Source organism: Nocardia salmonicida (assembly GCF_036142455.1).
Classification (GTDB): Bacteria; Actinomycetota; Actinomycetes; order Mycobacteriales; family Mycobacteriaceae; genus Nocardia; species Nocardia salmonicida.
Window position 1 is genome coordinate 4,652,096 of the sequence record NZ_CP108014.1, and the last position, 112,651, is coordinate 4,764,746.

Here is a 112,651-nt window from a genome sequence, read left to right on the forward strand (position 1 = left end):
GGGTGATTGCAGTCGCGCCGCCGCCGCGCGCATCGCCGTGCCGAGGCGCGCGATGTCCAGTGGCCCACGTAGATCCAGATACAGGGCGATGGTGGCGGGCACGTCGGGTGCCAGCTGATGAGCTACCCACCAGCGTAATTGCCCGGCCGACAAGGGAATCGGCGCAGCCTCGGCCGTCACCACGGCAGCTACCGCGCCGATACCACCCTCACCTTGCCGCACCGGGCCTCCCGGGATTCGGAGCAACCGTTGACTGGTTCTCCGGCAAACCTACGGCATCTACCCCGCGTAGGGCACGGTTACGCGCGCGGCCGCGTCGGCGGTGACCACCTCGGCGAGCACCTCGTCCAGTGTCGACGCGGCGCAATCGAAGGTGGTCCGCATCGCCGAATCGTCGACGACGAACTCACGATGGGACATGTGTTTCGTCTCGAACAGTTCGGCCCAGAACGGGCCCTGCTGGGCGAGTTCGGTGATCTCCGCGTCGGTGAGCACCGCCAGTTCCGGTGTCGCGGCGCCTGCCAGCGCGGCGAGCCTGGTCGCGGCCGCACGCACGGTCGTGGTGATCACCGGGGCGTGCCAGGCCCTCCCCCACGACCGGTCGTCGCGCGCGAGGGTGACCAGTGCGGCCGCGGCGTCGCCGATCGCGGTGAACGAGTGCGCGAGGTCGAGTTCCTGCGGCACCCGGGCCGGGGTGTTCGCCAGCACCGCGGACTGAACGAGCAGGGAGAAGACCGAGACAGCACCCGCGCCGAGGAATTGACCCGCGCGCAGTTCGGTGACACGCAACCGGCCTGCCTCGTGCGCGGCGAGGGCATCGGTCCACATCCTGGCTCTCACCGCGCCTTTGCTCCCCGTCGCGGCGAGCGGGGTGTGTTCGCTGACGACGCCGTCGACCGGGCCGTAGCCGTACAGATTTCCCAGCATGACCAGGTCGGCCCCGACGCTCTCCGTCGCCGACAGGATCGAACCGAACAGGGGCGGAACCGTTTCCGGCCAGGTGTGATACGCGGGCATCGCCAGATTGAAGACGGCGTCCGCACCGGTCGCGACCTCGGTCAGTGCGGTGGTGTCGAGTGCGTCGAGTGCGATCGGTTCCACGCCCGGATGGTCGGGGCCCAGCCCGCTCCGGCTCACCATCCGCACGCGATCTCCGGCCTCGGCGAGCAACAACGCGGTGGCGGTCGCGGTACCACCTCGGCCGACAACTACCTGAGTTGGCATATGAATTCCCTTTCACGACAACAGCTTTCGGTGGAGCTGCGAGGTTCTGCCCGCACCTTCAACGATGCCGTTGCCGCGAGGACTAGACTAGTGGCCGGAATGCCAGCTATCCCAAGGATCAGGCCATGAAGACGATTGCCGTGGTTGCCGTGCCGCCGGTGAAGTCCTTCGATCTGTCGATGCCGCAAACCCTGATGGGCTCGGTCATGATCGACAGCGAACCCGGCTATCGGGTGGTGGTCTGCACGGCCGAGCCGGGGGTGCTGCCGTCGACTCCCGGCGGATTCGACGTCGTGATCCGGCACGGGCTCGATGTTCTCGACTACGCCGACGCGGTGATCGTGCCGAGTACGGGCAGCCGCACCGACGCGGATCCGGTGACCCTGCGGGCGCTGCGCGCGGCCGTCGACCGCGGCATCCTGGTCACCTCGATCTGCAGCGGCGCGTTCGTACTCGCCCAGGCCGGTCTCCTCGACGGCCGCACCGCGACCACGCACTGGGGCCTGGCCGACGAACTGGCCCGCGACCATCCCCTCGTCCGGGTGCGCTCCGACGCACTGTTCATCGAAGACGGGCCGGTGACCACCGCGGCAGGCGCGGCGGCCGGAATCGACCTGTGCCTGCATCTGATTCGAGCCGACTACGGCGCCACCGTCGCCAATGCCGCCGCACGAGCGGCGGTGGTCACTCCCGTGCGGGCCGGCGGCCAAGCCCAGTTCGTCGACACCCCACTCCCCGCCGACGACGATCTCTCGCTCTCCGCCACCCGGGCCTGGGCGCTGGAGCGCCTCGACACTCCCCTGTCGCTGCGCGAACTGGCCGAGCACGCGCGAACCAGCGTGCGCACCCTCACCCGCCGATTCCACGAGGAAACCGGCCAGAGCCCACAGAAATGGCTACTGAGTCAGCGCATCCACCGAGCCCGGGAACTGCTGGAATCGACCTCGTTGCCGATCGAGCGGGTCGCACGGCACAGCGGGATCGGGTCGGCGGAGTCGTTGCGCCAGCACATGGTTCGCCTGCTCGGCGTTCCCCCGAGTGTCTACCGGGCGAACTTCACCTACGGCGCGACGGGCGGATAGCCAGGGTAGGGCTGGTAGCCCGGTGGAGTCCGAGGCGCGAAGTAGGGACCGGACATGCCGTTCCACAACAGGATCACCGCGGCCAGCCCGACAGCCAGCGTGACGGTGCTGAACACCAGCGCGAGACCGGCCGTCGAGGTGACCATCACCATCACCGTGCCGACGACATAGAACAGCGCGTTGAGCCCGAAGAACACCGTGCCCGTGATCCGTCCCCAGTTCTTGCCCGCCCGGCAGACGAAGGCCATCCACACCCACAACCCCGCCGTGATCAGTGAACTCGCGATGCTCCCCCCGATGGTCGCGTACACGAGTAGATCGAGGTCGTCTCCCCGCAGCACGCCACCTGACGCGTCGAGCGCATTGCTGCGCGCCTCGTCGAGCATGGTGAGCGAGTAGGCCATGGCGAGCAGCGTGACCACCGCCCCGGCCAGCATCACGTAGAACGCGATCTGCACACTCTGCGGCACCACCCGCGGCGCGGCGTCCACCGGCGGATAGGGGCCTGCCGGCACGGGATACGGAGCGCTCGGCCCATAGGGCTGAGGCGTCGGCGCGTAGGGTGGCGGCGATCCCAGCGCACCCGGCACCGGTCCATACGGCGGCTGCGGTATGGCCTGGCTCGGCGCCTGCGGATAGGCCGCGGGAACCACCGGGTTCACGGGGCCGCGCGCTGCCGACTCGTCCGGATACGCCGTCAGCCCGTCATCCTGCGACGGATAACCCTGACCTGCGGACGAATCTGACATCGAGCTGTGCCCCCTTGTTGTGAAGTCGGGGCCAACTCTAGTCGCCGCCGCCGACACCGGCTGACTGCGCGCGATCGGCGTCAGCGAACGCCGACCAGCTCCCGAGCCGCGCTCCGATACCGATCGACGATCAATCGAACAACCCCGGGATGCACACCGATCGGATCGGCCACACCATCGGCGCCCGCATCGTGCAACCGCTGGTGAAAGAGGCCGTGCGCCAACAGATAGGACGCGATGAACACCCGCTCGGCACCCGACTCACGAAGCGAGGCAACAACTTCGGGCACCCGAGGTGTCCCGGTCGCCACGTAGGCGATCTTCACCGGCGCATCCAGCTGCTCGGCCAGCATCCCCGCGGCACGCCGAACATCCTGTCGCGCACGCGAATCCGAAGAACCGGCAGCCGCGAAAACGACCGCGTCGCCCGGCTTCCACCCGGCAGCACGCAAGCGCACCGCCATGATCCGCGTCAATGCCGGATCCGGTCCCATCGCCGCCGTCACGGCGACCGCGCTATGCCCACTCTCCGCAACCTCACGCGGAACGTCCTGATACACGTGATACCCCGAGGCGAGAAACGCCGGAACCACCACAGCGGGCCCGTCGAGATCGCGCAGAACCTCCGAGGGCGAGGGCCCGAGCACGTCGACGAAAGCGGTCCGCAGCGAGGCATTCGGCGCCGAGGACACCGCGACGCCGAGCTCGGCGGCCACCGCCTCGGCGAGCGCGGCGATCATTTCCACCCCGCGCGCACTGCGAGTTCCGTGCGCGACCAACACCAGTGCCGGATCACCCGGCAGCCCGGCGCTCACCACACCCCGATCGCTTGGGCGGGCCGGGGCGAGCGAGCGGGCGTTCCGATCCCCGCGGCGTGCGGTGTCTGGACAGCCGCTCGCGCGGGAGGAGGAGTATCGGAGCAGTCGGCCGCGTCCAACGCCAGCCGGTACCCACGCTTCACCACAGTCTGAATCGCTTTGGGGGTCCCCAGACCGGCCCGCAGTCGCGCGATCGCCGTCTCCACCGCATGGGTGTCGTCGCCACCGCCCGGCAGCGCGGCCAGCAGGTCTTCGCGCGAGACGACCCGACCCGGCTGACGAGCCAGCGACCGCATCAACGCCATCGGGGCGGGCGCCAGCTGACGCACCTCACCGTCGACGACGACGCATCCACCACGCACGCTGATCAGATGACCGGCCGCGTAGATCCGGCTGGCGCGGCGCGGAAGTTCTTCTGCCACATGGCGAGCCAGCGCACCCAACCGGGCCCGGCCCGGCATCGTGGTCGGCACGCCGAGCTCTTCGAGCGGAGCCGCGGTGATCGGTCCGACACAGGCAGCGAGCACCCGGCCACGGAACGCGTGCAGCACCGACTCCAAGAGCCCGGTTTCCTTGGCGCGCATCAACATCGACGCCACGGCGGGCGCGCTGGTGAAGGTGACGCAGTCCAGGCTGCCGGAGACGATCGCATCGATCATCGTGTCCATCGGCCCACGATCGGCAGGCGGTTCCCACCGGTACACCGGCACCGGGACCACGTCGGCACCCGCGCAGCGCAGCACCTCACAGAAGTCGGGAACCGGCTCCCATTCGGTGGTCGCGCCGTGCAGCTGCACCGCGATGCGGACGCCTTCGACGCCCTCGGCGAGCAGATGATCGAGGACCTCGGCCGAGGACTCCGAGGCGGGTGACCATTCCTCGCGCAGCTCGGCCGCGCGGATCGCGCCCTTGGCCTTGGGGCCGCGGGCCAGCATCCGGGTCGAGGCGAGGGTGTCGCGCAGGACCTCGGCCAGACCCCAGCCCTCGGCCGCTTCCATCCAGCCGCGGAAACCGATGCCGGTGGTGGCGACGGTGATCTGCGGCGGATCGGTGATCAGCAGTTCGGTGACGCGTTCGAGCTCGGTGTCATCGGCCAGCGGGATGATGCGAATAGCAGGTGCTGACGTGACGGTCGCGCCCTTGCGGGTGAGCAGGGTGCTGAATTCCTCGGCGCGGCGAGCCGCGGTGACGCCGATGGTGAAGCCGGCAAGGCACGGGCCAGTGTCGGTGGGAGAGGTCATGGGGTCGGCACCGGCTCGTTCGAGACCGCGACGACGCCGCCGTCGAGTTGGACCGCGTACACCGGCAGGGACTGGGACTCGTCGTCGAGACAACGGCCGTCGATCAACGAGAAAGCCTGCTTGAGCAGCGGCGACGCGACGACGGGAACGCCGCCGCGATCACCGATGATGCCGCGCGACATCACCGCGGCCCGGCCGAACGGGTCGATATTGCCGACGGCGGCGAGCGTGCCGTCGGTGAGTAGGAACAGTGCCGCCTGACGGCCGCCCTTCAGCAGGACAGCAACGCCGCGCCCCGGAATCAGGAAATCGAGCCTGCACGCCTGGGTCCAGGTCGCGGTCTCAGTGGTGATGGTGGGTGTGTCGATAACGGTCATCGGTTCCTCCTCCGAACGCCTTACCTATTGGTACAGGCGCCCTGTTTCCGCAGCGTTAAGTACTTATTTCCCGGCCGGTGCTGTGTCCGAAGCAACACCGACGGGCATGCCGGGAAGACCGAGGAGCACTGGTACCTTGCGTTCGCCGCTGTCGTCGAACGAGATCGTCGGGTCGGCTTCGTCAGGGGCATTGACGAAGGAGACGAAGCGCGAGAGCTTGTTCTCGTCCTCGAGCACGGCGGCCCACTCGTCCTTGTAGCCCTCGACGTGCTTGGCCATGGCGGCCTCGAGGTCGGCGGCGATGCCGAGGCTGTCGTCACAGACGACGGCCTTGAGGTAGTCGAAGCCACCCTCGAGGGCCTCCTGCCACGGCGCGGTGCGCTGCAGACGGTCGGCGGTGCGGATGTAGAACATCAGGTAGCGGTCGATGTAGCTGATCAGGGTCTCGTCGTCGAGGTCACCGGCCAGCAGCACCGCGTGCTTGGGGGTCAGGCCGCCGTTGCCGCCGACGTAGAGGTTCCAGCCGTGCTCGGTGGCGATCACGCCGACGTCTTTGCCGCGGGCCTCGGCGCACTCGCGCGCGCAACCCGAGACGGCCAGCTTGATCTTGTGCGGCGAACGAAGGCCGCGGTAGCGCTTCTCCAGCAACACGGCCATGCCGACCGAGTCCTGCTGGCCGTAGCGGCACCAGGTGGAACCGACGCAGCTCTTCACGGTGCGCAGCGACTTGCCGTAGGCGTGGCCGGACTCCATGCCGACGTCGACCAGGCGCTTCCAGATCAGCGGCAGCTGCTCCACGCGGGCGCCGAACAGGTCGATGCGCTGACCACCGGTGACCTTGACGTAGAGGCCGAACTCCTTGGCTACCTCGCCGATCACGATCAGCTGGTCGGCGGTGACCTCGCCACCGGGCATCCGGGGGACGACCGAGTAGGTGCCGTTCTTCTGCAGGTTGGCCAGGAAATGGTCGTTGGTGTCCTGCAGCGCGGCCTGCTCGCCCTCGAGGATGTGCTCGCTCGAGGTCGACGCCAGGATCGAGGCGACGGTCGGCTTGCAGATATCGCAGCCCGAGCCCTTGCCGTGCTTGGCGATCAGTTCGGAGAAGGTGCGGATGCCGGTGACGGCGACCACGTCGTAGAGCTCGGCACGCGACTGGGTGAAGTGCTCGCACAGCGACTTCGACAGCGCAACGCCGGACTGCTCGAGCAGCTTCTTGATCATCGGCACACAGCCACCGCAGGAGGTACCCGCGTTGGTGCAGCTCTTGACGGCCGGGATATCGCAGGCGCCCTCGGCGATCGCGCCGCAGATGGCGCCCTTGCTGACGTTGTTGCAGGAGCAGATCTGGGCGTCGTCGGGCAGCGCGTCGGCACCGAGTTCGGCGCCTGCCGGGGAGATCAGCGCGGCGGCGTCGGCGGGCAGCGGGCGCCCGACCAGCGGGCGAAGGGCCGCGTACTGGCTGGCGTCGCCGACCAGGATGCCGCCGAGCAGGGTCTGCGCGTCGTCGGAGACGACCAGCTTGGCGTAGGTGCCCTTGGCCGCGTCGTGCAGCACGACCTCGAGGGCGCCTTCGGTGGTGCCGTGCGCGTCACCGAAGGAGGCCACGTCGACGCCCATCAGCTTCAGCTTGGTGGACATATCGGCACCGGGGAACTCGCCCGCGCCGCCGAGCAGGCGGTCGGCGACGATCTCGGCGGTGGTGTAACCGGGGGCGACCAGGCCGTAGCAGACGCCCTCGATCGCGGCGCATTCACCGATCGCGTAGACGCTCGGGTCGGAGGTCTGCAGGGTGAGGTCGGTGAGGATGCCGCCGCGGGCGCCGGTCTCGAGGCCCGAGGCCTTGGCCAGCGCGTCCTGCGGGCGCACACCGGCGGAGAACACCACCAGCGACGCCCTGATCTCGGCGTCGTCGGACAGGTGCACCGTGACTCCGCGGCCTGCTGCGGCGCCCTCCGCTGTGTCCGTTTCGAGCGAGACGATCTTGGCGGTGCCGACCCCGGTGTGCACATTGAGGCCGATATCGGTGACGAGCTTCTCCAGGATCGCGCCACCACCGGCGTCGACCTGGGCGGGCATCAGGCGACCGTTGTACTCGATGACGTGCGGGGTCATCCCGAGCAGGCGCAGCGCGTTGGCCGCTTCCAGTCCGAGCAGACCGCCGCCGACGACGACACCGTGCGCGCCGGGACCGGCCGCTTCGGCGGCGGCGCGGATGCCGTCGAGGTCGTCGATGGTGCGGTAGACGAAGCACTCGGGCAGGTCGTGGCCGGGGACCGGCGGCACGAACGGGTAGGAGCCGGTCGCCATGACCAGCGCGTCGTAGGCGATGACGTCGCCGCTGGTGCTGGTGACGGTCTTGGCGTCGAGGTCGATGGACTCGCCCCGCTGGCCGAGTCGCAGGTCGACCAGTTCGTCGCCGTCGTACATGTTGCCGGGCAGCGCCAGGTCATCGGCGTTCCAGTTGCCGACGTAGTAGGACAGGCCGACGCGGTCGTACGCGGGCAGCTTCTCCTCCGACAGGATGATGACCTGCCACTGGCCTGCCTCGTCGCGCGAGCGAAGGGCTTCGACGAAACGGTGCCCGACCATGCCGTGGCCGACCACGACCGCTGTTTTGCGAGTGCTGTTCATGAGAGTGACCTCCTTGGTAGTGGTCGGTTGTCAGCGAGCCGACGAATTGGCCGACGAAGCGTTGGTTTCGGCCTCGAGGACCAGGGACTCGGCCTCGACCACGACAGCGGCGTCGGAGGAAAGGCGCGGACGGCGCAGGAACACCGTCCAGGTAACGGCGGCGCAGACCACGTAGAAGGCCAGGAAGACCCAGAACGCGGTGGTGGCCGAGGCGGTGCTGGAGTACGAGCTGCGCAGCACCATGTTGATGCCGACCCCGCCGAGGGCGCCGATCGCGCCGACGAAGCCGATCAGGGCGCCGGAGGTGTTCTGCGACCAGGCCGCCTGCTCGACCCGCGAGACCGGCAGGCTCTTGGACTTGGCCTCGAACACCGACGGGATGATCTTGGTGACGGCGCCGTTGCCGAAACCGGACAGGACGAACAGGGCGATGAAGCCCGCGACCAGCATGGTCATGGTGGCGCCGGTGGCGATGCCCTTGTTGCCGTCGGCCATCGTCGAGGCGGTGACCACGAGCAGCGCGGCGAGCATCATGGCGCCGAAGGTGGCGATGGTGACCTTGCTGCCACCGATCCGGTCGGCCATCTTGCCGCCGTAGGGGCGGGCCAGCGAACCGAGCAGCGGGCCGATGAAGGCGATCGAGGCGGCGTGGATGGCGGCCTGGGCGGCGGTGTCGCCCCCGGCCTTGAAGCTGATCTGCAGGATCTGGGCGAAGGCGAAGCTGTAGCCGATGAACGAGCCGAAGGTGCCGATGTAGAGGAAGGCGATCGCCCAGGACTGCGGCACCCGCAGGGCCTTGACCATGTAGGACAGGTCGGCCTGCTGGTTGGTCAGGTTGTCCATGTAGAAGGCGGCCCCGACGGCGGTGATACCGACCAGGACCAGGTAGACCGCGCAGATCACCGAGGCGTAGTCGCCACCGAGGGTGACCAGCACCAGCAGGCCGAGCAGCTGGATCACCGGGACGCCGATGTTGCCGCCGCCGGCGTTCATGCCGAGGGCCCAGCCCTTGAGGCGCTGTGGGTAGAAGGCGTTGATGTTGGTCATCGACGACGCGAAGTTGCCGCCACCGAAGCCGGCGAACGCGGCCACGACCAGGAACGTGGTGTAGGACGTGCCGGGCTGGTTGACGAAGTACAGCGTCAGCAGCAGCGGGATCAGCAGCAGGAACGCGGAGAAGATCGTCCAGTTGCGGCCGCCGAAGCGGGCGGTGGCGACGGTGTAGGGAATGCGAAGGAACGCGCCGACCAGCGTGGGCATGGCGACGAGGAAGAACTTGCCCGCCGCGTCGATGCCGTACTTGTCGGTGGGCATGAACAGCACCATCACCGACCAGATCGACCACACCGAGAATCCGATGTGCTCGGCGATCACAGACCAGATCAGGTTGCGCTTGGCTACGTCCTTGCCGCCGGCCTCCCAGGCCGCGACATCTTCGGCATCCCAGTGCGCGATGTCGTGGTTCCGCTTCAGCGTGCTCAAGATTGGGCCTCCCAAAAGTGCGATGGCCCAACGGTAGGAAATGGGTATTGCCGAAATGCTGCGGGAAATGTCGCGCGAATCAACGGTTTCTCACCTTCACCCGGTCAGGAAGGTGAGATCAGCCCTTTTGTTTCGGGCATGTGTCGCAACGATTTCCGCAGGTAAGGAAGCGGCAAGAAATCAGCGGAAACGCTGGTGAGGGTGTGAGCTACGCCTCGTCACTGCGATTTTAGGCCAGAGTCACGCGGACCGCACTTCGACAGGCGACCAACTGTGAGAAGTTCGTTTATCAGTCGGCAATTACCAAGAATCTTCGAGCATGCGCGGTTTGCAGGCTTGCCACGCACCCGCGAGGAGCACGCCGAGCGCGACGAACAGCATGGCGAACGGGACGAGCCACCCACCGGTCCACGTGTGCAGCATGCCGAACAGCAGCGGGCCGAGGCAGGCGACCGCGTAACCGACGCCCTGGGTGAAGCCCGACAGCGCCGCGGAGCCCTGGGGCGTGCGGGTGCGCAGGTTGATCAGGGTGAGGGCCATCGGGAAAGTGGACGGGCCGAGACCCAGCAGCACCACCCACAGCAGAGTGGCGTGCATCGGCGCTACCAGCAGGCCGACGAAAGCGGTCGCGAACAGCACCATGCAGCCGACGACGACGGGGAACGGATTGCGCATCCGCGAGACCACGGTCGGCGCGCCCAGTGCCGGGATCAGCCCCATCAGCGCGAACAGCCCGACCATGCTGCCGCCGAAGCCGGCGCTCGCGCCCGCGTCGGACAGGATCTTGGGCAGCCAGGCGAACATCGCGTAGGTGGTCAGCGAGGTCATGCCGAACATGCCCGCCATCCCCCATGCCACCGGCGAACGCCAGACTTTGCCGGTCTCGGGCGCTTCGGCAGGCAGCCCGGTGGTGTCGACCGTGTCGCGACCACGCCGGTCACGCAGCACCACGAACCACGGAATCGCGGCCGCGAAACCGACCAGCGCCCACACGCCCATCGAGATCCGCCAGCCGTGCGCCTCGGCCACCGGCACCGCGATGAACGCCGGGATGACAGTACTGAGCTGCACCATCACGATGTAGAGCGAGCTGATCACCGCAAGGTGATCGCCGAAATACCGCTTCACCAGCGGCGGAATCACCACATTGCCGATGCCCATGCCGAGCAGCGCCACCCCGGAGAACGCCAGCAACGCGCCCGTCCCGGTGGCGAACACCCGCACCAGCGACCCCGCGCCGGCCAGCAGCATCGCCACGAACACCGTCCGTTCGAGCCCGCACCGGCGCACGAACAGCGGCGCGACGAGCCCGGCGAGACCGAACATGGCGGTCGGCAACATGCCGAACACCCCGACGATCCCCGTCCCGTACCCGACCTCGGCGCCGATCTTCTCCGCCAGCGGACTGAACGCGGTGACAGCGGCGCGCAAAGTCAGCGCCGACATGACGATGGCCGCCAGCACGAGCAGCCGACCTTCGATCAGCGACCGCCTGGTGATCTCGGGAGACGGGTCGACGCGACCACGCCGGTCGTCCACAAGGGTCGACTCGGCGCCAGAAGCCGGCTGGAAATCGCGGAGTGGCGGCACCCGGAAATCATAGGATGACCCGATGACTACTGCCAAGCGACTGTGAGCGATCTCCCGAACGCGAGGTCGCACCAGTACCCTTGCTGACGTGCAACCCGTCCGGCGTACCAGCCTCATCGCCCAGGTCACCGAACAGCTTCGGGCCGAGATCCGTTCCGGCCGTTGGCCGGTAGGTCAACGGATCCCCACCGAACCCGAACTCACCGAGCTCACCGGGACCGGCCGCAATACCGTCCGCGAGGCCGTCCAGGCGCTCGTGCACGCGGGCATGCTCGAACGCCGCCAGGGCTCTGGCACCTATGTGATCGCCACCTCCGAGGTCGGCGGCACCCTGGGCAAGTACTTCGCCGACGCGCACGAACGCGACATCCTCGAACTGCGCCAAGCCCTCGACACCACCGCGGCGGGCCTGGCCGCGCGCCGCCGCGACGATGCCGATATCGCCACCCTCCAGCGCTTGCTCGCCGAACGCAGCAACCGGAGTTGGGCCGAAGCCGACCCGGTGGCCATCGCCGCCGACGTCGAATTGCACCGCGCGATCGTCGTCGCCAGCCACAACGCGGTATACCTGGAGTTCTACGATTCGCTGCTGCCGATCATCGAGCAGGTGATCCACGCGCGGACCGCGAAATCCGACGACGCGTACGACACCGAACACGCCGAGCTCGTGCAGGCCGTCATCGACGGTGACGCCGAGCGAGCCGTGCAGGCCGCCAACTGCTTCCTCGGCTCGCTCATCGCCGAATACCCGGATCGCTGAGCTGGCAATAGGTTCGGTTCCTAATTCCAGGTAACCAGACTGTCACCAGCGGCGAATTCGCGCGGTGAGCCGTAGTTGCCGGGAACGTCACCTGAGGCCATTGTCACGCAACAACCGGCTCCTACCTTTATCTCGACACCGCACACGCGCTCGATCGAGAGGAAGCCGATGACCGCAATCGCCGCCACCGGCCAGGCGACGGAATCCCCGTCGTTCGAACACCAGAAGAAGGGCCGCTGGATTTCCCACTGGGACCCCGACAACGCGAGGTTCTGGGAATCCGGCGGCGCGAAGACCGCCAAGAAGAATCTGTACTTCTCCGTATTCGCCGAGAATCTCGGCTTCAGCATGTGGGTCATCTGGGGCTCCATCGTCACCGCGATGGGCCCGGCCGGCTTCAGCTTCCTCGAGGGCCTCGGCAAGGGCAACGCGGTCGCCGTGAGCAACGCGCTGCTGCTCACCTCGATCCCGACCCTGGTCGGCGCGGCCCTGCGAGTTCCGTACACCTTCGCGGTACCGCGGTTCGGTGGGCGCGCGTTCACCGCCTTCAGCGCCGCGATGCTGTTCCTGCCCGCGCTCGGCATCATCTACTTCGTCAACCAGCCGAGCACACCCATGTGGGTGTTCCTGGTGCTGGCCGCCCTCGCCGGTGTCGGTGGCGGCAACTTCTCCTCGTCGATGTCGAACATCTCGTTCTTCTTCCCCGAGGGCAAGAAGGGCGCCGCGCTCGGCCTCAACGCCGCAGGCGGCAACCTCGGTGTCGCGCAGACCCAGCTGATCGTGCCGCTGCTGATCACCTTCGGTACCCACATCATGGCCAAGGACGCGGCCGGCTACCGCTTCGGTATCACCCTCGCCGTGCTCTTCTGGCTGCCGTTCATCGCGGTAGCGACCATCGGCGCGCTGTACTTCATGGACTCGCTGTCCGAGGCCAGGTCCGACGGCAAGTCCTACAAGCTCGCGCTGACCAACCGGCACACCTGGATCATGTCGTTCCTCTACATCGGCACGTTCGGCTCGTTCATCGGCTTCTCGTTCGCCTTCCCGACGCTGATCAAGGCCACCTTCCCCGACCTCGCCAAGATCGGCTGGATCACCACCCTGGGCAACCTGGCCTTCCTCGGCGCCCTGGTCGGTTCCTTCAGCCGCCCGTTCGGTGGATGGGTCTCCGACAAGATCGGCGGCGGCGCCAAGATCACCGTGTTCGTCTTCGGTGGTATGTCGATCGCGGTGGCAGGCATCGTGGCCGCTGTCGAGCTGAAGAGCTTCCCGCTCTACCTGACCGCCTTCCTCGTGCTGTTCGTCCTGGCCGGTATCGGTAACGGCTCCACCTACCGGATGATCCCGTCGATCTTCAACGCCACCGCCAAGAAGTACGCCTCCGAGCACGGCATGGACCTGACCGAGGCGACCACCTCCGCCAAGCGTCAAGCCGGTGCCGCGATCGGTGTCATCGGCGCGGTCGGCGCCGCGGGTGGCTTCGTCGTCCAGCAGGCCCTCCGTCTGTCCAACGTCCACCTGAAGACCATGGCCCCCGCCTTCTGGGCCTACGCCGCCGTCTTCCTCGTCATGGCCGCCGTCACCTGGTGGTTCTACCTGCGCACCTCCTTCGCCACCGACAAGGTTCCCTCCCTGGCCTACGCCAGCGTCTGACCCGTCCACTCCATCCCGGAAGCCGCGTTCGGTCCCTCCCGAACGCGGCTTTCGGCTGTGTGGCCGACGAGCCGACAGCGTCGACAGATTTCCAGCTATCGTGTGGCGAACCCGGAACGGAGGCCCGAATGGGAACACACGCACAAGCCGAATCTGTGTCCTCGGCAGAGGTTTTCGATCCAGGCGATCGGTGGGTACCGGTGGATCGCCGCTGGTGGGGCATGGATCGGCGCACCCTGCTGCCCGCGCTGGTAGTGCTCGCACTGGCCTTCCTGCAAGGCGTCGTGCTGCCGCGGATCGATGACGCAATTCCGGTCGCGGACGTCACCACCGCTGGTGACGTGATCGCCCTGAAGGGAGGCTTCACCTTCACGGCGGACGGTGGCTGGTCGCTGGTGGAGGGCGAGCTCGTCGGCGATGAACCGACCGGGCGCGGGTACCCCGACGCGGCCGTACTGACCCGCGGCGGCACCCAATTCACCGTACGGACCGGCACATTCGCCGGTGACTCGGCGGCTCTGCTGGATCAGATCGAACAGACCCAACGGCAATTGGGAAGCGCACTCACCGCGACCGGGGACCCGGTGGCGGTGACCACCCTCAGCGGCGAGTCCGGAGTCATGACCAGATACGCGGCGCCGCAGATGGACGGCGTGCTGGCCGCGTTCGTCATCGACGGGACCGGTGTCGAGATCATCGCGCTCGGCCCGGAGCAAGCCGGTCAGGACATCCTCACCGACGTCGGCGCGATGATCGCCACCCTCACCCACACCGGAAAGGAGTCGTCATGACCACGTCCACCTCCGAGCTCGCCGACGCCAGGTTCCTGGCCATCGAGGATTCCGGCTGGGGCCGCTCGTTCACCTTCTACCAGCCGCGCAACCTCGCGTTCTGGGTCTATCTGGTTCTTGTCGGGTCCGGTGCGCTGCTGTTCGCCGCCATGATCGGACGCACCTACGGCGCCTACAGTCGGGCGATCCTGGTCAGCGCGGTGGTCTTCGGGATCTACGGTGCGATCTTCTGGTGGTTCGCCCAGCATTTCGACCGCTATGCCCGTCAGCCGGTGAAACTGCTCGTGGTCGCGTTCGCCTGGGGCGGTTTCGCCGCGACCTGGGCCATGGCGTCCTACGCCAACACCGCCCTGATCAGCATCTACGGCAAGCTTTTCGGCTACGCCTGGGCACAGGACTGGGGTCCGGCGCTGGCCGCGCCGTTCACCGAGGAGACCGCCAAGGGTTTCGGGCTGCTGCTGCTGATCGCGTTGGCACCGCGGCTGGTGCGCACCGCTTTCGACGGATTCGTCCTCGGCGCGTTCCTCGGCCTCGGATTCGAGATCCTCGAAGACATCTCCTACGGCCTGAATTCCGGGGCGTCCCAGTTCGGCGCCAATCAGGTCGATGCCTCGCTCGGGACAGTGGTCATGCGAGTGGTGACCGGCGCCACCGGCCACATGGTCTACACGGCGGTCTTCTGCGCGGGGTTGGTGTATCTGCTGGGCAGGCCCGCCGAGCCGCGCCGCGTCGGGCGCGGATTGCTCCTGATGGCGACGGCGATGCTGCTGCACGGAATATGGGACGGTCAGGGCAACTTCAACAACGGCAGCAATATCGCCGCGCTCGGCCTCATCGCACTTCTCATGGTGGTCGTGCTGGTCGTCGCGGTGCTGGTGTTCCGGCTCACCGTCGCGCGGGAGCGCGAATTCCTGGCCGCGATCCTCGCGCCGGAGGTGGCAGCCGACACGGTGACCGTGGCCGAATGCGCCGCCGCCTGCGGAAATGCCAAGCAGCGGCGGGCATTCCGGCGCACCGGCGGGGATCGTAAAACGCGGACCCGTCACGGATTCGTGCTGGACGCGGTCTCGGATCTGGCCGATGCCCTGGCCACCGATCACGGCGCGCAGACACCACGGGTGAACTTCGCGCGCTCGGAGGTTGCCCGGCTACGAGACGGACGCCCACCGGCCCCGGAGTAAACCCGACAACGCGGTAGCCGACCACCGGAAGCCACACTCGGAAATTCCTCCCCGGGTGTGGCTTTCGACTGTGAGCCAACGGCTTTCATCAATGTTTGTAGCCCGGTTACCGACCCTGCCTTTACTCTGGAAAGCGAACCTTGCGGCTGCGCAACGGAGGTGGGGCGGTAGTTGGACATCTCGAGCGGGTTGACCGATCCAGTGTTCCGGTCGGCCGTCGTCGAGGACCTCCCCGCGATCGCGGAGCTCGAATCCAGCGAGTTCATGCAGCTGGCCTACCCGTATTTCGCGCTGCGCCAATTGTTCGACGTGCACGGATCACATTGGGTGGTCGCTGAAATCGCCGACTCGATCTGCGGCTATGCCATGGTCGCCGTCGCGCCGGAAGGCACCGCGTGGCTCGTCGGATTGGCTGTCGCTCCGCTACACCAGGGCCGAGGTCTGGGCAGATCTCTGTTGGAGCGCGCGATCGACCGTTGTCGCGCCGACGGCATCGGCGCGGTCTTCATCACCGTTCGCCCGTCGAATGTGCCCGCGGCGAACCTGTACAAGGAATCCGGCTTCACGTGGGCCGGATACGAGGACCAGTACTTCGGGGCAGGTGAACCCCGCGAGCTGCTGGTGCGCTGGATCGAGCCTGTCGAGAGCCGTTGGCCGCCCCTGGACCGCACGGATCCACGATGGCGCAAAGGCGGTCACGCGCCACCGGGCAGATGACGGCCGCGACCGATTCGGGGGGACCCATGGAACACACCGAACAGAGAAATCTCAGCGACTTCGTCGCGGCGAAGACGGATTTGATCCAACGTCACGCGGATGCCTTCGCGGCGGAGATCGGCGACTTCCGGCGCGGCGACGGCGCGGCCGACGAATACGTTCTGCTCGACGACTTCAACCATCGAGTCGAGCGGGTTCTGCTGAGCTACACCCCGCCGACGACCCGCCGATCAGGCGACAGCCTGGTGTTCGCGCATCTGTACCGCGACGCGGACCCCGTCCGGCTCCGAACGGCCGGCGACGACCTGGTGTTGATCACCGCGCTCAGCGCGCTGCTCGCGGCGGAAGTGGAAATGCGTGGACCGCTGCGACTGAGCCGCACCCAGGACAGACTGTTGGCCGAGGTCTACGAAGATCTCGGCGAACACCTGCGCCACGCTCGGCTGCCCGCGCACGCCGCCCTGGCCTACCGCCAGGGCATCCGGCTGTACACGGTGACAGAGGACACTCGCGGTCAGGATCGCTGCGGCCTGAACCAGGCACGCGCGAGGACCGTCGCCAACCGCACCCGGCTTGGCCGCTTCCTCGGCCGGAGCTCGGATCTGCTGTGTGGCTACGGGTACCGGCCGTTCCGGCTGCTGGCATGGATCGCTGGTCAGATCGCGCTGTTCACCCTCGCCGTGGCCCTGACCTCGACGACCAGTGTCGGCCGCTCCGTGTACCTCGGATTCGTCAGCTTCCTCAACCCACTGGGTTACCAGGATGTCGAGTACGCCGGGACGACCGCACGGGTGCTTCTCATCGTCGAGTCCTACGCCGGGATCGTCTCGATCTCGGTGTTCTTCGCGTTGCTGGTTCGCCAACTGTTCCGCTTGTGATCACCACACCGTGGTGGAGCGGTTCAGCGCGGCCAATGTGGCGACGGCGAGCCTGTCGCGCAACTGCCCCACCCGCGCGTTCCACTGCCGACTGAATCCGGGGTCGGCCTCGAGCACATCCCAGAGTCCGCGTACCACCGGCGGGGTCGTCGCCCCCGGCATCCACAGGTAGACCAGGTGCTCGAGCAGCGGGCTGATCACCTTCTCCACCGGGGTCCGCGACAGTTCCGACATCTCGGCTTCGTCGATCACCTCGGTGAGCACCGTCAGCAGCCAGTCATGCAGCGCGATGTCATCGCACAGTGCCTGTACCGCGGTCAACTGCGCGATGTCGCCGACGACGAATTCGGCGGTGCGCAGTTCGTCGGGGTACATCGTCAACGTCATCGCGGCCTCGGCGCCATCGACGACGCGCGCGGCCCACCGCAGCTGTGTCGTCGGAGTGTGCAGTGGCGGGCGCTGATCGAGCATCGGATTGCGTCGAACACGAACAGCCAACCGGGCCGCGACGGCACCGGGGTCGAAGGTGTCGGTGGCGCCCTCGCGCACCGCGAGGAAACCCGAGGCGAGATCGGCGCCGAGGTTCGCCTGCGCGCGCGTGAGCACTTCGACGACGCCGGGCCGGTGCAGATAGTGCACCCACTTCTGTCGCCGATCCGACTGCGCGGGCACCACCGCGCTGCGTGCCGAACTCTGCATGATCCGGCCACCGACCACCGCGGCTCGGGCCGCGACAGTGCCGACGGCCCTGACACGACGCTGATCGGGAGTGGCGAGCCTGCAGTCGATGCCTTCGAGCACGACCGGCGATTGTGCCCACGTGACCGGCCGTTCCCTCGACGGCACCGGATGGCCGTGCACGAGTGCCATGAGTTCGGCCGCGGAATCGCGCGACAACGCGGCTGCCGCGGGGAGCAAGCCGGTGCGGACTTCGCCGAGCACCGCCGATACCGGGGGGCGCAGATCCATCGTTGCAGCGTACGCCCTCACCGCGGTTCAGTCGGCGCCGAGAAAGATGTGCGAGAGCCGATCGCTGAGATGCTCGGTAGCGACGATCCGATTCTCTTGCGCGCGTTGGGCATACACCTCGTTGACCCCTGCGTCGATGTCGAGGTGATCCATGATCTGCTGCACCGAATGTTCGATCCCCAGATAGCGTTTCGGCAGGATCGAGACCGAGCGGAACGCCGCGAACGGCGCCGCGTCGTGCAACTGCATGATCGAGGGCAACACGCCCCAGCTTTCCGCCCACTCCTGAGTGGCCCAGTCGCGACAGTCGACGGGCTCGGCGACGCGCCTGCCTTCGGCACGAACCATGCCGAGCCGCAACAACTGCCAGACGGTAGCGAGAAACGGGCACGACCAGTACGGGTCCTCGCGCTCGCGATCACGACGCCACATCTCGACATCGAGGTAGATCGAATGATTGCGCCTGCTCAGTTCCAGCGGCGGCTCGTAGTCGCGCAGGTCCATGGCATCGCGGCGTTGGTCGTCGCTGGATGGTCGTCCGTTGCTCAACCACCCGAGTTCGGTGGTCGGTGGCCTGCGACCGGAATAGCCTTCCAGCGGCTCGGCGACCACCATGTCGGCGACGATCTGGGCGAGTTTGGTCGGTGCTCCGCTGCTGTCCTTCTTCGGCACCACGGCGCAACCGGCCTCCCGGCCGAGATAGTCGACGCGGATCCCCGATTCTGCCGCTGATCGCAGGAATCCGGGCAGGATCGCCCGCGGATCGGTGGTACCGCGGAAATAGTCGTCGATGAGGAAACACGTGCTCACCCTGACCCGGGAACGACCACCGGCTCGCTCGGCGAACTCGTCGCGCGCCATCTCTGTGAATGCGCGCACCAACGGCGCGACCCGCTCGAATTGGGCGCGCACCGCGTCTGGTCGATTGGCGAGTTCGTCCATCGAGAAATGGCCGACCTCGAGGGATACGTGCGACATGGCAACGGATTCCACACGAGTCGCCGCAGTCGCTTCCTGGAACAATGAGTCCACGAAACAGGGAGCCTAACGAGTTTTTCGTCGCGGTCCACACCGACCCTCAGATCGGTACCCAGGTGTCCTCGGCGATCAGCTTCCTGGCGAGGTCTTCGAACGCGTCGACGGTTTCTCGATTGGCGATACCCGCGGCGACATCGGCGTCGAGGATGATCTGTTCACGCCACTGCAGCACGGGCTCCACCGGGGTGCGCCCGAGCAGGGATCCGGCGCCGAGACGATATTCGGCGGCCAGCGACCGCAGCGCGGCATCCTGACGCAGCAACCACGCGGCCTGTGGACCGCTCACGATCTCGGGCTGTTCTCCTGGGCGCGGCACCGCGGTGCGCACGAAGCGGATACGCCGCCGCAACTCTCGCTCGCTGTACAGCGGCTGACGGCCGATTTCGGCGGTGCCGGTCTGGATCAGGCCCTTCGGGCCGTTGACCAAGCCGTGGGCCGCCATGATGTGCTGGCGGGTCCAACGGTGGAACAGCAACCAGTAGACCTCTTTGTCGGGCATGTTCTTCGGCGCCGTGGCCTCCAGCGCGATCTGCATCGCCACCGACCGGCCCGCACTGAGGTCGACGATGACCACCTTGAACGACGCGTCGAGCTCGAGCAGGAGATCGATGCAGCGCCGCACCACCTGCGGGTCCTCCGCCGCCATCGCCTCACCACCGCCCTCGTCGCCGGGCAGCAGGAACAGCTTGCCGCCGCGGGAACGCCTGCTGCGCAAGGCTTCGCGATCGGTTGCCGCTCGCACGTCGAGCCGCTGCGGATCGGTGATCTCGCCGCGCAGATACGAGTGCAATCCGTGGCCCGGCTCTGCGCCCTTGTCGACTTTGCTGATCTCGAACAGCGCACCCGCCGTCGGCGAGCCGAAGTCGAAGTCCACGTAGGCGGTGCTGGTTCCACGCAGCCCGAGTCGATAGGCGAGGTTGCAGCTGGTGACCGACCTCCCGGTCCCGCCCTTGTCGGAGGTGGCGAACACGATCATCGGATCAGGTGCTCCTCATCGCATTGGAACGCGCGTAGGCAAGGTCGTCGAGTTCCTTCAGCGCCGTCGAGGCCAACGTGAAGGACGTGGCGGGCTGGGTGTTGATCAGTGCGCGCGCCCGCCCGAGTTTGCGTTCGATCTCGTCGAGTGACACCCGGTTGGCCGAGGTGTCGAAGATGCTCACCTCGAGCATCGCCTGGTTGAGCAGATGTTCTGCCTCGTTCAGGATTTCGACGGCACGGCTGACCATCGCCGTCGAACGCAGTGGTGTCTCCCGGTATGTTCGGTCGGCGGCGACCAGGCACTCGACCATCCGCTCGGTCAGGTACCAGGAGGGATGCTGCTGATGTTTCCCGCCGAAGACACCGGCCGGATCGTCCCACAGCCCGGTCGCCATGCCGTCGGCGATCACGCGGCGGTCCAGATGGTCCATCACGTTCTTGGCCAGTTCCATCAGCTGATCGCGGGCGCCGATATTGCTCGACAACTGCGCCGCCTGTAGTGCCCGCTTCAGCAGCACGGTCGCGAAATCGGACACGATCCAGGTCAGCTGGGGACCGCCGCCGTCGACCTTCTCCGTGCCCGCCAGCACCATTCGCACGCCAGGGTCGTGCAGGGCGACCGCCGAGTCGGCCTTGGTCGGTCGCCGGGTGATGCGGCCGCGTCGGGACAGTTCGTCGAAGATCGCGACCGCGCGGGTGAGATCGTCATCGGAGGCGGTGCGGGCGATCAGTTCCTGGATCAGTACCGCCGACACGATCAAACTGAAGTAGTCGGACTCCTCGCCGTCGGAGGTGCGCCACGGAATGTCCTCCAGCGGCCACCGCCCTGCGCCGAACCGGGCGACGGTCGACCAGTACCGCTGCGTCAGATCCCAGCGCACACGCAGCGCGTCGGCCAGTCGCTGCTGTTCCTTGTTGAGCAGGTCGAGCTCTCTGGTCCGTTGCGAGAGAATATCGTTGATGCCGTCGAGAGCGACGACGGTGAAGTACAGATAGGGCCGTGGATCGGCGATACCGACAGTCTGCGCGACCTCCCGATCGTCGAACTCGACCGGATCCGCCTCCTGCACAACCCCCCAACTCCAGCCACATTCGAACAGCTGATCGTCTTCTTCGAAGTCGGTGTGCGGTGTCCGGCCCAGCTTCACATCGGTGCGCAGGCGGGCCCGCACGCGATCCAGATTGTCGCGGACCGCCTCGACCACCGAATTCTCCGGGGCGCCGGACTGATTGAGCATCGCGAGCATCGCCTTGCCCGACGGCGAGCGAACCGACACTGTATTGACGACGAAACTGCGGATCAATCCGGTCATCGCGATCGTGAGCCGATCGCTCATCGCGGCTCTGAGATCGGCGATCCGGATTCTGATGTCCTCGCGGTTCTCCGCGTTCGCCCACCGATCGAAGACGCGAGCGAACCCGAGACCGGCCAGGCACAGCGTCACCGACATCGAATAGCTGTCGACCACTTCGATCGCGAGTTGTTCCCGAGTGGGTTCCTGGCCCGCGTTCGCGCGCAGATAACTGCCCGCGTCGAAGCGCGGCGTCCCGTCGGCACCGGTATTGCGCCGCAGGTATTGCTCCATCAGTCCGATCATGGCGATACCGATTCTGGTCGGCCCACCGAACGCGCTGAGGGCGACCTGAACGTCGTCGGCCATCAGTTCCGGCCTATCCAGCGAGAAACTCTCGATTTCCGTCGCCGGATACAACAGGCACAGCAGCTGTTCGGAATCGCTGATCGAATTGGCGCCGAGGACGCCGTCCCAATGCCACTTCTCGTCCCGGTAGCAGGCCGAGAGCATGGCGCTCCAAATGTCCAGAATCTGTTGTCTGGGCTGGATTCTCACCCGTAGCAATCCTCACCGCTCGTGACGGGCCGCAGTGGGTCCCCCGGGTCCAGGGCAGGACACATGGCGGCGATGCTCGATGAAGATAGCATGGGCAGCCATAGGAAACGTTGAGTCTCAACGGATTTGAGATCACATCCGACCCATCGGTCACGATGCGCGCAATTCGCCCTTACAGCGCCAAACGGACCATGTCCGCGGTGCGAGCCAAGCCGGGGAAGGCTTCGGGGGTGGAGCGGGGGTGCAGGGCGTGGACGGCGAGGCGGAACATCAAGGCGCGTAACAGCATCTGGGGCCATTCGGGCAGGGTGGCCCAGCGGTCGAGCAGGCCGTCGTCGCCACCGCCCCAGGCAAGTGCGTCGACGACAACGACCCCGGCGGCCCAGGTGGCGGGGCGCCAGTAGGGGGTGATGTCGGTGAGTCCGGGGGTGTGGGCGCCGGTGAACAGGACGGTGCCGAAGAGGTCGCCGTGGACGAGTTGGTCAGGGCTGCGCACGGGTTTGCGCAGCGTGGAGAGTTGGCCGATCAGTTCCAGGGAGCGCTGGCCGTCGGGGGTGGCGGCGATGGGGACACCGCCCGCGCGCAGGGTGCGCAGCGGGATCGATTCCCAGGCGGCGCGGTCGGCGGCGACGAACACGTCCACGTCGACCCAGGGCGCGACGGGGGGCTGGACCAGGAAGCGGGGGCGTTCCAGTTCCGCCGTCGCCTTGTGCAGGCGCAGCGAGACGGAGACGACCTCGTCGTGGCGGGGCTCGGGGGCGCCGTCGACGAAGGTGTCGGCGCGCCAACCGGAGACAACATAGCGACCGTCGGTGGCGCGGACGGGGCGGGCGACGCGCAGTCCGTCGACCGCGAGGTGTTCGCGTACTTTCGCCGACCACGCGGCCCGCGCGTGATCGGCGACGGGGCTGAGTACCACGTCACCCATGCGCCAGCCACCGTCCCAGTCCCCTAAGGAAACCGGCGTCACTTCGCGAAGCCCGAATGTGGCTCGCACATGCTCGGGAGGTTCGACTGAGGTCACGGGCCGTACCGTAACCCCGCAATCACCGGAGGCGTCCCAAGGCACGCTGTGATAGCCCACTTTGCGACCTCACCGCAATATACGAGGAGGTCGCAAACCGGCAGCTATCGGGTCAGTAGACCGGAAGCGACGGATCGACCTGCTTGGCCCAGGCCACCACGCCGCCCTGCAGATGTGTCGCGTCGGCGAAACCGGCGCGCTTCAACGCGGCCAGCGCCTCCGCGGAACGGATGCCGGTCTTGCAATGCAGCACGATCGGCTTGTTCTGCGGCAGTTCCGACAGCGCCTCGCCGGACAGGATGCGGTCCTTGGGGATCAGGGTCGCGCCCGCGATGTGGACGATGTCCCACTCCACCGGCTCGCGCACGTCGATCAGCTCGATCTTGTCGGCGTCGAGGAGGTCCTTGAGCTCGGCGGCGGTGATGGTCGACCCGGCTGCGGCTGCGGTGCCTTCCTCCGACACCACACCGCAGAACGCGTCGTAGTCGATCAGTTCGGTGATCGGCTCACGTTGCGGATCGCGGCGCAGCTTGATGGTGCGGTAGTTCATATCCAGTGCGTCGTAGACCATCAGGCGGCCGAGCAGCGTCTCGCCGATGCCGGTGATCAGCTTGATCGCCTCGGTCACCATCACCGATCCGATCGACGCGCACAGCACGCCGAGCACGCCGCCCTCGGCGCAGGAGGGGACCATTCCCGGCGGCGGAGCCTCCGGGTACAGGTCGCGGTAGTTGATGCCGCGACCGTCCGGGGCGTCTTCCCAGAACACCGAGACCTGGCCCTCGAAGCGGTAGATCGAGCCCCACACGTAGGGCTTGCCCGCGAGGACGGCGGCGTCGTTGACGAGGTAGCGGGTGGCGAAGTTGTCGGTGCCGTCGACGATCAGGTCGTACTCGGCGAACAGCTCGACCGCGTTCTCCGGTTCCAGACGGATCTTGTGCAGCCGCACGTCGATCCCGGAGTTGATCTCCAGGATGGAATCGCGGGCGCTGTCGGCCTTGGGACGGCCGATATCGGATTCGCCGTGGATGATCTGGCGCTGCAGGTTGGAGGCGTCGACCTCGTCGAACTCGACGATGCCGAGCGTGCCGACACCGGCGGCGGCCAGATAGAGCAGGGCGGGCGAGCCGAGGCCGCCCGCGCCGATCACGAGGACCTTGGCGTTCTTCAATCGCTTCTGACCGTCGACACCGAGATCGGGGATGATCAGGTGCCTGCTGTAGCGAGCGATTTCGTCCTTGGTCAGTTCCGCGGCCGGCTCGACGAGCGGCGGCAACGTCCCATTGAGAGACACGTGAGAACTCCTGTATCTGTGGCGTCGGCGCGACCGCTTACCGGTGGTCGCTCTGCTGACTACAACCAAACCTGCCGCGCTGTTCTTCCCCGTTCATGTTCCCGCATGGGCGAGGCGACTATCCGCGCGGGTACGGCCAGGGGTTGAAGCGGCAGGTCTTGCCGTCGGCGGGGACCACGCCGTGGGGGTCGAGCAGTGCGATGTCGTTGTTTCTGGTGCCGAAGGTCTGCTGCATCATGATCGGGGCGAGGCCGCCGTCGGTCTCGCACGGCTGATGGCCGTGGTAGCCGATGGCGTGGCCGACCTCGTGGTTGATCTGGTACTGGCGGTAGGAGCCGATGTCGCCGTCGAAGGCCAGCGCGCCGCGCACCCAGCGGACCTCGGAGAGCACGACGCGGTCGAGGTCGGCGTTGTAGCACGACGAGTCGATCGGGATCTCGAATCCGCAAGCGGCACGGGTGCTCTCGCGAGAGGTGAGCGAGAGGCGGAAGTCGGCCGGGCCCGCGTCGATGCGCTGGAAGCCGAACTTGGGGTCGTTGGTCCAACTCTTCGGGTTGGCCAGGGTGGTCTCCACCATCTTGGCCACGGCGCCGTCGCCACCGAACGGTGAGGTGTCGATGCCGTCCTCGACTTCGACGGTGTAGCGGAACACGCGCTCGGTGCCCGCGCCGACCTGAGCGCTGGTGCCCGGCACGATGTGCCAGGTACCTGCCGCGCGTTCGACGTATTCGCCGCCCTCCGGCAGCGCGCCGAGGGGCAGATCGGCGGGGAACTTGCCGTCGCCGGGAGGCGCGCCGATGATGCCGGACTGCGCCACCTTGGGACTGAGCGCGCCGAAGCCGGGATCGCTGGGCAGCGGCATCGGTCCGGTGCGCACCGCGTCGACGACGACGAGCACGGTGATGGCGAGCAGCACCGGCAACGCGTAGGCCCGCCAGCCGTACGCGGAGACGAATCGGCCGAGGGCGCTCTGCTTCTTCGCATCACGCTGTGGGCTGCGGGCGCGGCCGTTGTCGTTGTCGGTGGGATCCCAGCGGGCACGTAGGGGCTGGCGGGATCGGTCGGCGGGCTGATAGAGCCCGAGCGGGTCATAGACCTGCAGTTCCCGCCCCTCCGGCGCCGACGTGACAGCACCGGACTCGGAGGGGTGCGTGGAGCGAGCGATATCGCGCCCGCCGTCGGCATGGTCATCCGTCCGGTCGGTCACCCCATCAGATTCTCACAGTAGGCAAATCCGCCGTGCGGGCGGCCGGAAGAGATCGCCCGGTTACGGCCCGGCGAACTCCGCGGACTGGTACTACATTTCCAGGGCGAGACGCAGGGTGAACACCGTGCGAGTATCGTCTTTGGGATACCCGGACCGCACACCTCCGGCCGGGGGAATCGACTATCTATAGAGAGCCGAGATGACTGACCTCGTGGACCGCATGCCCTCGCGCCGATCGGTGCCGGAGACGGTCCCGGCCAAGCGCGGTACCCGCCTGCCTCGTGACGAGCGCCGCCAGCAGTTGCTGCTCGCCGCCAGCGAGGTCTTCGTCCAGCGCGGCTATCACGCGGCGGGCATGGACGAGATCTCCCAGGTGGCCGGGGTCAGCAAGCCGGTGCTGTACCAGCACTTCGCCAGCAAGCTCGAGCTGTACCTGGCGGTGCTGCAGAACTACGTCGACATCCTGGTGTCGAGCGTGCGCCAGGCGCTGCGCTCCACCACCGACAATAAGCAGCGTGTGCGGGCCGCGGTCGCCGCGTACTTCGATTTCGTCGACAACGAGATGCAGGGCTTCCGCCTGGTCTTCGAATCCGACCTCACCAGCGAACCGCAGGTGCAGCGCCGGGTCGAGCAGGCCACCGAGGCATGTGTCGACGCGGTCTTCGATCTGGTGGCCCACGATTCGGGTCTCGATCCCTACCGCGCCCGCATCCTGGCCGTCGGTCTCGTCGGTGCGAGCCAGTTCTCGGCGCGCTACTGGCTCGAAGCCGATCGCCCGGTCCCCAAGGACGAAGCGGTCGACACCACGGTCTCGCTGGCGTGGGGCGGCCTCAAGCACGTGCCGCTGACCGCCGCTCAGCGTGCGTATTCGCAGGACCTCTGACCTACGAGAAATGCCCCGTCATCTCGAAGATGACGGGGCATTGTCGTGTTCGCGGCTCAGACGGTGGCGAATCCCACGCGACCGGTGGCCGGGGAACCGATTTCCACGTAGGCGACCTTCGTGGCCTGGATCAGGAACTTGCGGCCCTTCTCGTCGGTGAGCGACACGACGCCGGCGGAGCCGCTCAGCGCATCGGACACCAGCGCCTCGATCTCTTCAGGGCTCTGTGCACTGTTGATGACGAGCTCTCGCGGGCTATCCGAAATACCGATCTTGACCTCCACGGCCAACCTCCGAACGTAAGAGTCCTGTGTTGTCAGGTCCCAGGCTAGTGCAGCCCGAACACCACCGCTCCCACACCTGGTGCGCTGTCAGCGAACGAGGTCAGGCCGGCTCGATCAGCTGGATCTCCAATTCGATCTTCACGGTGTCCGAGAGCATGCCCGGCAGGGCGACGCCGACGCCGAAATCGGTGCGCTTGATGGCACCGGTGGCGGAGAAACCGGCGTGACGGGTGCCGTCGGGAAAGTCGGCGATGCCGCCCCATTCGACGTCGAGGGTCAGCGGCTGGGTGATCGCGCCGAGGGTGGCCTCGCCGGTGACGGTGAAGGTCTCGGCGACCCGAACCGGCTGGGTGGAACGGAAACTGAGGGTCGGGCGGTTGGCGACGTCGAGGAAGTCGGCCTGGCGGATATGGGCGTCGCGGTCGGCGTTGCTGGTGTCGAAGGAATCGAGTTCGATGGTGGCGCCGAGGGCGGCCGCGCCCGTTTCGTCGACGACGAACTCGGTCAGGAAGCGGGTGAAGCCGCCGCGCACCTTGGCGATTCCGAGGTGGCGAATGGTGAACGCGACCGAGGAATGGGCGGCATCGAGGGCCCAGGATCCGGTCTTCAACTGCTGGGTCTGTGTCGAGGAAGTCATGTCTCCACCCTGACCGGACTGCGGTCCGCTAACCAGACCGCAGTTATCCTGGTCCTGGCAGGGCGTGGCTGAAAACCCCATGACCGGGCACCATCGAGACATGGTAGGCGCAGATATGGCAGATCATCCGGGCGCTCGTTCGGCATTCGCGGAACTTCTCGTCGCCCGTCGGGCCGAGCTGAATCCGGCCGACGTCGGCCTGCCCGGTGGCGGCAGGCGGCGCACCCCTGGACTTCGTCGGGAAGAGGTCGCGGTGTTGGCCGGCGTCAGCGCCGATTATCTGGCCCGGCTCGAACAGGGCCGCGACACCAACCCCTCGATGGCAGTGGTCGACGCACTCGCCACCGCCCTGCGGTTCAACGACACCGAGCGGGGCCATTTCGCCTGGTTGGCCCTGACCACCAGCAGCGACGCCCGTTGCCCGAGTACCGCTTTCGATCCCGCCCTCGATCAGGTGTCCCCCGCACTTCGCGGCGTGCTCGACTCGCTCGACCCCACCCCGGCGTTCGCGCTCGGCACCCGTGCCACCGTGCTCGCCTGGAACAACGCGTGGTCGGAACTGGCCGCCCCGCTCGGCCTGCTCGACAATCCCGACTTGGTCAACCTGGCCCTGTGGACCTTCCGCCATCCGCTCGCCCGCGCCACGGTCACCGACTGGGCCCAGTTCGCCGACCAACTCGCCGACCAGCTCGCCAGAACACGGCTGCGTCGCCCCGATGACGAACGCGTCGCCGAACTCATCGCCGACCTGTGCACGGAACCCGAGTTCGCCCGCCGCTGGCAACCCCACCGCCTCGCGGAGGACCAACCCACCCTCCTCGGCTTCGAACACCCCACGCGAGGCACCGTCACCTACACGGTGCAGACGCTGGCCGCCGACAACGATCAACAGGTCGTGATCTGGCTACCGCGCGAAACCGCTTCCCGCACACCGGAATTGCGCCTGGTGCAGCACCGCGCGATCGGTGGATGACGACTGATCGCCCCGCGACCCAGAACTACAGACCCAGTTCCGCCATGCGGGCCGCGTGCCGTTCCTGCATTCGGTCGAACAGGGTCGCGATGCCGTTGAGGTCGCCGGTGGCGGCGAGGACCAGTTCGGCCAGTTCGTCGCGCTGGGCCATCACGAACTGTGCCTGCGTGATGGCCTCGCCGAGCAGCCTGCGCCCCCACAGCGTGAGGCGGTCGCGCTCGGAGCGGCTGGCCGCTACCGCGCCGCGGACCTCGTCGACCACGAACTGCGAGTGCCCGGTCTCGGCGAGTACGTCGCGCACCACATCGGAGACCTCGGTGGGCAGCGCGCCCGCGATCTCGGTGTAGAAGTCGGCGGCCAGGCCGTCGGCGACGTAGAACTTCACCATCGATTCGAGCCAGGTCGACGGGTCGGTGGAGGCGTGATAAGAGTCCAGCGCCCCCTGGTACTGCGCCATCGCGGCCTCGGCGTCGGCACCGCGATCAGTGAGTGCGGCTTCCAGAGTCTCGAAGTGCGCGAGTTCGGCGGCCGCCATCTTGGCGACACCGATCCGGCCCCGTAGCGACGGCGCCTGCTTCGCCTCCTCGGCAAGCCGATAGAACGCGGACAGTTCGCCGTAGGCGAGGACCGCGAACAGCTCCGTCACCCCCGCGTGGTCCGCGGCGAGCGGCTCGGTCGAGAAGAATTCCGGCGCGGCAGAGGTCTGGGCTCCCATGACCGTCAACAATAGTCCCGATCGATGGTCAGTCGCGTTCGGCCAGGAATTTGTCGAGGTGGGCCCAGGTGGTTTCGCGGGCCTCTGGTCCGGTGAGAATGCCGAGGTGGCTGCCCGGTACGACCTCGTAGGTGACCGATGACGAGCCCGACAGCGTGCGCAAACCGGCCTCGACAGCGGCCTTGGGCGTGATCACGTCGGACTCGCCGCCGATCAGTAGCACGGGCACGCGCACATCGGCGAGTTCGATGGTCCGGTCGGCCAGTTCGAGCCTGCCGTTGCCGATGTCGTTGGCCAGCATCATCCGACCCCACAGCTGGTTGTAGAAACGGCCGGGGTAGCCGGGCATGGCGGCCTGGAAACGGTCGATCGATTCCATTTTGGCCAGGGTCGCGGCATCGGTGATATTCCTGGCGATGAACCGCGGGCGCGCCAGTTCACGGTCGTACGCGGCGAGGCGGTAGGCGAGCTTGGTGAGCGGCGCCGGAATGCCGCCCGCGGCCCGGACGAGCGCGGTGGCGCCCCAGCCGCCGGTGAGGTTCGCCACGGCGCGCAACTGCGGAATGCCGAGCATCTTGTCGTAGTCGAGCGGCGGGCCGACGCCGGTGACCGAGCGGATCGGCAGCTCCGGGTTCGCGGCGGCGGTGAGCAGCGAGAACATGCCGCCGACGGACCAGCCGATGAGATCGACCGGCGCACCGCCGCGATCGGCGCTCACGCGCAGGATCGCCTCGGGCAGGATGTCGGTGACCCAGTCCTCGAAGCCCATCCGACGATCGGCGAAGGAGATCTCGCCGTAGTCGACCAGGTAGGGCGCGCGGCCGGTCTCCACCAGATACCGCGCCAGGCTCTGATCACGACGCAGGTCGAAGCAGGTGGCGGGCGCGGCCAGCGGCGGCACCAGCAACACCGCGGAATCGCTTGCCGCAGACTGGAATTCGGTATCGTAGCGACGCAGCAGGCGGTGCGGCTCGTCCCACAGCACGGTCGAAGGCGCCGGGTCGACGGGCTCGATACCCGCGCCGAAGCTCAGGGCCCACGCGTGGCGCGCGGCGGTGGTGACGGTGTCGGTGATACTCACGACTAGAAATGTCTCACAGGTGGTACCACCGGTACCAGTGAGCTCGATTACACCTGCGGACACGCGCGAAATCCGGCGCTCATGAATTGCGCTGCGACACACCACCCGCGCTGAGGAAGTCCAGTGGCGAGCCTGTATTCGCGCGGCATTCAACCACGTCGAAATTCGGATTGCGCAGATTATCACGCTACAATCTCCGTGGACAACGCTAATTTCGGCGCCCGGACATAGTCCGCGGCCTGGCACTCCACCGGCGCACAGCGCGGGCGGACAGCGGCGATGTCCACAGACAGCAATGTCGAGAAAATGTGCGCGCAACGAATCCGCATCACCGCAGCGCCGCGCCGATGACACCGTCTCGACGGCCACGCATAATGCCTGGTCGGCGATGGTTATCCGGCGCCGGCCCGGTGAGTATCACAGGCGGGTAAGTGGTCGTCGCGGGCCGACCGGCCCGCCCCACCTCGTGCGTGCGAGATGCAATGACGAGGAAGGCACGAACACTGAGCAAGATCACTGTCGAACAGGAACCCGGTTTGGCCGACACACTCCTGACGGCCGAGCTGGACAACACTCACATCCCGCCGAGTTTCGCCGAATTGGGCGTGCGCGAAGAAATCGTGCGCGCACTCGGTGAGATCGGGATCGAGCGCACCTTCGCGATTCAGGAACTGACCCTGCCGCTGGCTCTGGCCGGCGATGACCTCATCGGCCAGGCCCGTACCGGCATGGGCAAGACCTTCGGTTTCGGTGTGCCGCTGCTGCACCGCATCGCCACCGCCGACACCGGCACCACCCCGCTCGACGGCACCCCGCGCGCGCTGGTGATCGTGCCGACGCGCGAGCTGTGCATCCAGGTCACCAAGGACCTGGAGAACGCGAGCAAGTACCTCACCAACCACCAGGGTTCGCTGAAGGTCGCCGCCATCTACGGTGGGCGCCCCTACGACACCCAGATCGCCGCACTGCGCGACGGCGTCGACGTGGTCGTCGGCACCCCGGGTCGTCTGCTGGATCTGGCGAACCAGAACCACCTGATCCTCGGCAAGATCGGCGTACTCGTTCTCGACGAGGCCGACGAGATGCTCGACCTCGGCTTCCTGCCCGATATCGAGCGCATCCTGTCGATGGTGCCCGACAAGCGGCAGACGATGCTGTTCTCGGCCACCATGCCGGGCCCGATCATCACCCTGGCCCGCACCTTCCTGACCAAGCCGACGCACATCCGCGCCGAGCTGGCCAACGATTCGGCGGTGCACGACCGCACCGCGCAGTTCGTCTACCGGGCCCACGCGATGGACAAGGCCGAACTGGTCGCGCGCGTGCTGCAGGCGGAATCCCGCGGCGCGACGATGATCTTCACCCGCACCAAGCGCACCGCGCAGAAGGTGGCCGACGATCTCGCCGAGCGCGGCTTCAATGTCGGCGCCGTGCACGGTGACCTCGGTCAGATCGCCCGCGAGAAGGCGCTGACCAAGTTCCGCAAGGGCACCATCGACGTGCTCGTCGCCACCGATGTCGCCGCGCGCGGTATCGACATCGACGACGTCACCCACGTCATCAACTACCAGTGCCCCGAGGACGAGAAGACCTACGTGCACCGGATCGGCCGCACCGGCCGCGCCGGCCGCACCGGTGTCGCGATCACCCTCATCGACTGGGACGAGCTGCACCGCTGGGAGTCGATCAACAAGGCACTCGGCCTGAACATGGCCGATCCGGCCGAGACCTACTCCCGTTCGCCGCACCTCTACAGCGATCTCGGCATCCCCGAGGGCATCACCGGTGTGATCCGCAAACCCGCGGCCCCCACCCGTGACGACGACGCCGTGGTCGAGGAGCGCACCGAGCGCCCCAAGTCCTCGCGCAGCCGTCGCCGCACCCGCGGCGGCACCCCCATCGTCGAGGGCAGCGAATCGGGCACGACCACCGAGTCGAGCACCGATTCCGCGGACGACACCACCGAAGGCGACAAGCCCGCCCGACGCAGGCGCCGCCGCCGCAAGCCCGCCGAAGCAGGCGAAGCGGAAACCCCCGAGTCGAGCACCAGCGAAGCCACCGACGCACCCGAATCGGCTCCGGCCGAGGGCGACGACGCAGCCAAGCCCGCCCGACGCAGGCGCCGCCGCAAGCCCGCGGAAGCCACCGCGTCCGACGCAGCGGAAACCGTAGACGCCTGAGCGCCAGCTGGGGAGACAGGCAAAGCCCCTCCCCAGCTGCTCCGCCATGACCGCACTCCCAGCTACCACCCGCGACCCCTAGGGAGCGGCGGCCACGAAGTGGCCGGTCCGCGGCCGGGTCGCCGGTTAGACGTCGTTGCGTACGCGACGAAGGAGCAAGCAACGGCGTCTAACCGGCGGCCCTCAGGGCCGCGGACACGAGTGCGCCAGCACTCCAATCAACACTGCTAGTGTCGCTGGCGTGCTCGCACCCGAACGGCGGACGCGCGCCGACATCTTTGTAGCAATCGCGATCGCCGTCACTCTCGTAGTGGCGGCGTTCGTCGTCTGGGCGCGTGCCGATGCCACCGGGACCGATTCGGTCACCGCGTCCTCCCCCGCTCCCACCGTCACCGCGGCTACCCAACTGCCCACCACCTTGCGCGAGCAGTGGCATGCCGCCGACGAGTCGAGCAGGCGGGCGCTCACGTCGGGCAATGTGGTGGTGACCGGCGACCACGGCACCGTGAGCGGGCGCGATCCGGTCACCGGCACGCAGCTGTGGTGGTATCGCCGGGATATGCCGCTGTGCGGGGTCGAGTCGCAGTTCGGCACCGTGATCGCCACCTATCGCGATCAGCGTGGGTGCAGTCAGTCGGTGATGCTGGAGGCCGATACCGGTGAGCGCCGGGTCGCGCGCAGCAGCTACATGGACGACGAGATCCGCGTCACCGGTGACGGCACCTACCTGCTGGCGCTCGGCGCGAACCGGCTGGAGATGTGGCGCTCGGACCTGGTGCGCACCCTCGAGTACGGCTACGTCGACGCGCCGGTGAATCCGAATACCCAGCCGCGCAACGGATGTACGCTGCGCTCGGCCGCGTCGAGTTCCTCGCGCCTCGCGGTGCTCGAACGCTGTCCCGGCGACACGACCGACCGGCTGACAGTGCTCAACCCGGCGCCGAAGGAATCGACCGCCCCCGAGGAATACGGCTCACGGGTACTCACCGCACCGGGCGCCGACTCCCCCGAGATGCGGGTAATCGCGGTGTCGGACAACAAGATCGCCGTCTACTACCCCCCGACCCCGCCCACCGCCACCGGCCTCGGACTGCCCGCCAGGATCGTGGTGCACGACGGCACCGGCAACGAGATCGCGACCCATCAGCTCGCCGCCCCGTGGGACGCGCGCGCCGCGGTGACCCGCCTCGGCTCGGCCATCTACGTCTTCACCGGCAACAGCCTCATCGCCTTGAGCTCGAGCACATTACAGCCGGTCTGGACGGTTCGCGACGCTCTCGGCACGCCCGCGCTGATGGCGGGCAGGCTGCTGGTCCCGGTCTCCGACGGGCAGCTCGCGGTGGACAGCGGCAACGGTGCGACCGTCGCGCAGATCCCGGTCGAGCGCACCGACTACCGCGGCGACACCATCGCCACCGCCGTCCTGGGCAACACCGTGTTCGAACACCGCGGCGGACAGCTGTACGCGCTCGGCTGAACCCGCACTGCCATGATGGACTCATGTCCACACCCGACGCCCGCCTGGTCCTGCTGCGCCACGGCGAAACCGAGTGGTCGAGTCAGCGCAAGCACACCAGCTTCACCGACCTGCCGCTGACCGAGCAGGGCGAGGCCCAGGCCGTCGCGGCCGGACTGGTGGTGAAATCGCTCGACCTGCGCGATCCGCTCTGCTTCACCAGTCCGCGCCTGCGGGCACGCCGGACCGCCGAACTGGCCGGACTGTCCCCGATCCAGCTCGACGAGGACCTGGTCGAGTGGAACTACGGCGAGTACGAGGGCATCACGACCGCGAAGATCCGCGAAACCGTGCCCGGCTGGACCGTGTGGACCGCGCCGGTCCCCGGCGGCGAGACGGCCGAGCAAGTGGGTGAGCGGGCCGACCGGGTACTCGCCCGGGTCGAGCCGGAACTGCCACAGCGCGACGTGGTCCTGGTCGGTCACGGACATTTCTCGCGGGTGCTGATCGCGCGCTGGGCGGAGTTCGCGGTGCGCGAGGGCCGCCGGTTCGCGATGTCCACCGGGGCGGTGAGCGTGCTCGGCTTCGACCACGACGCCCGCTCCATCTGGGGTCACAACCTGACGACCCGCACCGAACCGATCGAAGGAGTCTCGCGATGAGCGCACTGGTCCGCCGGGCCACCCCCGCCGATGTGCCCGCGATGGTCGGGCTCGTCCACGATCTGGCCGAGTACGAGAAGGCGCCCACCGAGTGCACGCTCACTTCGGAGCAGTTGCGGTCCGCGCTGTTCGGGCCGACGCCCGCGCTCTTCGCTCACGTCGCCGAGAACGACGGCGAGGTCAACGGCTGTGCGATCTGGTTCCTGAACTACTCCACCTGGGACGGCGTGCACGGTATCTACCTCGAGGACCTGTACGTGCGCCCGGAGACCCGCGGCACGGGGCTCGGCCGCGCACTGGTGGCGGCGCTGGCCGCCGAGGCGGTCGAACACGGCTACAGCAGGGTGTCGTGGTCGGTGCTCACCTGGAACACACCGTCGATCGAGTTCTACCGATCACTCGGCGCCGCACCGCAGGACGAATGGATCGGCTACCGCCTCGCCGGTGCGGAACTGACGGCGCTGGCCGCGACCGTGAGCTGAGCCGTATGCGTATCGCGTTACCCCACGATTGGCCGCGCACACCCGAGGAGGCGATCGCACTCCAGGACGAACTCCGCCCCCTGGTGTCGACGGAAAACGTTGCGCCGCCACAATTTTCGACGGCAGCTGGAATCGATTCGGCCTATGCCGAAGACGGCACCGTCGCGACGGCCGCGGTAATTATCGACATCGCCACCATGGAAACGGTGGAAACGGCAGTCGCACAGGGGATTTCGAAATTCCCTTATGTGCCGGGACTACTCGCGTTCCGGGAACTTCCCGCGACGGTCGCGGCATTGGAAAAACTCACCACCACACCGGATCTACTCGTGTGCGATGCACAGGGATCGGCGCATCCGCGACGGTTCGGATTGGCGTGCCATGTCGGGTTGCTCACCGGCATTCCGACCATCGGTGTCGCCAAATCGGTGTGGGGCGAATACTCCGCGCCCGGCCCTCATCGCGGTGATGTCAGCGATGTGACCATCGACGGCGAAGTCGTCGGCCGGGCACTGCGCACCCGCGATGACGTGAAACCGCTCTTCGTCTCGGTCGGCCATCTCATCGACCTCGATACCGCCTGCGCGCAGGTGCTCGCCCTCACCCAGGGATTCCGGCAACCCGAGACCACCCGCCGAGCCGACCACCTGTGCCGAGAGGCGCTACGCGCGGCAACGGCCTGACTAGAGGCGATCTTCTCCGGGGATCTCGCCGTAGTCCTGCCCGACAAAGGTCAGACTACGAATCGTCTTCGGGGATCTCGCCGTAGTCCTGAGCCATGAAGCGACTGGTGGCCGGCGCGAACAGGGTGACCAATCCGGCGACCGCCACCAGCCCCAGCAGGCTCCCCCACAACGGCTGATGTGAGTCCGTCAGCAACGACCAAGCCACCGGCACCAGCAACACGTTCGCGATGACCGCGATGGCCCGTCCCCAGCGTTTGCCGCGCAGCAGCCCGATGCCCGCGGCGAGCACTCCGCCGAACAGCACCCCGAACCAGATCGCGGTGCCGACCCCGCTGGCCGCCGACTGATCGTGCCCGGTCAGCGCCCGCACGATCAGCACGATCGCGGTCGCCACCCCGGCCAGGCCCTCCAGCGAAACCAGCCCACCGGCCAGCCGCACCGTCATCGGAATGCCGGTCGACACCTGTTCGCCGCCCTCGCGCTGGTCACCGTCTGTCACGTCCTGCTCTGCCACGTGCCCCAGCCTACGACGACGTGTCGTGGCGCCCGGCGCGCGTCGGCTGTTCGCCCGCGCGCACTACCCTCGGCACTGTGCGGACGCTGCTCATTGTCAATCCCAATGCCACCTCGACGACCCCGGCCACCCGGGATCTGCTCGCTCACGCCTTGGAGAGCCGAACACAGCTGACCGTTGCGCACACCCAGCATCGCGGCCACGCGGCCGAACTGGCCCAGTGGGCATCGACGCAGGAAATGGACCTGATCGTCGTGCACGGTGGCGATGGGACGGTCAACGAGACCATCAACGGCTTCCTTCCGGTGCCCCAGGTCGGCGACGACCAGGTGTGGCGCCCGCGCCTCGGGATCATCCCGGGCGGCTCGGCGAACGTCTTCGCCCGCGCGCTCGGCATCTCCCCCGATCCCGTGACAGCTACCAACCAGCTCATCGATCTGCTGGCGCGCGACGCCGACCGCCGGATCGGACTCGGCCTCGCCGACGACCGGTGGTTCACCTTCAGCGCGGGCGTCGGCCTCGACGCCGATGTGTGCGAGGCGATCGACACCGCCCGCGCCAAGGGCCGTAAGGCGACGCCCGCGCGATATCTGCGAACCACGGTGCGTCAGTTCTTCCGGGCCCGGCGTCAGGATCCGAGCGTCACCGTCGAGGTCACGGGAAGGGATCCATTGGAGGAGGTCTATTACGCCTTCGTCACGAATTCGAGCCCGTGGACCTATCTCGAGGACCGTCCGATTCGCACGAATCCCACCACCACCTTCGAATCGGGTCTCGGTGTGTTCGCGGTCAAGTCGATGAGTGTGACCCGAACCCTGTTGCTTGCGCGGCAGTTGCTGGCCGAGAATGGAAACCCCAAGTCGCCCATGCTTTTCCGCGCCGATGATGTGCCGTCCGTGCGAATCGAGACGGACACGGAGATCGGCCTGCAAATCGATGGCGACTTCATCGAAAAACGCAAGATGGTGCATTTCACATCTGTCCCCAGCGTGCTGGACGTGGTGGCCCCCAAGCCGTCCTGACACTGGACCGTCAAGAAAAATCTCCTGGTTGCGCTGCGAAAACCTGCAGACGCGAGTACAAAGGACCGGGCAGGTTCCCCTTGTGGGGGCCCAGAGCGTGATCTCCCCCACGGTGCGCCGGAGACCTATTGACATCTACGGTGATCGTGAAAGCATTCACAAGCAACCGTGCGGAAACATTCGAGTCGCACAAGTGAACGATCCACTAACTACAGGCGCCCTTTGTGGCGCCCTCGCAAAGGAGCAGAGGAATGGACTGGCGCCACAAGGCCATCTGTCGCGATGAGGACCCCGAACTGTTCTTCCCGGTGGGTAACAGTGGTCCTGCGCTCGCGCAGATTGCCGATGCCAAGCTGGTCTGCGCCCGCTGCCCCGTCACTGCCGATTGCCTGTCATGGGCCCTGAAGTCCGGACAGGATGCCGGCGTGTGGGGTGGAATGAGCGAAGACGAGCGGCGCGCGCTCAAGCGGCGCAACGCACGCACCCGTACGCGTACCTCCGTCTAAGTCGACGGACCTGGCGTTGCCGGGCCATCAGCCCCCCGGCCCGGTAACGCATGTGTGAGAACCCGGCACCTTACGGTGCCGGGTTTATTGTTGCCCACCAGCTGTTTTCAGTAGTTTCAGCGCCCGGAACGACGTCCGAGCGGAACCCGCAACACCGCGTCGGTGCCCACATCGGCGCCAGGATGCAAGCCGATCGAGCCGCCCAGTTCCGACGTCACCAGGGTGCGCACGATCTGCAGACCCAACCGGTCGGAACCTTCCAGGCTGAACCCTGACGGCAGGCCACGGCCGTCGTCGGAGATGATCACGTCGAGCCAGCGCGCCGACCGTTCCGAGCGAATTGTCACGGTACCGTTCTCGCCCGCGTCGAAGGCGTGCTCGATCGCGTTCTGCACCAGTTCCGTCAACACCATCACCAGCGGTGTCGCCCGCTCCGCGGAGAACACCCCGAGTGAGCCCGCCCGGCGCACCTTGATCCGCGCGGTGTGCACCGTCGCCACATCCGCCATGATCGGCAGCAGCCGGTCGATGACCTCGTCGAGGTCGACTTCCTCGTCCACCGACATCGACAGCATCTCGTGCACCGAGGCGATGGATGTGACCCGGCGCACCGATTCCGTCAGCGCCACTTGGGCTTCCGGGTTCTCCGTGCGGCGGGCTTGCAGCCGCAGCAGCGCCGCCACGGTCTGCAGGTTGTTCTTCACCCGGTGGTGGATCTCGCGGATCGTGGCGTCCTTGCTCAGCAACGCGCGGTCGCGCCGCTTCACCTCGGTGACATCGCGCACCAGCACCGCGGGCCCGGCCAGTTCCCCACCCGGACGCAGCACCAGCGTGCGCAACAACACCGTCGCCCCGCGGGCCTCGACTTCCATCCGGCGCCCGGTGCGACCGGCGAGCGCGGCCTGGATATCGGCCACCACTTCCTGCGCGTCGAACGGATCGGTGATCAACGAGCGCGTGGTCACCGCGAGATCCTGACCGACGAGATCGGCCTGCATACCCATCCGGTGATAGGCCGACAGCGCGTTCGGGCTCGCGTAGACGACGAGGCCCTCGGTGTCGAGGCGGATGAAACCGTCGCCCGCGCGGGGGCTGGAGTGCGTGGCCGCCCGGTCCTCCGGCACCGGGAAGCTGCCGTCGGCGATCATCTGGCACAGGTCGTCGGCGCAGGACACATAGGCCGTTTCGAGGGTGCTGCGAACCCGCGAACGCGCCAGGTCGGAATCACGGCTGAGCACGGCGATCACGTCGTCGCCGCAGCGCACCGGAATCGCTTCGCGCACCGCGTGTACCGGACTCGGGTGATAGACCCCACTCACCTCGACCTCGGCGTCGGTGCGCACGGTGTTCCCGCTCAGCAGGGCGTCGAAGACCTGCGGGAAATCGGTGCGTGAGGCGGTGGTGTCGACCTTGTCCTCGAGATGCACGGTGGGTGCGGTCGTCGGCCGGATCTGGGCCACACACACCACATCGGAGCCGTCGACGACCGGGCCCGCGCCCACCCACAGCAGCAGATCGGAGAACGAGAGATCGGCGAGCAACTGCCAATCGCCCACCACCCGTTGCAGATGGTCCACGGCGATGCCGGGGAGGTCGGTGTGTTCGGCCAGGAGCTCGCTCAGTGTTGCCACGCTGGATCTACCGCTTCGTTTTCGTTGGACCTACGCGATGGTGGCGATGAGGTCGCCCGCCTGTAGAACCTGGCCCGGTGTGACGTCGACCGTGGTGACGTCGCCCTCGACCTCGGTGAGAACCGGGATCTCCATCTTCATCGATTCGAGCAGCACCAGTGTCTGGTCGACCCGGACGTGTTCGCCCACGGTGACCTCGACAGCGAGCACGGTCGAGACCATCTCCGCGCGCACTTCTTCAGGCATGGCACCCCGTTCAATAGTCGTGTGGCCCCCGCGATGCGACGGTGGCCGGTATCGCCGAAGCTACAGCCATTGACTTCCTCCCGGCCCCGAGGGGCCAGGATTGCCTGCCTCACGACAGGATGTTCCTGTTTCATCGACAGTTGCCTCCCCGCATCAACCGCGGGACGGTCTCACACCATCTCCACAGGCGAGCACCGCCAGCCCGACGGCACGTATGTTCTTCGCAGCGTTGACATCCCGATCGTGGACCACGCCACACCGACACTGCCACTCACGAATGTTCAGCGGCAACTTGTCCACGATCGATCCACACACCGAACACGACCTGGACGACGGATAGAACCGGTCGACCGCAACCACGGTCCGCCCGTACCAATCCGCCTTGTACTCGAGCATCGCCCGAAACTGTGACCAGCTGGCATCCGCAATCGATCGCGCCAGACGGCGATTGCGGACCATGTTGCGCACACTCAGATCCTCGATGGCGATCACTTGGTTTTCGCGCACCAATCGAGTAGAGAGCTTGTGCAAATGATCTCGCCGACGGTCGGCGATCCGGGCATGAATTCTGGCCACCCGCAGCCGGGCTCTCGCGCGATTGCTTGACCCCTTCTGCTTGCGCACCAGCACACGCTGGGCCTTGGCCAACCGCTCCCGATCTCGCTTCTCGTACCGGGGATTGGATACCTTCTCCCCTGTCGAGAACGTGTACAGGCTGCTGATCCCGGCATCCACTCCGATCGTTTCCGAGGAGTCCGGATGGTCGGCTACGAGCTCCTCCACCAGAATCGACACGTGGTAACGACCTGCGACATCCTTCGACACCGTAATCTGCGACGGTCTGGCCCCCTCCGGCAGTGGGCGAGACCACACCACGGCTAAAGGGTCGACCTGTTTTGCCAGCTTGATGCGCCCATCGCGGTAGGTGAAGCAGTTCGAGAAGTAGGTGGCCGAATCTCTAGATCGTCCCTTCTTCTTGAACTTCGGGTAGCCGGTCTGCTTGCGCCAGAACTTGTCGAACGCGCCTTGCAGATTCTGCAACGCAGCCTGTAATGGCCCCTTCGAAGGCTCGGCAAGCCACTCGGTTTCCGGATCACGTTTCCAGGCGGTGAGCATCTTGCTCGTATCCGCATAGTTGACGCGACGCTGCTCCTGCATCCACGCGCGAGAGCGTTCCGCAAGCGCCCGGTTGTAGACGTAGCGGACGCAGCCGAAGGTACGGGCAAGCTGCTGCTCTTGCTCACGGGTGGGATAGAAGCGGTACTTGTAAGCCCGCTTCACGGCTGCCGAAGCCACGAGTGAGACAGTAACATCCTAGTTTCTCACCTGCCTAGGCTCAGCCTCCACAGTGAACGCGTGGTCTGCGCGATGTCCCGCAGATGCCACATGAAACAATGGCTGTCGACCAGACATAGAAGGGAGCTCCCATGGGTAAGCGTGGACGTAAGAAGCGCAGCCGCAAGGGCAACGCCGCAAACCACGGCAAGCGTCCTAACGCTTGAGTCGTGCCGCTGCGCACAGACGACAACAGCACGCTCTCGATGAGAGCGTGCTGTTGTCGTTTCGAGGGGCGATCAGCCCTCGGTGGTCTCGATCCTGGTGACGGTGATCGTCCGGTGGATCTCGAGCTTGAGTCGCTCGCGCAGACCTTCGGGGGCGTGCTCACCACCGCATTTGCGACTGAGCAGACCCTTGATCTTCTCCTCGATGCCATAGGCCTCGATGCAGGGGCTGCAGTGATCCATGTGCTCCTGCAGGCGCTGCCGAGTGGCGTTGTCGCACTCGTTGTCGAGCATGAGCCACACATCCGCGAGGACCGCGGTGCAGTCCATATCGAGATCGGGATCGTCACTCACTTGACTACCTCCTGGCGTTCCCCACGGTCGAATCCACGTTCGCGCGCCACGTCGGCGAGCAGGCCCTTGAGCTGCTTGCGTCCACGGTGCAGCCGAGACATCACGGTACCGATGGGGGTGCCCATGATGTCGGCGATTTCCTTGTACGGGAAGCCTTCGACGTCGGCGTAGTACACCGCCATCCGGAATTCCTCCGGTAGCTGCTGTAGCGCGGACTTGATCTGGTCGTCGGGCAGCGCGTCCAGCGCCTCCACCTCGGCCGAGCGCAGGCCCACCGAGGAGTGCTCGGCGGTGGCCGCCAGCTGCCAGTCGGTGATCTCGTCGGTCGGGTACTGCGCGGGCTGACGCTGCTTCTTGCGGTAGGAGTTGATGTAGGTGTTGGTCAGGATCCGGTACAGCCAGGCGCGCAGATTGGTGCCCTCCCGGAAGGACTTGAACCCCTGGAACGCCTTGACGAACGTCTCCTGCACCAGGTCCTCGGCATCGGCCGGATTCCGGGTCATGCGCAGGGCTGCGCCGTAGAGCTGATCGATCATCGGGAGCGCATCGCGCTCGAACCGGGCCGCCAGCTCGGCTTCGTCGACTTCTGTGCCGGACGCACCGTCGGAGACCACGTCGTCGTCGCTCGTCACACCAATCCCTTCGATCGCCGTAGTAGCCGAATCTACCGGCACGACGGAATCGACTGGCAATCGCGCACCCCGTGGCAGGAGAGGACGCTCCTCGAGCAGCACTGTCACTATCTCTCCTTCACGTCGTCTCGGCTGGGTGGCTTGTCACTTGTGTGCAACATGCACTCCGGCATTCGTGTTCCCATACCGCGGGAAATGTGGTTGCCGAGCTGGGTGTGGTGCCGATTAGGGTGATCGCCTATGTCGACTCCCGCGATCAAGGCCCTCGGCGGTATCGCGCATCGGGTGCACTCCTATTCCCACGATCCGCGGGCGGAGTCCTATGGCGACGAGGCCGTCGACGCACTCGGCGAGGAGCTGGGAGTGCGGGCCGCGCAGATCTTCAAGACGCTGGTGATCGAACTCTCATCCGGTGCGCTGGCGGTCGCTGTCGTGCCGGTGCCCGCGCGGTTGTCGTTGAAGGCCGCGGCCGCCGCGCTCGGCGCGTCGAAGGCGAACATGGCCGACAAGACCAAGGCCGAGCGCACCACCGGCTATGTCCTCGGCGGGGTTTCGCCGCTCGGCCAGCGCAAGAAGTTGCCCACTGTTGTCGACGCTTCCGCGCTCGACTGGGATCGGGTGCTGTGCAGCGCGGGCAAACGCGGGCTCGAAATCGAGCTGGCGCCCGCCGATCTGGTGCGGGCGTGCGCGGCCGTCACCGCCCCGATCACCAGCTGAGGCAATCCGGTCGGCGCCTCGTTCCGAATCACTTCGACGCATTCTGCGCCCGGTACGACCGATTCGACCCGAGGATGTGATGTGAAAATGTCCGCACGTTCGACGATCGCCGCCCTATCCGGTGCCCTGGTAATCACTTTCGGCGCTGCCGCGGTAGCCCCCGCCATCGCGGCTCCGCAGGTGGTTCCGCCGTCGCACGCCGAACCCGGCGACTATCCGCTCAACGGCCAGGGCACCACACCGAAGAATTCGCCGAAGACCGCACCGGAAACCGACGAGAGAGCCGAGAAGTCGGAGAAGCTCGGCGGTGGGGTCGCTACCGAGGTGATCGATCTGATCACCGGAATCATCAAGTGCGGGCTGAACATCGCCACCGATTCGGTGCCCTGCTCGCTCTGACGACTCACGCGCGGCCGGACGGAGGCGTACACCACGCTCCGCTCGGCCGCGTTGTCGTTCGCGACCATCGCCGCGCTCAGTGCGTGATGTCGCTGGTCCCGTCGGGCACCAATAGTTCCGGCCCGTTGTTGCGCACGTTGTTGACCAGGGTCGAGACCGGACGCGTCACGATCGTCGCCAACTCCGCCTGCGAGGGTGGGAGCAACAGTTCGGCGGGTGCCGGGTGATCCGGGTCCAACCACGCGTCCCAGTGCTCGCGCGGCATCGGCAACGGCATCCGGTCGTGGATATCGGCCAGTTCGCCGCTCGCGTCGGTGGTGAGGATCGTGCACGACATGAGCGGTTCGGAATCGGGCTGACTGCGATCACGCCACACCGACCACAGTCCGGCCATGTAGAGCAGGGAACCGTCGCTGTGTGACATATAGAAGGGCCGCTTCACCGCCTTGCCCTTGCCGGTCGGCGCGGGCTCGACCAGCCATTCGTACCAGCCGTCCATCGGCACCAGACAGCGCTTGTGTTCGACCGCGTCGCGGAACGACGGCGCGGTGGCGGCCTTGTCGGCCCGCGCGTTGAACAGCGGTTTGCCCTTGGCCGGGACGCCGGGCTCGGCCGCTTTGGTCCAGTGCGGGATCAGGCCCCAGCGCATCCGCCGGATCCGCAGACGCGGATCGCCGTCGGGGTCGCCGTGTTCGTGCCGCTCCACGACGGTGAGCACCTGGGTGGTCGGCGCGACGTTGTAGCTGACGGCGGCATCCGGCTCGTCGAGCCCCGTTTCGTCGACAGCGTCCAGTTCCGCCGCCAACCGGCCCGGATTCGTGGTCGTCGCATATCGTCCACACATAAAGGTCAAGATACGCGCGGGGACCGACATCAGGCCCCGCCGACGACACCACCCCACGCCGAAAAGCGCACCACCGATGCGTCCGAACCGCACATAAGCCAAGATGGAGACGTGAGTTTCTGGCCTGCGCCCCATATCGAGGTCCCCGTCCACGCGACCGTGACCCTGCCCGGTTCGAAGTCCATCACCAACCGTGCGCTCATCCTGGCCGCACTGGCCGATGGGCCGTCTACGCTCACCGGTGCCCTGCGCAGCCGCGACACCGACCTCATGATCGGTGCCCTGCGCGCCCTCGGCACCGAGATCGTCGGCGACGCCGAGACGCTCGAGGTCACCCCGGCTCCGCTGCGCAGCGCCGCGGTCGACTGCGGCCTCGCCGGCACCATCATGCGATTCCTGCCGCCCGCCGCCGCACTGGCCACCGGCGACGTCGCGTTCTTCGGCGACGAACAGGCGAAGCTGCGCCCGCTGTCCACCATTCTCGACGCCCTGCGCAAGCTCGGTCTCGATGTCGACGGTGACGCGCTGCCGTTCGTCGTGCACGGCACCGGCGCGCTGCGCGGCGGCACCGTCACCATCGATGCCTCGGGTTCCTCGCAGTTCGTATCGGGGCTGCTGCTCTCGGCCGCCCGCTTCGACGAGGGCATCACCGTCCACCACGACGGCAAGGCCCTGCCGTCGATGCCGCACATCGAGATGACCATCGAAATGCTGCGTCGCGCCGACGTGGCCGTGCAGACCCCCGCCGATTCCGGCAACGCCCAGACCTGGACCGTGGCGCCCGGCCCGATCCGCGCGGTCGACTGGGACATCGAGCCCGATCTGTCCAACGCCACGTCGTTCCTGGCGGCGGCCGCGGTCACCGGCGGCGAGGTGAGCATCCCGATGTGGCCGCGCGGCACCACCCAGCCCGGTGACGTGATCCGCGAGATCCTCGTCCGGATGGGCGCCGAGGCACGCATCTTCGACGGCGTTCTCACCGTGCACGGCCCGGAGCGCCTGGCCGGCATCGACATCGACCTGCACGACGTCGGCGAACTCACCCCCACCGTCGCCGCACTGGCCGCCCTCGCGGATTCACCCTCGCGGCTGCGTGGCATCGCGCACCTGCGCGGACACGAAACCGACCGTCTCGCAGCACTTTCCGCCGAGATCAATCGCCTCGGTGGCAATGTCACCGAGACCGAGGACGGCCTCGAGATCGTGCCCACCCCCCTGCACGGCGGTCAGTGGCATTCCTACGCCGATCACCGAATGGCCACCGCGGGCGCGATTCTCGGCCTGCGGGTGCCCGGCGTGGAGATCGAGGACATCGGCACCACCGCCAAGACCCTGCCGACCTTCGTCACGCTGTGGGAACAGATGCTGGCACCCGCGTTATCCGGCGAGGGGGTGGCGCGCTGAGCCGCCAGGGGCGATCCTCAGCCAGCTACGACGAATCCGATGTCCGGGTACGCCCGGGTAAGGCCTCGTCGCGTCCCCGCACCAAGACCCGTCCGCAGCACGCCGACGCCGAGGCCGCCATGGTGGTGGCCGTCGACCGCGGCCGCTGGGGGTGCGTGCTCGACGGTGACGCCGACCGGCGCATCGTCGCCATGCGCGCCCGCGAGCTCGGCCGCACCCCGATCGTCGTGGGCGATCAGGTCGACGTCGTGGGCGACCTCACCGGCAGGCCCGACAGCCTGGCCAGGATCGTGCGGGTGAGCGCGCGCAGCACGGTGTTGCGCCGCACCGCCGACGACACCGATCCGTTCGAACGCATCGTCGTCGCCAATGCCCAGCAGCTGTTCATCGTTGTCGCGCTGGCCGATCCGCCGCCGCGCACCGGTTTCGTCGAGCGGGCGATGGTGGCCGCGTATGCCGGCGGGCTGGAACCGATTCTGGTGCTCACCAAGCGCGACCTCGTCGCGGAATCCGAATTCGCTTCCGCCTTCGACGGTCTTGATCTCAAGATCCTCTACGCAGGCATCGACGACCCGATGGAGCCGGTGCTCGAGATCGCGAACGACCGGCTCACCGCGCTGATCGGACACTCCGGCGTCGGCAAGTCGACGATGGTGAATCGTCTTGTGCCCGATGCCTATCGGGCCGTCGGCGTGGTGTCGGGTGTCGGCAAGGGCAAGCACACCTCCACCCAGTCGGTGGCATTGCCGCTGCCCGAGGGCGGCTGGGTGATCGACACTCCCGGCGTGCGCTCGTTCGGCCTCGCCCACATCACCCCCGACGATGTGATCGCCTCGTTCACCGACCTCGCAGGCGCCATCGAGGACTGTCCACGCGGCTGCACCCATCTCGGGCCGCCCGCCGATCCGGAATGCGCGCTCGATCAGCTGCCCGGCACGGAACGGCGGGTTGCCGCGATCCGCACGCTGCTGACGGCCCTGATCGCCAACGACGCTTGGTAGCAACCGGATTCCGTGCCGGACCGACTCTCAGAAGCTGAACGACCCGGTATTCACGCCGCCATCGCCACCGCCACCGTCGGTCGGCAACTCGGCCACGGTGACCGTCTTGGTGGTCGACGAACTCGCCACACCGCTGCGCCCGGAGAAGGCCGCGCCGATGTTGTAGGAGCCCGCGGCACCCGGCGTCCAGACGATGCTCGCCTTGCCGTTCGCGCCAACCGGGATGTCGCCGAGCACGTTGTCGCCCGCCTTGAACTGGATCGTGCCGCCCGCGGCCGCCGGGGTCACGCTCGCCTCCAGCGTGACGGCCTTGCCGACCTGCGCACCCGATACCTCGGTGATCGTCGTGCTGGACACGGCGTCGCCGGACACCGTGATGGCCGGACCCTTGCCCTGATAGATACCGTCGCCGAGCGACCCGCCGTAGTGCATCGACGTCGGCAGCGGGGTATCGCGGGCGCAGTTCACGCCGACCTTGTACTGGATCTCGAAGGTCTGCGACTTCGGCGAGATATTCGGGTACACCGGGTATTTGGTGATGCCGAACTCCGCACGGACCCAGTCCGAGGAGGACGTGTCGATCGACACGGCGTCACCCGACATCTTCGCCGAGCCCGCGACCGGGGTCAAGCACGCCGGGTGCAGGTCCTTGACCGAGTAGATGTATTCCACCGGAATGCCGGTGCGCTCGAACTTCGTCGTCACGGTAACGGTGTCGCCGACCACCGGGTTGGTGTTCGACACCGTCCGGGTGAAGTGACTGTTGCCGTCATCCCACGCGATGCTCGCCGGAGCGGCCGCCGCCGATCCCGGAAACGCCGTCATCGCCAGCCCCGCCGCGGCCGCGAACGTGGCCACGCGCTGCACTCTTCTGTCCACCATCATCTGTCTCCAAGTACGCCGGACGCCCTCGACGTCGTCGAGGCGCTGATTCGCCCGAGTGGCGAGCAGTAGATCACGCCCTGGTGCCCGACGGATCCAAATCCGAAATAGATCTCGTTCAGATTTCGAATTCGACTCGCGTCGGCTCGCGTTCACAACCTCGACACTGGCCGCCGGTACCGTCATGCCCATGAAGCCACCGGCGATCGGTTACCTGCGCCGCGACATCTCAGGTGTCGCCCAGTCCTGGGACGAAACGCAGATCCGTTCCCTAGCCGAGCGTCTGGGCTACCGCTTCACCAAGACCGTCGTCTTCAGCGACCGCACCGCCGACCCGATCGGCCGCCTGCTCGACGTGGTCACCACCACCGAAGCCGCCGCGATCGTCACCCCCAGCCTCACCCACCTCGGCTCCGACCTGCCCCACCGCATCGTCGCCGCCTGCGACATCATCACGGTCTCCCCCGAGGTCACCCACACGAGAACCCTCCCCGCCCTCCCCGCCTAGGCCAGCGCGGGGTCCGCGAACTCGCTGGGCCCGAATCTCTTTCGGTGGGACACGGCGGAGATACCTCCCGGAACACGACGGTTGGGGTCTCGTGCGGGAAAATGGGGTGGTGACCTCCGAGAACGAACGTCCTGGACCGCCGACTATGAGCCCGAGCATCCTGGTGATCACGATGTCGCGGCGGGTCGAGGCAGCGTTGGGGGTGGAGTTGGGGGTGCTGGATCTGACGGTGGCTCGGCTGGGGTTGCTCGGGCACATCAATGGGGTGCCGGGGGCCTCGTTCAGCGAGTTGGCGCGGATGTCGGGGACGAGTGTGCAGAGTGTGCACACCGCGGTGAAGGGGCTGGTCGGGGCGGGGCTGGTGCAGGATCGGACGGCGCGGGCGGGGTCGGCGTCGGCGATCGAGTTGACCGAGGCGGGGGCGGGACTGCTCGCGCAGGCGCGAGAGGCGGTGGCGCGGGTGGACATCGCGCTGTTCGGGGCCGAAGCGGATCCGATTCTGCGGCGCGTGGGCGCAGCGATCGTCGACGCGTTCAGCGGGGAAGTCCCTCGACCCCAGGCGTGACGAATCCAACCTTCAATATGACTGAAGCTCGAGCTAGGCTTCAAGCGTATTGAAGGTCGGAGGGAGTCGGTAGTTGGAACACATCCTGTTGTCCGTGCATGTGCTCGCGGGCATTGTCTTCGTCGGCGGCTCGGCGGTCGCCACCAGTCTTTTCCCCAGGTACGCACCGGTAGCGGGTGGGCCCGATCCCGAGTCGGTCCGCAGCAGGTCGGTCGCGGCCGCGATGCACCGGATCACCGGCAACTACGCGAAACTCGCGATAATCGTGCCGGTGATCGGCATCGTGCTGGCCGCGATCCAGGGCCGGATGAACGAAATCTGGATCACCACCGCGATGGTGACCACCGCTGTGGCGGGCGGGCTGCTCGCCGTGCAGATCGTGCCGATGCAACGCGAAGCCCTCGACCAGCCCGACGACGGCAAGCGCCTGCGCGTGCTATCGATGCTCGCGGGGATCTACAACCTGCTGTGGGCGGCCGTGGTCGTTCTCATGATCGTCCGTCCCGGATCTGCCACCTGAACGAACAGGAGCTCCACACGTCCGATCAGGTTGTCGCCGAATTCTGTTGAGCGGCAGGTGTTCACAGAGCGTCGAGCACCGCCGCGGCCAGCGGACCGGCCGAGGCGGGGTTCTGCCCCGTGTGCAGATTGCGGTCGGCTTGCAGGAAGGGCACGAACGGTTCGCCGCTGTGATACTGCGCGCCGAGTTCGATCAGCCGGTCTTCTAGTAGCCATTTGGCCTGATCCGCTAGACCGCCCATACGTTCTTCCGCATCACTGAAGGCGGTGAGGCGATACCCGGCGAAGGGAGATGGCCCGTCAGCTGCGGTTGCCAGGATGGCCGCGGGGCCGTGGCAGACCAGCGCCAGCGGCTTGCCGGAATGCAGGGCTTCGACCAACAGCACCGCCGAATCCTTGTTCACCGCCAGGTCTTCCATCGGCCCGTGCCCGCCCGGATAGAACACCGCGTCGTAGTCGTTCAGACGGACATCGCCCAGTGACACCGGATCATCCAGCGGCGCCGCACTTTTGATGATCTCGGCGACCTTGCGCGCACCCTCCTCGCCACCGTTGGGCACCGGCGCCAGGCTCCCCAGATCCACCGGCGCCTTCACCCCGCCGGGCGTGGCTACGACGACTTCGTGCCCGGCCTCGGTGAATGCCCGGTAGGGCGTGGCGAATTCGTCGGCCCAGTATCCGGTGTGGCGTTTGACATTGCGGGACAACGTCCACTGATCGGCACCGGTCATTACGAACAGGATCTTCGCCATCATCGCCTCCGAGGAGTGGACTGTCGACGTCAGTGCTTGGCGCCGATGGTGTGGAGAATTTCGTGGATGATCGGGTCGGTGAGCCGGTTGGTGACCGAACGCCCTTCACGGCTCGAGGTGACGCAACCCTCGTGGCGCAGGACGCGCAGGGCCTGCGAGATCGCGTTCTCGTTGCGGCCGATCGCGGCGGCCAGCTCGCCGACGCTGATGCCCGGCGAGCGGTGCAGGCACAGCAGAATCTCGAGACGACCCGGATCCGACAGCAGATCGAAGCGCTGAGCCCATTCCCGGATCTCGACGTCGCCGATCGCGCGCCGGCCGCGTTCGACCGGCGACCCGTGCAGTGTGCGTGGCTCTCCCATGGCGATGCCCAGCTTAATCGCCGAGTGGACAGGACGGCACCGTCCACGACTATTATCTGTCCATCTGTTCAGATAAACATGAGAAGTGTAGGGATGATCGATGCGCGCTCGGCCGCTGTTCGCTGTGGGGGCCGCGCTGGCGGTCGCGCTGACATCCTGCGGTGCGCCCGAGAGCGGGTCCCCCGACTCGCTCGTCCTCGCCGATGCGTATGAACTGGGCGGATACAACCCCGTCGCCGGATACGGCGCGGCAGGCGAGGCCAAGGTCTATGACGGATTGCTGCGGCTGACCGGCGGCACCGGGGTGCCCGACTTTGCCCCGGCCCTGGCGACTCGACTGCCGATCCCCGACGCCGACGCGACCGTGTGGACGGCACCGCTGCGGCCCGGGGTGCGGTTCAGTGACGGGTCGGCGTTCGACGCCGCCGATGTGGTGGCGACCTATCGGGCGATTCTGGATCCGGCGTCGGCCTCGGAGGTGCGGTCGTCGTTGTCGATGATCGAGCGGGTCGACGCCGTCGATCCGCTGTCGGTGCGGTTCACCCTGCGTCATCCCTATGCCGCGTTCCCGACCAAGCTGCTGATCGGGATCGTTCCGTCGGAGGCCGTCGCGATGCCCGGACCCGCGACCGCATCGCCGCTCAATACCGCGCCGATCGGCACCGGACCCTATCGACTCACCGCGCTGGAGCCGACTCGGGCGGTCTTCGAAGCGAACGAAAGCTATTGGGGTGGAGCACCTTCGGTCAAGCGACTGACAGTGCTCCAGGTGCCGGACGACAACACCCGCGCGCAACGGATGGCCAGCGGCGAACTCGACGGGACCTCGCTACCGCCGTTGTTGGCCGCCACCTTCGCGCAGCGGATGTCGGTGCAGGCCAATACTTCCGCCGATTGGCGCGGCGTATCGATGCCCGAGAGCGATCCGGTCGCCGGGGACCCGGCCGTCCGCCTGGCCCTGAACTTCGCCGTGGACCGCCAGGCGATGATCGACAATATCCTCGGCGGTTACGGCCGTCCGGCCTACACACCCTTCGCCGATGTTTACGGCGAATCCCACAACCCAGCCGTCTCTTTCGCCTTCGATCGCGCCCGCGCCGAGCAGATCCTCGATGGTGCGGGCTGGCGGACCGGCACCGATGGTGTGCGCGCGAAAGATGGTGTGCGCGCGCGATTCACCGTGATGTACAACTCCACCGACACACTGCGGCGCGACCTCGCACTGGCTTTCGGCTCCGACGCACGCCGAGTCGGCATCGAGGTCGATCTCGAGGCGCTCTCCTGGGATCGAATCGAACCACGCATCACGCAGGCCGGAATCCTGCTCGGCGGCGGTAGCGAACCCTACGACCCCGACACCCAGGCCTACAACACCCTGCACTCGCCGCCACTCGATCCGAGCGCGGGCAGCCCGTACGACAACGCGAGCCGTCACGCAGACCCCGCGATCGACGCGCAACTCGACATTGCCAGGCGCAGCACCGATCCCGCCGTGCGGGCCGCCGCGTATCGGGAGGTGCAGAGCCGGTACGCCCAGGATCCGAGCCACGTGTTCCTGGTGCACCTCGACCACACCTATGTGGTGAAGGATTCGTCCTGGAAGATGTCGGGGCCGATTCTCGAGCCACACGCGCACGGCATCACCTGGGGACCGTGGTGGTCGCTACAGACTTGGACCCGCTGATGGGGCGTAGTCGTGTTCGTGGACGCGGCCTCCGGGCGGTGGTCGGGTGGCGATTGGTGACGTTGATCCCGGTGCTCGCCGCCGTGTCGGCCGCACTGTTCGCCGCGGCGGCGGTGTCGCCGTTCGACCCGCTGGTCGGGTATCTCGGCGCACGCTACGAGACGACGAGCGCGTCGGATCGGGAGCTGCTCACGAATCGACTCGGGCTCGACGCGTCGTGGTACCAGCTGTACGGACGCTGGCTCGGTGATCTGTTCAGCGGCGATCTGGGCATTTCGCGCGGTTTCGCGCAGCCGGTGAGCACCCTTCTTGCCCAACGGATTCCGTGGACGGTGCTGCTGGTCGTCGTCGCGATGAGTGTGGCGATCGCGGTGGCGCTCGGCGCGGGAGTCTGGGCGGGGATGCATCGCGGTGGGTCGATCGACCGGTTGGTCACCGCGTCGTGCGTGGTGATGCAGGGGCTGCCGCCGTTCGTGGTGTCGCTGGCCGCGATCGCCTTGTTCGCGGTCGGACTCGGCTGGTTGCCGCCCGCGGGGCTCACCGATGCCGGGGCCGAGGTCGGATTCGGCCAGGTGGTGCGACATCTCGTGCTGCCCGCCGCCGCGTTGGCTGTCTCGCAGGTGCCGTGGCTGCTCCTGGCCGTACGGGAATCCGTGTCAGGCAATCGCGGCGAGGACTTCGTGGTCGGGGCGGCCACGCGCGGCATCGATACCGCGACGATCACCCGTGGGCACATCCTGCCGACCTCGCTGGCCCCGTTCGTGACGATCCTCGGCGCCCGACTGCCGGAAGTCGTGGTCGGCGCGGTGCTGGTGGAGGAGATCTTCTCGTGGCCGGGGATCGCGGGTGCGTTCGTCCAGTCGGCGAAGGACCTGGATATGGCTCTGTTGGCCGTGCTCACGGTAGGCACGACCTGTGCGGTGATGCTCGGGTCGCTGCTCGCCGATATCGCGGTGGTGCTGCTCGATCCGCGGGTGCGCGCCGATGGGTGAGCGGTGGCGTGGGCGCACGCACGGGGCTGCTGAGCGACAGTTGTACGTCGCGCTATCGGTCCTGGTCGCGGTCGTGCTGTATGCGGTGACCGTGCCATGGGTGGGCGGAATCGACGATCGGCTGACCGATTTCGCCAGTGCGCGGCAGGCGCCGTCGGGGCAGTGGTGGTTCGGGACCGACTCGGCCGGGCGGTCGCTGTTCGTGCGGATCGCGGCGGCGCTGCGAACCTCGCTGATCGTCGCGGCGTGCGCGGCGGCGGTGTCGACGGTGATCGGCGTGCTCGTCGGTGCGGCGTCGGCGCTGGCAGGCGGATGGGTGGACCGGGTGGTGATGCGGATCGCCGACACCGCCAACGCGCTGCCGCATCTGCTGCTCGGGATCGTGATCGTGGCGCTGTTCCGGGGGAACGCGCTGGCGGTGGTGTTGTCGATCGGACTCACACACTGGGTGCAGGTGGCGCGGATCGTGCGGTCGGAGAGCTCGAGTCTGCGCGAGCGCGAGTACGTGTCCGCGGCGGTGCTCGCGGGTGCGAGCCGTACTCACCTGCTGATCAGGCATCTTTTGCCCGCGGTCGCCCCGCAGGCGTTGATCGCGGTGGTTCTGCTTCTGCCCCATGCGATTTGGCACGAGTCGACCTTGTCGTTCCTCGGATTCGGACTGCCGCCGCACGAACCGAGCCTGGGCACTCTGCTGGAGGAAGCGCGCACTTCGCTGCTGCTGGGCGGGTGGTGGACGCTGGCGTTCCCCGCCGGATTCCTGGTGCTGACGACGGTGGCGGTCGCTGTCGCGGGGTCGTCGCTGCGGGGACTTCTCGCCCCACCGAAACCGTCGAGGATGCCCCGATGACAGGACCCTCCCTCCCCCAGGAGACAACGGGCGCACTGATGGACATCGACCGTGGACGTCGGGGCACCGGCTTGTCGATCGATGCGCTGACCGTGCGAATTCCGGTCGGCCGTGGCGATGTGGTGCATGCGGTGACCGAGCTGTCGCTCGACGTCGAAGCGGGCAGCATCACCGCGCTCGTCGGCGAATCCGGGTGCGGGAAGTCGATTGTCGGCGGTGCGGTGATGGGCGTACTGCCCCCCGCTGCCGTCACGACCGGGTCCATCCACCTGCAGGTGGACGATCCGGCGAACTCCACCGCCGGACCGGTCGACATCCTCGCCGGCGAGCACTCCTATCGCGGCCGCCATATCGCGCTGGTGCCCCAATCCCCGGGCACCTCTTTCACTCCCGTGCGGACCGTCGGCTCCCAACTCCAGGAGGCGATCGTCGCCCTCGGCACCGCACACACCCCCGCTGACCTCGTCGATCGCGCGGGGCTCGCCCGCACGGCGCTCGACCTGTACCCGCACGAACTCTCCGGCGGGATGGCCCAACGAGCGGCCGTTGCGGCGGCGCTGGCAGGCGATCCCGAGGTGATCATCGCCGACGAACCCACTTCCGGGCTCGATCGCGCACGCACTGACCAGGTCGGAAAACTGTTGCGCGAGTGCGCCGATGACGGCGCCGCGGTCCTGCTGATCACGCACGATCTCGGGCACCTGATCCGCGCCGGCATCGCCGACACCATCGCGGTGATGTACGCGTCACGCCTGATGGAAGTCGGCCCCGGCGCGCACGTGCTCGACGATCCGTGGCACGACTACACGCGCGACCTGCTCGCCGCCATGCCCGAACGCGGCCTGCACCCGCTGCCTCATCCCCCGCGAGCGCTGACGAACCTGTCCGAGATCTGCCCCTACGCGGGCGGCCCGACACAGTTGATTCCCCAGCAGCAGCGCATGATTCGCCGACCGAGGTCTCGATGCTGATCGCCGACTCCATCACCGCGGGTTACGGCCCACAACCCGTCATCCGCGGGGTCGACCTGCGGATCAGCCCGGGAGAGATCGTCGGGATCACCGGCGATTCGGGATCAGGGAAGACCACGCTCGCCCGGACAATGGCCGGGCTACTGACGCCCACCTCCGGCACGGTCACCATCGACGGACAGACACCCCGACAGGCCCGCGGCACCGTCGCCATGGTCTTCCAATCCCCCCGTGCCGCAACCAATCCCCACTTCACCCTCGCCCAGATCATCGCCGAGCCCGCCCGCATCCGCCGCGTCACAGTCCCCGATCTCACGGCACTGACCACCGCCGTCGGCCTCACCCCAGACCTGCACGACCGCCGCCCGCACGCTCTCAGCGACGGCCAACTCCAACGCGCCTGCCTGGCCCGCGCACTCGCCCAGAACCCCCGCTACCTCATCCTCGACGAAGCCACCGCCATGCTCGACGCGGCCACCACCGCCACCATCATCCGCCTGGTCATGACCCGAGCCGCCGACAACTTCGGCGTCCTCGTGATCAGCCACGACGAAGCCCTGCTCGGGGCCGCCTGCACCCGCATCGCGACGATGCACGAGGGCACGCTCACCACTGCGCGGGCATCTCCGCAATAAACGCACGATTACCTCAGGTTGCCCACAGGAACCCGTTTTAGCGTGAGCCCCTGTGACATTCACGCAGGGTAAACCAGTCAGCGCGTGCCGCAGTCTCAGTGGTTGGGCGCGCACCGCACCGACCGTCGCCGAAGTGCTGCGCACGCCCGACATCGCGGTGATCGCCGAACGAGTGCGGACCGCCGGCCCGCGCGGAGTGATCGCGCGTGGACTCGGGCGCAGTTACGGCGATCCGGCGCAGAACGCGGGTGGGCTGGTCGTCGACATGACCGCGCTGGACCGCATCCACAGCATCGATCCCGACAGCGGGATCGTCGAGGTCGAGGCGGGCGTCAGCCTGGACGCGCTCATGCGGGCCGCGCTGCCGTTCGGGCTGTGGATTCCGGTGCTGCCGGGGACGAGGCAGGTGACGGTCGGTGGGGCGATCGGCGCGGACATCCATGGGAAGAACCATCATTCGCAGGGCAGCTTCGGCAATCACGTGGTGTCGATGGACCTGCTGACCGCCGACGGCTCGGTGCGCACGTTGACGCCGGAGGGGGCCGACTCGGAGTTGTTCTGGGCGACGGTGGGCGGGATGGGACTCACCGGCATCATCGTCGGCGCGCGAGTCCGGTTGAAGCACACCGAGACCGCGTACTTCCTCGTCGACAACGACCGCACGCGCGATCTCGACGAGACGATGGAATTGCTGACCGGCGGTTCCGATGACGGGTACGACTACTCGATGGCGGTGCCGGACACCATTTCCACCGGGGCGAAACTCGGTCGGGCCGGATTCAGTCGGGGGTCACTGGCCACCGTCGACCAGTTGCCGGTGAGATTGCGTAGCAAACCCTTGAATTTCGATGCGCCGCAATTGTTCACAGTGCCCGATATCTTTCCGAACGGGATGGTCAATTCGGTGACAACCCGCATTGCCGCCGAGGCTGCTCATCGCCTGTTTCCCCGGCGGGCGCGCGGACGTATCCAGAATCTGACGCAGTTCTATCACCCCCTCGATCTGCTCGGTGAATGGAATCGCGCCTATGGCAAGCGGGGGTTCCTGCAGTATCAGTTCTCGATGCCGTTCGGGGCCGAGCAGCAGTTGGCCGACACGGTGCGAGCCATCGCCGAGTCGGGGCACCACTCGTTCCTCAATGTGTTCAAGCGGATGGGGACGAGCAACCCGGCGCCGCTGTCGTGGCCACATCCCGGATACATGCTGAGCTTGGACTTCGGGCTGTCGAGCGGGCTCGACCGATTCTGCGTCGACCTCGACGAACGGGTGCTGGCAGCCGGCGGACGCCTGTACCTCGCGAAGGAATCACGGACCACGCCCGAGATGATCGCGATGATGTACCCGAGGCTCGACGAATGGCGTCGGATCCGGGAGCGAGTCGACCCGGAACGAGTGTTCGCCTCCGACCTCTCGAGGCGGTTGCGACTGGTCGCAGGACTTCGACATAACTGTGCTCCAGATCACGACCTATGACTAGTGAATGAAAGTCGTTAACAGCACATCGAATTCACCGAGGATGACGCACGTCACTGTCCGTTTTGAACTCTTACGACTTTTTAAGTTACATTTCAGCAACAAACAGTTGGACACTTGATCATGGGTGCTCGATCGAGGGCCTGCGCTCCCCAGGGAGCATCGCCATTGAGGGAAAGACTGCATTCATGAACATCAGCAAGGTTGCCGCAACCTCCGCACTCGTCATTGCCGCGCTCGGCGTTGCCACCGGCACGTCGCACGCCGCTCCGGCGCCTGCGCCCGTCCCGGCCTTCCTCGACGGCGTGAACCAGGGCGTGAACCAGGTGCTGCCCGGTATCAACTGGAAGACCGGCATCGAGGGCGACGCTGTGGTCGTCGAGACCGACGCGGGCTCGCTCACCACCGCGAACAATCAGTTCCAGGTGCGCGACAACCAGGGCAACATCGTCGCCGCTCTGCCGCTCGCCTACACGATCGACGACCTCGAGTACCCGATCGATGCCGTCGTCGACGGCACCCGCGCCACCTTGACCCCGCGCACCGACGCGGCCTCGGCCCGCCCGTCGACCCTGCTGAAGGACGTCGTTCGCCAGGACGCCTTCGATGACGCCGTCAGCGCCGCTGCCACCCAGTTCGGCATCATCACCGCCATCGGCACCCTCGTCGGCACCCTCACCGGCGGCGTCGCGGGCTGCGCCATCGGCGGCGCAGGCGGCATCCTCCTCGGCATCCCGGTGCTCGCCCTCGGTGGCGCCACCGGCGTCGCGGGCTGCCTCGCCGGTGCCGCCGTCGGCATCCCGCTGGGTGCGGCCGCGGGCCTGGTGCTGACCGGCGTCCCCGCCGCGATCGCCGTCGGCATCGGCTTCAACAACCGGATCAACGCGCCGGAAAACCAGTAGCACTCGCACACATCAGCCCCGTTCCGCCACTGGGCGGGACGGGGCTGTTGCGTGCACCCGCCCACGTTCTCAGGATGGTTGCTGAGTCGCGAATCTGGAACCGAATTCATTAGTGGCGCATAGCAATTACTAGATTCTGAATGTTTGCGGCGTGTCCGAAAACGATCAGTAACGTGTCGGATCCTCGCGGGGATGTGCTCAGCGATACCCGACGCGAGCACTTCGGTGCGCGCCTGCGAAGGGGGCGAGAGCCTGCCCGACGACACCACCGCCTCACCGCTCGACGCGTTTCGCGACGGTGAGCCGCCACCACGGCGCACCAATGCCGACGGCCCGGTGATCTGGAGCGCCAGCAGCGTGCCGACCACGAGACCGGCCAAGGGTCCGAGCGTCGCACCGCCCAGACCACGTCGGCCGCCGATGTCCAGGCCCACGTCGGCACGAACCACGCCGGCCGCCGCCGTCCCCGACGACGTCGCCTCGGCGATTCGACGGGCACGCGGCCCCGCACCACTGCCCGCCGCCCAGCGCGCGAAGTTGCGTCGACGCGCGCGGCTGGCCAACGGCACGATGCACGGACACGGCGTCGGCGGCTTCCTGACCGACCTGGTGCTGTGGGCAGTGGTCTGCAATGTGTCCTACCTGCTGGTCTGGCTGTGGCGATTCGATGTTCAGCTCGAGTGGGTCCTGCGCGACAACTACTTCGAGCACGGCGGCTGGTTGGCGATCGCCTGTTCCGTCGTGGTCGCCGTGCTTTTCCGTAATCGCAATACCTGTGCGTTGTTCGCCGTGGCCTACGGCCCGATCGTGTACGGCGCGCGCGAGGTGTCGCTGCGGGCCGACGGCGAGTGGGGCACTTGGGCGCCGTGGCTGGTGCTGGCTGGTAGCGCTGTGCTCGCCCGCCTGCTGACGGCGTGGTTCGAGTCGGTCGCCACCGACCGACTCGCCTACCGCAGGCACGTATGGCAGCAGGCCGCGAACGAACGGAGACGCCATTGATCGACCGACGGCCCTATCGCCCGACGGACCGCCGTCGTGCGGTCACCAGGGAACCGTTCCGGCCCGAAGCACGTCGCGACGCCGGCGAACCGATGCGACTGACCGAGGTCAGGGCATACTGCGCCGACGGCGGCCTCTTTCCCACCGCGGCAGCGCATTTCGCCACCCACCGGGTCGACCGAGACGAGGCGCGGCGGCGCCTGGTCATCAATCTGAGCGCGGCGTTCCTGGCAGCCGTGGTGATGGTGATCGTGCTGGCAGCGGTGTCGCTGGTGAGTCGCGGTGCCTATCGCGTCGTCTTCGACACCGACCGCTCGCTCGTGCGCCTCGACACCGGAACGCCCATTACCTCGAGCCTGCTGCTGATCCTGGCAGGCGGTGCGTTCGCCGTCATGTTCCGTGCCGCGTCACTGCGCAGGCAGATGCCGCGGTGTGCGTACCCGGCGATCTATCGCCAGTTCGCGATCGGCTTCGGCGCGGGCAGCGCGGTCCTGGTGCTGCGCCTGCTGTTGTTCGCTCCCGGACACCTGGACGTGCTGTGGGGTCCGGTGTTCGGTTGCCTCGCCGCGTATGCCTTCGTCCGCACCCATTTCCCCCTCGAGATCGGAACGAAATGACCTATCGCACAGCCTCTTCCACTCAGATGACCGTCCTCGTACCGTCGCCGATGCGCGGCAGCGGCTGGGATGAGGTCGACCGCACCATCGAGGCCATGGAGAATGGCGAACAGGCCAAACACGTCTACGCCGGTCCGGGCGGACAGATCATCGTCGCCGACCCCGCCGACGTCTCCGGCGGGCGACTCGGCGGCACCCCGGTCACCGTGCTGCCCAGCGGACGGATGGCATGACGACGATGGACGACTACAACGTCAGATCTACCGATATCGCCGTACTCAAGCGGCTCGACCCGAACAACGTCGGCAAGTGGGCCGTGGTCACCGCGCCGTGGCTGACCGGCCGCAGCGCACTGTCGTTCGTGTTCGACCCGCCCTACGGCGGCCACGCATACCAGTTCCTCACCTTCCGCGACGCGAACCAGTACGGACGTTGGCAGATCTCGCCGGTCTGGCCCAACCGCGACGAACTGCGCGGACACCGGCCGCACATGATCGACGTCCTGGTCGGCGACGTGCGAGTGCCGATGATCTGCGGCAGCAATGCCGCCGAGGGCTACGCCACCATCGAGGACGTGTGTGGCGCGACGGCCAAGTGGAGCGTCTATACCTCGATGTTGCTGTCCGGGCGAGACCCGTCGTTCTCGGTCTGAGCCACCACACCGCGAAGGGCGAATCCATGGAACCCGAGACCGCATGGCTCAAATACGACCGCGACATGCTCGCCGAGGTCGACCCGGACAACCGCTGGAAATGGCGGCCGGTCGACCTCGGCTACGAGGAGCTCAAAGGGTGGCAGTGCACGATCGAGACCACCGATCCCGACCTGCAGTTCAGTTTCGTCCTCTTCCGCAACTTCGCCATCGATAACAGCGGCAACACCTGGGACATCGCACCCCAGCGACCGACCCCGGAAGCCTTCGCCGAGCACTTCGAACTGGCCACCGTCACCTTCACCGAGGGCGGATCCCTGGTCGCCTTCGATCCGCCCGTCACCGCACCCACCGTCGTCGAGGTGCGCGAGCACATCCTGAGCCTGGTCGACCGAGCCTTGAGGAGCGCAGTCCGATGACTCCAGCACCACCGCCACCTGCCGACCGCCGAATTCCGTCTTCGAACGGCCCGGCTCATATCCGGATCCTCGACACCGTGGTCTCCGCCATCCGCGAGAACATCGCCGACTACGCCCCCGAACGCGGCGCGGCGCTGGTGGGTTACGGCTCGCTGATCGTTGCCGCGATTCCTGATACCTCCGGCGCCTACACCTCGGTGTCCTGGGACATCAGCACCGATCTGGGCGCGGTGATCGGACAGCTGGAAACCGCCGGTTCGGCCCGGTTCCTCGGGACGGTGCACAGCCACCCGACCGGCGTGGTGAACCCATCCGGTCAGGACGTCGCGTCCACCACTCAGCAATTGCAGGCCAACGCGCACATCGCTTCCCTGGTGGTCGCCATCGTCACCGCCGGTGGGGTCGAACAGTTCAACCAGATCGCGGTGGGCGATCGGCACCGGATGACCTTCCACGTGATGTCGCTGTCGCGCTCTGGTCAGGGGCTGATGGCTCCGGTCGAGGCGAAGGTCGTCCCGATCGCCGGTCTCGTCGCGGCGACCGGATTCGGTGGCGATTCGTCGTTCTGTATTCCGGTGTCGCGCTGGCTCGGTCAGCGCGACGAGGTCGAGCGGTCGATGCCCCGCTTCGTCGACAACCAGTACCTCACCGGGTTCAGCTACCCGATGCCCGCCGCTCGCAACGGCTGGCGCCGAGAGATCGTGATCCCGGTCGGCTATCCCGTCGCGGGGCCGGTGGCCTACGCGTTCGGACCCGACGGTGCCGAGGTACCGACGCCGTTCGCCTGGGACCCCGCGGAGAACCCGAAGCACCGATCGTCGATGTTGGGAGCGCTGACCCGGATCCCTTTCGACGAAGCCCCGAGCGGGGAGACCGAACATCGGCTGGATCGGGTCACGACGATCACCGGCCCGCTCGACGACAAGCACGTACTGGTCGCCGGCGCTGGTTCGGTCGGCAGCGCGATCGCCGAACGCCTCGCCCGGTCGGGGGTGCGAACGTTCACGTTGATCGACCCGGATCTGGTGTCCCCGCCGAACCTGGCGAGATCCGCGTACTCCACCCGTGATCTCGGCACCGCGAAAGTGACCGCGCTGCAGACGATCCTGACCGGGATCGGCACCGACATCACGGTGCGCACGTATCAACGTTCGCTCTACGACGTCCCGGTAGGCGCACTGCTGCCGGAGGTCGACCTGGTCGTCGGGGCCACCGATGACATGACCCAGCAAACCTGGCTCACCGACCTCGCCTACCACGCGGGTGTGCCCGTCGTCTGTTCGGCGATGTACGCCGGACTGCGCGGTGGCGAAGTGATCCTCAGCGTCCCCGCCGCCCACACACCGTGCGTCAAATGTTCGCTCGGCGGCAGCGCGAACGCCGAGAAGGCGCCCAAGGACTACGGCCAGGCCGGGCGGCTGGTCGCCGAACCCGGGCTCGGTGCCGCCATCGATCTGGTGTCGGCGACGGCTTCGCTCATGGCGATCGGCCTGCTCGCCGGGCGCGACCGGCCTGCGGGCGCCCACGTCCTCGAATCGCTGCGCACGGGTCGCGTGCTCGGTCTCATCGCCACCACCTCGCAGTGGGAGGTCACCGACAGCATCGCCGAAGCGCTACTCGGCAAGGAATCGCACTCGGCGCACCTGTCGTCTCAGCTGTTACCGCAGAGCATCTGGCTGCGCACGCAGAGCATCGAGGGGTGCAACGTCTGCAGCGCGTAGCCTGTCAGCGCGCGAGGCGGATGCGCAGCTTTTCGTAGGTGGGGATGAAAACCTTTCTGCGGTAACGACGTTCGACGATCTCCCACGGGAGACCGGCGGCGGTGAGCGCTTCGAGTAGCGCGGTGAGTTCGGAGTGGACGAGTTGGGCGCCCAGGCACAGATGGCGGCCGCCGCCGAACCAGAGCTGGCGGGTTTCGGGGTTGTAGCCGCGGTCGACGCGGAACTCGCCCGCGGCGTTGTTGATGGTCCAGGTGAGGATTTTGACGTGTTCGCCCGCGCGTAGGTCGCGGTCGGCGATGCGGACATCCGCCGTCACCGAACGGCCGACGAGATAGGCCGGGCTGGTGACGCGCAGGGTCTCGCGGACCGCGTCGGGGAGTCGGTCGGGCGCGGCGAGCAGCGCGCGATGCTCGCCGGTGTCGTGCATGATCGCGACCATTCTCGTCATGGCGCTGGCGAGGGTGTCGGTGCCTGCCACGGCCATCAGGATCGCCAGGCCGCCCGCGTGCTCCACGTCCAATCCCAGTTCGCGGCAGCGGCCGAGAGTGGTGTCGGGGTCGGCGCGGGCGTAGGCGTCGGGGACATTCACGGCGAGCTGGGTGGCCAGCTCACGGGCGCGGTCCAGTGCCACGGGATCGAGTGTGGTCGAAGCCATGGTGCCGAAACCCAGGTTGACCAGCTCTTCGACATGATGGAACAGGCGCAGGAACAGGGCGTCTTGGTCGTCGATGTAATCGCCGCCGATGGCCGCGGCGATGTCTTCGGGGCGCATACCGACCAGGTCGGAGACGCTGCGGCCGACCAGGATCTGCGCCCGGGCGGCGATGTCGACGGTCTCCCCCGCCGCGAGCCGTTCGCGCAGGTCACGCAGGTCGGGGCCGATCACCCGTTCGACCAGGGCATCGGTATGGGTGAGGGTGAACAGGTCGCGCACCTTGGTCCGCAGGTCGGTGTGGCCCGGCCCTTCGAACAGATCCTCGACCCAGTCGCCGATGACCTGCGCCCACCAGTGCCCGGCCGCACCCTCGGACACGATGCTGAAATGTGTGCTGTCGTTGTAGATCTGGCGGGCCACCAGCGGATCGGCGACGAACCAGCCGAGTTCGGGGACCTTGCGGATCGGCCGCGCGAACCGCCCCAGCAGCAATAATCCAGGCAACCAGGGTTGACCTGCGGCGAGTAGGGTTAGTTCATGACGTCGGGCGGAGCTCCACACCCCGGCAGAATCTAATCGAGCCGGCCCGATTAGTGAAGATGTGTGGCTAGGATCGGCGAGATGCGCTGGTGGTGAACTGTGCATCACGCGATATCTGGAAGTGAACAAGCATGGTGAGATCGACAATCGAAGCCGTCGGCGCGTATCTGCCGGCCAGGGAAGTGACCACGGCGGAGTTGCTGACGCAGCTGGCCGTCGACGCGCCGCTGGATCTGGAGAAGGTCAGCGGGGTCAGGGCGCGAAGAGTCCGCGACGAATCCGAGGACTCCTTCACCATCGCCCTCGCCGCGGCCCGCAGCGCACTGGACAATTCCCGCTACGCCGCCGCCGATCTGGACGTGATCATCTCCTGCTCGATCACCCGGACCCGCGGCGAGGACTTCTGCCTCGAGCCGTCGTTCGCGCTGATGCTGCGCACCGTGCTCGGGGCGAACAGGGCGATCCACTTCGACGTGTCCAATGCGTGCGCCGGGATGATGACCGGTGTTCTGTTGCTGGACAGGATGATTCGATCCGGCGCGGTGCGTCGCGGCATGGTGGTCTCGGGAGAATGCATCACGCCGATCTCCGATACCGCGGTGCGCGAGATCTCGCAGAAGTACGACCCACAGTTCGCCTCGCTCACCGTCGGTGACGCCGGAGCGGCCGTGGTGCTCGACGGCACCGAGGGGCCGGGGCTCGACTACGTGGAGCTCAACACCAGCGCCGCGTTCGCGAAGCTGTGCCTGGGGATGCCCAGCGATCAGGGGCCGGGCGTCGCGCTCTACACCGACAATCGCTCGATGCACAACGAGTCCCGGTACCTGCTGTGGACCTCGCGGCAGCTGGAGTTCCTCGCTGCCCGTGGATCCAGCTTCGCCGAGGAAGGGTACGACTACCTGATCCATCACCAATTCAGCGGCCCTGCCGTGGAATTGATCAACAAGATCGCCGAGCGCGAATTCGACGCGGCGATGCCGCCCGGACTCGCGGTGCTAGACCGATACGGCAACACCGCGTCGACCTCGCATTTCGTGGTGCTGCACGACGCGTTGCGGCAGGGGCTGATCGCGCCGGGATCGAAAGTACTACTGGTACCGGCGGCTTCCGGGGTGGTCGCCGGATTCTTGTCGGTGACAATCGGCGATCTGCGGGTATAGGACAGTATGGGAATCATCATTTCTTCGGCAGTGACGCGCAGCGGCGGCGTCAGCTCGGTGGGACAGGCGGCCGAGGCCGCGCGCGAGGCGTTGGCGGGGGCCGGTTGTCAGCCCGAACAGGTCGACGCGCTGATCAACGTGGGGGTCTATCGCGATGCGAACCTCGTGGAACCGGCGGTCGCGGCGCTGATTCAGCAGGCGGCGGGGATCGGGTTGGACTATCGGCGCGGTGACGTGCCGTGCCTGTCGTTCGATCTGATGAACGGGGCTTGCGGGGTGGTGAACGCGGTCGGGGTGGCCGCGTCGCTGCTGGCCGATCTGCCCGCCGGGCATGTGGTCGTGGTGTCCGGGGACGCGCACCCGTCGCAGCGAGCCGATGCCGATTTCGCGTTCGAGCCGGTGGGGGCGGCGTTCGTGCTCGAGAACGACCAGGACGCTGTCGGTTTCGGTGGGGTTCACGTGAGCGCGGGTGACGTGCTGCCCGATCCGCAGGGATACGTGAAGCTCTCGGCGATGGGGGCCGAGGGGCGGTCCTCGTTGACGGTGGAATTACTCACCGGGACAGCCGAACTCGTCGAACACGCCGCCGTCGCGGCGCGCGAAGCGTTGACGGCCGACGGTATCGACGCGGGACAGGTGGTACTGCTGTGCGGCAAGCCGACGCCCGACTTCGCCGCCGGATTGGCCGCCGAACTCGGCGTGGCCGCGGTGGTGACCGATGAATTCGGCGGGGACGTGCACACTTCCGCGCTGACCGCCGCGTTCGTGGTGGCCCGTGACGCGGGGCTGGCCGATCGGCCGTTGTTGTTCGTTGCCGCCGATGGCGGACCCACCGCGGCAGCGGTGACCTATCGAGGGGTTGGTGTGCGGTGACGCGCTCGCGTTCGTTGCATGTTGTTCCGGATCCGGTGAGCGAGGCAGGCGGTCGACACCGGGCGCCGACAGTCGCGGCATCGGGACCGAGCCGGGAAGCCGTGCTGGCGCTGCGGTCGATTCCGGTGCTCGGCTGGGCATTTCTGATCGTCGGGCTGGTGCGGCCGTTCCGTAGTCGGCTGTTGCGCATCGCCTTCTGGATCGATGTGGTCCTGAGCGTCGGAGTGCACGCCGCGCAGATTCCGGCGGCGCGGAAAGTGGCCGCCGAACGGGGGATCTCGTCCGGCCGGGCCGCGGCGATGACCATGCTGTTCGGGGCTACCTGGTGGAAGACGTTGGGCAAGGGCGAGCGGTGATCGATGCGCCGGGCCCGCATACGATCGGGCGGCGGCGGTACGGCACTGCGGCTCTGGGCTGCTGCGACTCGTGTCGACGGTATAGCGTGGCGCGATGACTGTGCTGGTGACGGGCGCGACGGGGTTCGTCGGTGGGGCGATCGTGCGCGGGTTGGTGGCCCGAGGAGTGCCGGTTCGGGCGATGGTCCGGGATGCGGCGGCGGCACCGGAGGGTGTCGAGGTAGCGGTTGCCGATCTCGGGGACAGCGGCGCGCTGGCGCGTGCGGTGACCGGGGTGCGGGCGGTGGTGCACGCGGCTGCCCTGCTCGGTGAATTCGGTCGACCCGCGGAGTACTTCGCGGTGAATGTGGCGGGGACCGATCGGCTGGTGCAGGAAGCCGCGGCGGCCGGGGCGCGGCGGTTCGTGTTCATCGGGAGTCCGAGTGCGTTGATGGCGCCCGACGGTGGGGATCAGGTGGGGATCGATGAGACGATGCCCTATCCCGAGCGGTTTCTGAACAGCTATTGCGAAACCAAGGCTGTCGCCGAGCAATTGGTGCTCGCGGCGAACGCGCCGGGGTTCACGACGTGTTCTCTGCGGCCCCGGGCGGTGTGGGGACCAGGGGATCGGCGCGGACCGATCGTGCAGATTCTGGCGAAGTTGCGCGCGGGACGGTTGCCGGATCTGTCCGGCGGGCGCGATGTTCGGGCCTCGCTGTGCTACATCGACCATCTCGTCGATGCCGTGGGTCTCGCTCTCGAGGCCGAGAATGTCGGCGGGCGAGCGTATTTCGTCGCCGACGCGGAACCGGTGTCGGTGTGGCCGACCCTGGATGCCGTGGCCGAACGGTTCGCCTTGACCGGGCCGAGTCTCACGGTGCCCGCGCCCGTACTCAGCGCAGCGCTGGCGGCGATCGAAACGCTGTGGCGGATGCCGGCGGTCGCGCAACGGTGGACTCCCCCGCTGTCGCGGTACGCGGTCGCGCTCGTCACCCGATCCGCGACCTACGACCTCTCGCGAGCCGAGCGTGAACTGGGCTACCGGCCGGACGTACCGTTCGCGACGGGACTGGACAACTTCCACCGCTGGGTCGCCCAGGTCGGCGGGCTCGATCGGCTGTTGGAGGACCTGTGAGTACTGGTGAACCGGGCGCGCTGTGGGTGGTGGTTCCCGCCTTCGACGAGGAACGAGGCATCGGCAAGACCCTGGATGCCATTGCCGCGCAACAGGACACGGACTTCACGGTGGTTGTGGTCGACAACAATTCGACCGATGGCACCGTCGAGCTGGTCCGCGCGTTCGCTTCGGCGCATCCGGCGCCGCGCATCGTGGTGATCCACGAGCAGCAGAAGGGGACCGGAGCTGCCGCCGATACCGGGATGCGTTACGCGATTTCGCACGGCGCGACCTACCTCGCGCGCACCGATGCCGACTGCCTGCCCGCGCCCGACTGGACAGCGCGGATCAAGGCAGGGTTCGGCTCGGGGCTGCGCCTGGTCAGCGGTCAGCTGATTCCGCGCACCGATGAGGGCGTTTCCTGGATCGACCGCACGATCATTCGGGTGGCCCTGGAAGTGGCGTCGACCTTCGGCAAGGTGCGCTCGGGCAACCGGGACCCGAAATATCTCGGACCCTACGTGATGACACCGGGATGCAATATGGCGATAACCGCCGAATTGTATGTTGCCGCAGGAGGGTTCCCGCGGACCGCGATCGAGGATCTGCACGAGGATCGGGCGCTGGTCAACGCGGTGCGCACGATCACCACCGACTACGGGTTGCGTCGGGATGTGCGGGTGTTCGGCTCGAATCGGCGGGTGCGTGCCTGGGGAATACGTAAGACGCTCGCCTGGTACGCCGACCACCGGTATCGGCCCGAAGTGGTCGATATTCGGTGAGCGTCGCGCCCGCCATGCCCGCACGCCGTGCACGACTACCGAGGGGGACCACCGATGACCGACTTTCTCGAACGGCTTGCCACGCGAGCTGAACGGATTCCGGACGCCTCGGCGCTCGGGACGGTCGGCAAGCGTGCGTTCACCTACCGGGAACTGGTGGACTCCATCGGCCGGGTGTCGAACAACCTCGGCGAGGCGGGGTTCTCGGCGGGCGATCGGATGCTGTTCTCGATCCGGCCGAGTGTGTCGTCGGTGCTGTTGATCTTCGGGGTGATCGCGGCGGGCGGGACCATCGTGTTCGTCGACCCCGGTGTGGGTCCGGAACTGTTCGCCAGACGAATCGGCATGGTCGAACCCACTTGGGCGGCAACGGAATCACTGCTGTATGCCGTGAGCGGCCCGCTGGCCGGGTTCGGGCGCAAGAAGGGCTTGGAGCTGCCACGGTTCGGCGCGCTCGATGTTCGACATATCCACAGTGGGGTGTGGGTGCCGGGAACACCGTTCGGGTCGACTCCGTTGCGGCGCTTCACCGGTGACGCGCGCCGAACCACCGTGCCCGCCGCCGATCCCGAAGCGGCGGCGTTGATCGTGTTCACCTCCGGGACCACCGATGACCCCAAAGCCGTGGTGCACACTCGCGCTTCGCTGAGCGCCGGACTCGCCGCGATGGGTGGGAAGACCAGCCTCGCGCCCGGCGCCTTCCTGCACACCGAGCAGCTCATGATGGGCCTGCCCGCGTTGATGGCGGGGGCACGATGGGCGATGCCGCGGTATCCGCGGTTCGGTACACACATCGACCCGGTCCGGTTCACCCGGAATCTGCGCAGCGCGACGCACGCGTTCTATACCCCGGCCGATCTCGCTGTCGCTCTCGACGCGGTGGAAGCCGGCGACCTCGTGGCGCCGCCACATCTGCGTCAGGTGGCTCTCGGCGGCGCGCCGGTCACCTCCGCGCTTCTTCGTCGGGCGCAGAAGTCGTTGCCCGACACCGAGTTTCTCGCGATCTACGGGATGACCGAGATCTTGCCGGTGGCGGTCGCGACCGGCGCCGCCAAGCTCGCACACGACGGGGATCTGCTCGGGGCACCGGTGCGGGGCGTGGAGGCGCGGATCGCCGACGACGGCGAACTGGTGTTGTCCGGGCCGAACCTGTGTCGTGGATATCTGGGCGCGGAGCCCCTCACCGAGATCGCGACCGGCGACCTCGCCCGCTGGGACGACAAGGAACTGGTCCTCACCGGACGCAAGAAGGACATGATGATCCGGGGCAAGACCAACATCTACCCGGGGTTGTACGAGCCGGTGATCACCGCGATCAGCGGCGTGCGGGAAGCGATCATGGTCGGCCTACCGGACGAGATCGGCGACGAGCGCATCGTGCTCGCCGTGGTCGCCGATCCGGAATCCGAGGACATCGCGGCGCTCCTTCGCGAACGACTACCCCAGGTCATCGACACCACAGCCGTCCCCGATGACATCGTGGTGGTAGACAGAATTCCGGTCAGCGGACGGACGAACAAACCGGACCGGGCAGCACTGCGGGAGATGGTGCGCGAACTGCTCGCCTAGGCATGCACTCGCGCCCCTGTAGCATTCTGTACATAGCGTAGCGCTCGCGCGTACAGTTGAATCCATGAAGCAAATTCAGCAACGCGACCTCCGCAATGACAGCGGAAAGGTGCTCGCGGCGGTCGAGGCCGGCGAAAGCTTCATCATCACTCGCAACGGCACCCCCGTGGCCAAGCTCGAGCCGCTCGTTCGACGGACCTTCGTACCGGTCGCCGAGCTGGCGCAGACAAGTGCCAGACTGCCGCGCGTCGACTACCAGCAATGGCGTGCCGACCTGGACGCGATGATCGACCCGGAAATGCCCGACGGTGAGTGATTTCGCCGAGCCACTCCACATCCTCCTCGACACGTCGGTCCTCATCGACTACAGCGACGTTCAGTCGAGCTTGCCCGCGGCCGCGGATGCCGCAATCAGCGCCGTCAGCGTGGCCGAACTCGCGGCAGGGATCCACGCCGCCAAGGATCCGGTGCACCAGGCACAACGCCAACTGAGGTTTCAATGGGTTGTCCGATCGTTCGATCCGCTGCCGTTCGACGTCGACACTGCCCACGTATACGGATCGCTGGCATTGCTGGTCGAACAGCTCGGCCGTAAACCCCGCCGCCGAGTCGCCGATCTGCAGATCGCGGCCACAGCCGTCCAGCATGCGCTGCCGCTCTTCACCCGAAATCCCGACGACTTCAAGGGACTCGGGCCACTACTCAACATCGTCGCCGTGTAGCTGCGGACTCAGCGAGTGATCGAGCGGATGGTGCGGTCGGCCATGGCTTCGATGGTTGTGCGCTCGAGCATGGTGTCGACGTAGCAGAAGGTGATCGACATCGTGGGGCCGAGGGTGGCTACGGCGACTGTCAGTGCGCTGGCGCAGGAGTTCGTGCCCGCCACTGTCAGGTCGGTGATGTGCAGCGGCTCAGGGGTTTCGGGGGGATACAGTCTGCCCAGGTTGCTGAGGGTGACGTTCCAGGGGGCTCGGCGGTCGATGAGTTCGATGGTGCGCCTGCCGGATTCGAGTGATCGGGGGCAGCCGTAGCGGATGGCGGCCAGGGCGGTGAGGTCGCTGTTGTTCGCCAGTCTTTGGGCGAGTTGGGATTTCGCCGCGCGGGCCGCTTCCCAGAGGGAGTGCGTCGGGCCGTAGGGGACGAAGGTGGGGACTACCGCGGTGAACATGCCCGGCTCGTCGTCGGCCGGGGGTGGGTCGAGGCGGGAGCGGACGTCTACCGGGATGCCGATGCCGGCGACGCCGGACGGTCGGGGGGCGAGTTCGCCGAGTGCGTCGGCCAGGGCGGCGGTCAAGGCGGCATTGACGGTGACGTCGTGCTGATGGCAGCGGGTGCGCAGGTCGGCGAGGGCTTGCCCCTCGATGGTGCGGATCACGGTGCGGGTGCGGCGAATCGGTAGCGGTGGCGCGATGCCGGGGAGGCTGCTCGGGCGGCGGGCCATAGCGGTGAGTTGGCCGGTGATGTTGGTGCGCAGGCAGCGCAGGAGGCGGGTGTGCGCGGGTGGGATGAGATCGTCCGGGGCCGGAATCGGCGGGCGGGAGACGATGGGAATAGAGGCTCCGAAGGCGTAGGCGAGGATTCGCCAGCCCAGTGACGTCATCGAGCGGCCGTCGAGCAGGACGTGGGACAGGACGAGAATCAGGTCGTGGTATTCCTCGGAAGTGCCGGGGCGCCAAGCTAAATCGATGAGGCGTCCGGGCGAGGTCGCGAGGTCGATGGGCTCGGCCAGTTGTTCGTCGAAGATCGTGCGCCACTCGTCGGGGTCTTCGACCACGCGGTGCAACACCGGTAGGTGCGGGTCGACGGACGGGGCGAAACAAGGGCCGTCGACAACCGTCGTTCGCAGCAACGGGAATTCCGCGAGCAGTGCGTCGGTGGCTTCTTCGAGGCGGTAGGCGCCGATCGGGCCGCGCACCCGCAAGCGGACGACGCAATTGGCCGGCGACAACTGATCGACGAGCCAGAACCACCGTTCCGAGGCCGACAGCGGGCGAATCACCTCACCGTTGCGCACCCGCGCGGCCTCCTTCATCGATGAACCCGGTCATCGTGAGCGTAGCGAACCGATGCGCTCGATACTCAGCGCTTTCACATGGCGTTACTACATGCGTATTATGGACCTATGGGTTTCGAGTGGCCTGATTGGGCGATCGCTCACCTGATCGGCATCGAACCCAGCGAGGTTCGGCAGGTCCTCGCAGCGTCACGACGGTGGCCACGCCCGGCCTTCGACGGCCAGGTGACCGTATTGACGGTGTGGGGGCGCACCACAGCCGGCCGCCCGCTGATCGTGGTGATGCGACAGCGGGAGGACTGGACGTGGGTGATCATCGGCGCACGCACGATGCGCGCCGAGGAACTGGCGCAATTCGAGCAGTGGGAAAGTGAGACCCGATCATGAGCGAGCAGGGACTTCCGTCCAGCAAAGAAGAACTCGCCGACTTCATGGATCGGCTGAGTTTCTCCGACGAGCCCACCGACGCCCCACCACGTCTTCCCGTCAACGAAGACATCATGGTGACCACGTCGATCCGCCTCCCCCTCGGCCTACACAGCCGCCTGAAATCCCTCGCCGACGAACGCCGCGTAGGCGTGTCGACCCTGCTCCGAGAATGGGCCGAAGCAGCCGTCGCCGATATCGACGACGAAGACCAGATGATCTCCCTGGCCGAAGCCAAACGCGCCCTCTCCCGAGTCCACCCGATCCACCGCGCCAGTTGAAGAACGAACCCGCCATTCGGGCCGGGTAGTTGTCTATCGCGGCGAAGCACCCGCCGGGGCTGCCAGAACACGCACCGTGCAGTTGATCCCCGGCGCGTTCGCCAATCGCACATCAGTGGTGAGCAGGTCGCACCCGTAGGCCTCCGCCGCGGCGACATAGGCGGCATCGTAGGCGGTTAGGTTGTCGTGGAGCTCCCAGATCCTGGGCACGAGAACGCGGGTGACAGGGACTTCTGGGTCGAGCTTTTCCAGGGCGGTTACCGCTCGGGCCGCTTGCTCGGTGCCGATGGTGCCCGCACGAACGAAGCGTCGGATCACCGAAAGAACCTCGACGGTCCAGTGCTGGGGCGCGATCCAGCGGTTGTCGGCCTCCAGTGCGACGCGACAGCTGTCGCCGAGGGGAGCGGGATTCAGGAGAGCATGGGCAAAGACCGAAGCATCGACCACGATCACTCGAGGACCTCCGGCCCACCGAGCATCGAATCACGCTCGGCGCGTTCAGCATCCAGCGCCACCACCACTTCCCGCGCAGTGAAGGCAACGTCCCACGTCGCGGGACTGAACTGTTTGAGTACCGCGATGTTGTCCTGACGCCGGGCTTCGTCACGAACAAGGTCGAAGAGAAAGGCCTGCAGCGACTGCCCCCGCCGCTGTGCCAGCGCGACCAGCTGATCACGGAGAGGCTCGGGAACGTCGCGGATCTGCAAGGCAACCATGCATGCAATAGTACATGCACTCTCGGGCGGCGGCCAGGTGGAAGGAGAAACCGCTGGCTATGAGTACCGACCGAAGAATCTAGGGCCGGACCAACAGGTAGCAAGCAAACGAGGGCCCCAAGGCATGAAACCTGGGAGCCCTCGATTGTCAGATAACCGAATTCAGCGGCGGCGCTTGCCCTTCGAGTCGGTGCGAGCCGCGACGCGGCGTTCGCGGCGGGTGCCGGACTGCTGCTGGCCGCCGTATTCCTGGGCATCGGAATGGGATTCGGCGTGGCCGTCTTCGGCGGGGCCCGAGTAGTTCATGGCCCGGGGGGCCTGATCGGTGATTCCCTTGGCACGCAGGGCTGGTGGGGCTTGGTTTTCCGCGGGGGTGTCCTGGGGACGGGCACCGACCGGGGAGCGCAGGCCCTTGTCGATCGAGACGCCTTCGGGCTGGGGCTGCTGGACCTCGACCTGCAGGTTGAAGAGGAAGCCGACGGACTCCTCCTTCAGGCCCTCCAGCATGGCGGCGAACATGTCGAAGCCCTCACGCTGGTATTCGACCAAAGGGTCGCGCTGGGCCATGGCGCGCAGGCCGATACCCTCCTTGAGGTAGTCCATCTCGTAGAGGTGTTCGCGCCACTTGCGGTCGAGGACCGAGAGCAGGACCTGACGTTCCAGGTTGCGCATCGCGCCTTCGCCCGCGAGGCCGTCGATCTCCTGCTCGCGCTTCTCGTAGGCGGTGTGGGCGTCTTCGAGGAGGACCTCGCGGAGTTCGTCGCGGGTGAGTTCGCCCGCGTCGCCGGTGGCGGTCTCGCCGGTGAGTTCCTTGTGATCCAGGCTCACCGGGTACAGCGTCTTGAGCGCGGTCCAGAGCTTGTCCAGATCCCAGTCCTCGACGTAACCCTCGGCGGTGGCGCCGTCGACGTAGGCGGTGGTCACGTCGGTGATCATGTTCTGAACCTGACCCTCCATGTCCTCGCCACGCAGGATCTGGTTGCGCTCGCCGTAGATCACGGTGCGCTGCTGGTTCATGACCTCGTCGTACTTCAGAACGTTCTTGCGGATCTCGAAGTTCTGCTGCTCGACCTGGGTCTGCGCGCTCTTGATGGCCTTGGAGACCATCTTCGCCTCGATCGGCACATCGTCGGGCAGGTTCAGCCGGGTCATGATCGACTCGAGCGCGGCGCCGTTGAAGCGGCGCATCAGCTCGTCACCCAGCGAGAGGTAGAAGCGGGACTCGCCCGGGTCGCCCTGACGGCCGGAACGACCACGCAGCTGGTTGTCGATACGGCGCGACTCGTGGCGCTCGGTGCCGAGCACGTAGAGACCGCCGGCCTCGCGGACCGTCTCGGCGTCGTCCTCGGTCTGCTTCTTGACCTGCTCGAGCGCGGAGTGCCACGCGGCCTCGTACTCGTCAGGGGTGTTCACCGGGTCGAGGCCCTGTTTGCGCAGCAGGATGTCGGCGATGATGTCGGCGTTGCCGCCGAGCACGATGTCGGTACCACGACCGGCCATGTTGGTGGCCACGGTGACCGCGCCGGGGCGACCGGCCTCGGCGATGATCTGGGCTTCCTGCTCGTGGAACTTCGCGTTCAGCACCGAGTGCGCCACACCACGCTTGGTGAACTGCTTGGACAGGTACTCCGAGCGCTCCACGCTGGTGGTACCGATCAGGACCGGCTGGCCCTTCTCGTGCCGCTCGGTCACGTCGTCGACGACGGCGGCGAACTTGGCCTCTTCCGACTTGTAGATCAGGTCGGCCTGGTCCTTGCGGACCATCGGCTTGTTCGTCGGGATCGGGACCACGCCGAGGTTGTAGATCGAGTGCAGCTCGGCGGCCTCGGTCTCGGCGGTACCGGTCATGCCCGACAGCCTGCTGTAGAGGCGGAAGTAGTTCTGCAGGGTGATCGTGGCCAGGGTCTGGTTCTCCGGCTGGATCTCGACCTTCTCCTTGGCCTCGATCGCCTGGTGCATGCCCTCGTTGTAGCGGCGGCCGACCAGGATACGGCCGGTGAACTCGTCGACGATGATCACTTCGCCGTCGCGGACGATGTAGTCCTTGTCGCGCTGGTAGAGCTCCTTGGCCTTGATGGCGTTGTTCAGGTAGCTCACCAAGGGCGAGTTCGCGGCCTCGTAGAGGTTGTCGATGCCGAGCTGATCCTCGACGAACTCCACGCCCTGCTCGTGCACGCCGATGGTGCGCTTCTTGATGTCGACTTCGTAGTGGACATCCTTCTTCAGCAGCGGCGCGATGCGCGCGAATTCGGCGTACCACTTCGACGACGCGTCGGCCGGGCCCGAGATGATCAGCGGGGTGCGGGCCTCGTCGATGAGGATCGAGTCGACCTCGTCGACCACGGCGAAGTTGTGACCACGCTGGACGAGATCGTCCAGGGAGTGAGTCATGTTGTCGCGCAGGTAATCGAAGCCGAACTCGTTGTTCGTGCCGTAGGTGATGTCGGCGGCGTAGGCCACCCGACGCTCGGCGGGGGTCATCCCGCCCAGGATCACGCCGACCTCGAAGCCGAGGAAACGGTGCACACGGCCCATCCACTCGGCGTCACGCTTGGCCAGGTAGTCGTTGACCGTGACCACGTGCACGCCGTCGCCGGAGATGGCGTTGAGGTAGGCGGGGAGCACACAGGTCAGGGTCTTGCCCTCACCGGTCTTCATCTCCGAGATATTGCCGAGGTGCAGCGAGGCGCCGCCCATGATCTGAACCTTGTAGTGCTTCTGGTTCAGCACCCGCCACGACGCCTCACGCGCCACGGCGAACGCCTCGAGCAGCAGGTCGTCGAGGGTTTCCCCGTCGGCGTAGCGCTGGCGGAATTCGTCGGTCTTGGCGCGCAGCTCGTCGTCGGTCAACGCTTCGATCTCGTCGCCGTACGCGATGACCTCATCGGCGAGGTTCGAGAGCCGCTTGACCATGCGACCTTCACCAATCCGTAGCAACCTCGTCAGTGTCAGCGCAGGCACGGGTCTCGTCAGTCCTCTGGTCGGAGTTGTGTTCAACGGCGATGGTAGTCCGCAGACCACCGTACCCGGCGGCGCGGACCCGTGCCCGATGTACCGGTGCAGTCATTACCCCAGGTCACGACGCCCGGCGAGCCTCGTTGCCCGGCACTGTTATTCACCTGCCGTGACGTAGGATGTACCGCGTGCCCGATCAGCGCCGTACGGCACCGGAAGGAGCTTCGGAGCGCGTGATCACGAGATTGACGCCGCAGGACGCGTCGTTCTATCGGCTCGAGTCGAGCAGCAACCCGATCCATATCGGCTCTCTCGCGATCCTGAACAACTCCTCCCCGGACACCGAAGGCCAGGTACTCGACTACGAACGCCTCGTCGACCTGGTCGAATCCCGGCTGCCGATGGTGCCGCGCTACCGCCGCAAGGTGCGCGAGATCCCCCTGGCCCTGGGTCGGCCGGTCTGGGTCGAGGACAGCCGTTTCGACATCAGCTATCACATCCGCCGCTCCGCGCTGCCGGGTCCGGGCAGCGACTCCCAGCTCTACGATCTCGTCGCCCGGCTCGCCTCGCGTCCGCTGGATCAGGGGCGACCGCTGTGGGAGATGTATCTCATCGAGGGGCTCGCCGACGGGCGCGCCGCGGTGTTCACCAAGTCGCACTCGGCGCTCGTCGACGGTGATACCGCCCTCGAGATCGGTCACGTGATCCTCGACAACTCCCCACTGCCGCGCGAACTGGCCGACGACGCGTGGCGCGCGCCGCGCGAACCCACCGATGTGGAATTGCTGGCCGGGGCGCTGTCGCAGCTGGCCGCCCAGCCGCGCGAGGCCTACAGCGTGATGCGCGACGCGGGATCGAACGCCTTCGGCGTGGTGCGCGGCACGCGGATGGCGGTGAAGGCCGCGGCCAACGTGGTGCGCGCGGCGACCGCGAGCGCGGCGCCGGACAGCCCGCTCAACGCCCGCACCTCGCGCAGCCGCCGCTTCGATGTGGTGCGCACAGACCTCGACGACTACCGCACCATCCGCAGACATTTCGACTGCTCGATCAACGACGCGGTGCTCGCGGTGGTCACCGGGGCGCTGCGCAACTGGTTGCTCTCGCGCAACGAGGCGCTGATCGAGTCGACCAATCTGCGCGCGGTGGTGCCGATGTCGGTCTACGTCGACGGCGACAATCAGCTGACCCCGGCCAGCGAAGTGTCCTCGTTCCTCATCGATCTGCCTGTGGGCGAACCGAATCCGACGATGCGCCTGTCGCACATCTCCCATGCCACCGAGGCCGCGGGCAGGCAGCGTCGCGGGGTGCGGGCGCGCACCCTCGTGCACCTGGCCGGGTTCGCGCCCGCGAGCCTGCACGCGATGAGTGTGCGGGCGGCGAGTACCTTCGCCGACAACAGTTTCAATCTGGTGATCACCAACGCGCCGGGACCACAGACCGCGATGTACATCGGCGGGGCACGCATGCTGGAGATGTATCCGGTGTCGCCGCTGCTGCGCAATCAGACATTGAGTTTCGGACTCACCTCGTACGACGGTCAGGTCTTCTACGGACTCAACGCCGACCGCGACGCCATGGCCGACATCGATGTCCTCGCGGCCTCGGTGCACGAATCGATGGAGGAGTTGCTCGGTGCCTGTCTCTGAGAACGACACGATGCGCGTCTACATCCCGGCGACGATTCCGATCCTGCGCCAACTCGTCGACGAGCAGCAGTTGCTCCCGCTCGGCGCGACCGCGTTCGCCGTGACGCCCGCCCTGCGCGAGGCGTACGCCGCGGGCGACGACGAGGAACTCGCCGAGGTGGCGATGCAGGAAGCCGCACGGGCCTCCATGCGATTGATCGGCGCCGAGCGCGACGGCCTCGACGATCTGGACGACGACGCGGCAGCCGAAGCGACGACGTCCGCCCCGGGGAGCCCGGTGTATCGGCGCGCGGTGATCGCGGCGGATGTGCCGGGGGCCAAGCTGCGGCCCGATCTCGACGATGCTGTGGTGAAGCTGTCGGGGCCGATCAGCTTCAAGCAGGTCGCCGCGGTGCATGTCGACCTGGCCGAGGCCGAGCCGCAGGTCGCCAAGGCCGTGGACGTCATCGACGCGGCCGACCTCGGTGATACCGACGCGGAATTCGTGCTCGGCGACGCCGAGGACCATCAGCTTGCCTGGTACGCGCCCCAGGAGCTGCCGTTCCTGCTCGAACTGTTGTAGTTTTCGGCGGCCGGCGCCCCGGTTGCCGAATGTTCACAACTAGCGCTCAACCTACGATGCCGTAACCTTGCTGCGAGCGAGTCACCCCACGGTGGCGCGGATGTATGACAGGGAGTAACGGCACAGATGGTCCTGAACAAGTTCCGGGAATGGCTCGAAGCACCGGCGGCGCAGGTCGCCGATCGGGGCGGCAAGCTGAACGTGTTGCGTGGCGCGGTCGCCCGGGTGACCACTCCCCTACTGCCCGACGACTATCTACACCTGGCCAACCCGCTGTGGTCGGCGCGCGAGCTGCGCGGCCGCATCGTGGAGGTGCAGAAGGAGACCGCCGACTCGGCGACCCTGGTGATCAAGCCGGGCTGGGGCTTCGATTTCAAGTACCGCCCCGGGCAGTACATCGGCATCGGCATCCTGATCGACGGCCGGTGGAACTGGCGTTCCTACTCGCTGACCTGTCCCCCGGACTGGACCGGCGAGGGCGGCAAACGACTCATCTCCATCGCGGTGAAGGCGATGCCGGAGGGCAAGTTGTCCAGCCACCTTGTCAACGGGGTGGCCGCGGGCACCATCGTGCGGCTGGCCGCGCCGCAGGGCGGGTTCGTGCTGCCGGAGCCGCCGCCGGCGAAGGTGCTGTTCATCACCGCGGGCAGCGGTATCACCCCGGTGATGTCGATGTTGCGCACGATGGACCGCCGCGACGGGGTCAACGACGTGGTGCACGTGCACTCCGCGCCCACCGACGCCGACGTGATGTTCGGCGCCGAGCTGCGCGCCCTGCACGACAAGCACCCCAGCTTCGTCTCCCACCTGCAACTCACCGACGAGCAGGGCCTGTTCTCCCTGGCCCGGCTCGACGAGCTCTACCCCGACTGGCGCGAACGCGAGACCTGGGCCTGTGGACCGGCCCCGATGCTCGACGCGATCGAAACCCATTGGAAGAACGCGGGTGTGGCAGAGCAGCTGCACATCGAACGCTTCGAGGTGGAACGCTCAGCGATCGGCGAGGGCGGCACCGTGACCTTCGGCACCACCGGGCGCACCCTCACCGTCGACGGCGCGACCAGCCTGCTCGAAGCCGGGGAATCCGTCGGCGTGCAGTTGCCCTTCGGCTGCCGGATGGGTATCTGCCAGACCTGCGTGGTGACCCTGTCCGCCGGACACGCCCGTGATCTGCGCAACGGCGACGAACGTCAACCCGGCGACAAGGTGCAAACCTGCATTTCCGCCGCCGCGGGCGACTGCACGCTGGACATCTAGCCGGTTGCCGGACCGCTGAGCGGGTACCCTCGGGGTATGCGTCGGTCATAACCCGTGACCGACGGCAATCGCTGAGGCCCCTCACTTCGATCCATGCCCGAGGGCGCGACTTAGGATCACTCACAGGTCGAACAGCATCGAGGGCGAGGACCCGAGGCGCGCAGCGCCCGGTTCTCGGCCGCCTCGATCTGGACTCGCCGAACGGGTGCGACTACGGAGCGCCCTCGGCGAGGGAAGATCGAGGTTCCCAGGCCGAGAACCCGCGGCACCTGCCGCTGATAAACAACAGGAGGACCCCCGGTGGCCATCACCGATATCCAGGCCTTCGCCCATCTGACGGCGGCCGACATCGAGACCCTGGGGAAAGAACTCGATTCGATCCGCCGCTCGGTGGAGACCTCCCGCGGCGAACGCGACGCCAAGTACATCCGTCGCACCATCGCGGCCCAGCGCGCCCTCGAGGTAGCCGGGCGAGCGGTGCTGTTCGGCAGCCGTAACCGCTGGGCCTGGCTCGGCGGTACCGCGATGCTCTCGGTGGCCAAGATCATCGAGAACATGGAGCTGGGCCACAATGTGAGCCACGGCCAGTGGGATTGGATGAACGATCCCGAGATCCACTCCACCAGTTGGGAGTGGGACATGACGGGCACCTCGTCGCAGTGGCGGCGCGCGCACAACTACTCGCACCACACCTACACCAACGTCCTCGGCAAGGACGAGGATCTCGGTTTCGGCATCCTGCGGATGACGCGCGACGAGCAGTGGCGCCCACTGCATTTGGCTCAGCCCGCCGCCAACCTGCTGCTGGCCGCGACCTTCGAGTGGGGTATCGCCCTGCACGATCTCGGCATCGAGAAGGAGCTGGCCGGGATTCCGATGAGCGCGCACACCTCGGCGCCCGACATCGAGTTCTACCGCAAGGCGGGCCGTCAGGTCGCCAAGGATTTCGTGCTGTATCCGGCGCTGACCGGACCGGCGTGGAAGTCGACGCTGAAGGCCAACGCCACCGCGAATCTGGTGCGCAACCTGTGGTCCTATGCCGTCATCTTCTGCGGCCACTTCCCCGACGGCGCACAGAAGTTCACCGCCGAACAGCTCGACGGGGAAACCCAGGGCGAGTGGTACCTGCGCCAGATGCTGGGCAGCGCCAACTTCAAGGCCGGCCCGGTGATGGCGTTCATGAGCGGCAACCTCTGCTACCAGATCGAACATCACCTGTTCCCCGATCTGCCGAGCAACCGGTACTCCGAGGTCGCGGTGCACGTGCGCGAACTGTGCGACAAGTACGACCTGCCCTATACCACCGGCTCGCTGGGCAAGCAGTACCTGCTGGCCTTCCGCACCATCCACAAGCTGGCGCTGCCGGATCGTTTCCTCAAGCGCACCGCCGACGACGCGCCCGAGACGTCGTCGGAGCGCAAGTTCGCCGGAATCTCACTGCCCGAGAGCCTGCGGGTCGACCCGGAGACCGGTAAGCGCTTCGGTCTGCGTTCGGCGCTGCACGACGCTAAGGTCGCCCTCGAGATCAAGGCACGGCACGAGAAGGAAGTGCTGCGCGAGGCGAAGGTGGCGCTCAAGGCGCGAGCACGGCAGGAGAAGCTGGCGTTGCGCGAGGCCAAGCGCGCACTGGGCGAACGCGCTGTGCACGAGCGGGGTGTGTTGCGCGACAAGGCAGCTCGCCGCATGGCCCGACACGCCTGATAACATTTCCATCTCGACGGCGCAATAGGACTTATCACACATTTCGTCGCCGAAATCGCCAACCTACGCTCTCGTAACTTACGGTACTGTAGCCGCCATGGCGATCTCGGATGTCAAGGAATACGCGCACCTCACCGCAGCGGATGTCGAAGCTCTAGGCGCGGAGTTCGATGCGATCCGCCGGGAAATCGAATCCTCGCGCGGAGCGGCGGACGCGCGCTATATCCGCAATGTCATCCGGCTACAGCGCGCGCTCGAGATCAGCGGCCGCACGGTCCTGTTCGCCAGCTTCCTGCCCCCGGCCTGGTTGGCCGGTGTCGCCCTGCTCGGCTCCGCCAAGATCATCGAGAACATGGAGATCGGGCACAACGTCATGCACGGGCAGTGGGACTGGATGAACGATCCGGAAGTCCACTCCACCTCGTGGGAATGGGACAACGCGGGCCCGTCGGCGCACTGGAAGATCACCCACAACTTCCTGCACCACAAGTACACCAACGTGCTCGGCATGGACGACGACATCGGCTACGGCCTGCTTCGCGTCACCCGTGACCAGCGCTGGATGCCGTTCTACCTCGGCAACCCCATCTACAACTTCCTGCTGCAGGCGCTGTTCGAGTACGGCGTGGCGATCCAGCACCTCGAGCTGGGCAAGGTCGCCAAGAAGAAGTGGGACAAGGACTCGCCCGAGTGGAAGCAGTTCGAGGCCGACCGCACGCTGGTGCTGAAGAAGATCGGCAAGCAGGCCGCCAAGGACTACGTGGTCTTCCCGCTGCTCACCGGACCGTCGTTCCTCACCACGCTCACCGCCAATATCGCCGCCAACGTGGTGCGCAATGTGTGGACCAACGCGATCATCTTCTGCGGGCACTTCCCCGACGGCGCCGAGAAGTTCACCAAGGCCGACATCGAGGGCGAGACCAAGGGCGAGTGGTACCTGCGCCAGATGCTGGGTAGCGCCAACATCAGCGGTGGACCGCTGCTGCACTTCATGAGCGGCAACCTCAGCCACCAGATCGAGCACCACCTGTTCCCCGACCTGCCGAGCAACCGCTACGCCGCCATCGCGGTACGGGTGCGTGAGCTGGCCGAGAAGTACGACCTGCCCTACACCACCGGCTCGCTGCCGGTGCAGTACTTCAAGTCGTGGCGCACCATCCTCAAGCTCTCGCTGCCGAACAAGTACCTGCGCCACACCGCCGACGACGCGCCCGAGACCAAGTCCGAGCGCCTGTTCGCCGGCAACACCACCCCCTCGATCGACCCGGTGACCGGGCGTCGTCAGGGCTTGCGCACCGCGCTGGCCGCCGGTCGCAAGCTGGCCCGCCGGACGGTGGGCTGACCGGCTGCGGTTGTATGGTCGGCGTGAGTACCGACCAGCTCGGCGTCTACGACGCGATCCGTCTGCGTCGTGACGTGCGCGCCGAATTCACCGGCGAGCCCGTCGACGACGACACCCTGTTGCGAATTCTCGACGCCGCGCATCGCGCGCCCAGCGTCGGGAACTCACAGCCGTGGGATTTCGTCGTGGTGCGTCGAGCCGAGACGCTGCGCCGTTTCGCCGAGCACGTGGCGGACAAGCGCGCGGAGTTCGGTGCGTCGCTGCCCGCCGACCGAGCGACGACGTTCGCGCCGATCAAGATCGACGGGATCGTCGAGAGCGGCACGGGTGTTGTTGTCACGCACGATGATTCGCGCGGCGGGCCGCAGGTACTCGGCCGGGCGAGCGTGCCGGAGACAGGCGTGTACTCGACCGTGCTGGCCATCCAGAACCTGTGGCTCGCGGCGACCGCGGAGCAGGTAGGGGTGGGCTGGGTGTCGTTCTACGAGCCGGAATTCCTGCGCGAACTCGTCGGTCTACCCGCGCAGATCAAGCCGGTGGCCTGGCTGTGCGTAGGACCGGTCAGCGCGTTCCAGCAGGTGCCGGACCTGGAACGTTTCGGATGGCGGTCGGGACGGTCGCTGACCGAGGCCGTGCATCACGAAACCTTCGGCAATTGAACAAAATCCGGACACCCGCGAAGCGCGGATGCCCGGATCGGTCGTGGTTCTAGGCCAGCTTGATCAGGCCGTAGTCGAAGGCGTGTCTGCGGTAGACCACCGACGGGCGGTCGGTCTCGCTGTCGTGGAATAGGAAGAAGTCGTGGCCGACCAATTCCATCTGATAGAGGGCGTCATCTACCGACATCGGTGTCGCGGTGTGCACCTTGGTGCGCACGATGTGGCCGGGGCCTGCCTCGTCGACGGTCTCGTCGTGGTCGTGGGCAGCGGAACCGTCCGGCGGGGCGAACAGCGAGTCGTCGACCAGTGTCGCGGTGGCTTGCGCGACCGAGACCGGCGTCTTGTCGCCGTAATGCACGACGCGCCGCTTGTCCTTGGTCCGGCGCAGTCTGCTCTCGATCTTCTGGGTGGCCGATTCGAGCGCGGCATAGAAACTGTCGGCGCATGCTTCGGCGCGCACGATCGGTCCACGGCCACGCGCGGTGATCTCCACACGCTGGCAAGCCTTGCGTTGACGACGATTGCGTTCGTGGAACAGTTCCACATCGAAGAGGAAGATCGACGGGTCGAAGCGCTCTAACCGAGACAGCTTCTCCGCCACGTAGATTCGATAGTGGTCAGGGACTTCGACATTTCGACCGGAGACCACCACTTCGGCGTTCGGGCTCTCGGAATCGATTGTCTCGGTGGCACCGTTCTGTAGTGCCGTGGGTTCAGCATCTTGCACTGATGCCCGTGAAGAAGTCGTCACGCGTACCTCCCGGATATGGCCGCACAACTACGAACGTAGGGCGGCGGGATTGAGCTGTGCCGATCGGGAATCGCCCGGCACCTGTATCCGCGGCACCACCTCCCAAACTTGTGGTTCGGTGTGTGCTCGCGACGCTAGTCCGCCATCGGCAAGTCCGCCACTGTTCACGCGAACTTTCCTCCGTCAAGCCGCGCAGGTAACCAAAACCGCTCGCGGAACTATGCCGATCCGGCTAAGAACACGTGTCGATTCGCAGGCGGTGGCGCCGGTGGTCAGCACATCGTCGACCAGCACTACCTGGGCTTTCGCACCGATGGCGACCCACTCGGCCGGATCGGCGACGGTCATGATCTTGCCGCGCAGATTGTGTCTGCGCTCATGCGTCGTCAAGCCCACCGAATCCCGAACACCGCGACCCATCCGCAGCAGAGGCGCGGTTCGGCAATCGATCAGCCACCGTGCGGCGACCACGGCCGAGCGGGCCACCGGGTCACCGCCGCGGCGACGCGCTGCCCCGGTTCTGGTCGGCGCGGGCACGAGCAGCAGTGGGCGGTCGGGGGCGCGTAAGCGGGCCAACGCGTGGGCGAGCGCCAGCCCGAGCGGGGCGGCTAGGTCGCGGCGGCCCTGCTCCTTGGCCGCCAGCACCGCCCGCCTGCCCACACCGGTGTAGGGGCCGAGCGCCCAACACGGAATACCGGGGTCGGCGCGCGGCCGCACCCGGATGGGAGCGCGGCCGAGTTCAGCGGCGCACTCCGCGCACCAATTCTCGCCCAGCGATCCGCAGCCACCGCACCGGTCGGGCAGGATCAGATCCAGCAGCGCCTTCATAGCGAGCGAGTATGGCAGTGGGTACCGACATGCTCAGCTCGGTAGGACCGGTACAACCTGTTCTCCGGTCAAACCGGGTACCTCGCGCCAGAAACGGTCATTGCGGGTCGGATCGGCGGTCTGCAGCTGCAACACGGCCCGGGAATCGGCCACGTACTGCGTGGCCGGGGCCGCTGTCACCACCCGGACCGGCGGGGTGAGATTCTGCGAGGTCACCGAGCTGAATTGGGAGCCATCGATGGAGACGGTGAAGACCGGGTCGACATTGCCTTCGCGGGCGACCATGACGGTGTCGCCGGTGGCCCAGCTCAGTGAGACCGCGCGCGAGCTCAGACCGAGCGCCAGCGGCAGCGGGGAGGTGAGCGCGTACTTGCCGTCGGGACGCCGTTGGACCACCGCGACGTAGACCTTGCCGTCGGCGATCAGCGCCGCGCGCACGCCGGTGCGCGAGATCACCACCTCGCTGATCGGCGGTCGGGGGGCGCCGGCGCCTTCGTAGAGGGCCGTGATGTCGACGTCCTCGGTGGACACATTGCCGGTGGCGCGATCGGTGACCGCCCGGATGACCCGTTCACCGTCGATCACCGTCCACGCGGCGCCGCCGTCGCTGGTCCAGGACGGGCGGGCGATGCTGCTGCCCTCGGCGACCGCGAATGCCTTGGCGCCGTAGTTGCCGATGAGCAGGGTGTGGGCGGGCTCGGGCATCGGCTTGCCCGAGGCGGCGACCGCGGCGACGAACTGGCCGTCGGCCGAGATGCCGACCGACTGCAGATTGGTCGCCTCGCCGAAGGAACCACTCGGCGTGACGATCCCGTCCGGGGTGACCTGTACCAGGGTGCCGTTGCGCAGCGCGTGCAGGCCGATCCGGTTCTGGCCGGGCGCCGAGGCGCTGTACTGGTCGACATCGGCGACCGACCAGCCATTGACGTACCGATCATCGAGCGGCTTGCCGTCGGCGAGCAGCACGTAGGGGCCGAGGATATCGGCGCCGGCCAGGGTGAGCACCACCTGCGCGGCGAGGAGCTCGCGGTCGCGCTGTCCGAGCCCGCTGATCCCGGCGAAGTCGATACGCACTCCCCCGATGCCGACACCGACATCACCCGGCTCGTTGTTGGCCTTGGTGATCGGTCCGCGCAGCGCGACCGGCTGCGCCAACTGGTTACGCACCACCGGGGCGATCGCGGACTGCGGGCCCTCGGCGAGCATGCCGATCAATCGCTCGGTGAGCTGGGCGCGCGGCACCGAGATCCAGCGCGGATCCGGGACGAGCAGCGAATTGCCCGGGTCGATGTAGTGCAGGACGTAGCGATGGTAGGAGTTGACGAAGGCGTCGTTGTCCATCACGACGCCCGGCGGCAGCTCGGTGATCCGCCACTCGCCGTCGATCTTGCTCATCTCGATCTTGTTCTCGAGGGTGCCCTCGGTGGCGCGATAGCCGCCGTCGCGGGCGAGCTCACCGACCTTACGGGCGCGCAGCACGTAGCTGGCCCTGTCGCCCGAACGCGACTCGCGCAGGGTGTCGGGGCGATCGTCGACGATGGTGGTGCTCGCCTCGTCGTTCCAACTGCCCGCTGTCTCCGGCGCCATGTACTGGCGGGCCGCGGCGTGCTTGTTGGTGGGATCGGCGCTGGCGGTGAGGAAGTCGCCGAGCAGCAGGTCGGGGTCGCGGCCGGAGATCGGCGGGGTCGGCCCCTCCGACGTGGGGGCGGGGTTGATCGTGCCGAGTGCCTGGGGTGCGGAGGACTCCGGCAGGCTCGCGCAGCCGGTGAGCACCATCAGCCCGGCCAGAACCGCCGCGACCAGTGCGGCGCCGTGCCGATCCCGACGATCACCACGCGCGCTGGTCATGACTTCCCGTCTCTGGTCTCGGTAGACATCGGCTCGTCGAGGTCGGCTGGGGCAGCGCCGCGACCGTTGGTAGTCGGGTGCGCATCCGTGGCGGGCCGGTCGATGCCGGGGTCCTCCGCCGATAGGTCGGTGTCTTGCGGTTCGACCGCTCCCGGCTCCGCGACGGTCGAATCGTCGGCAGTCGGAAAGCCGGACTCTGTCGGAGCGACCGCGGTCGACTCGGCAGGTTCGGCTTCGACGACCGTCGGCTCGGGTTCTACTTCCGGCAGCGCGGGGACCTTGCGCAGCATCGGTTCCAGCGCGAGCGGGCTCTGACCGAGTTTGCGACCGCGCACCATCGGCAGCAGCAGCCGGAAGCTCGCACCGACACCCGGATCGCCCCACGCCTCGAGCCTGCCCTCGTGCAGATTCGCGTCCTCGACACTGATCGACAGGCCGAGCCCGGTGCCACCCGAGCGACGCACCCGCGACGGGTCCGAGCGCCAGAACCGGTTGAACACCAGCTTCTCCTCGCCCGGCCGCAGCCCCACGCCCTGATCGCGCACCACCGTCGCGACGGCATTGGCCTCGGCGTCGCCGCGCATGCGGATCAGCACCGGCTTGCCCTCGGAGTGGTCGATCGCGTTGGCGAGCAGGTTGCGCAGCACGCGCTCGACGCGGCGCGGATCGACCTCGGCGATCACCGGCTCCTCCGGCAGGTCGATCACCACCTCGATCTCGGCGTCGCGGGCCAGGTGGCGCACCGTGGAGATCGCGGCCCGCGCGCACATCCGCACATCCAGCGATTCGACCTGCAGTTCGGCCACACCCGCGTCATGGCGGGAGATCTCGAGCAGGTCGTTGAGCAGGCCCTCGAACCGGTCGAGCTCGTTGACGAGCAGTTCGGAGCTGCGCGCGAGGGCGGGATCGAGATCGTCGCTGGAGCCGTGGATGAGGTCGGCGGCCATGCGCACCGTGGTGAGCGGGGTGCGCAGTTCGTGGCTGACGTCGGAGGTGAAGCGGCGCTGCAGATTGCCGAATTCTTCGAGCTGGGTGATCTGGTTCGACAGGCTCTCGGCCATCTCGTTGAACGCCTGCGCCAGCCGCGCCATGTCGTCCTCGCCGCGCACCAGCATGCGTTCTTTGAGCCTGCCGTCGGCGAATCGGCCCGCGATTCGCGCCGCCGACCGGATCGGCAGCACCACCTGCCGGGTGACCAGCGCGGTGATCGCGGCGAGCAACACCAGCAGGACCACCCCACCGATGAGCATCGTGCCGCGCATCAGCGACAGGCTCGATTCCTCGCTCGCCAGCGGGAAGATCAGGTAGATCTCCAACGTCGCGACCTCGGCACTCGGGCTGCCGATGACCAGCGCACGCCCTCGGTAACCGTCGGGGTCGGCGACGGTGGTGAACTGGTAGGAGACCTGGTTGCGCTGGACGAATCGGCGCAGTTCCTGCGGGACCTCCGAGATCGAACTGGTGGCGATCTCGTGCGGCGGTGTTCCGCCGACCATCGCCAACGCCGAGTCGAAACTCCCCGCGGCGCCGCTGGACTGACCGGTGCCGCCACGGCTGGACAGCGCTGCTCGCGCGTCGTCGAGTTGCTGCTCCTGGCTGTTGCCGGATTGGACGCCCGACATCTTGTTCTCGATCGTGCTGCGGGCACGATCCATCTCCTCGACAGCCGCGTTGATCTTGGCTTCGAGGAGCCGGTCGGTGATCTGACCGGTCAGCACGACCCCGAGGATCGTGATCACGATGAGCGAAAGGGTCAACGTCGAAACGATGACTCGCAGCTGCAACGACCGGCGCCACAGGTGGCCGAGTGCGGTCCCGACGGCCTGGAACCAGGCCATGATCGGGCTCGCCCACCGCCGCAGCTGCGCCACTGGACCAGTGGTCACAGCGGCGCCTCGCAGTGACCGATCACGGCGGTCCGGCCTTGTAACCGACACCGCGCACGGTCAACACGATCTCCGGGTTCTCCGGATCCTTCTCGACCTTGGCGCGCAGCCGCTGTACGTGCACGTTCACCAGACGGGTGTCGGCGGCGTGCCGGTAACCCCACACCTGCTCGAGCAGTACCTCGCGGGTGAACACCTGACGAGGCTTGCGCGCGAGCGCGACCAGCAGGTCGAACTCCAGCGGGGTGAGCGAGATCTGCCCCGGGCCGCGAGTCACCTTGTGCGCGGGCACGTCGATGACGATGTCGGCGATCGAGAGCAACTCGGCGGGCTCGTCCTCGGTGCGGCGCAGGCGCGCTCGTACGCGGGCGACGAGTTCCTTCGGCTTGAAGGGTTTGACGATGTAGTCGTCGGCGCCGGACTCCAGGCCGAGGACCACATCGACCGTATCGGTCTTGGCGGTGAGCATGACGATCGGAACGCCGGAATCGGCCCGCAGCACCCGGCATACATCGATGCCGTTCATGCCGGGCAGCATCAGGTCGAGCAGAACCAGATCGGGGCGGATCTCCCGCACCGCTGACAGGGCCTGTGTGCCGTCGCCCACCACATGCGGGTCGAACCCTTCCCCGCGCAAGACGATGGTCAGCATCTCAGCGAGTGCCATATCGTCGTCGACGACCAGAATCTTGGGCTTCATAGTCCTATGTTGTCATCTCCCAGGCCAGGATCGGGCCGCCACGCCATTAATGGTGCGAACCCGTCGCGTATCCAACCTCATCCGGAAAAGATTTCCGAACAGAGGGTGAGTAACGCAGGCCTATCGTCATCGGATCGGTATGTCCACCACCGGCCGAACCAGTCGCGGTCGGCGAGTTCACGATAGACCTCGCCGGTGCGCTGCTGCAGACCGCCGTCCCGTTCATAGGCATCGAGGGCGCGCGTGTCGTCGAGTTCGCCACGCAGCCGGGCCCGTTCGACCGCCACCTCGGTGGGCACGTCGAGCAGGACGGTGAGATCCGGCGCGGGCAATGCGAGCCTGCCGAACTCCAGATCGCCCACCCACGACACGATTTCGCCGTCGGCGTCCTGGTGCGCGCGCGCGGCCGAGTAGGCGGCGTTGGAGGCCACCCACCGGTCCAGGATCACGATGTCGTTGCCGCCCAGCAGGTCCGACAATTCCGCCTGCGCGGCGGACCGATCGAGCGCGAACATGATCGCCATGCCGTTGATCGACCCGGCCAGGTCGCCATTGCCGCCACGCAGCGCTTCCGCCGCGAGATCGGCATGGATCGAATGCCCGTACTGCGGAAAGGCCAGACTGTCCGCCCGCAAGCCCTTCGCGGACAATTCGGCGATCAGCCCATCGATCAAAGTCCGTTTACCGGCACCATCGAGCCCCTCGACCGCAATCAGTACGCCCATGTGCAGCAGATTACCCGCACAGCCCCCAGAACTCCGGGCTGGTCATCGCCGACGCCGCCGAACAGAGTGATCCCCACCGCACCGGAAGTAACCGGGCGCCCGGAATCGGAGCACCATTGAAGATGATCGTTCGCACCACTGCCGCCACCCTCGCCATCACCGCCGCGCTGACCTGCGGCACCGCCGCCGCGGAGACCGGCGACCATGCTGTGGCGCCGGATTCCGGAAGCGCGCTGCTGGCTCCGTCGAGCTTTCTGGCCGGCCTCCTCCAAGCGGGCCGGTGCGGCTCGCGCTGTGGCGCCGACCCGACCGCCGCAGCACAAGAAGTGGTCGGATCCTCCGAGGTCATGGATTCACTGAACAGGCTGCTCACCAGCGTGGTGACGACCGGCTCGGGCCCCGCCGTGATGACAGGGAGCAACGAAGCCGCCACCTCGACCGGCTCCAGCGAACTCGCCGGCGTCCTACTCTGCGGACTTGGCAGCCTGAGCAGCAACGGTCGCCCCTCGATCTGCGCCACCGGGCCGGTCGGGTGAGGTGACGACGGTGGCCCGCCGACCGAGGGTCGACGGGCCACCGTGGCGTACAGAACTCAGTAGCGGTAGTGGTCCGGCTTGTACGGGCCTTCCACGTCCACGTTGATGTACTCGGCCTGATCCTTGGTGAGCTTGGTCAGGGTGCCGCCGAGGGCCTCGACGTGGATCTTGGCGACCTTCTCATCGAGGTGCTTGGGCAGGCGGTAGACCTCGTTGTCGTACTCTTCCGGCTTGGTCCACAGCTCGACCTGCGCGATGACCTGGTTGGAGAAGCTGTTCGACATCACGAACGACGGGTGACCGGTCGCGTTGCCGAGGTTGAGCAGACGACCCTCCGACAGCAGGATGATCGCCTTGCCGGACTCCTTGAAGGTCCACTCGTCGACCTGCGGCTTGATGTTGATCCGGGTCGCGCCCGAACGCTCCAGCGCCGCGATATCGATCTCGTTGTCGAAGTGGCCGATGTTGCCCAGGATCGAGTGATCCTTCATCGCCTTCATGTGGTCGAGGGTGATGATGTCCTTGTTGCCGGTCGAGGTGATGACGATGTCGGCATCGCCGATCGCCTGCTCGACGGTAACCACGTCGTAGCCGTCCATCAGCGCCTGCAGCGCGTTGATCGGGTCGATCTCGGTGACCTGCACGCGCGCGCCCTGGCCGGCCAGCGACTCCGCGCAGCCCTTGCCGACATCGCCGTAACCGCAGATCAGCACCTTCTTGCCGCCGATGAGCACGTCGGTGCCGCGGTTGATGCCGTCGATCAGCGAGTGGCGGGTGCCGTACTTGTTGTCGAACTTGGACTTGGTGACCGAGTCGTTGACGTTGATCGCCGGGAACACCAGCTCACCCGCGGCGGCGAACTGGTACAGGCGCAGCACGCCGGTGGTGGTCTCCTCGGTGACGCCCTTGACCGAGTCGGCGATGACGCTCCACTTGGTCTTGTCGGCCTCGAGGCTCCCGCGCAGCAGGTCGAGGAACACCGTGTACTCGGCGGAGTGGTCGGCGTCGGCGGGCGGAACCACACCGGCCTTCTCGAACTGCGCACCGCGCAGCACGAGCATGGTCGCGTCGCCACCGTCGTCGAGGATCATGTTGGCCGGCTCGCCGGGCCAGGTGAGCATCTGCTCGGCGGCCCACCAGTACTCCTCCAGCGTCTCGCCCTTCCAGGCGAACACGGGGATGCCTGCGGGCTCGTCGACGGTGCCGTTCGGGCCGATCACGATGGCGGCGGCGGCGTGGTCCTGGGTGGAGAAGATGTTGCACGAGGCCCAGCGCACATCGGCGCCGAGGGCAACGAGGGTTTCGATCAGGACGGCGGTCTGGACCGTCATATGCAGCGATCCGGAGATTCGCGCGCCCTTCAGCGGCTGGACGTCGTGATATTCACGACGCAGCGCCATCAGGCCCGGCATCTCGTGCTCGGCGAGGCGGATCTCCTTGCGGCCGAATTCGGCCAGCGAGAGGTCTGCCACCTTGTAGTCGATGCCGTTGCGGACGTCAGGAGTGAGCTCGGTGCGCGCGGGGAGTTCTGAGGTCGTCACGTTGGTTAGGTTACCGTCTGGGGCCGCGCGCGTTCCCGGGTCCGTCGAGGTGGGTTCTCAGGCCGCGGCGCGGTATCGGGCCAGCAACCGTCGCGGCTTCTCTGGCGCGACGTTGGCCAGGCGCAGGTCGCCGCCGTAGTGCGCCGCGACCCGGTGGTCCATCACCGCACGCCACAGCGGCGGGACGGCGGCCAACACGATCATGGTGGCGTAGCCGGCGGGCAGCTGAGGCGCCTCTTCGGTGCTGCGCAGGGTCTGATAGCGGCGACCGGGGTTGGCGTGGTGGTCGCTGTGGCGCTGCAGATGGAACAGGAAGATGTTGGTGACCAGGCGATCGGAGTTCCAGCTGTCGCGCGGGGAGCACCGCTCGTAGCGGCCGTTGGGCTTGCGCGCACGCAGCAGCCCGTAGTGCTCGACGTAGTTGACGGTCTCGAGCAGCCCGAAGCCGATCACGGCCTGGATGATCAGCCACGGCACGATCGCCGGGCCGAAGACCAGCGTCAGCGAACCGAACAGCACCGCCGTCATCGCCCAGGCTTGCAGGATGTTGTTCTCGACGCTCCACCAGCCCCTGCCCTTCCGGTACAGGCGCGCGCGCTCGAGTTGCAGGGCCGACCGGAAACCACCGATCACACTGCGCGGCAAGAACTCCCACAGCGATTCACCCAGCCGGGCACTGGCCGGGTCCTCGGGGGTGGCCACGCGGGCGTGGTGTCCGCGATTGTGCTCGACGAAGAAGTGTCCGTACCCCGACTGGGCCAGCGCGACCTTCGACAGCAATTTTTCAGCGCGCTCCACCCGGTGGCCCAATTCGTGGGCGGCGTTGATGCCGATGCCGCTGACGAAGCCGACCGTGGCGGCCAAACCGAGCTTGTCGACGAGCGCCAACTCGGGGCTCGTCCACATGAAACAGGCCACGCCGAGGCTGACCAACTGGATCGGCAGGAACAGGTAGGTGCACCACCGGTAGTACCGGTCGGCGGAGAGCGCCGCGTAGTCCTCGTCACGGGGATTGTTGCCGTCTTCACCGACGATCCAGTCCAGCACGGGGATAGCGATCAGCACGATGACTGGTCCGATCCACCAGAACACTTCAGCCTTGGTATGGAACACCAGCTGGGAGGGCAACAGCGCGCACGCCGGGGCGATCAGCCCTAAAGCCCAGAGATACCGTTTGGGATCACGAAAACCCCCCGGTTTGCCAACCGTTTGCACACCCGCTCCGCTACAAAAAAAGACCATCGCTGACCGATGTGAATACTGACAGACCATAGGCGCGTTACACACCGCCAGATCCTCAAACGTGGTGATGGTTACACAAGAGCGAATCAGAGCTCGTGACTTCTCTCAGTGATCTACGTCATCCGATGGGACGCGCATTCCTCGCACCTGCACGATTGCCTCGACATACGGACCGAGCAGGGTACTCATCTCGGCGGGGGCGTCGCGCTCGGGCACGGGCGGATTCGGGATGTAGCTCAGCGCGATGCGGACCAGCGCGTGCGCGAGCACATCGGCCTCGGCGTGCGTCGCGTCCACCCAGCTGTGCATGAAGACCTCCGTCAGGCGCGCGGTGGCGTGCCCGAGCAGTGGGGCCGCGTCGAGCGTGATGAGCCGCAGCAGATCCGGCTTCATCTCCCCGCTCAACAGCGAACGGACCAGCGGGTCGCCCGCGGCGGAGAGGAAGAACCCGGACATCCCGACCCGGATCGCCGCGCGCGCGTCACCGACATTGGCGTCGAGCGCCTCGCGCACATGGTCGACGAGATCATCGGCCAGACGCAGCGCGTAGGCCTGCGAGAGCCCCGAGCGCGAACCGAACTCGTTGTAGAGCGTCTGCCTGCTCACCCCGGCCCTGGCCGCGACATCACCGAGCGTGACCTTGGACCAGTCACGCTCGGTGAGCAGTTCGCGCATCCCGTCGAGGACCGAGGTGCGCAGCAGTTCGCGCGCGGCCTCCTGATACGGGATGCGCGAACCGGTGCGCGGGGTACCCGCGACGCTCACGAACGTTCGATCTCGACCATGAAGAAGTCGGACTTGCGGGCTCCGCAGTCCGGGCAGGTCCAGTCGTCGGCGATGTCGTCCCAGCGGGTGCCGGGCGCGATGCCGTCGTCGGGCCAGCCCTCGGCCTCGTCGTACTCGAAACCGCACTGGACACACTGGTAGAGCTTGTACTCGGTCACTGCGATACTCCTACCGCTTCGAAGTCGATCTTCTCCCGCACCCCACAGTCCGGACAGCACCAGTCGTCGGGAACGGCAGTCCACAGTGTGCCAGGCGGAAATCCTTCGCGTGGCGCGCCTTTGGCTTCATCGAAGACGAAATCACAGACCGGACATTTGTAGGCACTCATGACTCGACCTCGGTTCCGTACTTTTCCAGCACCTGCTCGCGGCGCTTGGGTTCGATATTGGCGAGGCTGACGTCCCCGCCGTAGTGCGCGAGCACGCGCTTGTCCATCACCTTGCGCCAGATCGGCGGGAAGTAGCCGATCAGGATCATGCTGGCGTAGCCGCTGGGCAGGTTCGGCGCTCCGTCCCAACTGCGCAGCGTCTGATAGCGCCGGGTCGGATAGGCGTGATGGTCGCTGTGGCGCTGCAGGTGGTACAGGAAGATATTGGTGACGATGTGGTCGCTGTTCCAGCTGTGCTCGGGCGCCGGTCGTTCATAGCGTCCGCTCGCGGTCTTCTGCCGGACCAGGCCGTAGTGCTCGAGGTAGTTCACCGACTCGAGCAGACTGAAACCGACCACGGCCTGCAGGATCAGATACGGCAGCACCTCGACGCCGAAGACTGCGATCACACCGAGCCACAACACCACCGACATGGCCCAGGCGTTGAGCACATCGTTGCGCAGCGTCCACGGGCTCTTGTCGAGTCGGCCGAGACGTTCCTTCTCGAGGTGCCAGGCCGAGCGCAGGCTGCCCCAGACCGTGCGCGGCCAGAAGGCCCAGAAGGACTCACCGAGACGCGAACTCGCGGGGTCCTCCGGGGTGGCGACCCGCACGTGGTGACCCCGATTGTGCTCGATGTAGAAGTGCCCGTAGAACGACTGGGCCAGCGCGATGCGCGCGAGCCAGCGCTCCAGTTCGACCTTCTTGTGACCGAGCTCATGCGCGGTGTTGATGCCGATGCCGCCGATCATCCCGACGCTGATCGCGATACCGATCTTGTCGACCACATTGGCGCCGCCGGGGAAGCCGAGCCAGTGCAGATTCGGCGCGGTGATGATGTAGCAGGCGAAGATCAGTGAGGCGTACTGGAACGGCAGGTACAGGTAGGTGAGGTAGCGGTAGTACTTGTCGTTCTCCAGGTACTCCATCACCTCGTCGGGCGGGTTGTCGCCGTCCGGCCCGAAGAACAGATCGGCCAGCGGGATCACGATGTAGACCAGCACCGGCCCCAGCCAGAACGGGATCTCGGCGATGCGGTGCCAGCCGAGCTGGTTGAGACCCCAGATCAGCGGGATCGCGATCGTGAACAGGCCGGTCGGGGCGAACAGGCCCCACAGCCACAAATATCGTTTGGAATCTCGCCATTGCGGCGGCGCGACCCGCTGCTCGGACGCGTTGGCATCAGTCGACATCATCGTCTCCAGTTCCGAGGCACATCTCACATCTGTGATGTGCGTAACTCTCTGTCACAGACGATAGGTGTGGACATGTCGGATGTCTAGACAAATTTCACTATTTGTAAAGAAGACCCGGTCGAACAACGAAAACGACGGCCGTGCCCAACTGGGCACGGCCGTCGTCGTTACAGGTCAGAGACCTTTTCAGGGGCCTTTACATCACCCCTCTGACCGAAACAGAACGTCGGCGCCGGCAGGTAGCCCGTCGACCGGCCACCACCGCAGATCGGTCGATTCGGAGCTGCGAACCGGTACCGCGCCCGGGGGCGCCACGACCTCGAAGAGCAGGTCGAGATGTCGCGTCGGCACTCCGAGCGAGCAGGTGATCGGGTGGGCCTGCGCGCCGTAGAGACCCGGCGTGAGGATCAGGTCGGCGATGCCGGATTCCTCCACCGCCTCCCGCAGCGCCGCGTCCTGCACGGTCTTGTCATCGGGTTCGCAGTGACCGCCGAGCTGAATCCAGCGACCCACGCGTGGGTGCAGGGTGAGCAGGATGTCGCGACGATCGTGGGACAGCACGATGGCCGACGCGGTGATGTGGCCGGGGGCGTGTTCACGCAGGCAGCCACGCGGCGCCGAGCCGAGGAACGCCAGAATCGCTTCGCGCAGTGAGTGATCCGCGCCGGTGCCGGGCTCCCACCGGGTGAGCAACTCGGTCGCCGAGGCGTGCAGCGATTCCGCGCTCATCGGGCCGACTCCGCGATCGCTGTCGGGTTCACAGCTCCACCAATCCCGCACCGGCCGAGCCGACGGCGCGTGGTGTGGGCTCCTCCAGTGGATACCCGATCGCGATGGCGCCCAACGGCATCCAGTCCTCGTCCAGATCGAGGACCTCGCGGACGATCTCGGGCGCGAAGATGGTCGAGCCGATCCAGCAGCTGCCGAGACCGTCGGCGGCCAACGCGACGAGCAGGCCCTGCACGGCAGCGCCGACGGCCACCGTGAACATCGTCTGCTCGGCGGCCTGGCGACGAGCGTCGGGATAGTCATGCGCGCCGTCGGGCACGCAGAACGGGATGATCACCTCCGGCGCGTCGAAAAGGATGCGACCGCGCGCGATTCGACGCTCCACGCGGTCGGGGGCGAGCCCGTCGGCGGTGAGGTCGGCGCGCCACTTCTCGGTCATGGCCTCGAGCAACCGCGCCCGCAGGGCCGCCTCGCGCAGCCAGACGAAGCGCACCGGACGGGTGTGGTGCGGTGCGGGCGCGGTGAGTCCGACCGCGACGGCGGCACGGATCCGTTCCGGGTCGACGGGTTCGCCGGTGAACGCGCGGACCGAACGACGCAGCGGCACAGCCTCTTTGCGGCCCTGCTCGAGCGCCTCGGCAGTGCCGAGCCAGAACAGGTCGTCGATGCCACCGCGCAGCAGCGCCGCCGCGGTCGAACCGTCGTCCTCGGTGTTCAGCCCACGCACCACCGCTACCGGAACACCGCCGAGCTTGCCCTTGACCAGATCGGCGGCCGCGGCGAGCTCATCGGCGATGGCCACCTGCGTGACGTGCAGTTCGTTGCCCTGTTTGTCCACGGCGCCGTCGTAGTCGTGCAGCACCCGCAGGCCGGCTGACCCGATGGCCGCGTCGATCTGCCCGTTGCGCCAGGCCCGGCCCATCGTGTCGGTGACGACCACGGCCACGTCGACGCCGAGCCGCTGGGCGAGCGCGGTGCGCAGGGCTTTCGCGCTGCCGTCGGGATCGACAGGCAGCAGCACCAATTCGCCCTCGGCCACATTGGAGCCGTCGACGCCGGAGGCCGCCTGCACGATGCCGAGCCGGTTCTCCGTGATGAGGGTGCGGCCCTTGCGCGCGAGCACCCGAACGGCTTCGTCCTCGACGAGCTTGCGACGGGCGGTGTCGCGCTCCTCGGGGTCGAGGGGTGCGGCGACGATGCGCCCCTCGGCCTTCGACACGATCTTGCTGGTGACCACGAGGATGTCACCGTCGGCAAGCCAGGGTGCTTGTGCCGCAAGGTGTTCGGCGAGATCGTCACCCGGCCGGAACTCCGGCAGACCGGTCACCGGAAGGATCCGCAGCTCGTCGGCGGCATGGTCGGGCAACACGTCGACCCGGCCGTTCTCCGGCCGGATCGAGTCAGCCGCCTCCTGCGCGCTCATATCTTCACTCCCGCCAATTCCAGTGCGGCGCGCGCCATTTCAGCGGTCGCCTCGGGGTCGCTCATCAACAGCGGCACGCTGCGCACCTCGACGCCCGCGACATCGGCGGTATCGGTGGAGTGCACCAGCCATCCGTCGAGGATGCCGGTGGCCGAGCGGGCGCCGTAGTGGCGGCCGATCGCCTCGGCGGTGGACTCGACGCCGATCGCCGTGAGGCACTCATCCGCCATGCCGCGCAACGGCTTTCCGTCGATCACCGGCGACAGGCCGATCACCTTGGCCTCGCTGGTGCGCAACGCGCCTCTGATCCCGGGCACGGCGAGGATCGCGCCGATGCTCACCACGGGGTTCGACGGGGCCAATAACACGGCGTCGGCAGTGGCTATGATTTCTGTCACATTTGGTGCCGGAGCGGCTTGCTCGGCGCCGATCGAGGCAAATCCGTGTGTCGGAAGCGCCGCGCGGTACCGCACCCACCATTCCTGGAAGTGGATCGCGCGACGTTCGCCAGCATTGTCGGGATCGCTGACCACGACGTGAGTTTCGCAGCGATCGTCGGTAGCCGGGATCAGCTTCACGCCCGGTTGCCACCGATTGCACAGCGCTTCGGTGACCGCGGACAGCGGATATCCGGCGCGCAGCATTTCGGTGCGAATGAGATGAGTGGCGATATCGCGATCGCCGAGGCCGAACCAATCGGGCTGAGCGTTGTATTTCGCCAGCTCCTCTTTCGCGTGCCAGGTTTCGTCGGCGTGGCCCCAGCCACGCTCGGTATCGATGCCACCGCCGAGGGTGTACATGCAGGTGTCGAGGTCGGGACAGATGCGAAGGCCATGCATCCAGACGTCGTCGCCGACGTTGACGATGGCGGAGATGTCGGCTTCGGGCAGCAGCTGCCGGACGCCTTGGAGGAACCGGGCACCGCCGACACCGCCGACGAGAACGGCGATCTTGGGCTCGCGCACCGCGTGTTGTGCAGTCACAGGGTCACAGCCTAGTGAGTGACGGTTGCCCGTTGCTTTCGCGCCGAATGACAGTGAAGTTGCTGGTCATTTGCCACGGCACATAACAAGATCAACACGAAAGGCGGGTGTGGAGTGTAACGGAAGGGTGACGGCGGGTTGACCACCGGCAAGTGCGGCGTGTCTAATCACAGACATGTCATTCCGGTCACCGCGAGAAGGCATAGCGCGGGGGCGTTTGCGAGAAGGTTCCAACTCGCCTGAAAAGGCTACTGCGCTAGGAGTTAGCGCAGGGCGCGTTTGCGAGAGGGTTCCAACTCGCCGGAAGGCAGGCTCGGGGAAGCCCGCGAGACTACGTCGCGGTGTTGGGCCGTCGGGGTTGCATCTGATCCGACGGAAAGAATCATTCTGCGCTAACACATAGTGAGGAGGCGGAACGATGACCGAAGATCTGGTCTCGCCGACCGATTCCACAGCAGGCGCAGCTCACGCTGTCTGCGCTGACATGAGCTGGCAGGAACCGGACGTGGTAAGCGAAGTCGCGGCTCCCCGGCTGAGTCTGGTCGTCACGGGCTTCGACGAAATGTTCGAGTCGATCGAAGAGCAGTGGCAGGAACGCGCCCTCTGCGCTCAGACCGACCCCGAGGCGTTCTTCCCCGAGAAGGGCGGCTCGACGCGTGAGGCCAAGCGGATCTGCTTGGGCTGTGAAGTACGTGACCAGTGCCTGGAATACGCACTGGCACATGATGAACGCTTCGGCATCTGGGGCGGTCTCTCGGAACGAGAGCGTCGCAGGCTGAAGCGCGGAATCGGTTAAGTGACTGTTCGAAAGTAGACTCTCTCCAGGCCTGGCCCGGAGCCACGCAGGCGCAGTACGTCGGTGTCTCCGGGCGAACGCCCTTGTTGATCTTCACGGTGCAGGCGAGAGAGGTGAAAGACCCATGGCACGTTCCCGGCGTCATTCTCCGGCACCCACCGCTCGTTCGGTGACCCGCCGCGGCCGCGGAGTCCGAGGCCCCATGCTTCCGCCGACGGTGCCCGCGTGGCGCACCAGGGGCCAGAAATTCGATCGGCTCGTGCTCGAGGCGTTCGCCCCACTCGACACCCGCTGGCACGATCGCCTCACCAAGCTCGATATCGCCGTCGACGATGTACCGAAAATCCGTCCGCTGCATCCCGATTCGGTCACCTGGCCGGACGAGGTGGTCGCCGACGGACCCGTCCCGCTGTCGCGTCTCATCCCGGCGGGGGTCGACCGCCACGGTGCGGCCACCCGCGCCAGGGTGGTGTTGTTCCGCAAGCCGCTGGAATTACGGGCGGCCGATCCCGACGATCTGGTGGAGTTGCTGCGCGAGGTACTCGTCCAGCAGATCGCGACCTACCTCGGCGTGGACCCCGATCTCATCGATCCCGAACCCGAGTAGGCATGCGTGACTACGCCCGTTTAGGGCGTGTCCGTATCCACTTTCGGTGCGCGGAGGGCTAATCTCGACGTCGTGATCCCTATGCGTCGTTGCTGCCGACCCGGCTGCAAGAACCCGGCTGTAGCGACGCTGACTTATGTGTACTCCGACTCGACCGCCGTCGTCGGACCCCTGGCCACCGTCGCCGAACCACATTCCTGGGATCTCTGCGAAACGCACGCCTGCCGCATCACCGCGCCCAAGGGCTGGGAACTGGTCCGCCACGAAGGCGGTTTCTCCTCGAGCACCCCGGACGACGACGACCTCACCGCACTGGCCGAAGCCGTTCGCGAAGCCGGCCTACGCCGACGCCCCGCCGCCGAAGCCGACCAACTGGGCTACCGCGACAACGCCCCCTCGGCCCCGCGCACCGCGCGGACCGGCCGCCGGGGCCATCTTCGGGTTCTGCCGGATCCGTAGCTAGTCCGGCCAGGATCCCGAGGAGTCGGTGCAGCCCGCTAGGGTTAGCCACATGACGACCCTCGCGCGCTCTGGCGAACTCGTGAATGCCGTGATCAAGGCTTATGACGTCCGCGGGGTGGTGGGCGAACAGATCGACGAGGCGTTCGTCAGCGATGTCGGCGCTTCCTTCGCCCGACTCATGCGCGCCGAGGGCGCCCAGCGCGTGGTGATCGGCCACGACATGCGCGAATCCTCCCCCGCGCTGTCCGAGGCATTCGCGCAGGGCGTGCGGGCCCAGGGTCTGGATGTGGTGCACATCGGCCTCGCCTCCACCGACCAGCTCTACTTCGCCTCGGGCAAGCTCGGCTGTCCGGGGGCGATGTTCACCGCCAGCCACAATCCGGCGAAGTACAACGGCATCAAGCTGTGCCGCGCGAACGCGCTGCCCGTCGGCCAGGACACCGGGCTGGCGACCATCGCCGCCGAGGTGATCGAGGGTGTGCCCGCCTACGACAGCACGCCCGGCACCGCCACCAGCACCGATCTGCTCGCCGACTACGCGGACTACCTGCGCGAGCTGGTGAACCTCGACGAGATCCGCCCGCTCACCGTCGCGGTCGACGCGGGCAACGGCATGGGCGGGCACACCGTGCCCGCCGTCCTCGGCGCCCTCGGACCGATCACCATCGTGCCGCTGTACTTCGAACTCGACGGCTCGTTCCCCAACCACGAGGCCAACCCGCTGGATCCGAAGAACCTCGTCGATCTGCAGGCGCTGGTCCGTTCCAGCGGCGCCGACATCGGCCTCGCCTTCGACGGCGACGCCGACCGCTGCTTCGTCGTCGACGAACGCGGCGAGCCGGTGTCCCCCTCGGCGATCACGGCCATCGTGGCCCAGCGTGAGCTGGCCAAGGAGCCGGGCGCCACCGTGATCCACAACCTGATCACCTCGCGCGCGGTGCCCGAGCTGGTCGAGGAGCTGGGCGGCAAGCCGGTGCGCACCAGGGTCGGGCACTCGTTCATCAAGCAGGAGATGGCCTCGACCGGCGCGGTATTCGGTGGCGAGCACTCGGCGCACTACTACTTCCGCGATTTCTGGGGTGCCGACTCGGGCATGCTGGCCGCGCTGCACGTGCTGGCCGCGCTCGGTGAGGGCACGCGTCCGGTCTCGGACCTGATGGCCGCCTACGACGTGTACGCCGCCTCCGGCGAGATCAACTCGACCGTCGCCGACGCCGCCGAACGCACCGCCGCGGTGCTCGCCGCGTTCGCCGACCGCACCGAGTCGGTGGACCGCATGGACGGCGTCACGGTCGATCTCGGCGGCCATGCCTGGTTCAACCTGCGCGCCTCGAACACCGAACCGCTACTCCGACTCAATGTCGAGGCCGGATCGCGCGACGATGTAAACGCACTCGTGACCGAGATCCTGAGCATCGTCCGCGCCTGACTGGGAAGATGAAACCAGTAGCAGTGGAATCACAGGCCCGGTATTCGGCCACGGCGGATTACGAGCATTGCCGGTGTCCGGCTGGAATAGTGGAGTCACGGACGACACAGCGCGATGAGGGGAGGTGGATTCGGCGATGATCGCTGGAACACCGGTATTCGACCTCGACGATGCCGAGTCGCTGGCGGCGGCCGACACCGCCGGCGCCCTGCGCTCGGCCGCATCGGGCGGCGCCCAGGTGCGGGCCACGGCCGCGGCGGTCGCCGAAACCTCGCTCATCGAACGGCTCTCCGATCTGCGCCCGCGCAGCCTGGTGCTGGTCGCCGGCTCGGGTCGGGCCGCGCGCGCGGCCGGGCTGCTGGTCGCCACGCTCGGTGACCGGGCCGGGCTGCCGATCGTGCACGTCACCTCGCTGCCGCCGTGGGTCGGTCCGCTGGACGTGGTCCTGGTGGCCGGTGACGACGCGGGGGATCCGCGACTCATCGATGCCGTCGACCGCGCCCTGCGCCGCAGTGCGGAAGTGGTGATCGCCGCCCCCAACGAGGGTCCGTTGCGTGCGGTCGCCGCCGGTCGCGCGATCGTGCTCGAACCTCGGGTGCCCGTGCTCGACCACAATCGGCTGCTGCGTTTCCTCGCCGTCGGGATCGCGGTGTTGCGCGGTGTCGACGCCCAGCGCAGCGGTCCGGCCACGCCCGATCTCACCGCGCTGGCCGACATGCTCGACGCCGAGGCGCTGCGCGACGGCCCGCACACGGAAGCCTTCCGCAATCCGGCGAAGACCCTCGCCGCCCGCATGCACGGAGTCGGCGTAGTGCTCGCGGGGGACTCGCCCGCCGCCGTCGAACTGGCGGGCCACGGCGCCGAGGTGCTGCTGCAATCGGCGGGCAGGCTCGTCTCCGCCGCTGATCTGTCCGATGCGGTCGCCTCGGTCGGCCGCCTCTCCCAGGCAACCGGCGGCACCGCACCCGGCTTCGATCCGCTGTTCCACGACGAGGAGCTCGACGGACCGGCTCCGGTCGAGCGGGTGCGGGTGCTGGCCTTGAGCGTGCATCCCGATCAGGCTGCCGCCCGGCGCAAGCTGGCGGTCTTCGAAGGCGCAGGCGGCGGCCTGGTCGACGCCGAGCTGGTCCATGCCGATGTCGACGTGCTGCAATCGCAGCTCGCCGACCCCGCCGCCGCGCCCGCGATCGAGCGCACCGCTGCCGCCTCCGCCGCAGGGGGCGGACACGGCAGCGAACTCGAACAGCTCGCGGTGCTGGCGCTGCGGCTGGACATGGCCGCGGCCTATCTTCGGCTGACCCTCGCACGCGGTGCCGCCGCGCCCGAGCCGGATCGATACGACGGGGGACGCTACTAGTGCAGGAACTCGTTGGTGCGCTGCGTTCTTACGCATGGGGGTCGCGCACCGCGCTCGCTCAGCTGTGCGGACGGCCGGTGCCATCGGCCCATCCCGAGGCCGAACTCTGGTTCGGCGCGCACCCGGCCGATCCCGCACACGTCAAGACGGACTCGGGCACACGCTCGCTGCTCGAGGTACTCACCGCCGACCCGGCGAGCGAATTGGGCGCGGTGGCCGACACTTTCGGTGCCCGCCTGCCGTTCCTGCTGAAGATCCTCGCTGCCGAGGAACCGCTGTCGCTGCAGGCCCACCCGAGTTCGGCGCAGGCGCGAGCCGGATTCGAACGGGAGAACCGCACCGGCGTCGCGCTCGATTCGCCGCTGCGCAATTACCGCGACGACAGCCACAAGCCCGAACTCGTTGTCGCGCTGGAGCGTTTCGAGGCGCTGGCCGGGTTCCGCGACCCGCTCCGCACCGTCGAGTTGTTACGCGCGCTCGACGTGCCCGGCCTCAATATCTACGCCGAACTGCTTGCCGCCCAGCCCGATTCGGCCGGCCTGCGGACCTTGTTCACCACCTGGATCACGCTGCCGCCCGCCGCGCTGTCGAAGCTGCTGCCCACGGTGCTCGAGGGCTGTGTGCACTACCTGTCGAGCAAGGGCGCGCGGGCGTTCACCGCCGAGGTACGCACCGCGCTCGAACTGGCCGAGGTCTACCCCGGCGACGCGGGTGTCCTCGCCGCGCTGTTGCTCAACCGGCTGACCCTGGAACCGGGCCAGGCGCTGTTCCTCGCGGCCGGCAATCTGCACGCCTACCTGCGTGGGGTCGGGGTGGAGATCATGGCCAACTCCGACAACGTGTTGCGCGGCGGGCTCACCCCCAAGCACGTCGACGTGCCCGAACTCCTGCGGGTGCTCGACTTCGAACCGATCGACCTGCCGGTGATCGAACCCGCCCCCGGCGACGACGGCGGCATCCGGTACCGCACGCCCGCACCGGAATTCGCCCTGTGCCGCTTCGATCTCGACGCCGAGGACGAGCCGGTCGTGCTCGCCGACGTCGGGCCGGGCATCGTGCTGTGCACCGCGGGCACGCTCGAGCTCTCCGAGAACGGACGCACCCTCGTCGTCGAACGTGGCAGCGCGGCCTGGATCTCCGCCGCCGACACCGACATCAAGGCGCGCGCGTTGCGCGGGCCCGCGCAGCTGTTCAGCGCCTGCGTCGGCGACGGCAACTGATCTGTGCCGTAGGGCGAACCCCCGCCTCGGCTCCCGCTCAGGACGGATGACCGCTCCGCGTCGGTGTCCTATTAGGCTGTGGCGAGTCGTGTTCAGTGAACAGAAGGGCGGGCCGGCATGTCGGCTGGTGGTGGCAAGAAGGCGATCGTCGCGGCGTTGGCGGCCAACGCGGGGATCGCGGTGGCGAAGTTCGTCGGCGCGTTCATCACCGGGTCGGCCTCGATGATGGCCGAGGGCGTGCACTCGGTCGCCGACACCGCGAATCAGGGCCTGCTGCTGTTCGGGCAGCGCGCCGCCGCCAAGGACGCCGACGAGCTGCACCCGTTCGGGTACGGCCGTAACCGCTACTTCTACTCGTTCGTCGTGGCGCTGGTGCTGTTCACCCTCGGCTCGGTGTACGCGATCTACGAAGGCATCCACAAGGTCCAGCATCCCGAGGAGCTGAGTCAGCCGATCGTCGCGATCATCATCCTCGTGATCGCGATCGGCCTCGAGACTTTCAGCTTCCTCACCGCGGTGCGTGAATCCAGGCCGCTCAAGGGCGATGCGACCTGGTGGCGGTTCATCCGCAACTCGCGCAGCCCCGAGCTGCCGGTGGTGTTGCTCGAGGACACCGGCGCATTGATCGGTCTGGTACTGGCCCTCGGCGGCGTCGGCCTGACCATGGTCACCGACGACCCGATCTTCGACGGCATCGGCACCCTGGCCATCGGTGTCCTGCTCGGCATCATCGCGATCGTGCTGATCGTGGAGATGAAGAGCCTGCTCATCGGTGAAGGCGCCACCCCCGAACAGGGTCTGGCCATCCGCGAGAACCTGGTCGACGGCGCCAAGATCACCTCGGTGATCCACCTCAAGACCCAGTACCTGGGCCCGGAGGAAATGCTGATCGCGGCCAAGGTCGCGCTCGCCCCGAACCTGGACGTCGCCGGGGTCGCCGAGGCGATCGACGCGGCCGAAACGCGCGTGCGCGCAGCAGTACCCACCGCCCGCCTGATCTACCTGGAACCCGACCTCTACAGGGTCAAATAGCGGCTGACGGACAGCGACCGTTGTAGCGTTCGTCTATGGCCGAGCAAGGTGGAGAAAGCAAGGTCGCGATCCTCGCGGCGCTCGGGGCGAACGCCGGCATCATGGTCGCGAAGTTCATCGGCGCGTTCATCACCGGGTCGTCGTCGATGCTGGCCGAGGCGGTGCACTCGGTGGCCGATACCGGCAACGAGGCGCTGCTGCTGGTCGGGCAGAACCGAGCCGATCAGCCGCCGGACGCACTGCACCCCTTCGGGTATTCGCGCAATCGGTACTTCTATTCGTTCGTCGTGGCGCTGGTGCTGTTCACGATGGGTTGTTTGTTCGCGATCAACGAAGCGATCCACAAGATCCGCTTCCCCGAGGAGATCCAGTCACCCTGGGTCGCGATCGCCATCCTCGGTGTGTCGATGGTGCTGGAGAGCGCCAGCTTCCTCACCGCCCGCAAGCAGTCGGCGCCGCTGAAGGGCAAGAACACGTGGTGGCACTTCATCCGCACCACCCGCAATCCCGAACTGCCGGTGGTGCTGCTCGAAGACGCAGGCGCCGTCACCGGCCTGCTGTTCGCGCTGGCGGGTGTGAGTCTGTCGATGATCACCGGCAACACGGTGTGGGACGGTGTGGGCACATTGCTCATCGGCATCCTGCTCGGTGTGAACGCGGTGATCCTGATCGTGGAGACCAAGAGCCTGCTGATCGGTGAGGGCGCGACGGCCAAGGACGACACCGCGATTCGGTCGGCGCTGCTCGCCGATCCACGGATCGAGCGCGTCATCCGGATGCAGACCCAGTACCTCGGTCCACAGGACCTGTTGATCAACGCCAAGATCGCGCTGCACGCGGGCCTGGACATCACGCAGGTGTCCGAGGTCATCGACGCCGCCGACGACCGGATTCACGCCGCCGTGCCGAACACCTACACGGTCTACCTCGAGCCTGATGTGTTCAAGCCCGACAAGGTCCACGACCTACCGATGAAGCCGAGCTGATCGGCTACCGGTAGGCGGGCTCCGCGCCGCGCAACAGGTCGAGCGGGTCGGTGACGATGCCGAAACGGTTGCGCAGCAGGTGTTGTGCCGCGTGCAGTCCCGACATCCCGTGCACACCGGGCCCCGGTGGGGTCGACGACGAGCACAGGTAGGTGCCCGGAATCGGGGTGGAATAAGGGTTCCAGCGGGCGAGCGGACGGAACAGGGTCTGGCGCGTGGACATCGCGCCCGCCGAGATATCGCCGCCGATGTAGTTGGCGTTGTGCGCGGGCATGAAAGCCGCCGGTCGCACATGTTTGGCGAGGATCAGATCGCGGAAGCCGGGCGCGAAGCGTTCGACCTGGTCGATCACCTGGTCGCTGATATCGCGATCGGTCCCGTTGGGGACGTGGGCATAGGTGTAGAAGGTGTGCTGTCCCTCGGGTGCTCGGGTGGCGTCGACCACGCCGGGCTGAATGGCCAGCACGAACGGCCGATCGGCGAACGCGCCGGTGGCGACCTGGTGTTCGGCGTGCATGGCTTCGGCTCTGGTACCGACCAGGTGCAGGGTGCCCGCCAGGTCGGCGCCCGGCGCGGCCCACGGCACCGGTCCCGACAGGGCGAAGTCGACCTTGCAGGCGGCGTTGCCGTACTGGAAACGTCCGAGGCCGTTGCGGTATCGCGACGGCAGACGGTCACCGGCGATGCGAAGGAGTTCGGCGGGCGAGGTGTCGAACAGCACCGCGCGGGCGGTGGCGAGTTCGGCGAAATCGTCGACCCGGTGCCCGGTGAGCACCTCCCCACCGAGGCTTTCGATTTCGGCGATCATCGCGTTCGGGATCGCCTGACTGCCGCCGCGCGGGATCACCCAGCCGCCCGCGTGCGCGAGGGTGCCGAGCAGCAGTGCCGCGCCTACCGCGGGGAAGGCGCGCGGTGAGGTGATGGCGTGGGCGGCCACACCGCTGAACATCGCGGGCGCCACGTCATCGCTGAAACGGTTGTCGGACAACGGGGACGCCTGTTCGAGCAGGCGGGTCGCGAACTTGATGCCCGTGCCGAAACGCAGCGGTGGATGTCGCAGATCCGACATGGCCAGCTCGACCACCTCGGGCCAGTGTTCGACCAGCGGCGCGAACAGCTCGCGCCATGCCCGGCCGTCGCGACCGAGGTCGGCGACGGTGGATTCGAGGTTGCGCCAAGCCAATCCGGCGATTCCACCGTCTAGCGGATGAGCGTAGGAGACGGTCGGGGTGAGCAGGTCGACGCCGTGCGCCGCGAGATCGAACGCGCGAAAGAACGGTGACGCCAACGCCATCGGATGCGCACCGGCACAGATGTCGTGATGGAAGCCGGGCAGGGTGAGCTCGGCGGTGCGCGATCCACCGCCTGCCTGCTCCTGCGCTTCGAGGACGCGTACCGACAACCCGGCGCGTGCGGCGATCACCGCCGCGGCAAGACCGTTCGGCCCCGACCCCACTACTACGACTTCCGCCATCCGCCGTCCCTTCGCCCTCGGCCGCTCTGCCGACCTGCGTCGTTACCTCCAACCTACGCGGAGCGGCGAGCCTGTCGCCGTGCGCTCGGTCACCCGGCAGGTTCGACACCGCGACAGCACCGCACCGAGCTACACCGCCGGACCGGTGTGGCGCGAGAGGGTTTCGAACAGCGGCGCCGGTCCCGCTCAGCTCGGGTCGACCGCCGCTTCGCTTGTTCCGTCGACCAGCAGGGTGATGCGCCGTTCGCGCAGTTCGGGGCGCAATCGGCCGTTTCGGTCGAGGGTGGCCAGGCCGTGCAGGGAAGCCCAGGCGACTTCGGTGCGGGCGCCGAGGTCGTCGCCCTCGGAGTAGGGGGCGAACATCGCCTCCAGGCCGCCGAAGGCATCGCGCAGGGGTTGTGGGGCGTCGAGGCCGAAGTTCAGGTCGGTCTTCTGCTGGAAGATGGCGTCGTAGCGGGCCGGGTTGGCGGTGGCGAAGTCGAGGTAGGCGCGCGCGACATTGGCGATCACCTCCGCATGGGTGGTCGCCGCTTCGCGGGCCAGCTTCAGTTGTTCGGCGAGCTCGACGCAACCTTGCAGGGCCACGGCGCCGACAATGGCCGCCTTGTTCGCGAAGTGACTGTAGAGCACGGGCTGGCTGTATTCGATGCGGTCGGCCAGTTTGCGGATGGTGACCGCGTCCCAGCCTTCCGCTTCGGCCATCTCGCGCGCGGTGTCGATGATCCGCTGATGCCGTTCGGCGCGTTCGCGTTCCTTGCGCTGCTGGGTGCTCATGCTCGAAATTCTAGCAGCGCTAGACAAGATAGCGAGGCTCTGGTTATGGTTCTCACAACACCTAGCGCCGCTAGATCTAAGAGCAAGCAACAAGATTCAGGAGCACCTCATGACCACCTCGCGCATCGCCACCGCCCTCTCCCTGCTCGGCGGGATCTTCATCATCTACGTCGGCATCAACTACCTCGTCGCCCCGGAGATGACGGCCGCGGGCTTCGGTCTCCCCGCTGTGCCCGAGGGCGACGCGGTGGCCTTCCTGAACCTCAAGGGCGTCCGCGACGTGGTGAGTGGCCTGGTGATCCTCGGCCTGCTGGCCACCAAGCAGCGCTTCGCGCTCGGCGTCGCCATGCTGGCCACCTCGCTCACGCCGTTCGGGGACATGGCCACCGTCCTGAGCTGGCACGGCTCCACCGCCACCGCGTTGGGCGTCCACGGCTTCACCGCCGTACTCGTCGCGCTCGCCGGCGTGCTGCTGATCCGCGAAAGCCGCGTGAGCGCGACGCAGCGCCCCCTCGTCGCGGCATGACCACACCAGCGATGAATTCCGCCCCACCGCACCGTCTTCACCGATAACGAACACCCATCGAGGAGAAACCACCATGGCGAACGCGCCGCACGGCCCCGCGTCCTACTTCCCCACCATCGAGACCGCGTACGGGCGCACCGTCGACGAATGGTTCACCCTGCTCGACGCGGCCGAGCCGACCGGGCACACGGCCCTGGTCACCTGGCTGAAGTCCGAGCACGGCCTCGGCCACGGTCACGCCACCGCCCTGGTGCAGTTCCACCTCAACCCCGGCAAGTGGTCCAGAATCTAGCCCTCCTGGAACCCGAAGGCCCCGCGATTCCTCATCGCGGGGTCTTCGACCGCCTCAGGACACCTCGACAGGCTGTGCCGGCACAGGTTTCGTGAGTTCGACGGGCTGATCCACTTCGTGGTCGTCGACCATCGTCTCCTCGTCGAACGGCAGTTCACGGTCGAGCACGCGGCGGGTCCGGTCGGCGTCGACGGTCTTGGTCCAGGTGCCGATGAGCAGCGTGGCCACCGCGTTGCCCGAGAAATTGGTCAGCGCACGGGCTTCCGACATGAAGCGGTCGATGCCGACGATCAGGCCGACACCGTCGAGCAGGTCGGGGCGATGGCTCTGCAGGCCGCCGGCGAGGGTGGCCAGGCCGGCGCCGGTGACGCCCGCGGCACCCTTGGACGCGATGATCATGAACAGCAGCAGGCCGATCTGTTCACCGAGCGCGAGCGGCTTGCCCATGGCGTCGGCGATGAAGATCGAGGCCATCGTCAGGTAGATGGCGGTGCCGTCGAGGTTGAACGAATACCCGGTCGGCACAACGACACCCACGGTGGTGCGCTCCACACCCGCGTGCTCCATCTTCGCGATCAGTCGCGGCAGCGCCGATTCCGACGACGAGGTCGCCACGATCAGCAGGTACTCACGCGACAGGTACCGGCACAGCTTCAGGATCGAGACGCCCGAGACCATCCGCAGGATCACGCCGAGCACACCGAACACGAACACCAGACACGTCAGATAGAACGCGATCATCAGTGTCGCCAACTGCACCACCGCCGACCAACCGGTGCGCCCGACCACGTTCGCGATCGCGCCGAACGCGCCGATCGGAGCCAGCCACAGGATCATCGACAGGATGCGGAACACCAGCTTCTGACCCAGCGCGACCGCGCGCAGGATCGGCGCCCCCGCATCGCCCATCGCCTGCACGGCGAACCCGACCAGCAGCGCGACGAACAGGGCCTGCAGCACGCTGCCCGCGGTGAGCGACGACACGAGCGTGGTCGGCACGATGTTCTGGATGAAGTCCCACGTGCCGCCCGCGCTGTGCGCCTGATCGGCGTATTTCGCACCCGCTCCCGAGGCGCTGACATCGAGTCCCTCACCCGGATCGATGAGGTTTCCGACCACGAGCCCGATGCCGAGCGCGACCGTCGACATCAGCAGGAAATAACCGATGGCCAGGCCACCGACCTTGCCCACGGTGGCGGCCGCGCGCACCGAACCGATGCCCAGCACGATCGTGCAGAAGATGACAGGTGCGATCATCATCTTGATCAGGTTCACGAACACGGTGCCCAGCGGCGCCAGTGACTGACCGAATTCCGGGGCCACCCGGCCGACAATGACGCCGGCCACGACGGCGATGATCACCGCGATGTAGAGCCAATGGGTATGGTCGCGTTTCCGTTGTCCGGTGGTTGAGCTCATGTCGACGAGCATGAGCAACTATTGTGACGGCCGTCACTTTGGTCCATAAGTTTCATATCGATGCATAACGTTCGAGAAATTCAGGTCGGAGGCAAGAGGTGCGACGAGGACGACTGTCGCTCGCGGGACAGGCCTTCGTATGGCAGTTGGTGGTGCTGGCGCTGCTGATCGCCGTCGGCACGATCCTGGCCGTGCTCGATGCCAGGCGCGATCATGACCTGGCCGCGGAAATGCAGGTCAGAGACGTGGCGGTGACGGTGGCGCGGTCGCCGTCGACCCTGGCCGCGGTGAACTCGCCCTACCCGAGCGGGCTGCTGCAACCGACCACCGAGCGGATCAGAGCGGCCACCGGCATGGACTTCATCGTCGTGATGGCGCCCGACCGCACCCGCTATACCCACACCAACCCCGACCTGATCGGCAAGCCGTTCGTCGGCAGCATCGATGGCGCGCTGGCAGGCCAGACCCTGACCGAGACGTTCACCGGCACCCTCGGCCCCTCGATCCGCGCGGTCACCCCGGTCTACGACAACGGCCGGGTGGTGGCGCTGGTCTCGGCCGGGGTCACCCGGGCCAAGATCAGCACCCAGGTGGCCTCCCAGCTGCCTCTGATCCTCGGGGTGGCCGCAGTAGGACTCGGGCTGGCCGCGCTGTCGTCGTTCCTGATCAGCCGCAGGTTGCGCCGCCAGACCCACGGTCTGGCGCCCGACGAACTGCGCGCGCTCTACGAACACCACGACGCGGTCCTGCACTCCGTGCACGAGGGGCTGGTGGTATTCGGCGCCCAGGCCGCGGCCGCGGAGGTGGTCAACGATCAGGCACGGACCCTGCTCGACCTGCCCGACGGTCCGGTCTTCCGCACCGACCTGCCCGTCTCGCTGCAACAGATGAGCGGGGGCGTGGTGCGCGACGAGACGCACGTGACCACCGACCGCATCCTGCTGGTCAATCAGGACCTGGTCAGCTGGGAGGGCCGCGACATCGGCACCGTGCTCACCATCCGCGATCAGACCGAACTGCGCTCGGTGCTCGGCGAGCTCGACTCGGTGCGTGGCTTCGCCGAATCGCTGCGCGCCCAGGCACACGAGGCGGCCAACCGGCTGCACACCGTGGTCACCATGGTCGAGCTGGGCCGCCCGGACGAAGCGGTGGCCTTCGCGACCGCGGAATTGCAGCTCTCGCAGGTGCTGATCGACCGTCTGCTGGCCGCCGTCGGCGACGCGGCACTGGCGGCGCTGTTGCTCGGCAAGGTCGACCAGGCCGCCGAACGCGGGGTGGGCCTGGCCATCAGCGAGGACACCGCGCTGGATTCCACCGATCCGCTGTCGGCGCACGAGACCGTCACCCTGGTCGGCAACCTGATCGACAACGCGATCGACGCGGCGGCGGGAACCGTCGACAAGCGCGTCGAGGTGTCGGTGTGTCATCGTGACGGCGCGCTGTGGGTCCAGGTGTCCGACAGCGGACCGGGTATGTCGGCCCAGATGTTCTCCCGGGCCGCCGAACGCGGCTACACCACGAAATCCGACCACGCGGGCCTCGGCCTCGCTCTGGTGCACCGCCTCGTCGACCGACATCGCGGCGCCATCACCACCACGGCCGCACCACACAGCGCGGTCATCGTTCGCATTCCGCTGAAGGAGACACCATGATCCGCGTGCTGATCGTCGAGGACGAGCCGTTGATCGCCCAGGCACATCGGGCCTATCTCGAACGGCTCGACGGTTTCGTCACCGGCGGGGTCGTGCACACCGGACGCGACGCACTGCGGGTGGCGGCCGAGGCGATCGCCGACGGCAATCCGTTCCACCTGGTGCTGATGGACATCGGACTGCCCGATATCAGCGGGCTCGATGTGGCCGCCGCGCTCAACGGACTGCAGCCGCGACCCGATGTCATCGCGATCACCTCGGCACGCGAGCTGAACATGGTGCGCAGCGCGGTGGCGCACGGCGTGGTGTTGTACCTGCTCAAGCCGTTCACCTTCGCCGCGTTCCGGGAGAAGCTGGAACGCTACCGCGGTTTCGACACCGCGCTGCCCGCGGGCGAGGCGGCGCTGTCGCAGTACGACATCGACCGCGCGCTCGGTGCGCTGCGCACCGCCGACCAGAAGGCCGGTGCGCCGAAAGGCGTTGTGCAGCACACCCTGGAGGAGGTGTCGCGGGCGGTGCGCTCGGTCGAATCGGGCATCACGGCCACCGATGCCGCCGCGGCCGTGGGTGTTTCGCGGATCACGGCGTGGCGGTACCTGGAGAAGCTCGCCGACGACGGATTGGCCGAACGCCGTGCCGACTACGGCC

The 112,651-nt window shown here is 67.2% G+C and carries 119 protein-coding genes (2 of these 119 cut by a window edge); 66 read left to right on the plus strand and 53 right to left on the minus strand.

Features of this window, described 5'->3' with window-relative positions; all coding sequences use genetic code 11:
- A protein-coding gene (locus tag OHS03_RS21830) for a non-ribosomal peptide synthetase (RefSeq protein ID WP_328656633.1) crosses the window boundary here: on the minus strand, positions 1–222 show its beginning. 3,894 nt of this gene lie to the left of the window's left edge; the window shows 222 of its 4,116 coding nt (coding positions 1–222); it begins with the start codon at positions 220–222; the stop codon falls past the left edge of the window.
- Positions 223–279: 57 nt separating this feature from the next.
- The gene (locus OHS03_RS21835; RefSeq protein ID WP_328656635.1) at positions 280–1,224 is read right to left on the minus strand and encodes a Rossmann-fold NAD(P)-binding domain-containing protein; all 945 of its coding nucleotides are present in this window, start codon (positions 1,222–1,224) and stop codon (positions 280–282) included.
- 125 nt (positions 1,225–1,349) lie between these two features.
- Here OHS03_RS21835 and OHS03_RS21840 point away from each other — a divergent pair, with 125 nt between their 5' ends.
- Positions 1,350–2,306, plus strand: a complete 957-nt coding sequence (locus OHS03_RS21840) for a GlxA family transcriptional regulator (RefSeq protein WP_328656637.1) — start codon at positions 1,350–1,352, stop codon at positions 2,304–2,306.
- On the opposite strand, the gene OHS03_RS21845 is transcribed toward OHS03_RS21840, so the two are convergent.
- The 7 genes from OHS03_RS21845 to OHS03_RS21875 form a co-directional block, all read right to left on the minus strand.
- Positions 2,285–3,055 (minus strand): hypothetical protein, encoded by a 771-nt coding sequence (locus OHS03_RS21845; protein WP_328656639.1) that lies wholly within the window; start codon positions 3,053–3,055, stop codon positions 2,285–2,287. The genes OHS03_RS21840 and OHS03_RS21845 overlap by 22 nt on opposite strands.
- Before the next feature lie 80 nt (positions 3,056–3,135).
- Complete coding sequence (locus OHS03_RS21850) at positions 3,136–3,870, minus strand: sirohydrochlorin chelatase (RefSeq protein WP_425970507.1); 735 nt, start codon at positions 3,868–3,870, stop codon at positions 3,136–3,138.
- Positions 3,867–5,114, minus strand: a complete 1,248-nt coding sequence (locus tag OHS03_RS21855) for a uroporphyrinogen-III synthase (protein WP_328656642.1) — start codon at positions 5,112–5,114, stop codon at positions 3,867–3,869. Before OHS03_RS21855 ends, OHS03_RS21850 begins: the two co-directional genes overlap by 4 nt.
- Entirely contained in the window at positions 5,111–5,491 is a 381-nt protein-coding gene (gene nirD, locus OHS03_RS21860) for a nitrite reductase small subunit NirD (protein ID WP_056812868.1), read from the minus strand. Before nirD ends, OHS03_RS21855 begins: the two co-directional genes overlap by 4 nt.
- Before the next feature lie 63 nt (positions 5,492–5,554).
- Complete coding sequence (gene nirB / locus OHS03_RS21865) at positions 5,555–8,122, minus strand: nitrite reductase large subunit NirB (protein WP_328656644.1); 2,568 nt, start codon at positions 8,120–8,122, stop codon at positions 5,555–5,557.
- 30 nt (positions 8,123–8,152) lie between these two features.
- Positions 8,153–9,607 carry an MFS transporter gene (locus OHS03_RS21870; RefSeq protein WP_328664351.1) on the minus strand — a complete coding sequence of 485 codons (1,455 nt, stop codon included), beginning with the start codon at positions 9,605–9,607 and terminating at the stop codon, positions 8,153–8,155.
- A 297-nt stretch (positions 9,608–9,904) separates the two neighbouring features.
- On the minus strand, positions 9,905–11,050 hold the full coding sequence (locus tag OHS03_RS21875) for an MFS transporter (RefSeq protein ID WP_328664352.1): 1,146 nt from the start codon (positions 11,048–11,050) through the stop codon (positions 9,905–9,907).
- 232 nt (positions 11,051–11,282) lie between these two features.
- Here OHS03_RS21875 and OHS03_RS21880 point away from each other — a divergent pair, with 232 nt between their 5' ends.
- The 6 genes from OHS03_RS21880 to OHS03_RS21905 all read left to right on the plus strand — a co-directional run bounded on the left by OHS03_RS21880 (position 11,283) and on the right by OHS03_RS21905 (position 17,174).
- Positions 11,283–11,954, plus strand: a complete 672-nt coding sequence (locus OHS03_RS21880; RefSeq protein ID WP_062983659.1) for a FadR/GntR family transcriptional regulator — start codon at positions 11,283–11,285, stop codon at positions 11,952–11,954.
- 168 nt (positions 11,955–12,122) lie between these two features.
- Positions 12,123–13,607, plus strand: coding sequence for an MFS transporter (locus OHS03_RS21885; RefSeq protein ID WP_328656646.1), 1,485 nt, complete (start codon positions 12,123–12,125; stop codon positions 13,605–13,607).
- A gap of 128 nt (positions 13,608–13,735) precedes the next feature.
- Positions 13,736–14,398, plus strand: coding sequence for a hypothetical protein (locus tag OHS03_RS21890; protein ID WP_328656648.1), 663 nt, complete (start codon positions 13,736–13,738; stop codon positions 14,396–14,398).
- Positions 14,395–15,579, plus strand: coding sequence for a PrsW family intramembrane metalloprotease (locus tag OHS03_RS21895; protein WP_328656649.1), 1,185 nt, complete (start codon positions 14,395–14,397; stop codon positions 15,577–15,579). Before OHS03_RS21890 ends, OHS03_RS21895 begins: the two co-directional genes overlap by 4 nt.
- Positions 15,580–15,750: 171 nt before the next feature.
- Positions 15,751–16,296 carry a GNAT family N-acetyltransferase gene (locus OHS03_RS21900; protein WP_328656651.1) on the plus strand — a complete coding sequence of 182 codons (546 nt, stop codon included), beginning with the start codon at positions 15,751–15,753 and terminating at the stop codon, positions 16,294–16,296.
- 26 nt (positions 16,297–16,322) lie between these two features.
- The gene (locus tag OHS03_RS21905) at positions 16,323–17,174 is read left to right on the plus strand and encodes a hypothetical protein (RefSeq protein ID WP_328656653.1); all 852 of its coding nucleotides are present in this window, start codon (positions 16,323–16,325) and stop codon (positions 17,172–17,174) included.
- Here OHS03_RS21905 and OHS03_RS21910 read toward each other — a convergent pair whose 3' ends face one another.
- The 7 genes from OHS03_RS21910 to OHS03_RS21940 form a co-directional block, all read right to left on the minus strand.
- On the minus strand, positions 17,175–18,143 hold the full coding sequence (locus tag OHS03_RS21910; protein WP_328656656.1) for an SCO2521 family protein: 969 nt from the start codon (positions 18,141–18,143) through the stop codon (positions 17,175–17,177).
- A gap of 27 nt (positions 18,144–18,170) precedes the next feature.
- Positions 18,171–19,175 carry an SCO2522 family protein gene (locus OHS03_RS21915; protein ID WP_328656658.1) on the minus strand — a complete coding sequence of 335 codons (1,005 nt, stop codon included), beginning with the start codon at positions 19,173–19,175 and terminating at the stop codon, positions 18,171–18,173.
- Between the two features lie 46 nt (positions 19,176–19,221).
- The gene (locus OHS03_RS21920) at positions 19,222–20,157 is read right to left on the minus strand and encodes an SCO2523 family variant P-loop protein (protein ID WP_062983645.1); all 936 of its coding nucleotides are present in this window, start codon (positions 20,155–20,157) and stop codon (positions 19,222–19,224) included.
- A gap of 4 nt (positions 20,158–20,161) precedes the next feature.
- Positions 20,162–22,009: an SCO2524 family protein gene (locus OHS03_RS21925; protein WP_328656660.1), complete on the minus strand. Its 1,848-nt coding sequence runs from the start codon at positions 22,007–22,009 to the stop codon at positions 20,162–20,164.
- 172 nt (positions 22,010–22,181) lie between these two features.
- The gene (locus tag OHS03_RS21930) at positions 22,182–23,033 is read right to left on the minus strand and encodes a TIGR02569 family protein (RefSeq protein ID WP_056812910.1); all 852 of its coding nucleotides are present in this window, start codon (positions 23,031–23,033) and stop codon (positions 22,182–22,184) included.
- Between the two features lie 112 nt (positions 23,034–23,145).
- Positions 23,146–24,327 carry an adenylyltransferase/sulfurtransferase MoeZ gene (moeZ, locus tag OHS03_RS21935; RefSeq protein WP_062983640.1) on the minus strand — a complete coding sequence of 394 codons (1,182 nt, stop codon included), beginning with the start codon at positions 24,325–24,327 and terminating at the stop codon, positions 23,146–23,148.
- Between the two features lie 118 nt (positions 24,328–24,445).
- Positions 24,446–25,429, minus strand: coding sequence for a DUF3152 domain-containing protein (locus OHS03_RS21940; RefSeq protein WP_328664353.1), 984 nt, complete (start codon positions 25,427–25,429; stop codon positions 24,446–24,448).
- Between the two features lie 304 nt (positions 25,430–25,733).
- Here OHS03_RS21940 and fasR point away from each other — a divergent pair, with 304 nt between their 5' ends.
- Complete coding sequence (gene fasR, locus OHS03_RS21945; protein ID WP_056812916.1) at positions 25,734–26,417, plus strand: HTH-type transcriptional activator FasR; 684 nt, start codon at positions 25,734–25,736, stop codon at positions 26,415–26,417.
- A gap of 56 nt (positions 26,418–26,473) precedes the next feature.
- Here fasR and OHS03_RS21950 read toward each other — a convergent pair whose 3' ends face one another.
- The gene (locus OHS03_RS21950) at positions 26,474–26,701 is read right to left on the minus strand and encodes a DUF3107 domain-containing protein (RefSeq protein WP_328656663.1); all 228 of its coding nucleotides are present in this window, start codon (positions 26,699–26,701) and stop codon (positions 26,474–26,476) included.
- A gap of 100 nt (positions 26,702–26,801) precedes the next feature.
- Positions 26,802–27,338, minus strand: coding sequence for a YceI family protein (locus tag OHS03_RS21955; RefSeq protein WP_328656664.1), 537 nt, complete (start codon positions 27,336–27,338; stop codon positions 26,802–26,804).
- Positions 27,339–27,453: 115 nt separating this feature from the next.
- Here OHS03_RS21955 and OHS03_RS21960 point away from each other — a divergent pair, with 115 nt between their 5' ends.
- On the plus strand, positions 27,454–28,311 hold the full coding sequence (locus OHS03_RS21960; protein WP_328656666.1) for a helix-turn-helix transcriptional regulator: 858 nt from the start codon (positions 27,454–27,456) through the stop codon (positions 28,309–28,311).
- A gap of 25 nt (positions 28,312–28,336) precedes the next feature.
- Here OHS03_RS21960 and OHS03_RS21965 read toward each other — a convergent pair whose 3' ends face one another.
- Both OHS03_RS21965 and OHS03_RS21970 read right to left on the minus strand, forming a co-directional pair.
- Positions 28,337–29,026, minus strand: a complete 690-nt coding sequence (locus OHS03_RS21965; protein WP_328656668.1) for a ferritin-like fold-containing protein — start codon at positions 29,024–29,026, stop codon at positions 28,337–28,339.
- Positions 29,027–29,054: 28 nt separating this feature from the next.
- Positions 29,055–30,107 carry an alpha/beta fold hydrolase gene (locus tag OHS03_RS21970; RefSeq protein WP_063055613.1) on the minus strand — a complete coding sequence of 351 codons (1,053 nt, stop codon included), beginning with the start codon at positions 30,105–30,107 and terminating at the stop codon, positions 29,055–29,057.
- A gap of 482 nt (positions 30,108–30,589) precedes the next feature.
- Between OHS03_RS21970 and OHS03_RS21975 the strand changes: the two genes are divergently transcribed.
- From OHS03_RS21975 to OHS03_RS21995, 5 genes are all read left to right on the plus strand, one after another.
- Positions 30,590–32,287, plus strand: a complete 1,698-nt coding sequence (locus OHS03_RS21975; RefSeq protein ID WP_328656670.1) for a DEAD/DEAH box helicase — start codon at positions 30,590–30,592, stop codon at positions 32,285–32,287.
- Positions 32,288–32,528: 241 nt separating this feature from the next.
- Positions 32,529–33,764: an Rv3212 family protein gene (locus tag OHS03_RS21980; protein WP_328656673.1), complete on the plus strand. Its 1,236-nt coding sequence runs from the start codon at positions 32,529–32,531 to the stop codon at positions 33,762–33,764.
- Positions 33,765–33,787: 23 nt separating this feature from the next.
- Entirely contained in the window at positions 33,788–34,405 is a 618-nt protein-coding gene (locus tag OHS03_RS21985; RefSeq protein ID WP_328656675.1) for an acid phosphatase, read from the plus strand.
- Positions 34,402–34,887 (plus strand): GNAT family N-acetyltransferase, encoded by a 486-nt coding sequence (locus OHS03_RS21990; RefSeq protein WP_328656677.1) that lies wholly within the window; start codon positions 34,402–34,404, stop codon positions 34,885–34,887. Before OHS03_RS21985 ends, OHS03_RS21990 begins: the two co-directional genes overlap by 4 nt.
- 5 nt (positions 34,888–34,892) lie before the next feature.
- Positions 34,893–35,570 carry an endonuclease V gene (locus OHS03_RS21995; RefSeq protein ID WP_328656679.1) on the plus strand — a complete coding sequence of 226 codons (678 nt, stop codon included), beginning with the start codon at positions 34,893–34,895 and terminating at the stop codon, positions 35,568–35,570.
- Positions 35,571–35,625: 55 nt separating this feature from the next.
- Here the strand turns inward: OHS03_RS21995 and OHS03_RS22000 are convergent, their stop codons facing one another.
- Complete coding sequence (locus OHS03_RS22000; RefSeq protein WP_056815885.1) at positions 35,626–36,018, minus strand: hypothetical protein; 393 nt, start codon at positions 36,016–36,018, stop codon at positions 35,626–35,628.
- 146 nt (positions 36,019–36,164) lie between these two features.
- On the opposite strand from OHS03_RS22000, the gene OHS03_RS22005 reads away from it, so the two are divergent.
- A complete protein-coding gene (locus OHS03_RS22005) occupies positions 36,165–37,109 on the plus strand; it encodes a diacylglycerol/lipid kinase family protein (RefSeq protein WP_328656681.1) in 945 nt (314 codons plus the stop codon).
- 251 nt (positions 37,110–37,360) lie between these two features.
- Complete coding sequence (locus tag OHS03_RS22010) at positions 37,361–37,615, plus strand: WhiB family transcriptional regulator (protein WP_022567051.1); 255 nt, start codon at positions 37,361–37,363, stop codon at positions 37,613–37,615.
- A 116-nt stretch (positions 37,616–37,731) separates the two neighbouring features.
- Here the strand turns inward: OHS03_RS22010 and OHS03_RS22015 are convergent, their stop codons facing one another.
- From OHS03_RS22015 to OHS03_RS22025, 3 genes are all read right to left on the minus strand, one after another.
- Positions 37,732–39,246, minus strand: coding sequence for a sensor histidine kinase (locus OHS03_RS22015; RefSeq protein WP_056812950.1), 1,515 nt, complete (start codon positions 39,244–39,246; stop codon positions 37,732–37,734).
- A 30-nt stretch (positions 39,247–39,276) separates the two neighbouring features.
- Complete coding sequence (locus OHS03_RS22020; RefSeq protein ID WP_056812952.1) at positions 39,277–39,492, minus strand: biotin/lipoyl-binding carrier protein; 216 nt, start codon at positions 39,490–39,492, stop codon at positions 39,277–39,279.
- A 153-nt stretch (positions 39,493–39,645) separates the two neighbouring features.
- Positions 39,646–40,788: an RNA-guided endonuclease InsQ/TnpB family protein gene (locus tag OHS03_RS22025; protein WP_328656683.1), complete on the minus strand. Its 1,143-nt coding sequence runs from the start codon at positions 40,786–40,788 to the stop codon at positions 39,646–39,648.
- A 131-nt stretch (positions 40,789–40,919) separates the two neighbouring features.
- Here OHS03_RS22025 and OHS03_RS34730 point away from each other — a divergent pair, with 131 nt between their 5' ends.
- The gene (locus tag OHS03_RS34730) at positions 40,920–40,994 is read left to right on the plus strand and encodes a 50S ribosomal protein bL37 (RefSeq protein ID WP_022597109.1); all 75 of its coding nucleotides are present in this window, start codon (positions 40,920–40,922) and stop codon (positions 40,992–40,994) included.
- 72 nt (positions 40,995–41,066) lie between these two features.
- Here the strand turns inward: OHS03_RS34730 and rsrA are convergent, their stop codons facing one another.
- Positions 41,067–41,324 (minus strand): mycothiol system anti-sigma-R factor, encoded by a 258-nt coding sequence (rsrA, locus tag OHS03_RS22030; protein ID WP_082843924.1) that lies wholly within the window; start codon positions 41,322–41,324, stop codon positions 41,067–41,069.
- Positions 41,325–41,344: 20 nt separating this feature from the next.
- Entirely contained in the window at positions 41,345–41,980 is a 636-nt protein-coding gene (locus tag OHS03_RS22035) for a sigma-70 family RNA polymerase sigma factor (RefSeq protein WP_174552018.1), read from the minus strand.
- 240 nt (positions 41,981–42,220) lie between these two features.
- On the opposite strand from OHS03_RS22035, the gene ybaK reads away from it, so the two are divergent.
- Both ybaK and OHS03_RS22045 read left to right on the plus strand, forming a co-directional pair.
- Positions 42,221–42,697 (plus strand): Cys-tRNA(Pro) deacylase, encoded by a 477-nt coding sequence (ybaK, locus tag OHS03_RS22040; protein WP_328656685.1) that lies wholly within the window; start codon positions 42,221–42,223, stop codon positions 42,695–42,697.
- Positions 42,698–42,784: 87 nt separating this feature from the next.
- The gene (locus OHS03_RS22045) at positions 42,785–43,096 is read left to right on the plus strand and encodes a hypothetical protein (protein WP_328656687.1); all 312 of its coding nucleotides are present in this window, start codon (positions 42,785–42,787) and stop codon (positions 43,094–43,096) included.
- A gap of 76 nt (positions 43,097–43,172) precedes the next feature.
- Here OHS03_RS22045 and OHS03_RS22050 read toward each other — a convergent pair whose 3' ends face one another.
- Positions 43,173–43,940, minus strand: coding sequence for an SOS response-associated peptidase (locus OHS03_RS22050; RefSeq protein ID WP_328656689.1), 768 nt, complete (start codon positions 43,938–43,940; stop codon positions 43,173–43,175).
- A gap of 111 nt (positions 43,941–44,051) precedes the next feature.
- Between OHS03_RS22050 and aroA the strand changes: the two genes are divergently transcribed.
- Entirely contained in the window at positions 44,052–45,344 is a 1,293-nt protein-coding gene (gene aroA, locus OHS03_RS22055; protein WP_328656691.1) for a 3-phosphoshikimate 1-carboxyvinyltransferase, read from the plus strand.
- Complete coding sequence (gene rsgA, locus OHS03_RS22060) at positions 45,341–46,345, plus strand: ribosome small subunit-dependent GTPase A (protein WP_056815898.1); 1,005 nt, start codon at positions 45,341–45,343, stop codon at positions 46,343–46,345. The genes aroA and rsgA overlap by 4 nt, the downstream gene beginning before the upstream one ends.
- A 27-nt stretch (positions 46,346–46,372) precedes the next feature.
- On the opposite strand, the gene OHS03_RS22065 is transcribed toward rsgA, so the two are convergent.
- Complete coding sequence (locus tag OHS03_RS22065; protein WP_328656695.1) at positions 46,373–47,203, minus strand: Ig-like domain-containing protein; 831 nt, start codon at positions 47,201–47,203, stop codon at positions 46,373–46,375.
- Positions 47,204–47,417: 214 nt separating this feature from the next.
- Here OHS03_RS22065 and OHS03_RS22070 point away from each other — a divergent pair, with 214 nt between their 5' ends.
- From OHS03_RS22070 to OHS03_RS22080, 3 genes are all read left to right on the plus strand, one after another.
- Complete coding sequence (locus OHS03_RS22070; RefSeq protein WP_056812967.1) at positions 47,418–47,735, plus strand: hypothetical protein; 318 nt, start codon at positions 47,418–47,420, stop codon at positions 47,733–47,735.
- Between the two features lie 109 nt (positions 47,736–47,844).
- Positions 47,845–48,300, plus strand: a complete 456-nt coding sequence (locus tag OHS03_RS22075) for a MarR family winged helix-turn-helix transcriptional regulator (RefSeq protein ID WP_328656697.1) — start codon at positions 47,845–47,847, stop codon at positions 48,298–48,300.
- A 73-nt stretch (positions 48,301–48,373) separates the two neighbouring features.
- Positions 48,374–48,820, plus strand: a complete 447-nt coding sequence (locus OHS03_RS22080; RefSeq protein WP_328656699.1) for a hypothetical protein — start codon at positions 48,374–48,376, stop codon at positions 48,818–48,820.
- Positions 48,821–48,881: 61 nt separating this feature from the next.
- Here the strand turns inward: OHS03_RS22080 and OHS03_RS22085 are convergent, their stop codons facing one another.
- Together OHS03_RS22085 and OHS03_RS22090 are read right to left on the minus strand one after the other, a co-directional pair.
- A complete protein-coding gene (locus tag OHS03_RS22085) occupies positions 48,882–49,571 on the minus strand; it encodes a type 1 glutamine amidotransferase domain-containing protein (RefSeq protein ID WP_328656701.1) in 690 nt (229 codons plus the stop codon).
- Between the two features lie 29 nt (positions 49,572–49,600).
- On the minus strand, positions 49,601–49,933 hold the full coding sequence (locus OHS03_RS22090; RefSeq protein WP_328656704.1) for an ArsR/SmtB family transcription factor: 333 nt from the start codon (positions 49,931–49,933) through the stop codon (positions 49,601–49,603).
- A 100-nt stretch (positions 49,934–50,033) separates the two neighbouring features.
- Here OHS03_RS22090 and OHS03_RS22095 point away from each other — a divergent pair, with 100 nt between their 5' ends.
- The 13 genes from OHS03_RS22095 to OHS03_RS22155 all read left to right on the plus strand — a co-directional run bounded on the left by OHS03_RS22095 (position 50,034) and on the right by OHS03_RS22155 (position 61,846).
- Positions 50,034–51,617: an ABC transporter substrate-binding protein gene (locus tag OHS03_RS22095; RefSeq protein WP_328656706.1), complete on the plus strand. Its 1,584-nt coding sequence runs from the start codon at positions 50,034–50,036 to the stop codon at positions 51,615–51,617.
- Positions 51,617–52,609 carry an ABC transporter permease gene (locus OHS03_RS22100; protein WP_407942401.1) on the plus strand — a complete coding sequence of 331 codons (993 nt, stop codon included), beginning with the start codon at positions 51,617–51,619 and terminating at the stop codon, positions 52,607–52,609. The genes OHS03_RS22095 and OHS03_RS22100 overlap by 1 nt, the downstream gene beginning before the upstream one ends.
- Positions 52,602–53,456 carry an ABC transporter permease gene (locus OHS03_RS22105; protein ID WP_328656710.1) on the plus strand — a complete coding sequence of 285 codons (855 nt, stop codon included), beginning with the start codon at positions 52,602–52,604 and terminating at the stop codon, positions 53,454–53,456. Before OHS03_RS22100 ends, OHS03_RS22105 begins: the two co-directional genes overlap by 8 nt.
- Before the next feature lie 38 nt (positions 53,457–53,494).
- On the plus strand, positions 53,495–54,427 hold the full coding sequence (locus tag OHS03_RS22110; RefSeq protein ID WP_405151786.1) for an ATP-binding cassette domain-containing protein: 933 nt from the start codon (positions 53,495–53,497) through the stop codon (positions 54,425–54,427).
- The gene (locus OHS03_RS22115; RefSeq protein WP_328656713.1) at positions 54,421–55,062 is read left to right on the plus strand and encodes an ABC transporter ATP-binding protein; all 642 of its coding nucleotides are present in this window, start codon (positions 54,421–54,423) and stop codon (positions 55,060–55,062) included. Before OHS03_RS22110 ends, OHS03_RS22115 begins: the two co-directional genes overlap by 7 nt.
- Before the next feature lie 52 nt (positions 55,063–55,114).
- Positions 55,115–56,536 carry a decaprenylphosphoryl-beta-D-ribose oxidase gene (gene dprE1 / locus OHS03_RS22120; RefSeq protein WP_328656716.1) on the plus strand — a complete coding sequence of 474 codons (1,422 nt, stop codon included), beginning with the start codon at positions 55,115–55,117 and terminating at the stop codon, positions 56,534–56,536.
- Positions 56,537–56,724: 188 nt separating this feature from the next.
- The gene (locus OHS03_RS22125) at positions 56,725–57,438 is read left to right on the plus strand and encodes a DUF8020 domain-containing protein (RefSeq protein ID WP_328656717.1); all 714 of its coding nucleotides are present in this window, start codon (positions 56,725–56,727) and stop codon (positions 57,436–57,438) included.
- Positions 57,439–57,630: 192 nt separating this feature from the next.
- Positions 57,631–58,437 carry a hypothetical protein gene (locus OHS03_RS22130; protein ID WP_328656719.1) on the plus strand — a complete coding sequence of 269 codons (807 nt, stop codon included), beginning with the start codon at positions 57,631–57,633 and terminating at the stop codon, positions 58,435–58,437.
- Positions 58,434–59,054, plus strand: a complete 621-nt coding sequence (locus tag OHS03_RS22135; RefSeq protein ID WP_328656721.1) for a hypothetical protein — start codon at positions 58,434–58,436, stop codon at positions 59,052–59,054. Before OHS03_RS22130 ends, OHS03_RS22135 begins: the two co-directional genes overlap by 4 nt.
- Positions 59,051–59,287: a hypothetical protein gene (locus tag OHS03_RS22140; RefSeq protein ID WP_328656723.1), complete on the plus strand. Its 237-nt coding sequence runs from the start codon at positions 59,051–59,053 to the stop codon at positions 59,285–59,287. Before OHS03_RS22135 ends, OHS03_RS22140 begins: the two co-directional genes overlap by 4 nt.
- Positions 59,284–59,706 (plus strand): hypothetical protein, encoded by a 423-nt coding sequence (locus tag OHS03_RS22145; protein WP_328656725.1) that lies wholly within the window; start codon positions 59,284–59,286, stop codon positions 59,704–59,706. Before OHS03_RS22140 ends, OHS03_RS22145 begins: the two co-directional genes overlap by 4 nt.
- Before the next feature lie 26 nt (positions 59,707–59,732).
- A complete protein-coding gene (locus tag OHS03_RS22150; RefSeq protein ID WP_328656727.1) occupies positions 59,733–60,125 on the plus strand; it encodes a hypothetical protein in 393 nt (130 codons plus the stop codon).
- Positions 60,122–61,846, plus strand: coding sequence for a ThiF family adenylyltransferase (locus tag OHS03_RS22155; RefSeq protein ID WP_328656729.1), 1,725 nt, complete (start codon positions 60,122–60,124; stop codon positions 61,844–61,846). Before OHS03_RS22150 ends, OHS03_RS22155 begins: the two co-directional genes overlap by 4 nt.
- A 4-nt stretch (positions 61,847–61,850) precedes the next feature.
- Here the strand turns inward: OHS03_RS22155 and OHS03_RS22160 are convergent, their stop codons facing one another.
- Positions 61,851–63,005: a cytochrome P450 gene (locus tag OHS03_RS22160; protein WP_328656731.1), complete on the minus strand. Its 1,155-nt coding sequence runs from the start codon at positions 63,003–63,005 to the stop codon at positions 61,851–61,853.
- A gap of 167 nt (positions 63,006–63,172) precedes the next feature.
- On the opposite strand from OHS03_RS22160, the gene OHS03_RS22165 reads away from it, so the two are divergent.
- The 8 genes from OHS03_RS22165 to OHS03_RS22200 all read left to right on the plus strand — a co-directional run bounded on the left by OHS03_RS22165 (position 63,173) and on the right by OHS03_RS22200 (position 69,599).
- Positions 63,173–64,201: a 3-oxoacyl-ACP synthase III family protein gene (locus tag OHS03_RS22165; protein WP_328656733.1), complete on the plus strand. Its 1,029-nt coding sequence runs from the start codon at positions 63,173–63,175 to the stop codon at positions 64,199–64,201.
- Between the two features lie 6 nt (positions 64,202–64,207).
- Positions 64,208–65,074, plus strand: coding sequence for a hypothetical protein (locus tag OHS03_RS22170; protein ID WP_328656735.1), 867 nt, complete (start codon positions 64,208–64,210; stop codon positions 65,072–65,074).
- Positions 65,071–65,430 carry a hypothetical protein gene (locus tag OHS03_RS22175; protein ID WP_328656737.1) on the plus strand — a complete coding sequence of 120 codons (360 nt, stop codon included), beginning with the start codon at positions 65,071–65,073 and terminating at the stop codon, positions 65,428–65,430. Before OHS03_RS22170 ends, OHS03_RS22175 begins: the two co-directional genes overlap by 4 nt.
- A gap of 94 nt (positions 65,431–65,524) precedes the next feature.
- The gene (locus OHS03_RS22180) at positions 65,525–66,544 is read left to right on the plus strand and encodes an NAD-dependent epimerase/dehydratase family protein (RefSeq protein WP_328656739.1); all 1,020 of its coding nucleotides are present in this window, start codon (positions 65,525–65,527) and stop codon (positions 66,542–66,544) included.
- Entirely contained in the window at positions 66,541–67,308 is a 768-nt protein-coding gene (locus OHS03_RS22185) for a glycosyltransferase family 2 protein (RefSeq protein ID WP_328656740.1), read from the plus strand. The genes OHS03_RS22180 and OHS03_RS22185 overlap by 4 nt, the downstream gene beginning before the upstream one ends.
- A gap of 54 nt (positions 67,309–67,362) precedes the next feature.
- On the plus strand, positions 67,363–68,877 hold the full coding sequence (locus OHS03_RS22190; RefSeq protein WP_328656743.1) for a class I adenylate-forming enzyme family protein: 1,515 nt from the start codon (positions 67,363–67,365) through the stop codon (positions 68,875–68,877).
- Between the two features lie 64 nt (positions 68,878–68,941).
- On the plus strand, positions 68,942–69,193 hold the full coding sequence (locus OHS03_RS22195) for a type II toxin-antitoxin system Phd/YefM family antitoxin (RefSeq protein WP_328656745.1): 252 nt from the start codon (positions 68,942–68,944) through the stop codon (positions 69,191–69,193).
- Complete coding sequence (locus OHS03_RS22200; protein WP_328656747.1) at positions 69,186–69,599, plus strand: type II toxin-antitoxin system VapC family toxin; 414 nt, start codon at positions 69,186–69,188, stop codon at positions 69,597–69,599. The genes OHS03_RS22195 and OHS03_RS22200 overlap by 8 nt, the downstream gene beginning before the upstream one ends.
- Before the next feature lie 8 nt (positions 69,600–69,607).
- On the opposite strand, the gene OHS03_RS22205 is transcribed toward OHS03_RS22200, so the two are convergent.
- The gene (locus OHS03_RS22205) at positions 69,608–70,909 is read right to left on the minus strand and encodes a phthiocerol/phthiodiolone dimycocerosyl transferase family protein (protein WP_328656748.1); all 1,302 of its coding nucleotides are present in this window, start codon (positions 70,907–70,909) and stop codon (positions 69,608–69,610) included.
- Between the two features lie 90 nt (positions 70,910–70,999).
- Here OHS03_RS22205 and OHS03_RS22210 point away from each other — a divergent pair, with 90 nt between their 5' ends.
- Entirely contained in the window at positions 71,000–71,278 is a 279-nt protein-coding gene (locus tag OHS03_RS22210; protein WP_056813016.1) for a hypothetical protein, read from the plus strand.
- Positions 71,275–71,598 (plus strand): hypothetical protein, encoded by a 324-nt coding sequence (locus OHS03_RS22215; RefSeq protein ID WP_056813020.1) that lies wholly within the window; start codon positions 71,275–71,277, stop codon positions 71,596–71,598. The genes OHS03_RS22210 and OHS03_RS22215 overlap by 4 nt, the downstream gene beginning before the upstream one ends.
- 33 nt (positions 71,599–71,631) lie before the next feature.
- Here the strand turns inward: OHS03_RS22215 and OHS03_RS22220 are convergent, their stop codons facing one another.
- From OHS03_RS22220 to secA, 3 genes are all read right to left on the minus strand, one after another.
- Positions 71,632–72,051, minus strand: a complete 420-nt coding sequence (locus tag OHS03_RS22220) for a type II toxin-antitoxin system VapC family toxin (RefSeq protein WP_328656751.1) — start codon at positions 72,049–72,051, stop codon at positions 71,632–71,634.
- The gene (locus tag OHS03_RS22225; protein ID WP_328656753.1) at positions 72,048–72,314 is read right to left on the minus strand and encodes a hypothetical protein; all 267 of its coding nucleotides are present in this window, start codon (positions 72,312–72,314) and stop codon (positions 72,048–72,050) included. Before OHS03_RS22225 ends, OHS03_RS22220 begins: the two co-directional genes overlap by 4 nt.
- A 162-nt stretch (positions 72,315–72,476) precedes the next feature.
- Positions 72,477–75,275, minus strand: coding sequence for a preprotein translocase subunit SecA (secA, locus tag OHS03_RS22230; RefSeq protein ID WP_082843906.1), 2,799 nt, complete (start codon positions 75,273–75,275; stop codon positions 72,477–72,479).
- Positions 75,276–75,502: 227 nt separating this feature from the next.
- Here secA and OHS03_RS22235 point away from each other — a divergent pair, with 227 nt between their 5' ends.
- The 6 genes from OHS03_RS22235 to bluB all read left to right on the plus strand — a co-directional run bounded on the left by OHS03_RS22235 (position 75,503) and on the right by bluB (position 82,436).
- Complete coding sequence (locus tag OHS03_RS22235) at positions 75,503–76,915, plus strand: WS/DGAT/MGAT family O-acyltransferase (RefSeq protein WP_328656755.1); 1,413 nt, start codon at positions 75,503–75,505, stop codon at positions 76,913–76,915.
- 10 nt (positions 76,916–76,925) lie between these two features.
- A complete protein-coding gene (locus tag OHS03_RS22240; protein ID WP_328664355.1) occupies positions 76,926–77,477 on the plus strand; it encodes a DUF6912 family protein in 552 nt (183 codons plus the stop codon).
- A gap of 126 nt (positions 77,478–77,603) precedes the next feature.
- A complete protein-coding gene (locus OHS03_RS22245) occupies positions 77,604–78,734 on the plus strand; it encodes a ferredoxin reductase (protein WP_056813031.1) in 1,131 nt (376 codons plus the stop codon).
- A gap of 300 nt (positions 78,735–79,034) precedes the next feature.
- The gene (locus tag OHS03_RS22250) at positions 79,035–80,435 is read left to right on the plus strand and encodes a fatty acid desaturase family protein (RefSeq protein WP_056813034.1); all 1,401 of its coding nucleotides are present in this window, start codon (positions 79,035–79,037) and stop codon (positions 80,433–80,435) included.
- Positions 80,436–80,532: 97 nt separating this feature from the next.
- A complete protein-coding gene (locus OHS03_RS22255) occupies positions 80,533–81,777 on the plus strand; it encodes a fatty acid desaturase family protein (protein ID WP_056813037.1) in 1,245 nt (414 codons plus the stop codon).
- A 14-nt stretch (positions 81,778–81,791) separates the two neighbouring features.
- The gene (gene bluB / locus OHS03_RS22260) at positions 81,792–82,436 is read left to right on the plus strand and encodes a 5,6-dimethylbenzimidazole synthase (RefSeq protein ID WP_407942402.1); all 645 of its coding nucleotides are present in this window, start codon (positions 81,792–81,794) and stop codon (positions 82,434–82,436) included.
- A 49-nt stretch (positions 82,437–82,485) separates the two neighbouring features.
- On the opposite strand, the gene hpf is transcribed toward bluB, so the two are convergent.
- From hpf to OHS03_RS22290, 6 genes are all read right to left on the minus strand, one after another.
- Entirely contained in the window at positions 82,486–83,115 is a 630-nt protein-coding gene (hpf, locus tag OHS03_RS22265) for a ribosome hibernation-promoting factor, HPF/YfiA family (protein ID WP_301908111.1), read from the minus strand.
- A 255-nt stretch (positions 83,116–83,370) separates the two neighbouring features.
- Complete coding sequence (locus OHS03_RS22270) at positions 83,371–84,015, minus strand: ComF family protein (RefSeq protein WP_328656758.1); 645 nt, start codon at positions 84,013–84,015, stop codon at positions 83,371–83,373.
- Positions 84,016–84,048: 33 nt separating this feature from the next.
- Positions 84,049–85,863 (minus strand): MtrAB system accessory lipoprotein LpqB, encoded by a 1,815-nt coding sequence (lpqB, locus tag OHS03_RS22275; RefSeq protein ID WP_328656760.1) that lies wholly within the window; start codon positions 85,861–85,863, stop codon positions 84,049–84,051.
- The gene (gene mtrB / locus OHS03_RS22280) at positions 85,860–87,701 is read right to left on the minus strand and encodes an MtrAB system histidine kinase MtrB (RefSeq protein ID WP_328664356.1); all 1,842 of its coding nucleotides are present in this window, start codon (positions 87,699–87,701) and stop codon (positions 85,860–85,862) included. Before mtrB ends, lpqB begins: the two co-directional genes overlap by 4 nt.
- Positions 87,702–87,771: 70 nt before the next feature.
- Positions 87,772–88,449 (minus strand): MtrAB system response regulator MtrA, encoded by a 678-nt coding sequence (gene mtrA, locus OHS03_RS22285; protein WP_056813049.1) that lies wholly within the window; start codon positions 88,447–88,449, stop codon positions 87,772–87,774.
- Between the two features lie 77 nt (positions 88,450–88,526).
- Complete coding sequence (locus OHS03_RS22290) at positions 88,527–89,174, minus strand: dTMP kinase (RefSeq protein ID WP_056813052.1); 648 nt, start codon at positions 89,172–89,174, stop codon at positions 88,527–88,529.
- 122 nt (positions 89,175–89,296) lie between these two features.
- Here OHS03_RS22290 and OHS03_RS22295 point away from each other — a divergent pair, with 122 nt between their 5' ends.
- A complete protein-coding gene (locus OHS03_RS22295; protein ID WP_328656762.1) occupies positions 89,297–89,710 on the plus strand; it encodes a hypothetical protein in 414 nt (137 codons plus the stop codon).
- A gap of 56 nt (positions 89,711–89,766) precedes the next feature.
- On the opposite strand, the gene ahcY is transcribed toward OHS03_RS22295, so the two are convergent.
- The 9 genes from ahcY to cofD form a co-directional block, all read right to left on the minus strand.
- On the minus strand, positions 89,767–91,251 hold the full coding sequence (gene ahcY, locus OHS03_RS22300) for an adenosylhomocysteinase (RefSeq protein ID WP_056813059.1): 1,485 nt from the start codon (positions 91,249–91,251) through the stop codon (positions 89,767–89,769).
- A gap of 57 nt (positions 91,252–91,308) precedes the next feature.
- Positions 91,309–92,493, minus strand: coding sequence for an alkane 1-monooxygenase (locus tag OHS03_RS22305; RefSeq protein ID WP_328664357.1), 1,185 nt, complete (start codon positions 92,491–92,493; stop codon positions 91,309–91,311).
- Positions 92,494–92,598: 105 nt separating this feature from the next.
- The gene (locus OHS03_RS22310; protein ID WP_328656764.1) at positions 92,599–93,258 is read right to left on the minus strand and encodes a TetR/AcrR family transcriptional regulator; all 660 of its coding nucleotides are present in this window, start codon (positions 93,256–93,258) and stop codon (positions 92,599–92,601) included.
- Positions 93,255–93,437 carry a rubredoxin gene (locus OHS03_RS22315; protein WP_056813067.1) on the minus strand — a complete coding sequence of 61 codons (183 nt, stop codon included), beginning with the start codon at positions 93,435–93,437 and terminating at the stop codon, positions 93,255–93,257. Before OHS03_RS22315 ends, OHS03_RS22310 begins: the two co-directional genes overlap by 4 nt.
- Entirely contained in the window at positions 93,434–93,607 is a 174-nt protein-coding gene (locus tag OHS03_RS22320) for a rubredoxin (protein ID WP_082844102.1), read from the minus strand. Before OHS03_RS22320 ends, OHS03_RS22315 begins: the two co-directional genes overlap by 4 nt.
- On the minus strand, positions 93,604–94,842 hold the full coding sequence (locus OHS03_RS22325; protein WP_328656766.1) for an alkane 1-monooxygenase: 1,239 nt from the start codon (positions 94,840–94,842) through the stop codon (positions 93,604–93,606). The genes OHS03_RS22320 and OHS03_RS22325 overlap by 4 nt, the downstream gene beginning before the upstream one ends.
- 201 nt (positions 94,843–95,043) lie before the next feature.
- The gene (locus tag OHS03_RS22330) at positions 95,044–95,571 is read right to left on the minus strand and encodes an NUDIX hydrolase (RefSeq protein WP_328656768.1); all 528 of its coding nucleotides are present in this window, start codon (positions 95,569–95,571) and stop codon (positions 95,044–95,046) included.
- A 28-nt stretch (positions 95,572–95,599) separates the two neighbouring features.
- Positions 95,600–96,994, minus strand: a complete 1,395-nt coding sequence (locus tag OHS03_RS22335) for a coenzyme F420-0:L-glutamate ligase (protein ID WP_328656771.1) — start codon at positions 96,992–96,994, stop codon at positions 95,600–95,602.
- Entirely contained in the window at positions 96,991–97,977 is a 987-nt protein-coding gene (gene cofD, locus OHS03_RS22340; RefSeq protein WP_328656773.1) for a 2-phospho-L-lactate transferase, read from the minus strand. The genes OHS03_RS22335 and cofD overlap by 4 nt, the downstream gene beginning before the upstream one ends.
- 562 nt (positions 97,978–98,539) lie before the next feature.
- On the opposite strand from cofD, the gene OHS03_RS22345 reads away from it, so the two are divergent.
- From OHS03_RS22345 to OHS03_RS22380, 8 genes are all read left to right on the plus strand, one after another.
- Complete coding sequence (locus tag OHS03_RS22345) at positions 98,540–98,773, plus strand: WhiB family transcriptional regulator (protein ID WP_133733920.1); 234 nt, start codon at positions 98,540–98,542, stop codon at positions 98,771–98,773.
- Between the two features lie 124 nt (positions 98,774–98,897).
- Positions 98,898–99,380: a metallopeptidase family protein gene (locus tag OHS03_RS22350; RefSeq protein ID WP_194826429.1), complete on the plus strand. Its 483-nt coding sequence runs from the start codon at positions 98,898–98,900 to the stop codon at positions 99,378–99,380.
- Positions 99,381–99,461: 81 nt separating this feature from the next.
- Positions 99,462–99,839, plus strand: coding sequence for a DUF3499 domain-containing protein (locus OHS03_RS22355; protein WP_407942519.1), 378 nt, complete (start codon positions 99,462–99,464; stop codon positions 99,837–99,839).
- 52 nt (positions 99,840–99,891) lie between these two features.
- Positions 99,892–101,271 carry a phosphomannomutase/phosphoglucomutase gene (locus OHS03_RS22360; protein ID WP_328656778.1) on the plus strand — a complete coding sequence of 460 codons (1,380 nt, stop codon included), beginning with the start codon at positions 99,892–99,894 and terminating at the stop codon, positions 101,269–101,271.
- Between the two features lie 136 nt (positions 101,272–101,407).
- Positions 101,408–102,628, plus strand: coding sequence for a hypothetical protein (locus tag OHS03_RS22365; RefSeq protein WP_056815919.1), 1,221 nt, complete (start codon positions 101,408–101,410; stop codon positions 102,626–102,628).
- Entirely contained in the window at positions 102,628–103,848 is a 1,221-nt protein-coding gene (gene manA / locus OHS03_RS22370; protein WP_328656781.1) for a mannose-6-phosphate isomerase, class I, read from the plus strand. Before OHS03_RS22365 ends, manA begins: the two co-directional genes overlap by 1 nt.
- A gap of 117 nt (positions 103,849–103,965) precedes the next feature.
- The gene (locus tag OHS03_RS22375; protein WP_328656784.1) at positions 103,966–104,880 is read left to right on the plus strand and encodes a cation diffusion facilitator family transporter; all 915 of its coding nucleotides are present in this window, start codon (positions 103,966–103,968) and stop codon (positions 104,878–104,880) included.
- Between the two features lie 35 nt (positions 104,881–104,915).
- Positions 104,916–105,866 (plus strand): cation diffusion facilitator family transporter, encoded by a 951-nt coding sequence (locus tag OHS03_RS22380; protein ID WP_328656786.1) that lies wholly within the window; start codon positions 104,916–104,918, stop codon positions 105,864–105,866.
- Between the two features lie 4 nt (positions 105,867–105,870).
- Here OHS03_RS22380 and OHS03_RS22385 read toward each other — a convergent pair whose 3' ends face one another.
- Together OHS03_RS22385 and OHS03_RS22390 are read right to left on the minus strand one after the other, a co-directional pair.
- Positions 105,871–107,340 (minus strand): phytoene desaturase family protein, encoded by a 1,470-nt coding sequence (locus tag OHS03_RS22385; protein ID WP_328656788.1) that lies wholly within the window; start codon positions 107,338–107,340, stop codon positions 105,871–105,873.
- 186 nt (positions 107,341–107,526) lie between these two features.
- On the minus strand, positions 107,527–108,114 hold the full coding sequence (locus OHS03_RS22390) for a TetR/AcrR family transcriptional regulator (protein ID WP_194826436.1): 588 nt from the start codon (positions 108,112–108,114) through the stop codon (positions 107,527–107,529).
- A 109-nt stretch (positions 108,115–108,223) separates the two neighbouring features.
- On the opposite strand from OHS03_RS22390, the gene OHS03_RS22395 reads away from it, so the two are divergent.
- Both OHS03_RS22395 and OHS03_RS22400 read left to right on the plus strand, forming a co-directional pair.
- Positions 108,224–108,640 (plus strand): DUF4267 domain-containing protein, encoded by a 417-nt coding sequence (locus OHS03_RS22395; RefSeq protein WP_062992101.1) that lies wholly within the window; start codon positions 108,224–108,226, stop codon positions 108,638–108,640.
- Positions 108,641–108,713: 73 nt separating this feature from the next.
- Positions 108,714–108,932: a DUF4287 domain-containing protein gene (locus OHS03_RS22400; protein WP_328656790.1), complete on the plus strand. Its 219-nt coding sequence runs from the start codon at positions 108,714–108,716 to the stop codon at positions 108,930–108,932.
- 54 nt (positions 108,933–108,986) lie between these two features.
- Here the strand turns inward: OHS03_RS22400 and OHS03_RS22405 are convergent, their stop codons facing one another.
- The gene (locus OHS03_RS22405) at positions 108,987–110,351 is read right to left on the minus strand and encodes a cation:dicarboxylate symporter family transporter (RefSeq protein ID WP_328656792.1); all 1,365 of its coding nucleotides are present in this window, start codon (positions 110,349–110,351) and stop codon (positions 108,987–108,989) included.
- A 98-nt stretch (positions 110,352–110,449) separates the two neighbouring features.
- Here OHS03_RS22405 and OHS03_RS22410 point away from each other — a divergent pair, with 98 nt between their 5' ends.
- Positions 110,450–112,003, plus strand: coding sequence for an ATP-binding protein (locus OHS03_RS22410; RefSeq protein WP_328656794.1), 1,554 nt, complete (start codon positions 110,450–110,452; stop codon positions 112,001–112,003).
- Positions 112,000–112,651, plus strand: the 5' portion of a protein-coding gene (locus OHS03_RS22415; RefSeq protein ID WP_056813112.1) for a response regulator. The gene runs 47 nt beyond the window's last position; the window shows 652 of its 699 coding nt (coding positions 1–652); the start codon lies at positions 112,000–112,002; its stop codon lies off the right edge, out of view. Before OHS03_RS22410 ends, OHS03_RS22415 begins: the two co-directional genes overlap by 4 nt.

Excerpts from the sequence above, each read along its gene's own strand:
- OHS03_RS22150 (WP_328656727.1), top strand. The coding sequence starts at position 59,733 with ATGGAACCCGAGACCGCATGGCTCAAATACGACCGCGACATGCTCGCC.
- OHS03_RS22180 (WP_328656739.1), top strand. The coding sequence starts at position 65,525 with ATGACTGTGCTGGTGACGGGCGCGACGGGGTTCGTCGGTGGGGCGATC.
- OHS03_RS22105 (WP_328656710.1), top strand. The coding sequence starts at position 52,602 with ATGGGTGAGCGGTGGCGTGGGCGCACGCACGGGGCTGCTGAGCGACAG.
- OHS03_RS21890 (WP_328656648.1), top strand. The coding sequence starts at position 13,736 with ATGGGAACACACGCACAAGCCGAATCTGTGTCCTCGGCAGAGGTTTTC.
- OHS03_RS21975 (WP_328656670.1), top strand. The coding sequence starts at position 30,590 with ATGACGAGGAAGGCACGAACACTGAGCAAGATCACTGTCGAACAGGAA.
- OHS03_RS22115 (WP_328656713.1), top strand. The coding sequence starts at position 54,421 with ATGCTGATCGCCGACTCCATCACCGCGGGTTACGGCCCACAACCCGTC.
- OHS03_RS22360 (WP_328656778.1), top strand. The coding sequence starts at position 99,892 with ATGACGACCCTCGCGCGCTCTGGCGAACTCGTGAATGCCGTGATCAAG.
- OHS03_RS22070 (WP_056812967.1), top strand. The coding sequence starts at position 47,418 with ATGAAGCCACCGGCGATCGGTTACCTGCGCCGCGACATCTCAGGTGTC.
- OHS03_RS22205 (WP_328656748.1), bottom strand. The coding sequence starts at position 70,909 with ATGAAGGAGGCCGCGCGGGTGCGCAACGGTGAGGTGATTCGCCCGCTG.
- OHS03_RS22255 (WP_056813037.1), top strand. The coding sequence starts at position 80,533 with ATGGCGATCTCGGATGTCAAGGAATACGCGCACCTCACCGCAGCGGAT.
- OHS03_RS22140 (WP_328656723.1), top strand. The coding sequence starts at position 59,051 with ATGACCTATCGCACAGCCTCTTCCACTCAGATGACCGTCCTCGTACCG.
- OHS03_RS22145 (WP_328656725.1), top strand. The coding sequence starts at position 59,284 with ATGACGACGATGGACGACTACAACGTCAGATCTACCGATATCGCCGTA.
- OHS03_RS21990 (WP_328656677.1), top strand. The coding sequence starts at position 34,402 with ATGAGCGCACTGGTCCGCCGGGCCACCCCCGCCGATGTGCCCGCGATG.
- OHS03_RS22380 (WP_328656786.1), top strand. The coding sequence starts at position 104,916 with ATGGCCGAGCAAGGTGGAGAAAGCAAGGTCGCGATCCTCGCGGCGCTC.
- OHS03_RS22130 (WP_328656719.1), top strand. The coding sequence starts at position 57,631 with ATGTGCTCAGCGATACCCGACGCGAGCACTTCGGTGCGCGCCTGCGAA.
- OHS03_RS22395 (WP_062992101.1), top strand. The coding sequence starts at position 108,224 with ATGACCACCTCGCGCATCGCCACCGCCCTCTCCCTGCTCGGCGGGATC.
- OHS03_RS21875 (WP_328664352.1), bottom strand. The coding sequence starts at position 11,050 with ATGTCGGCGCTGACTTTGCGCGCCGCTGTCACCGCGTTCAGTCCGCTG.
- OHS03_RS22400 (WP_328656790.1), top strand. The coding sequence starts at position 108,714 with ATGGCGAACGCGCCGCACGGCCCCGCGTCCTACTTCCCCACCATCGAG.
- OHS03_RS21965 (WP_328656668.1), bottom strand. The coding sequence starts at position 29,026 with ATGGGAGCCCAGACCTCTGCCGCGCCGGAATTCTTCTCGACCGAGCCG.
- mtrA (WP_056813049.1), bottom strand. The coding sequence starts at position 88,449 with ATGAAGCCCAAGATTCTGGTCGTCGACGACGATATGGCACTCGCTGAG.
- OHS03_RS22210 (WP_056813016.1), top strand. The coding sequence starts at position 71,000 with ATGGGTTTCGAGTGGCCTGATTGGGCGATCGCTCACCTGATCGGCATC.
- OHS03_RS22390 (WP_194826436.1), bottom strand. The coding sequence starts at position 108,114 with ATGAGCACCCAGCAGCGCAAGGAACGCGAACGCGCCGAACGGCATCAG.
- OHS03_RS22170 (WP_328656735.1), top strand. The coding sequence starts at position 64,208 with ATGGGAATCATCATTTCTTCGGCAGTGACGCGCAGCGGCGGCGTCAGC.
- OHS03_RS22345 (WP_133733920.1), top strand. The coding sequence starts at position 98,540 with ATGTTCGAGTCGATCGAAGAGCAGTGGCAGGAACGCGCCCTCTGCGCT.
- OHS03_RS22330 (WP_328656768.1), bottom strand. The coding sequence starts at position 95,571 with ATGAGCGCGGAATCGCTGCACGCCTCGGCGACCGAGTTGCTCACCCGG.
- OHS03_RS22350 (WP_194826429.1), top strand. The coding sequence starts at position 98,898 with ATGGCACGTTCCCGGCGTCATTCTCCGGCACCCACCGCTCGTTCGGTG.
- OHS03_RS22365 (WP_056815919.1), top strand. The coding sequence starts at position 101,408 with ATGATCGCTGGAACACCGGTATTCGACCTCGACGATGCCGAGTCGCTG.
- OHS03_RS21895 (WP_328656649.1), top strand. The coding sequence starts at position 14,395 with ATGACCACGTCCACCTCCGAGCTCGCCGACGCCAGGTTCCTGGCCATC.
- OHS03_RS21995 (WP_328656679.1), top strand. The coding sequence starts at position 34,893 with ATGCGTATCGCGTTACCCCACGATTGGCCGCGCACACCCGAGGAGGCG.
- OHS03_RS22245 (WP_056813031.1), top strand. The coding sequence starts at position 77,604 with ATGGTCCTGAACAAGTTCCGGGAATGGCTCGAAGCACCGGCGGCGCAG.
- OHS03_RS22240 (WP_328664355.1), top strand. The coding sequence starts at position 76,926 with ATGCGCGTCTACATCCCGGCGACGATTCCGATCCTGCGCCAACTCGTC.
- OHS03_RS22085 (WP_328656701.1), bottom strand. The coding sequence starts at position 49,571 with ATGGCGAAGATCCTGTTCGTAATGACCGGTGCCGATCAGTGGACGTTG.
- OHS03_RS22195 (WP_328656745.1), top strand. The coding sequence starts at position 68,942 with ATGAAGCAAATTCAGCAACGCGACCTCCGCAATGACAGCGGAAAGGTG.
- OHS03_RS21985 (WP_328656675.1), top strand. The coding sequence starts at position 33,788 with ATGTCCACACCCGACGCCCGCCTGGTCCTGCTGCGCCACGGCGAAACC.
- OHS03_RS21855 (WP_328656642.1), bottom strand. The coding sequence starts at position 5,114 with ATGACCTCTCCCACCGACACTGGCCCGTGCCTTGCCGGCTTCACCATC.
- OHS03_RS22000 (WP_056815885.1), bottom strand. The coding sequence starts at position 36,018 with ATGACGGTGCGGCTGGCCGGTGGGCTGGTTTCGCTGGAGGGCCTGGCC.
- OHS03_RS22095 (WP_328656706.1), top strand. The coding sequence starts at position 50,034 with ATGCGCGCTCGGCCGCTGTTCGCTGTGGGGGCCGCGCTGGCGGTCGCG.
- OHS03_RS22215 (WP_056813020.1), top strand. The coding sequence starts at position 71,275 with ATGAGCGAGCAGGGACTTCCGTCCAGCAAAGAAGAACTCGCCGACTTC.
- nirD (WP_056812868.1), bottom strand. The coding sequence starts at position 5,491 with ATGACCGTTATCGACACACCCACCATCACCACTGAGACCGCGACCTGG.
- bluB (WP_407942402.1), top strand. The coding sequence starts at position 81,792 with ATGGTCGGCGTGAGTACCGACCAGCTCGGCGTCTACGACGCGATCCGT.
- OHS03_RS22125 (WP_328656717.1), top strand. The coding sequence starts at position 56,725 with ATGAACATCAGCAAGGTTGCCGCAACCTCCGCACTCGTCATTGCCGCG.
- mtrB (WP_328664356.1), bottom strand. The coding sequence starts at position 87,701 with ATGGCCTGGTTCCAGGCCGTCGGGACCGCACTCGGCCACCTGTGGCGC.
- OHS03_RS22405 (WP_328656792.1), bottom strand. The coding sequence starts at position 110,351 with ATGAGCTCAACCACCGGACAACGGAAACGCGACCATACCCATTGGCTC.
- OHS03_RS22385 (WP_328656788.1), bottom strand. The coding sequence starts at position 107,340 with ATGGCGGAAGTCGTAGTAGTGGGGTCGGGGCCGAACGGTCTTGCCGCG.
- OHS03_RS22050 (WP_328656689.1), bottom strand. The coding sequence starts at position 43,940 with ATGTGTGGACGATATGCGACGACCACGAATCCGGGCCGGTTGGCGGCG.
- OHS03_RS22165 (WP_328656733.1), top strand. The coding sequence starts at position 63,173 with ATGGTGAGATCGACAATCGAAGCCGTCGGCGCGTATCTGCCGGCCAGG.
- OHS03_RS21955 (WP_328656664.1), bottom strand. The coding sequence starts at position 27,338 with ATGACTTCCTCGACACAGACCCAGCAGTTGAAGACCGGATCCTGGGCC.
- OHS03_RS21885 (WP_328656646.1), top strand. The coding sequence starts at position 12,123 with ATGACCGCAATCGCCGCCACCGGCCAGGCGACGGAATCCCCGTCGTTC.
- OHS03_RS21840 (WP_328656637.1), top strand. The coding sequence starts at position 1,350 with ATGAAGACGATTGCCGTGGTTGCCGTGCCGCCGGTGAAGTCCTTCGAT.
- OHS03_RS22155 (WP_328656729.1), top strand. The coding sequence starts at position 60,122 with ATGACTCCAGCACCACCGCCACCTGCCGACCGCCGAATTCCGTCTTCG.
- OHS03_RS21905 (WP_328656653.1), top strand. The coding sequence starts at position 16,323 with ATGGAACACACCGAACAGAGAAATCTCAGCGACTTCGTCGCGGCGAAG.
- OHS03_RS22375 (WP_328656784.1), top strand. The coding sequence starts at position 103,966 with ATGTCGGCTGGTGGTGGCAAGAAGGCGATCGTCGCGGCGTTGGCGGCC.
- OHS03_RS21920 (WP_062983645.1), bottom strand. The coding sequence starts at position 20,157 with ATGATCGTGTTCGCCACCTCCGACAAGGGCGGGACCGGGAGGTCGGTC.
- OHS03_RS22325 (WP_328656766.1), bottom strand. The coding sequence starts at position 94,842 with ATGATGTCGACTGATGCCAACGCGTCCGAGCAGCGGGTCGCGCCGCCG.
- OHS03_RS22335 (WP_328656771.1), bottom strand. The coding sequence starts at position 96,994 with ATGAGCGCGCAGGAGGCGGCTGACTCGATCCGGCCGGAGAACGGCCGG.
- OHS03_RS21960 (WP_328656666.1), top strand. The coding sequence starts at position 27,454 with ATGGCAGATCATCCGGGCGCTCGTTCGGCATTCGCGGAACTTCTCGTC.
- OHS03_RS22100 (WP_407942401.1), top strand. The coding sequence starts at position 51,617 with ATGGGGCGTAGTCGTGTTCGTGGACGCGGCCTCCGGGCGGTGGTCGGG.
- OHS03_RS22295 (WP_328656762.1), top strand. The coding sequence starts at position 89,297 with ATGATCGTTCGCACCACTGCCGCCACCCTCGCCATCACCGCCGCGCTG.
- OHS03_RS22020 (WP_056812952.1), bottom strand. The coding sequence starts at position 39,492 with ATGCCTGAAGAAGTGCGCGCGGAGATGGTCTCGACCGTGCTCGCTGTC.
- OHS03_RS22045 (WP_328656687.1), top strand. The coding sequence starts at position 42,785 with ATGTCCGCACGTTCGACGATCGCCGCCCTATCCGGTGCCCTGGTAATC.
- OHS03_RS22190 (WP_328656743.1), top strand. The coding sequence starts at position 67,363 with ATGACCGACTTTCTCGAACGGCTTGCCACGCGAGCTGAACGGATTCCG.
- OHS03_RS21845 (WP_328656639.1), bottom strand. The coding sequence starts at position 3,055 with ATGTCAGATTCGTCCGCAGGTCAGGGTTATCCGTCGCAGGATGACGGG.
- OHS03_RS22010 (WP_022567051.1), top strand. The coding sequence starts at position 37,361 with ATGGACTGGCGCCACAAGGCCATCTGTCGCGATGAGGACCCCGAACTG.
- OHS03_RS22270 (WP_328656758.1), bottom strand. The coding sequence starts at position 84,015 with ATGAAGGCGCTGCTGGATCTGATCCTGCCCGACCGGTGCGGTGGCTGC.
- OHS03_RS21835 (WP_328656635.1), bottom strand. The coding sequence starts at position 1,224 with ATGCCAACTCAGGTAGTTGTCGGCCGAGGTGGTACCGCGACCGCCACC.
- OHS03_RS22320 (WP_082844102.1), bottom strand. The coding sequence starts at position 93,607 with ATGAGTGCCTACAAATGTCCGGTCTGTGATTTCGTCTTCGATGAAGCC.
- OHS03_RS22225 (WP_328656753.1), bottom strand. The coding sequence starts at position 72,314 with ATGGTTGCCTTGCAGATCCGCGACGTTCCCGAGCCTCTCCGTGATCAG.
- OHS03_RS22090 (WP_328656704.1), bottom strand. The coding sequence starts at position 49,933 with ATGGGAGAGCCACGCACACTGCACGGGTCGCCGGTCGAACGCGGCCGG.
- ybaK (WP_328656685.1), top strand. The coding sequence starts at position 42,221 with ATGTCGACTCCCGCGATCAAGGCCCTCGGCGGTATCGCGCATCGGGTG.
- OHS03_RS22355 (WP_407942519.1), top strand. The coding sequence starts at position 99,462 with ATGCGTCGTTGCTGCCGACCCGGCTGCAAGAACCCGGCTGTAGCGACG.
- rsrA (WP_082843924.1), bottom strand. The coding sequence starts at position 41,324 with ATGGACTGCACCGCGGTCCTCGCGGATGTGTGGCTCATGCTCGACAAC.
- OHS03_RS22290 (WP_056813052.1), bottom strand. The coding sequence starts at position 89,174 with ATGGGCGTACTGATTGCGGTCGAGGGGCTCGATGGTGCCGGTAAACGG.
- nirB (WP_328656644.1), bottom strand. The coding sequence starts at position 8,122 with ATGAACAGCACTCGCAAAACAGCGGTCGTGGTCGGCCACGGCATGGTC.
- OHS03_RS21910 (WP_328656656.1), bottom strand. The coding sequence starts at position 18,143 with ATGGATCTGCGCCCCCCGGTATCGGCGGTGCTCGGCGAAGTCCGCACC.
- lpqB (WP_328656760.1), bottom strand. The coding sequence starts at position 85,863 with ATGACCAGCGCGCGTGGTGATCGTCGGGATCGGCACGGCGCCGCACTG.
- fasR (WP_056812916.1), top strand. The coding sequence starts at position 25,734 with ATGACTGACCTCGTGGACCGCATGCCCTCGCGCCGATCGGTGCCGGAG.
- OHS03_RS22110 (WP_405151786.1), top strand. The coding sequence starts at position 53,495 with ATGGACATCGACCGTGGACGTCGGGGCACCGGCTTGTCGATCGATGCG.
- OHS03_RS22305 (WP_328664357.1), bottom strand. The coding sequence starts at position 92,493 with ATGGTCTTTTTTTGTAGCGGAGCGGGTGTGCAAACGGTTGGCAAACCG.